Raw genomic sequence first — 98,197 nt, 5'->3', positions numbered from 1 at the left:
ACCCGCTGCTGCGACGGACCGTTCGGCGCCGTCAGCCCATTACTCGCACCGTCCTGGTTGACCGCCGAACCCCGCACCACCGCCAGCACCCGATGCCCCAGCCGACGCGCGTCCGACAACCGCTCCACCAGGAGCATCCCGACACCCTCACCCCAGCCCGTACCGTCCGCACCCTCCGCGAACGCCCGGCACCGCCCGTCCACCGACAACCCACGCTGCTGCGAGAACTCCACGAACATCCCGGGACTGGCCATCACCGCGGCACCGCCGGCCAGCGCGAGATCGCACTCGCCCGCCCGCAGTGCCTGGGCGGCCAGGTGCAGGGAGACCAGGGACGACGAGCAGGCCGTGTCCACGGTCACCGCCGGACCCTCAAGGCCCAGCGCGTAGGAGATCCGGCCGGACAGGACGCTGGCGGTGTTGCCGGTCAGGAGGTACCCGTCGTAGCCCTGGGCGGGCTCGTAGAGGCGGGGTCCGTACTCCTGTGTCATGGCGCCGACGAAGACGCCGGTCCGGGAACCACGCAGACCCGACGCCGGCACACCCGCCCGCTCCAACGCCTCCCACGACGTCTCCAACAGCAAACGCTGCTGCGGATCCATCGCCACCGCCTCACGCGGCGAAATACCGAAGAACCCCGCGTCGAACTGCCCCGCACCATGCAGGAACCCACCCTCACGCACATACGTACGCCCAGGCCGACCCGGCTCCGGATCGAACAACCCCTCCACATCCCAGCCCCGGTCCACCGGGAACCCCGACACCGCGTCCCCACCCGACACCACCAGATCCCACAAACCCTCCGGCGACCCCACCCCACCCGGGAACCGGCACGCCATCCCCACGATCGCGATGGCGTCGTCGGGGTGGTCGGTGCCGGTCGGAGCGGTGCGCGGCTCCGGCGGCGTCGTGGTGCCCGGGATCTCCTCGGCTGCGTCGGCCATGTCCCGGATGAGCCGGGCGACCTCCAGCGGCGTCGGGTGGTCGTAGACCAGCGTGGTGGGCAGCTTCAGGCCGGTCGCGGCGCGCAGCCGGTTGCGCAGTTCGATGCCCTGGATCGATTCGAAGCCCTGCTCCTTGAAGGTCAGTTCAGCGCTGACCGTGTCCGCGGAGGGGCGGCCGAGCACGGTCGCCGCGTGCACCCTGACGAGTTCGAGGACGTGGTCGAGTCGATCGGCCCCGGAAAGGCCGCGCAGCTCGCGGCTGAGCAGTGTCTCCTCGGTGTCCGGGACTCCGCTGACCGGCTCGGCCTCGGGCACCGAGTCGAACCAGTGCCGCGTGCGCTGGAAGGCATAGGTGGGCAGTTCGACCCGTCGGGCGGCGGTGCCCTCGAACAGGGCGGACCATTCGACGGGCACGCCCTGCACGAAGAGTTCGGCGGCGGCGGACAGGAAGCGCTCCAGCCCTCCTTCGTCGCGGCGCAGCGAGCCGACCGCGATCACGTCGGCGGTCTCCTGCACCGCCATCGTGAGCACCGGGTGCGCGCTGGACTCCACGAACGTGCCGAATCCGGCGTCGATCAGCAGCCGAGCGGTCTGCTCGAAACGGACGGTGTGACGGAGGTTGCGGTACCAGTAGCCCGCGTCGAGGGTCGTGGAGTCGGTCAGGGCCGCGTCGACGGTCGAGTAGAACGGGACGCGAGAAGCGTGCGGGGTGATCGGGGCCAGTACGTCGAGGAGTTCGGCCTCGATGCGCTCCACATGGGCCGAGTGCGAGGCGTAGTCCACGGGGACCTGACGGGCCCGTACCTCGTCGGCCTGGCAGGCGGCGACGAACTCCACGATCGCGTCGGCGTCACCGGCGATGACCGTGCTCGACGGGCCGTTGACCGCGGCCACGTCCAGACGACCCTCCCAACCGGCAGACAGCCGCGCTTCGACGTCCGCACGCGGAAGCGACACCGACGCCATACCACCCAGGCCGGCAAGCTCACGGCCGATCACCTGAGCCCGCAGCGCCACCACACGCGCCGCGTCCTCCAGCGACAACGCACCACTCACAGCCGCCGCCGCGATCTCACCCTGCGAGTGACCCACCACCGCATCCGGCACCACACCCACCGAGCGCCACAGCTCAGCCAGGGACACCATCACCGCCCAGGTGACAGGCTGGATCACCTCCACCCGCTCCAGAGCAGCCCCCGACCGCAGCACCTCGACCGGATCGAAGTCCACGAACGGCTCCAACGCCGCCGCACACTCCCCCAGCCGCGCCGCGAACACCGGCGAGGAATCCAGCAGTTCACGGCCCATCCCCGCCCACTGCGTCCCCTGACCCGGGAACACCAGCACCGTCCGGCTGCGGGCAGCCGACTCGGGGGCGACGCCGTGGACGGCGGAGCGTTCCAGGCGGGTGAGGAGCTGGTGACGGTCGCCCGCGAGGACCACGGCGCGGTGGGCGAAGACGGTGCGTGCCTCGGCGAGGGTGCGGGCGGCGTCGTGGAGGTCGAGTTCCGGGGTGTGCTCCACGTGGGCGCTGAGCCGGGCGGCCTGGTCGCGCAGGGCTTCGGCGGTGCGGCCGGAGACGACCACCGGTACCACCGGCAGCTGGTGGGCGGCCTCGGGGGCCGGGGCGGGCGCGGGGGCCTGGGACAGGACGAGGTGCGCGTTGGTGCCGCCCATGCCGAAGGCGGAGACGCCGGCGAGTCGGGGGGTATCGGGTTCGGCGGCCCAGGACTCCAGTTCGGTCTGGACGGTGAGGTTGAGCCCGTCGAGGTCGATGTCCGGGTTGGGCGTGGTGTGGTGGAGACTCGGCGGGAGTTCGCCCTCGCGTACGGCGAGGACGGCCTTGAGGAGGCCGACGACACCCGCGGCGCCTTCGAGATGACCGACGTTGGTCTTGGCGGAGCCGACGGTCAGCGGGGTGCGGCGGCCCGGGGCGGTGCCGAGGACGGCTCCCAGGGCGGCCGCCTCGACCGGGTCTCCGGCGCGGGTGCCGGTGCCGTGCAGTTCGACGTAGCCCACCTGTGCGGCGGGGACCCCGGCGTGGGCGTACGCCTCGCGGAGCACCGCTTCCTGGGCTGCCCGGTCGGGGGTGGTCAGACTGGGGCCGCCGCCGTCGTTGTTGACGGCTCCGCCCTTGATGACGCAGTGCACGCGGTCGCCGTCGGCGAGCGCGCGGTGCAGCGGTTTGAGGACGATCACGCCGCCGCCCTCGCCGCGGACGTAGCCGTTGGCGCGGGCGTCGAAGGTGTGGCAGCGGCCGTCGGGGGAGAGGGCGCCCATCATCTCCATGGCGGTCGTGCTGTCCTCGGCGAGGACCAGGTTGACGCCGCCGGCCAGGCAGAGGTCGCTCTCACCTCGGCGCAGGCTCTCGCAGGCGAGGTGGACGGCGACGAGCGCGGAGGACTGGGCGGTGTCGACGGCCATGCTGGGGCCGCGCAGGCCGAGCCGGTGGGAGAGCCGGTTGGCGGCCATGGCGCGGTGTCGGCCGGCGGCGGTGTAGCCGTCGGTGTGGCCGGCGGCGCGGGTGAGCGTGGCGTAGTCGTCGGAGGCGATGCCGACGTACACGCCGCCGCGGGTGCCGCTGAGGCGGGCCGGGACGATCCCGGCGTGTTCCAGGGCCTCCCAGCCGAGTTCGAGGACCAGGCGGTGCTGGGGGTCGGTCGCGGCGGCCTCGGCGGGGCTCATCCCGAAGAATCCGGCGTCGAACCGGCCGTGGTCCGCGAGGGCGCCGCGCCGGGTTCCGTCGGGCTGCGCGGAGACGGCGTCGCGTCCGTCGCGCAGCAGTTGCCAGAATTCCCCGATGCCGTCGGCTCCGGGAAGCCTGCACGCCATCCCCACGACGGCTATGTCGTTGTCCTCCGTGTGCTGCTCACGGGTATTCGGGGTCATGAATTCTCCATAGCCAGGGATACGGTGCGAGGTGCCCACGGGCAAGAATGGGGAATGCGGCCGGAGCGCCGCTGGAATCACCAGGTGACGGGGAGTTCTACCAGGCCGCGGACGAGCATTCCGCGGTGCCAGTCGAGTTCCGCGGCGGGCCGGGCGAGGCGCAGTCCGGGGAGCCGTCCGGTGAGGGCTTCCAGCGCGCACTGGAGTTCGGCGCGGGCCAGGGGGGCGCCGAGGCAGAAGTGGGGGCCCTGGCCGAAGGCGATGTGGGGGTTGGCGGCGCGGTCGAGGACCACGTCGTCGGGGGCGTCGAAGACGGTCTCGTCCCGGTTGGCGGAGGCGAGGGAGTAGACGACGGCCTCGCCGGCCCGGATGGTGACGCCGCCGATCTCGACGTCCTCGGTGGCCACGCGGCTGGGGCCGACACTGGCCCACAGGGGGACGTAGCGCAGGAGTTCCTCGACGGTGGCGGGGATCAGGCCGGGGTCGGCGACGAGGCGTTCGTAGCGGGCGCGGTCGTCGAGGAGGACGAGGGCCTGGCCGGCGAGCTGGTTGGCGGTGGTCTCGTGGCCGCCGACGAGCATGCCGCCGGTGAGCATGAGGAGTTCGTCCTCGCTGAGCCGGCCGCCCTCGTCGCGGGCCTCGATGAGGGCGCTGATGAGGTCGTCCTCGGGGTGGGCGCGGCGCTGGGCGACGTATCCGCGCAGGTAGTCGGCGTACTCCTCGGCGGCCTGGGCGACCTGTTCCTCGGTGAAGCGGCTGGCGGACATGAGCGCCTCGGTGAAGGCCCGGAAGACGTGCTGGTCGGTGCGGGGGATGCCGAGCATCTCGCAGATGACGGCGGTGGGCAGGGGCAGGGCGAGGCGGGAGACGAGGTCGGCGGGGCCGCCGTCGGCGACCATGGCGTCGACGAGATCGTGGGTGATCTCGGTGATGCGGGGGCGCAGGGCGGCGACACGGCGGGCGGTGAAGGCGCGGGAGACGAGGCGGCGCAGCCGGGCGTGCGACTCGGGCGGCATGCCCATGAGGCCGACGGAGTCCAGGGCGCGGGGCGCGGCGCGGGGTACGTCGTGGTCGGCGGCGGCGTGCATGCTCAGCCGGGGGTCCGCGGAGGCCTTCTTGACGTCGGCGTGCCGGGTCAGCAGCCAGGCGTCGCCGCCGTAGGGCATGCGGACGCGGGCCACGGGCGAGGTGGCGCGCAGTTCGGCGTAGTCGGGGTCGAGTCGCAGGTCGACGTGGTCGCCGAAGGGGTAGGTGCGGACCGTTCCGACGGCCGCGGCGGCGGCATGGGGGCAGGTCATGGCGGTATCTCCTCTGTGTACGGACCGGGGGACCTTTCACCGGAACAGCACCCGACGGCGCCGCGGCCGGTATGCCGCGGGCAGGAAAGGGATTGTGTCAATCGAGGAGAGGCCGCAGCGGGAATTCGAGCGGCGCTGGAGCGGAATGCGAGCGGGCAGCGACGAGCATTGGAGGGCGCTGGTACACGGTGGTCAGGCATCGCCGGCCGGCGGGTGACCGCGCCGGGTCCGTTCCGGCGACGGTGGTGCCTCGTTCCCCGGCCGGGGGGCGTGCCGGCACGTCGTATCCGATTCGCCTCGAAGGGCTGGCCCGATGGCGCACATCGCCTTTTTCATTCTCCCCGCGGCAGGTCACGTGAATCCGACGCTGTCCGTGGCGAGGGAACTCGTCGCGCGCGGACACCGGGTCACCTACGCCCTTTCGGAGAACTACCGCGAACGGGTGCTCGCGACCGGGGCGGAGTTCCTTCCGTACGCCCTGGACCAGGACCGGTTCTGGGACACGATGGTGCCCAAGCAGGACGCGGCGGAGTACACGGACCAGCAGGAGTTCGTGAACATGATGACGTGGATGCTGGACATGACCCGGCAGACACTGGGGGACTTCGAGCGTCACTTCGGGGACGGGGCCGACCGTCCCGACGTGTTCGTGTGCGACCCGTCGTCGTTCTGGAGCGGGCACATCCTGGCGGCCAAGTGGGGGGTGCCGGTGATCCGCAGCACGCCGACGTACGTGGCCAACGAGCACTGGTCGCTTCATCCGCCGGTGGACACGGCGGAGGAGCAGGCCGAGGACCCGGTGACGGGTGCCCTGTTCGGGGTGGTGGCCGGGCTGCTGGCCGAGCACCGGGTGGAGAAGTCCATCGGGGACTTCGCGGCCGAGGTGCACTCGGGTCCGGCGCTGGTGTACCTGCCGCGGGCGTTCCAGTACGCGGGTGACACCTTCGGCGAGGAGGTCGGGTTCGTCGGTCCGTGCACGAGCGCGAACTCCTTCCACGGCGAGTGGGAGCCGCCGGGCACCGGCCGTCCGCTGGTGCTGATCAGCCTGGGCACGCTGTACAACAAGCAGCCGGACTTCTTCCGGGCCTGCGTGGAGGCCTTCCGCGACACCGACTGGGACGTCGTGATCACGCACGCGGGCGGGGTGGCCGAGGGTGAACTCGGCGACGTTCCGCCGCACATCCGGGTCTACGACTTCGCGCCGCAGGGCGCGGTGCTCGCGCACGCCTCGGTGATGATCAACCACGGTGGTACGAGCACCGTGCTGCAGGCGGTCTCCGAAGGTGTGCCGGTGATCGCGGTTCCGCAGATGGCGGAGCTGCACGCGACCGCCACCCGGGCCGAGCAGCTGGGTGTGGGCGCCAAGATCCTGCGCAAGGACGTCACGCCCGAGCGGCTGCGCGAGACGACGCTGGCCCTGGCCGGCAGCGCCGAGGTGCGGGCGGCGGTGGCCCGCCTGCGCGGCGAGATCGAGGCCGCGGGCGGTCCCGCGGCCGCCGCCGACGCGGTGGAGGCGCTGCTCGCGCCCGCCGCGGCCACCGCGGCCTGAGGGCCGCGCCGACCAGCCATCTTCCGACTTCTCCCGACCTTCAGGAAGCGAACATGACGACACAGACCGCCGAGGTCACGGCCGAGGCCGACCAGGACGCCGAGACACCCCACCCGCTGGCGCAGCCGGCGGACGCCGACGCGGCCGCGCTGCTCGACTGGTTCGCGCGGGCCCGGTCGGAGGCGCCGGTCTTCTGGGACGCGACCAGGTTCGCCTGGCAGGTGTTCTCCTACGCGGACTACAACACCGTCTCCACCAACCCGCAGCTCTTCTCCTCGGACTTCTCGCCGGTCTTCCCGGTGCCCGAGGAGCTGGCCCTGCTGATGGGGCCGGGTACCTTCGGCGGCATCGACCCGCCGCGGCACGGTCCGCTGCGCAAGCTGGTCAGCCAGGCGTTCACGCCGCGGCGGATGGCCGCGCTGGAGCCGAGGATCGAGGAGATCACCCGGCGGCTGCTGGCGGACCTGGACGGGCGTACCGAGATCGACGTGGTGACGGACCTGGCGTATCCGCTGCCGGTGACGGTGATCGCGGAGCTGCTGGGGGTGCCGGCCGAGGACCAGGACCTGTTCCGGGAGTGGGTCGACGTCATCCTCAACAACGAGGGGATGGAGTACCCGAACCTGCCGGACGACTTCGCCGAGACGATGGGCCCCGCGATCAAGGAGTGGGCGGCCTACCTCTACGCGAAGATCGCCGAGAAGCGGGAGCGGCCGGCCGACGACCTGATGAGCGGTCTGATCGAGTCCGAGGTGGACGGGCGCCGGCTCACCGACGAGGAGATCGTCAACATCGTGGCGCTGCTGCTGACGGCGGGCCACATCTCCAGCGCCACGCTGCTGAGCAACCTGTTCATCGTGCTGGACCGGCACCCGGGGGCCCAGGCGGAGCTGCGTGCGGACCGTTCGCTGATCCCGGCGGCGGTGGAGGAGACGCTGCGTTTCCGCAGCCCGTTCAACAACATCTTCCGGTTGCTGAAGGAGGACACCGACATCCTCGGTGTGCCGATGAAGGCGGGGCAGATGGTGGTGGCGTGGAGCCAGTCCGCCAACCGCGACCCGCTGCAGTTCCCGGAGCCGGACACCTTCGACGTGCACCGCTCGGCCAACAAGCACATGGCGTTCGGTCACGGCATCCACCACTGCCTGGGCGCGTTCCTGGCCCGCATGGAGGCGAAGGTCTTCCTCAACCTGGTCTTCGACGCGTACTCGTCGTTCACCGTCCACCACGACCGGGCGGAGTTCTACGAGGCGGACCAGCTCACCGCCCGTCATCTGCCGGTCTCCGTCGCCCGCGGCTGAGCGGGCCCGCATCCAGGGGAGCTCGATCGTGGCGGTGGGGATGACTACGGAAGTGGCGGTGGGCGGGGTCAGGCCCTGCACCGTCATCGACTTGGAGCAGCACGTCGACGAGCGGGGCAGTCTGTCCGTCGTCGAGTCCGAATGGACGGCCGGGTTCCCGATCCGTCGGGTGTACTACCTGCACGACCCCGATGTCGGTTCCTCCCGCGGCGGTCACGCGCACCGGGCGCTGGAGCAGCTCGTCATCGCCGTCCACGGTGGTTTCACGATCACCGTGGACGACGGGGCGAACGAGGCGGAGTACCGGCTGGACGACCCGGGGCGGGGGCTGTACGTCGGCCCGATGGTGTGGCGGAACCTGAAGGACTTCTCGCCGGGGGCGGTGGCGCTGGTGCTGGCGTCGCTGCACTTCGACGAGGCGGACTACTACCGCGACTACGAGGAGTTCCTGTCCGCCGCGCGGGGGCCGCGGTGACCGCCGTGGCGCCGGAGCGCGCCGGGCGGGTGGCCTTCCACGACCTGCGGGACCTGCACGCGCTGGACGGTGTGCAGGAGCGGGTGGACGCGGCCGTGCTGCGGGTGGCCCGCTCGGGCCGCTATCTGCTGGGGCCCGAACTCGCGGCGTTCGAGGAGGAGTTCGCCCGCTACTGCGAGAACGAGCACTGTGTCGGCGTGGGCAGCGGTCTGGACGCGCTGGAGCTGGCCCTGCGGGCCCTGGACGTGGGTCCGGGGGACGAGGTGATCGTGCCCGCGCACACCTACATCGCCACGTGGCTGGCGGTGTCGGCGGTGGGGGCGCGGCCGGTCCCGGTGGAGCCCGAGGCGGACTCGTACCTGATGGATCCGGAGCGGCTGGCCGACGCCTGCACCTCGCGGACGCGGGCCGTCATGCCGGTGCATCCCTACGGGCATCCGGCGGACCTCGACGCGATCGACGCCGTGGCCGCCGCCCGGGGTATTCCGGTGGTCGAGGACGCGGCGCAGGCGCACGGGGCGCGCTACCGGGGCCGGCGGGCCGGTTCGCGGTACGTGGCCGCGTTCAGCTTCTACCCGGGCAAGAACCTGGGGGCGCTGGGTGACGCGGGCGCGGTGGTGACGTCGGACGCGCGGCTCGCGGAGCGGGTACGGCTGCTGCGCAACTACGGGTCGCGGGTCAAGTACCGGCACGAGGTGCCCGGCACGAACTCGCGGCTGGACGAGATCCAGGCTGCCGCGCTGCGGGTGAAGCTGACCTGCCTGGACGGGTGGAACGCCCGCCGGGCCGAGGTCGCGGCCCGCTACACCGAGGGTCTGGCGGGGCTGCCGGGGCTGGACGTGCCCACGGTGCGGCCGTGGGCCGAGCCGGTGTGGCATCAGTACGTGGTGCGCACCGCGCGTCGTGCCGCTCTGGTGTCCGCGCTGGAGGCGGCCGGGGTGGAGACGCTGGTGCACTATCCGGTGGCCGTGCACCGCTCCGAGGCCTACGCGGGAGCGGTGCACGGGCCGCTGCCCCGCAGCGAGCGCCTGGCCGACGAGGTGCTGAGCCTGCCCATGGGCCCGCAACTGACCGCGCAGGACGTCACGGCCGTCATCGCGGCGGTCCGCGAGGCGACGGAGACCATTCATGATTGACGTTGTACGCAATGCGCCGGGCGCCCCGTCCGGGACGACGCCGTGGCACGCCTGCGGCGCCGGGCCGGGCAGGCGGCCGATGAAGGGGATCATCCTGGCCGGCGGCAGCGGCACCCGGCTGCGCCCGCTGACGGGCACGATCTCCAAACAACTGCTCCCGGTGTACGACAAGCCGATGATCTACTACCCGTTGTCGGTGCTGATGCTGGCCGGCGTCCGGGACATCCTGATCATCTCGGCCCGGGACCACGTGGACATGTTCCGCTCCATGCTCGGCGACGGCTCACGGCTCGGCCTGGAGCTGAGCTACGCCGCGCAGGACGAGCCGCGCGGGATCGCGGAGGCCTTCCTGATCGGGCAGGAGCACATCGGGGACAGCCCGGTCGCGCTCATCCTGGGGGACAACGTCTTCCACGGGCCCGGCTTCTCGTCCCTGATCCACCAGGCCGCGGCCCGCCTCGACGGCTGCGAGCTGTTCGGCTACCCGGTGAAGGACCCCCAGCGCTACGGCGTCGGCGAGGTCGACGCCGAGGGCCGGCTGGTGTCGCTGGTGGAGAAGCCGGTCAAGCCGCGCTCCAACCTGGCGGTCACCGGCCTGTACCTGTATGACAACGACGTGGTGGACATCGCCCGGGGGCTCGCGCCCTCCGCGCGCGGCGAGCTGGAGATCACGGACGTCAACCGCGCCTACCTGGCCGCTGGCCGCGCCCGGCTGACCGCGCTGGGACGGGGCTTCGCCTGGCTGGACATGGGCACCCACGACTCCCTGCTCCAGGCCGGCCAGTACGTGCAGTTGCTGGAGCAGCGCCAGGGCGAGCGGATCGCGTGCGTCGAGGAGATCGCCCTGCGGATGGGTTTCATCGGCCCGGAGCAGTGCCACGCCCTCGGCCGGGAGCTGGGCGACTCCGGCTACGGCCGCTACGTGCAGGAGACGGCCCGCCGGACCCCGGCCCGGGCCCCGGAGTCCGCCGTCGGCTCCACCGCCGCCTGAGCGGCGCTCCCCCACCCGACCATCCCCTCGCGGAAAGGTTCTTGCCGATGCGTGTCCTGGTGACCGGAGGAGCGGGCTTCATCGGCTCGCACTTCGTCAGAGAACTGCTGTCCGACGCCTATCCGGACCTGGCGGCGACCCGGGTGGTGGTCCTGGACGCGCTGACCTACGCCGGCAACCGGGCCAACCTGGACCCGGTGCGCACCGACGGCCGGCTGGAGTTCGTGCGCGGCGACATCTGCGACGCGCCGCTCGTCGGCCGGCTGATGCGGGGCGTCGACCTGGTGGTGCACTTCGCGGCCGAGTCGCACGTCGACCGTTCCATCGCGGACGCGTCCGCCTTCGTGCGCACCAACGTGCAGGGCACCCAGACGCTGCTGGACGCCGCGGTACGCGCCGGCGCGGGCCGCTTCGTGCACGTCTCCACGGACGAGGTGTACGGCTCGATCGAGGCCGGCTCCTGGCCGGAGGAGCACCCGCTGGCGCCCAACTCGCCGTACGCGGCCTCCAAGGCGGCCTCGGACCTGATGGCACTGGCCTTCCACCGCACGCACGGCCTGGAGCTGTGTGTGACCCGCTGCTCCAACAACTACGGGCCGTACCAGTTCCCGGAGAAACTCGTCCCGCTGTTCACGACCAACCTCGTGGACGGCCTGACCGTGCCCCTGTACGGGGACGGCGGCAACAGCCGGGACTGGCTGCACGTGGACGACCACTGCCGCGGCATCGCGCTGGTCGCGGCCAAGGGCCGCCCCGGCGAGGTCTACAACATCGGCGGCGGCACGGAACTGACCAACCGGGAGCTGACCGGCCGCCTGCTGGAGCTGTGCGGGCGGGACGCCTCGGCGGTGCGCCGGGTCGCGGACCGCGCCGGCCACGACCGCCGGTACTCGGTGGACATCGCGAAGATCTCCACCGAGCTGGGCTACGCCCCGCGCATCGGCCTCGACCGGGGCCTGGCGGACACGGTGGCGTGGTACCGCGGCAACCGGTCGTGGTGGGAGCCGCTCAAGTCGGACGGGCGGGAGGCGGAGGGCCGTGCACGTCGATGAGACGGGCATCCCCGGCACCTACCGGGTGACGCCCGAGCGGCTGTCCGACGAGCGCGGCGTCTTCTTCGAGGCCGCCAAGTACAGCGTGCTGACCGAGCGGACGGGGCTGCCGTTCGCGGTCCGCCAGGTCAACAACTCCGTCTCCCGCAAGGGCGTGCTGCGCGGCGTGCACTGCAACGACGTGCCCGACGGCGCGAGCAAGCTGGTGACCTGCGTGCGCGGGTCGATGCTGGACGTCATGGTCGACCTGCGGGTGGGCTCGCCCACCTTCGGACACCACGAGGTGACCCGGATGTCGGCCGGCGACGGGATCGCCCTCTACCTGCCGGGGAGCATCGGCCACGCCTTCCTCTCCCTGGAGGACGGCACCTGCGTCAACTACCTGCTGTCCACCGAGTACGTGCCCGGCGCGATGGTCGACCTGGACGCCCTGGACGCCGAACTGGCGCTGCCCTGGGACCTGACCGGGCCGCCCGTGCGCTCGCCCAAGGACGCGGCCGCCCCCTCGCTGGCGGAGGTCCTCGCCTCCGGCCGGCTGCCGCACTACTCGCCGCCCCCTGCCGCTCGTACGAGGAGCTGAGACACCGTGACTGCCTCCACCACCGCCCGCGGGCCGGCCACCACCCCCGGAGGATGGCTGCGCCGCTACCGCCCCGCCGACGCCGCGGCCGTCCGACTGGTGTGCTTCCCGCACGCGGGCGGCTCGGCCTCCGCCTACCTGCGTCTCGCCGCCGCCCTGGCCCCGTCGGGCGTGGAGGTGCTGGCCGTGCAGTACCCCGGCCGCCAGGACCGGCGCGGCGAGCCGTTCATCGACACCGTCGACGAGCTGGTCGAGGCGGTGCTGCCGGAAGTACGGCAGTGGACGCGCGGCCCGTTCGCGCTGTTCGGGCACAGCCTGGGCGCGACCCTGGCCTTCGAGACGGCGCGGCGGCTCACCGATTCCGGCCGGCCCCCGGCCCATCTGTTCCTCTCCGGGCGCCGGGCGCCGGTGGTGCCCCGCTCCGACACGGTGCACCTCCTCGACGACCGTTCGCTGATCGAGCGGGTGACCCGCCTCCAGGGCACCGACCCGACGCTGCTCCAGGACGAGGAGCTGCTGCGCATGGTGCTGCCGGCGATCCGCAACGACTACGCGATGGCCGGCGCCTACCGCTACCGGCCGGGCCCGCCGCTGCCGGTGCCGGCCACCGTGCTGACCGGCGACGCCGACCCGAACGTGACGCCCGAGGACGCCCGGCGCTGGTCGGAGGTGGTCGCGGGACCCTGCGAGCTCAACGTCCTGCCCGGCGGACACTTCTTCCTCAACGACCACACGGCGGGGATCTGCTCGCTGATCGAGGAGGCGCTGGCCGATGCTCGTTGACCTCCCCACGCCGGCCGCGCCGGTGTCCTTCGCCGAGGACCGGGCCCGCACGGCCGGCCGCGTGCTGCTGTCGGCCCGGACGCCGGAGAGCGCGGCGATGCCGGCCGACCTGGTGCGCCCGTGGCTGGCCGAGCAGGCCCGCCGGGGCGAGTACCGGGTGACCCCGGTGCCGTTCTCCCTGCTGCGCGGCTGGCACTTCGAGGAGGACGGCGGCAACCTGCGGCACGAGTCGGGCCGCTTCTTCAGCGTGGAGGGCCTGCACGTGACGGCCGACGGCCTGCCTCCGGGCGGCCGGCGCCAGCCGATCATCGTGCAGCCCGAGGTGGGTCTGCTGGGCATCGTCGCCCGGGAGATCGACGGGGTGCTGCACTTCCTGATGCAGGCCAAGATGGAACCCGGCAACATCAACTCCTTCCAGCTCTCCCCCACCGTGCAGGCCACCCGCAGCAACTTCACCGGCGTGCACCGGGGGCGCCGCATCCCCTTCCTCGACCTCTTCCTGGAGCGGGGCGGCTCCCGCGTGCTGGTGGACGTGCTCCAGTCCGAGCAGGCCGACTGGTTCCTCGCCAAACGCAACCGCAACATGATCGTCGAGATCGACGAGGACGTGGAGACGGGCGAGGAGTTCCGCTGGCTGACGCTCGGCCAGCTCCTGCGGCTGCTGCGCCTGGACAACGTGGTGAACATGGACAGCCGTTCCGTGCTGGCGTGCCTGCCCACGGCCGGCGCCGGTCCGCGGGCGGCGGACGGCCCGGACGACACCGGGGTGCTGCGGTCCTTCCACGACCCGGCCGCCCCGTCGGTGCACGGCATGTCCGAGATCCTCAGCTGGCTGACCGGGGTCCGCGCGGTGCGCGAACTCGACCAGCGCCGCGTGCCGTTGCGGGAGGTCGAGGAGGACGGCTGGCTGTTCTCCGGCACCGAGATCGGGCACCGGAGCGGCCGGCGCTTCCGGGTGATCGGCGCGGACGTCGCGGCCAGCAACCGCGAGGTGGGCTCCTGGACGCAGCCGATGATCCAGCCGCAGGTCCCCGGTCTGATGGCGCTCCTCGTCAAACGGATCCGCGGCACGCTGCACGCCCTGGTGCAGGCCCGGGTGGACGTGGGGCACCTGAACGTGGCGGAACTGGCGCCGACCGTGCACTGCCGCCCCGCCGACCACACCGGGCCGGGCCGCGAGCCGTTCCCGCCGTTCCTCGCGGACGTGCTCACCGCCCCCGCGGAACGGTTCCGCTACGACGGAGTGCAGTCCGAGGAGGGCGGGCGCTTCTACCACGCGGAGAACCGCTACGCCGTGGTCGAGGCCCCCGACGACTTCCCCGAGGAACTCCCGCCGGATTACGCCTGGTTGACGTTCGCCCAGCTCACCGAGTTGCTGGCGCACGGAAACTACCTGAACGTCGAGCTGCGGACCCTGGTGGTCTGCGCCCACACCCTCTACTGACGGCCCCCGGCCCCTCACCCACGGACGCCCATGACCACTGCCCCGCGCCTCGGCCTGCTCGGCTGCTCGGACATCGCCGCCCGCCGCACCCTGCCCGCGCTGCTGCGCACCCCCGGCCTGCGGCTGACGGCCGTGGCGGCGCGCGATCCCGGGCGGGCGGCCGACTACGCGGCACGCTTCGGCGGGGTGGCCGCCGCCTCGTACGAGGAGCTGCTCACCCGGCCCGACGTCGACGCGGTGTACCTGTCGCTGCCGACCCTGCTGCACGCGCGCTGGGCCGAGCGGGCGCTGACGGCGGGCAAGCACGTCCTGGTGGAGAAGCCGCTGGCGGCCAACGGTGCGGACGCGCGGCGGCTGTTCGCGCTGGCCGGCGAACGGGGGCTGGTGCTGCTGGAGAACTTCATGTTCCTCCACCACGGCACCCACCGGACGGTGACCGCCCTCCTCGACTCGGGAGCCCTGGGCCCCGTACGCGCCGTGTCGGCGGCCTTCACCATCCCGCCGCGCCCCGACGACGACCTGCGGTACGACCCACTGCTGGGGGGCGGTGCCCTGCTGGACAACGGCGTCTACCCGCTGCGCGCGGCGCTGCGGTTCCTCGGCGGGGACGTCACGGTGGCCGGGGCGAGCCTGCGGCACAGCCGCCGCTTCGGGGTCGACCTGTCGGGTGCCGTCCTGCTGACCGGCGCCGACGGCGCGACCGCGCACCTGCGCTTCGGCATGGAGCACCACTACCGCTCCTGGTACGAGATCCAGGGCACCCTGGGCACCCTCTCGGTGGAGCACGTCTACACGACGGCCGCCGACCACCGGCCGGTGATCCGCCTCGCCACCGGCCGTGACGTGGAGGAGATCGCGGTGCCCGCCGAGGACCACTTCGAGGCGGTACTGCGGTTCTTCGCGACCGCCGTACGGGACCGCGGTGCGGTGGCGCCGCGGCTGCGGCTGCTGGACGAGGAGTCCCTGCGGCAGGCCGCGCTGCTGGACGAGACCCGGGCGCGGGCGGTCCGCGTCGAGGTGTGACGCGGACCGCCCGCGCCGGCGTCAGCCGGTGACCCGCCTGCCCGCGGCCAGTTCCATGTGGGTGCCGGTGAAGGCGCGGCGCATCCTGCGGTCGTGGGTGACGACCACGACGGTGCCGGTGTAGTCGGCCAGGGCGGCCTCGAGCTCCTCGACCAGCAGCGGTGAGAGGTGGTTGGTGGGCTCGTCCAGGAGCAGCAGGTCGACCGGGCGGGTGACGAGCCGGGCCAGGTCGATGCGGCGGCGCTGGCCGACCGACAGGGAGCCGACCGGCAGGCCGAGTTCGGAGCGCCGGAAGAGGCCGAGCGCGAGCAGTTCGTCCGTGTACTCGTCGGGGTGGCCCGGCCGGCCGTCGGCGAACTCGGCGAGGACCGAACGGCGGGGCTGCTTGGGCAGCTCGTCCTGGCGCAGCCATCCGGTGTGCGCGGCGCGGGTGACCGTGCCCCGGTCGGGTTCCAGATCGCCGGCCAGCACCCGCAGCAGGGTGGACTTGCCGGCGCCGTTCGGGCCGGTGATCAGGAGCCGTTCGCCGGCGGTGACCGACAGGTGGTCGAGCCGCAGCCGTCCGTCGACCTCAAGGCCGCTGGCCTCGGCCAGGGGTGCGGCCGGGTCGGCGGCGGGCTCGCCTGCGGGGGTCAGGGACACGGTGAAGCGCAGCGGGTCCGGGGGGCGCGGCACCGGGTTGTCCTGCAGCCGCTTGAGCCGCTCGTTGGCGTTGCGGGCCTTGCTGGAGGTGGCCGAGCTCGAGGACCGCGCCCGGTGGTGCTCGGAGCCGCTGAACGCCCAGGGGCCCTTCTTGGCGATGGTGGCGAGCATGCGGCCGGCGTTGGCGGCGAGGGTCTCCTGCCGGTCGATCTCGGCCAGGTGGTCCTGGTACTCGCGCTCCCAGCGGGCGCGGGCGGCGGCCTTGGCGGTCAGGTAGCCCTGGTAGCCGTCGCCGTAGCGGTTGACGGTGCGCCGGTCGGGGTCGACTTCCAGGATCGTCGTGGTGACCGCCTCCAGGAAGGCGCGGTCGTGGGTGATGACGACGACCGTGCCCCGGTGCTCGCGCAGCCGCTTCTCCAGCCAGTCCACGGCCTGGTCGTCGAGGTCGTTGGTGGGTTCGTCGAGCAGCAGCAGTTCGGGGGCGGCGGCGAGGGTGGCGGCCAGGGCAAGCCGGGACCGCTCCCCGCCGGAGAGGGTGTCCACGGCCCGGTCGCGGTCCAGCCCCGGCAGGCCCAGACCGTGCAGCGCGGCGTCGGCGCGGGCGTCCGCCTCGTATCCACCGCGGTCCTCGAACTCGGCCTGAAGATTGCCCAGTTCGGCCATGCGGCCGGGTCCGTCGTCCCCCGCGAGGGCCGCCTCCGCCGCGTGCAGCCGGCGTTCGAGGTCCCTGAGGTCGGCGAACGCCTGGTCCAGGACGTCCCGCACCGTGGCGCCGGCGGGAAGTTCGAGGCGCTGGGGCAGATGACCGAGGCCGCCGGGGGCGGCGACGGTGACCTCGCCGTTGTCGGCGCTCTCCACCCCGGCGATCAGCCGCAGCAGGGTCGACTTGCCCGACCCGTTGTCACCGATGACGCCGGCCTTCTCGCCGGGCTTGACGGTGAGGGAGACCCGGTCCAGCACCACGTGGTCGTCGTAGCGCTTGGTGACCTCCTCGAGGGTGAGCTGGGAATGCGCCCGGGACGCGGTGGGTGAGGACAGTCGCACAGGCATCTCCAGGTGGTGGGCCGTTGGGCGGGCGGTGCCGTCATCCATCATCGCGGCCTGACGACGCACGGTGTACCGACCGTGGCCATAACCGCTTGAGAGATGCTGGAGAGGGGCTCGACCCGGCGGAACCCGTGGGCTCGGTGGTCTCAGACTTGGACGGGATCGAGGCCGAGGGCGATCGGGGTCTCCTGTCCGCCCCAGCCCTGCGGGGTGCGCCACAGCACGTGGACGCCGAAGACGGCGTGGACGGCGGCGGGCGACCAGGCCTCGGCGGGGGGCTGGGAGAGCACCAGACAGAGGTGGTCGGCGGCCGTCCGCAGCGTGTGGTTGACCTCGCGCAGGAAGGCCGCTCCCGAGCGGAGGTCGGGGTACGAGGTCAGACCGGCCCCCAGGACCTCGTAGAGGAAGTGGCCGTGCTCGGTGGTGCAGGTGACGTCGACGACCGGTGAGTCGGCCTTCGGCTGCCGGTCGGCCCGCAGGAGGGCCGCCATCAGTTCGAAGCGCACCGCCTCATGGGTCTTGCAGGTGCGGTCCGTCGCGGTCGTGGTTTCCAGGAACCGGAGCAGGTCCGTGCTCGGCCCGTCCGTCGGTTCGGACTCCGGTGCGACGATGCCGACGGTCGTGCTGGGCATGGGGTGGTTCTCCTCCGGCTCGGGCTGCTCGTGCTGCTCAGGCAGCTGCTGCGGCGTGGGCGATGCGATCGGTTCGGGTCGTTCGGACGGGGCGGACTCCGTATCCGGGTTCTCGTCCACCGGGCTATCGGTGATGGCCGCGATGCGCTGTTCCAGCGTCCGGTGGGCCTCGGTCAGGGCCTCGGCCCAGCCGCTGCGCCGGAGTTCGGACCGGAACCCGTCCAGGTCGGGGGTGTCCGAGGCAAGCGCGCGGTTGGTGTTCGCGGCAAGGTCGCGCAGCAGGGCCAGTCGGTCACGGTCCGGGGAGCCGAGGGTGCGCCAGACGTCCAGCCAGTCGTGCTGGTCCAGACGCAGGCAGCGGTTGGCCATGCCCTTGAGTTCGGAGAGCCGGGCCCGGGCATCGCCCGTGATGGTGCCGTCGGTCAGTTCCCCGACGACGGCGAGCGCTTCCACGTACCGCTTGGCCATGGTGGGCGAGATGGGCCTGCGTCCGCGCTCGTCGACGGTGACGAAGGTGACATTGGAGGTGTGGCGCAGGACCCAGGCGTTCAGCTCCGTCCCGGCGCCGGGGGCGGTGGAGCCGTGGCGCACGGCCAGGAGCAGCGGGCGGTCGGTGGATGGGGTGACCGCCTCGACCTTGTAGTTGCCGCCGGTGGTGTGGCCGACGACGCGGACCCTGATGTCGGCGCCGATCTCGGGGGCGTTGCCCACTGCGGTGGGCGGCCTGGTGGGGGCCGGCGCGGACGGTTGTTCCGCGGGGTCCGATGTGCCGTTGTCCGCGAGGGCCTCCGGGAGCGGTGCGGTGTGCAGGACCGTCAGGCTCTGGGTGCTGCGGGTCAGCGCGATGTAGAGCTGGCGCAGGCCGGCCGGGCCACGGTCGGCGATGGTGGCCGGTTCCACCACGAGGACGTGGTCGTACTCCATGCCCTTGGCCTGGGCGGCGGCCAGCACGGACACCGCCTCGCGCTCCTGCTGCGCAAGGCCGTCCGCTTCGTCGAGGTGGCGGGCGATCTCCTCGATCCAGCCGGAGTCGTCGGGGACGATGACGGCCACCGAGCGCAGGGTCTGCCCGTCGCTGCTGCCGAGGAGGCGGACGGCCTGGGCGACGGTGTCGTCAAGGAGCCGCCACGGCTCGGTGGCGATGGTCCGCACGGCATCCTCGCCGGCTGCACGCACAGCTTGCGGGTACGGCAGCGACGGGGCGACCGTGCGGGCCAAGGGCGCGACGAACTCCATGATCTCGGCGGGCACGCGATAGCTGGTGGTCAGTTCCGCCACGCGCCAGTCGCCGTGGTCGGACAGCAGAGTGCCCAGGCTCGCCCAGTCCGTGTACGCGCGCGGACCGGTGGCCTGGGCGAGGTCACCGAGGACGGTCATGGAACCGCCCCGCGCGACACGCCGGCGCAGGGTGCGGGCCTGCATGGAGGTCAGGTCCTGGGCCTCGTCGATGACGATGTGGCCGTAGCGGCGCGGAGTCTCGCCGGTGATGAGGTATCGGAGTTCCTCAAGCAGGACCAGGTCGTCCAGGGTCCAGGGGTCGTCGTCGGCGGTGGCGGCGCGGGGGCGGTGCAGGGCCGCCTGCTCCTCCTCGTCGAGGACGTCGGTGCCACAGGCGCCCAGCAGTTCGGGCAAGTCGTAGAGGCTGCGCAGGGTCTCCAGGGCGCCGGGCGATGGCCAGACCCGGTCCAGGAGGCGTTCGACCTTGCGGTTGCGTTCCAGGCTGCGGCGGATCGTGCCGTCCGCGCCGCGGCGGGGGGCGACGGCGGCGAGTTCGCCCAGGAGGCGGTCGACGAGTTGGTTGCGGAAGCGGTCACGGCGCTCGCGATGTGAACCTTCACCGCCGCGTGCCTCGTCGAGGAGGGCGAGAACTTCCGAGCGCGGCACACGCAGGGTGGTGCTCCCCGCCGTGACGGTGAGCGCCGGCTCGTCTCCCTCGAAGGAGGGAGCGGTGAGCAGGGCGTCAAGGGCTTCGGGACGACACTCTCGCTCCACCCGCCGCTGCAGAACGGCCGCCATGCGTTCGTCGGACTTCACCAGTCGCGCCCGCGGGGTGTCCGTGCCGAGGATCTCCCCCTCCCACAGGCGGGACAGCTGAACGGCGTTCACGTCGCGGGTGCCGAGGGTCGGCAGCACCTGGCCGACGTAGTCGAGAAACCTCTGATGGGGTCCGATGACGAGAATGTCCGAGGCCGTGAAGTGCTCGTTGTTGACCAGCCAGGTCACGCGATGCAGGCCGATCGCGGACTTGCCGGTGCCCGGCCCGCCCTGCACGACGAGGATGTCGGTCGGCGAACCCGTGACCAGGGTCATCTGGTCATGGCGGATCGTCTCCACGATGTCCCGCATCCGGCCGCTGCGCGAGCGCTGCAACTCGCGGAGAAGAAAATCGTCCGGTTGCAGGGGCCTACGGCGCTCGACACGGGCGACATCGCCGGGAGTGGGGGTCGGCGGGCGCTCCTCGCGTTTCCCCGGGATGCCCGGCCGTACATCGGTCGGGGCGTCGTCCGCGGCCGACCTCGGCGCGGGCACGAGCCCGGTGTCGGAGACGGTCTCGGAAGGCGGGGCGGAGAGCGCTCCGGGCACGGTGATCTCGTCGAAGTAATCCTCGACGACATGTTCCGCGCAGCGCAGCCGGCGCCGCAGCACGATGTCGTCCGGCGCCTCCGGCCGCGCTCCGAGCCACTTGGCGGCCATGCCACTGGTCCAGAGCACGACGACGGTGTCGCGGGTCCGGACGTCGGAAACCGGACGCCGGCCGACGTACCAGGGCCGGGGCTCGCCGCCGGGCTCCTCCGGTGCGTCGACTCGGGCGAAGACCAGCGACTCTCCTCCGAGGTTGCCGTAGGCCGCCGCCCGCTGCTCCGTGTCCTTCTTGTTGGCGATGCCGTCCTTGCCGGTGGCCGACGCCGTGGCGGCCCCCGTTCCGTTCATCTCGGCCAGCCGCGCCTCGTAGCAGGCGTACGCGTGGTCCACCGCGTTCTGTTCGTGGGCGATGACGTCGCTGCGTGTGGTCGTGCTCATCTGCTTCCCTCCCTTGCGGCGCCCTGGGGACGCCGCTACGGGCATACGCCCGTCCCCGGCGACATGACTATCAGAAACCGGACGGTGACAAACAGTCCGGGCCCCGATTCGGAAGGCCCGGCGGGCATCGCCGCACGCCTCGGCTTCCCCGGCCGCTCCGGCGTGCGGGCGAACGCCGTACCGGTCGACCGGTTGAGCCCTCGCGACGAAGACGGAGGGAGGTCATCGAACGCTGGCGCGGGCCACGGCCTCCAGCTGGCCGATGCCCACCGGCCTCCGCGTCGCGCCCTGCGTCAGCTCCAGTCCGTCGTCGGTGCTGTGCACGCGTCGGACGGCGGCGTGCCGGTTCTCCCACTCGACGAAGCTGCCGGGAGCACCGTCGAGCAGTTCCAGTTCCCGCACGAGCGTGTCCAGGGACGCGAAGCCGCGAGCGTCGCCCTCGCTCATGCTCCGGGTTCGGGTGTTGTGGTAGCGCATCTTGACGAACGGCACCTCGGCACGGTCGAGCCTGTTCGGCTGGAGCATCTTGCGGAACCTGCCCCAGGCCTCCTCCTCGTTCTCCCGGCCGGAGATCTCACTGGCGTAGGCGGGAAACACGGCGTAGGTGACGGCGGCCAGCTCCGGGTTCTCGGTGGCGTGGTAGCCGTGCACTTCGGGGGCCGCGACCCCTACGGTGTCGAACCGCGTCCCGTGGTGGTGGAAGCCGCTGACGGCCATCAGGGGCCGCCCCCGCCCCACGAAGCCGTCGTCATGGGCGCGCGCGTGGGCGAGCAGTGCCGTGACGAGCGCCCCGTCGTAGCGGCCCCGTGCGTTGACCTGCAGATTGTGCCGGCCGTCGGTGGAAACGGCGGCAGTGAAGGCGAACATCGGGTTCGGCGACCACCGCCATCCGGACGCCAGACCGGGGACGGGAGCGGCGCCGGGCATGGCGGGCAGGACGGATGCGGGGTTCACGGGGTGGCTCCTGTGCTCGGGCGTGGGGTCCTTGGAAGCCCTCGGCGGCGGGTCGTGCCCGACACGCCGAGCCAGGTTTTCATCCTGCCCGTCTCAGGCCAAGGCAGCCAACGGCGCACCCAGTTGATGCGGGCGAAGCGGCGATCGAAGGCCCCGGATCGATCTTGGTTCGGGGATATGGTGCGGGCTTCACGAGACTGCTCCCGGAGGTACTCGCCTGTGGCCGACAGCTTTGTTCACCTGCACAATCACACCGAGTACTCCATGCTCGACGGCGCCCAGAAGCTGAACCCCATGTTCGCCGAGGTGCATCGCCAGGGCATGCCGGCCGTCGCGATGAGCGACCACGGGAACATGTTCGGGGCCTATGAGTTCCAGCAGGTGGCCAAGGACTTCGGCTCGGTCAGGCCGATCATCGGGATCGAGGCGTACGTGGCCCCATCCTCTCGGCGGAACCGACGACAGGAGTTCTGGGGGCCCGGTGGCCGACGGGCCGTGTCGGACGACGGCGAGGGTTCGAAGGACGTCAGCGGTGGTGGCCGCTTCACCCACATGACCATGTGGGCGTCGGGGGCACAGGGACTGCGGAATCTGTTCTCGCTGTCCACGGAGGCGTCGTACACGGGCCAGTTCCCGGCGGGCAAGCCCCGCATGGACATGGAGCTGATCGCCGAGCACGCCGAGGGCGTCATCGCGACGACGGGCTGTCCCTCCGGCGCCGTCCAGACGCGGCTGCGGCTCAACCAGTACGACGAAGCCCGCGCGACCGCCGCCGCCTACCAGGACATCTTCGGCAAGGAGAGCTACTTCCTGGAGCTGATGGACCACGGACTGTCCATCGAGAGGGACGTGCGGGACGGGCTGCTGCGCCTGGCGAAGGATCTGGGTCTGCCCCTGTTGGCCACCAACGACGCGCACTACGTCCACGAGAGCCAGGCCGACGCCCACGACACCCTGCTCTGCATCGGCGTGGGCAAGAACAAGTCCGACGAGAAGCGCTTCCGCTTCAGCGGCAGCGGCTACTACCTGAAGTCCGCGGCCGAGATGCGCGCCCTGTTCGCGGAGCTTCCCGAGGCCTGCGACAACACACTCCTGATCGCCGAGCGGGTCGGGTCCTACGACGAGGTCTTCGACAACGTCGACGAGATGCCGCAGTTCCCCGACGTGCCCGACGGCGAGAGCCAGGAGTCCTGGCTGCGCAGGGAGGTCCTGGCCGGCCTCGCCATGCGCTACGGCGATCCGGTCCCCGCCGAGGTCCTGGAGCGCTTCGAGACCGAGATGTCCGTCATCGGACCGATGGGGTTCTCCTCGTACTTCCTCGTGGTCGCCGACATCTGCAAGTACGCCCGCGACAACGGCGTGCCCGTCGGCCCGGGACGCGGCTCGGCCACCGGCTCGATCGTCGCCTACGCGACCCGCATCACCGAGCTGTGCCCCCTGGAGCACGGTCTGCTGTTCGAGCGGTTCCTCAATCCCGAGCGGATCAACCCGCCGGACGTCGACCTCGACTTCGACGACCGTCAGCGCGACAAGATGGTGCGGTACGTCACCGAGAAGTACGGCGACGAGTACACGGCCATGGTGAACACGTTCGGCAAGATCAAGGCCAAGAACGCGATCAAGGACTCGTCCCGGATCCTCGGCTACCCCTTCAGCCACGGTGAACGGATCACCAAGGCGCTGCCGCCGGACATCATGGGCAAGTCGATCCCGCTGGACGGGATCTTCGACCCCGGTCATCCCCGCTTCGGCGAGGCCGGTGAGATCCGTGCGATGTACGAGGCCGAGCGGGACGTCAAGACGGTCATCGACACCGCCAAGGGCGTCGAGGGCCTGACCCGCGGCACCGGCGTGCACGCGGCCGCGGTCATCCTGTCCAAGACCAGGCTCACCGAGCGCATCCCGCTGCACATGCGCGCCTCGGACGGCGTGAAGATCACCGGCTTCGACTACCCCAGTTGCGAGAACATGGGCCTGGTCAAGATGGACTTCCTGGGGTTGCGGAACCTGGGCGTCATCGACCACGCCATCCAGAACATCCGCGAGAACCGCGGGGTCAGGCTCGCCACCGTCGACCCGATGGACGGCGACACGAGTACCGTCGTCATTCCCCTGGACGACGGGAAGACCTTCGAGCTGCTGGGCCGCGGCGACACCTTCGGCGTGTTCCAGCTCGACGGCGGCGGCATGCGCGCGCTCCTCAGGCTGATGGAACCCACCCGGTTCGAGGACATCGCCGCCGCCCTCGCCCTGTACCGTCCCGGCCCGATGGCCGCCAACGCGCACACGAACTACGCGCTGCGGCAGAACGGCAAGCAGGAACCCGATCCGATCCACCCGGAACTCAAGGAAGTCCTCGACCCGATCCTGGGGTCGACCCACCACCTGCTCATCTTCCAGGAGCAGATCATGGCCATCGCCCGGACCCTGGCCGGCTACACGCTCGGCGGCGCGGACATGCTGCGCCGCGCGATGGGCAAGAAGAAGCCCGAGGTACTGGCCGCCGAGTGGGAGAAGTTCCACGACGGCATGCGGGCCAACGACTACTCGGAGGAGGCCATCAAGGCCATCTGGGACGTGATGCTCCCCTTCTCCGGCTACGCCTTCAACAAATCCCACACCGCCGGCTACGGGCTCGTCTCGTACTGGACCGCGTACCTCAAGGCCAACTACCCGGCCGAGTACATGGCGGCGCTGCTCACGTCCGTCGGCGACGACAAGGACAAGGCGGGTATCTACCTCGCCGACGCCCGCAAGCTCGGCGTCACCGTCCTCCCTCCGGACGTCAACGAGTCGGTCGCCGAGTTCACAGCCGTCGGCGACGACGTGCGCTTCGGCCTTCGCTCGGTCCGCAACGTCGGCGACAACGTCATCGACACGGTCGTCGCGGCCCGTAAGGCCAAAGGGAAGTTCACCGGCTTCGCCGACTTCCTCGACAAGGCCGACCTGCCGGCGCTCAACAAGCGGGCCATCGAATCCCTCATCAAGGCGGGCGCGTTCGACTCGCTCGGCCACACCCGCAGGGGACTGTGCGCCGTGCACGAGGCGGCCGTCGACGCGGTCGTACCGTTGAAGAAGGCCGCGGCCTACGGCCAGGACGACCTGTTCGCCGGGCTGGGGGGCGGTACCGGCGGCGCGTCCGGCTTCGGCCTGGAGGTGAGGATCGACGACGCCGAGTGGCCGCGCAAGCAACTTCTGTCCATCGAGCGGGAAATGCTCGGGATGTACGTCTCCGCCCACCCCCTGGACGGCACCGAGCACATCCTCGCCGCCCACCGGGACACCACCATCCCCGACCTGCTGGCCTCTGGGCGGACCGAGGGGACGGTGCGGCTCTCCGGGCTCATCACCAGCGTCCAGAACAAGGTGACCAAGCAGGGCAACGCCTGGGCGATCGTGAACCTCGCCGACCGTGACGGCACGATCGAGGTCCTCTTCTTCCCCGCCGTCTACCAACTCGTCCTGGGCGCCCTGAGTGAGGACAGCGTGATCTCCGTGCAGGGTCGCGTCAACGACCGTGACGGCGCCCTCAGCATCTTCGGCCAGGAACTCCAGGTCCTCGACGTGTCGGCCGCCGAACGCCACGGAGCGGCACCGGTCCAGCTGGCCTTCCCGTACCACCGCGTCAACGAGCCGATGGTCAGGGAGCTCCAGCGGATCATGGACGCCCACCCCGGCGAGAGCCCGGTCCACCTTTCCGTACGCGGCCCGCGGAGGACCACGGTCTATCTGCTCCGGTGGAAGGTGAACGCGGCCACGATCGCCTCCGACATCAAGGGCTCGTTCGGTCAGGACAGCTGGCACGGTGTGGCTTGACCGACCGTGACGTGAGCCCCGTCCGCGTCGACGCTCGCCGGAGGGTGGCGACGCGGTGGGTGCGCGCGTCCGGCGGCCGGGCAGCGCGGGGCCGGCCTGGACGCCCGTCACCCGGCCCCGCCGTACTCACAGACCCGCCGCGGCCCTCAGCCGCTCGACGCGGTCGGTGCGCTCCCAGGTGAAGTCGGGGAGTTCGCGGCCGAAGTGGCCGTACGCGGCGGTCCGGGCGTAGATCGGGCGGAGCAGGTCGAGGTCGCGGACGATGGCGCCGGGGCGCAGGTCGAAGACCTCGGTGACGGCGTCCTCGATGCGCTGCTGGCTGACGCGTCCGGTGCCGAAGGTCTCGACGAAGAGCCCGACCGGCTCGGCCTTGCCGATGGCGTACGCCACCTGGACCTCGCAGCGCTCGGCCAGTCCGGCGGCGACGACGTTCTTGGCGACCCAGCGCATCGCGTACGCCGCCGAACGGTCCACCTTGGAGGGGTCCTTGCCGGAGAAGGCGCCGCCGCCGTGGCGGGCCATGCCGCCGTAGGTGTCGATGATGATCTTGCGTCCGGTCAGGCCGGCGTCGCCCATGGGGCCGCCGATCTCGAAGCGGCCGGTCGGGTTGACCAGCAGCCGGTAGTCGTCGGTCTCCAGCTTGATGCCGTCCGCGGCCAGCTCGGCGAGGACGTGTTCGACGACGTAGTGCCGGATGTCCGGCGTCAGCAGGGTGTCGAGGTCGATGTCGGAGGCGTGCTGGGAGGAGACCACGACGGTGTCCAGGCGGACCGGGCGGCTGCCCTCGTACTCGACGGTGACCTGGGTCTTGCCGTCGGGGCGCAGGTAGGGCACGGTGCCGTCCTTGCGGACCTCGGTCAGGCGCCGGGACAGCCGGTGGGCCAGCTCGATGGGCAGCGGCATCAGGGAGGGCGTCTCGGCGGTGGCGTAGCCGAACATCAGGCCCTGGTCGCCGGCGCCCTGCCGGTCGAGTTCGTCCTCCTCGCCCTCGACGCGGGCCTCGTAGGCGGTGTCGACGCCCTGGGCGATGTCGGGCGACTGCGCGCCGATCGACACCGACACGCCGCAGGAGGCGCCGTCGAAGCCCTTGCGGGAGGAGTCGTAGCCGATGGCCAGGACGGTGTCCCTGACGAGCTGGGCGATCGGCACGTAGGCGGTGGTGGTGACCTCGCCGGCGATGTGCACCTGGCCGGTGGTGATGAGCGTCTCCACGGCGACCCGGGCGCCGGGGTCCTCGCGGATCATGGCGTCGAGGATGGCGTCGCTGATCTGGTCTGCGATCTTGTCGGGGTGGCCCTCGGTCACGGACTCCGAGGTGAACAGGCGACGGGGCATGACTCTCCAGGGAAGTGGCGTCTGTCGGCGGCCGGCGGACCCGGCCGTCGCTTCGGCGCGGCGGGGCCGGTCACCTGGGGCGTCCGGCTCGTGCGGCGACGGATTCGAGCATCCGGGCGAAGGTGGTGTCGTCGGTCGTGGCGCCGGTGAGCACCACGAGCGGCGGCCGTTCCCCGTCCGCCGCCACCCGCCGGGCCCCCTCGCAGGCGGCGGTGCCGCCGCCGGAGAAGGCGGCGAGGACGAGCAGGGGGCCGGTGTCGGGCAGGGGGTGGCGCGCGGTGTGCCCGCCGTCCGCGGTGTCCGCGGTGGGACGCAGCAGGGTCACGGCCTCGGGGCCCCGGTAGGCCTCGGCCAGCCGTTCGTAGCGCGTCCGGGGCAGGCCCGGCGTCTGGACGAGGCAGACGGTGCCCGCGCCGGGGGCGGTGGCCGGGCGCAGCGGGACCAGCGGGGGTTCCGCGGGGGTCCCGGGCGGCGTGGCCGGGGGCGGGCCGGCTGGAGCGGAGCCGGGTGCGGCGGGAGCCGTCGACAGCATGCGCAGCAGCTCGGCGACGGTCGTGGAGTCGGCGGGCAGGTAGGGCATCTCGGTCAGCAGCGACGCGCTGTCGTTGAGGACCTCGGTGGCGTCGGCGTACGGGGAGTGGTCGTGGGTGGCGGTCAGGACGAGTCCGCCGTCGTCGTCGTGCCGGGTGACCAGCGTGACGGGGAAGGCGGTGCGGGCGCCCAGCGGTTCGGGCCTGCCCACGCGCACGCCCCGCGCGGCGAGTTCGGCCGACAGGTCGTCGACGGGGCGGGGCCCGCCCTCGAAGACCAGGAGGCTGCCGTCCTGCGGTGCGGCGGGAGCGGGCGCGGGGGATCCGGGGCCGCTGTCCCGGGTCCCGCGTGCCGGGGACCGGTGCGCCGCGGCGGCCGCGGACGGTACGGGTGCGGAGGTCGCGGGCGCGGGGGTGGACCAGTCGCGTACCTGGCCGGGCGAGACCCATTCGTAGGCCGCCATGTCCAGCACGCGGTCGCGCACCTCGGCCAGCAGGGTGGCCACCGTGGAGTGGGGGTCGACCTCGACGCTCAGCGGCAGTGGGACGCGCAGCGGTGCGGGCAGGCGCTCGGCGCCCTCCAGGGTGATGCCGCGGCCCGAGACGGCCACGCCGAAGCGGACCCGTGCCGGGCCCTGCGCACCGCTGGCCCGGTACAGCAGGACGGCCCAGAGCGCTTGCAGGACGCCGCTCTCGGTGCTGCCCCAGTGGGCGGCCCAGGCGGTGAGCCGTTCGGCGAGTGCGACGTCCAGGCGCACCTCGGTCCGTCCGGTGGCCGACCCGGGGGCGGCGGTGGGCGGGACGGGGGCGTCGGTGAGCGGGACGGGGGACACGGCGTCGGCGCGGGGCGCGGAGTGCGACCAGTAGTCCCGGGCCGGGCCGGGGTCCTGGTGGTGCAGCCAGCGGACGTAGTCCCGGATGTCGGGGCGCCGCTCGCCGCCGGGCAGCCGGCCGCCGGCCAGGTAGGCGCGGTAGAACTCGCGCACGAGCAGGCGGGCGCTCCAGTCGTCGAGGAGCGCGTGGTGGTAGGTGAGCAGGACCCGGGAGGGCGTGTCGGCGCCGCGCCCGGCGCCGCCGCCCAGGACGGTGACCCGCAGGGCGGGGGGCAGGCGCGGGTCGAGGCCCCGCCTGAGGTCGTGTTCGACCAGGTCGGGCCAGCCGACCGTGCCCTCCGGCAGCCACAGGACTTCGGCGTTCACGTCGTCGTGGAGGAGCAGCAGCGGGTCGGGTCCGTCGCCGAAGGCGGCGCGCAGCACGCTCTCCCGGTCCACGACGGACTGCCAGGAGGCGCGGAACCGGTCGAGGTCGAGCGGGCCGTGCCAGGCCCAGGTGAGCCGCTCCACGTGCCGGCCGGGGTGGGCGTCGGCGTCGGCGAGCAGTTCCCGCTGGAGCGCGGTCGGGGGTACGGAGCGGACGGTACGGGTGCCGGGGACCGGGTGGGTGAGCAGATCGGCGAGCAGGCCCCAGGGGAAGGCGGCGGGCGCTCCGGGGGGCAGGCGCAGGGTGTGGGAGGCGCCGTCGTGGTCGACGACGTTCGGCCAGGCGAGCGTGTCGGGGTGGTGGACGGCGACCTGGTCGAGGGCTGCCTCCAGGCGGTCCCCGTCCAGGGGTCCGTGCACCTCGAGGGCCGGGTGGCCGTGGGGTGCGGGTCCGAGGTCGAGCACGACCGTGGTGGCCGTGGCGTCCCGGCCGGGCTGCGGTGGTGAGGCGTGATTGGCGGTCATCGACGGTCCGGGGCGGGCACCTTCCGTGGTCGCGCGTACGGCGTGCGGTCCACGCGTACGGCTGTGTGCACGACGTTTGTGTGCACGACCTCGGCGTGCGGCTCGAAGGCCCCCTCCCTCCCCTCTGTGCGAACGCCCGACGAGTATGCGCGCGGCCGCCGACACGGACCCCACACGGTGCTGACACGGCGCTGGACAGGGGCGATGCCCGTACGGCGGCCCGGTGCGGTCACGGGTCCGCGCCCGTCCCGGCACCGCCCGGCGCAGCGGGGGCGAGCAGGTCCGCCACGGCTCCCATGAAGCCCTCGTCGAGCATGGTGTGGGCCGCGGTGTCGCGGGAGCTGTCGAGGCCGGCGTCGTGGCTGGCGACGCTCAGGAGGTAGCGGCCGAGCACCCGCCGGGTGCTGAAGGCCCATTCGCCGCGCGAGGCGGGCCGGCCGTCGGGGGCCAGCAGTCCCTCACCGTCGGCGCCGAAGCCGAACTCGGTGAAGCCGAGCCGCAGTCCCTGGCCGATGGCCTTGGTGTACGCCTCCTTCAGCGTCCACAGGCGCAGCAGGGCCGCCGACCGGCGCCCGGCCGGCAGCAGTTCCAGTTCGGCGCGTTCGGCGGGGCTGCACACGTGGCTGTGCAGGAGGTCGAAGGACATGGCGCGGCCGGCGGGTTCGGCGTCCACGCCGATCCGGCCGGTGCGGCTGACGGCCACCGCGATCAGGTCGTCGGTGTGGGTGAGGCTGATGTCGACCTGGTCGAGGCCGCGCAGATAGGGCCGGCCGCCGATCTTGTAGGCGAGGTTGAGGTCGGTGGCCCTGGCGTCCAGGGCGGCGGCGGCCGTGTACTTGGTGACCAGGCGCGAGGTGAGGAACCGGAAGCGGATGAGCGGGTCCTCGGTGCGCCGGTAGCGCTGCCAGTCGCCGCCCAGGAGCGGACGCAGGCCCGGATCGGTGACGGCGGTGCCGAGCCACTGGCCCCAGGTGGTGAACACCACGGCGTTGCCGCGCGACCGCATGCCCTCGCGCACCCGGTGCCAGGGGCCGTCGGGTCCGACGACGTGGACCGGCTCGCTGATGCGGTCGAGGTCGGCGGGGCCGGCCTCGGCGGGTCCCGCGCGGACGGACGCGACCGCGTGACCGGTGCCGGCGGGGCGGGGGTCGCTCGGGAAGGTGTCTGCCGGGGAATTCACTTCGGGCCACCCTTTCCGGGGGTCGGGCTCGCGGGGCGGGCGGCGTCAGTGGGCGAGGGCGGTGGAGTCCAGGTCGCAGGAGATGCCGGACCGGTGGCGGCGGATCAGCTCGTCGAGCAGCCGGTGTGTGCAGCCGTCGGGCAGGTCGGGCACCGGGACGCCGAGGCGGGCCCCGATCCGGGCGAGGGCGAGCACGGCCCAGGCGGGGTCGGCGAGGAAGGGGTCGGTGCCGTCCTGGGCCTCCCAGACGCCGAGGACCGCGGCGGCGCTGACGATCAGGCTGTAGCGGTCGCTCAGTACGCACACGGCGGGATCCGCGAGCGCCCGGCCGCCGGAGGCAGGCAGCGCCCGGCAGGTCTCGCGCAGGGCGCGCAGTTCGGCGACGAACGTCTCGGCCAGCTCGGCGAGGACGCCGACCTGGCCGCCGACCCCGCGGCAGGCGGCGAGCCGGGCGGCCGAGCCGGCCAGGGAGGCGGCCATGAAGTCGCCGCCGCCCGCGATGCCCAGTGCCCGGTAGTCGAGTGCGGGCAGTTCGGCGCCGGCGCGGAAGAGTTCGGGGGGCGGCTCGTCCTCGGCGAACCAGGCGGACTCGGCCAGCGTCCTGAGCTGCGGGACGATCACGGCCTGGCAGGAGGCGGTGCCGGCGTGGCCGAGTCCGGCCACCGGCAGGTCCCGCACCAGTTTGCCGAGGGCACCGTACTCGGGGCTCTCCAGGTCGTAGCCCCGGCCGCCCAGTACCGCGGCCAGTTCCTCCAGGTTCTCGCGCAGCAGGTCGGGGACGACGTACTTGACGGCCGCGGCGAAGACGTGGGCCCGGCCGGGCAGCAGGCCGAGCGCCCGCAGCGCGACGGTGGCCATGGCGTCGCAGGCCAGCAGGTCGGCGAAGACGCCGGTGAGGGGCTTGTGCCAGCGGCGGGCGACCCTGCCGCCGCGCCCGGTGGCGGCGGCGCGGACGGCGGAGTGCAGGACCGTGTCGACGGCGGCGGTGACGACGCCGCAGATCACGCTGCGATTGACCTGGAAGGTGCGCAGGGCCAGGGCGACCCCGTCCCCCGGGGCGCCGACGAGCGCGTCCTCGGGCACCGCGCGGCCGTCGAACTCCAGACCGCTGAAGAGGGCTCCGCGCATGCCGGCGGTCTCGACCCGCGGCAGGTGGCGGGTGGTGCCGGGCGCGGCCCGCGCGGGGTCCAGGAGGAACACCGAGTGGCTGCGCGGGCCCCGTGCGGGGTCGGTGCGGGCGTAGACGACCTGCGCGTCGGCGCGCGAGGCGTTGATGACGACGTCCTTGCGGCCGTGCAGGAGGTGGCCGCCGCCGGGTGCGGGGCGGGCGGTGAACTCGTCCCGCAGGATGGCGTTGGCATGGGCGAGTTCGTGGTGCAGGATCGTGGCCCGTCCGCCGGCCAGCAGCTGTCCGGCCAGTTCGTGCCGCATGCCTTCGCCGCCGGCCGCCCAGACGGCGCCGGTCGCGAACATCGAGGTGATGCCGTGGCCGAAGCCCAGGGCGACGTCGCGCCGGAAGACCGGGCGCAGGGCCCGGGCGAGCAGGTCGGCGCGGGTGAGCCGGCCGCCGTGGGCGGCGGGCACGAACTCGGCGGCCCAGCCCTCCTCGTCGAGGAGCGCCTCGGTCTCGCGCGGCGGGGTGCGCCGCTCGTCGGCGGCGAACAGGGCGCGCAGCCCGTGGGGGTTGGCCGGGTCGTAGGGGTCGCCGAGGAGGGATTCCAGCCGTGCCGCACGCGCGCGTGCGGCCTCCTCCCAGCGGCCGGGTCCGCCGCCGGGTGCGGGCGCGGTCCGCGCGATGCCGGTCATGGCGCGCAACTCAGCTCCTTCGTCCCCTCGCGGCGGGCCTCTCGCACGCCCGGACGCCAGCTTGACCAGGCCGGCTCGCGCGGAACCGGAAGGGCGGTGGAGCGGTGCCGGAGCCGCGCGGGAAGCGGCGCTGGGCGCGGGGTCAGACTCCCGCGCGCGCGGCCAGCTTGCGTGCGACGAAGGTGTCGAGGGCGCGCAGGGTCCGGAAGTGCTCGAGGTCCATGTCCTCCTCGCCGACGGTCACGCCGAACTCGCGCTCCACGAAGGCGACCAGCTGCATGCCGAACACGGAACTGACGTAGCCCTGCTCGAAGATGTCGTCGTCGTCCCCGAGGTCGTGGACCGGGAAGAACCTGGAGAGGTAGGCCGCCGTCCTGGCTCTGGCGTCCGTGCTCATCGCTCACCGTCCTGTCGTCGGTTCGGCCCGCCGGCGCTCCGTCGAGGGCTCCCGGCCTCGACTGTCCGGGCAGGCGCTGGAGTGTGCCCGGAGCCCCGATGGACCCCGGGCACACGAGCGGTTCAGCCGGCCCCGACCACCGACTCGGCGTACTCGCGGGCCAGTTCGAGGGTGGCGGTGGAGTTGCGGCCGAGCGCCTCGCGGACGTACCTGCGGGCCTGTTCCAGGTCCGCGCCGGGGCCGAGGACGCGTTCGACGGCGTCCTCGCGCAGCACGACGCTGTGCTGCGCCACGGCGGTCGTCCCGCTGCCGTCGGACACCACGGACCACTCACCGGTGTGCGCCTCCATCAGCGCGGGGGTGGCGGTCTGCTTGTAGACGATGCGCCCGGCGTGCGGGAAGCAGATCCGTACGGACTCGGTGGTGTGCGAGGCGCCGTCCGCGGTGAGCGTGTCCATCGCCATGACCTGGACGCCGGGCGCGTCCTCGGTCAGCTCCAGCCGGGACACGTGGGGGATCAGCCGGGGCCAGTCGCCGACCCGGTAGAGGAAGTCGTAGACCGGTTCGGCGGGCGCGGCCACTCGGATCGAGTCCTCGAAGGAGAGGACCAGGCCGTCCAGGCGCCGCCAGCGTTCGGCGAGCCGCTTCAGGCCGGCCAGCTCGGCGCGCGAGTTGGTGTCGACGGCCCGTTCCACCCACTCCGCGTCGCCGGGCCGGTCGCCGTGGACGGTGAAGTCGTGCAGCAGGGTCAGCAGGGTGGTGCCGCCCGCCAGTTCCTCGATCGCCCAGGTCCCGTTCATGGTCCGCACCGGCGCCTGCGGGTGCGACTGGCGGAACTCGACCCGCCGGGTCGCCGGGTCCTGAACCCGCTGCGAGATCCAGGAGCGGACCTGGCCGTTGGCCGTCGCCCACATCCGCAGCCGTTCGTTGGTCCCGTCCGTCTCCAGTCGCTCGACGTGGACGTTGGGTGGAAAGAACAGCGGCCACCGCACGGCGTCCGCGATCAGTCCGTAGACGATCCCGGCCGGTGCGTCCACCTCGGTCGAGTGCGACGTCCTGTGCACGCGCTCACCCGTCACCACACACCTCTTCCCTGACGTCGTGTTTCAGAAATTGCCGAGCCCGCCGCAGACGTTGAGCGCCTGCGCGGTGATGGAGGCGGCCGTCTCGGAGGCCAGGTAGGACACGAGACCGGCCACCTCCTGCGGGGTGGAGTAGCGGCCGAGGGGGATCTTCGCCTCGAACTGCTCCTGCACCGCGTCCTCGGTGGTCTCCCAGGCCGCGGCGTACCCCTGCCGTACGCGGGACGCCATGGGCGTCTCCACGTAGCCGGGACAGACGGCGTTGACCGTGACGCCCGTGGGGGCGAGTTCGCGGCCCAGCGCCTTGGTGAAGCCGACCACCCCGTGCTTGGAGGCGCTGTAGGGGGCGCCGAGCAGGACGCCCTGCTTGCCGGCGGTCGACGCGATGTTGACGATCCGCCCGTGTGCGGCGTCGGCCAGGCCACCGTTGCGCAGGACCTCGCGGGTCACGAGGAACACGCTGTTGAGGTTGGTGTCGATGACGTCGTACCAGAGGTCGTCGGTCAGATCGGCGGTGACGCCGCCGCCGCTGCGCCCGGCGTTGTTGACCAGGACCGTGACGGGCCCGTACGTGTCCACCGCGGCGCGCACCAGGTCGGCCACCGCGGTGCGGGAGCGCACGTCGGCGGCCCGGCCGTCCACCTCCAGGCCCTCGGCGCGCAGGTCGTCGACGGTCTGCTTGACGTCCGCGTCGGTGCGGGCGCACAGGAAGACGCGGTGCCCGGCGCGGCCCAGTGCGCGGGCCACGGCCAGTCCGATGCCGCTCGTGCCGCCGGTGACGAGGGCGACGGGGGGCTGTGCGGTCATGTTCGGTCCTCCTTCGAGGGGGAGAGCGGGACGGGGCGCGGGAAGCCCGGTTCGTGCGGCGGCGGTCCGGCGAGCCGGGTGGCCGGCCGCAGCGGGGCCACGGCCTGCTCCAGACCGGTCCGGGTCAGCGTGCGGCCGCGGGCGGCGACGTAGCCGTCCGGGCGTACCAGCAGCCAGCAGCCGGCCGGCAGGCCGAGCGCCCGGCGCAGCGCGAAGTCGGGGTCGCCGAGCGGGGCGGGGGCCTCGGCGGAGCCGCCGCCGACGGTGCGGACGGACAGCCACTCGCCGTACTGCACGGCGGCGGTGACGGCCACGCCGGCGGGTCCGTCGCCCGGGCCGGTGCCTCCGGCGGCCAGCAGCAGGGACCAGCGGGTGTCCCGCAGTTCCTCGTGCAGGGCGCGGAAGCCGGGCACCTCCGGGTCGTGGACCGGCGCCGCCGTGACCCGCTCACCGGGCGCGGGCCCGGTGCCGGTGAGGTGCGGGTGCTGGTCGGGGGTGGTCAGCGCGGACCGGGGGTAGCCGATGCGCAGCCCGGACATGCCGCCCAGGACCTTGCGCTGCACGGCCCGTCGCAGGCCCGGCACGTTGCGGACGACGGTGAAGACGACGGGCAGCGCCACGGACGCGAGCAGGTTCTTGAGCTGGACTAGGAAGGTGGCGGTGCGGGTGGAGCCGAGCAGGGCCCTGCCGATGGGGACCCGCTCCTCGCCGTAGCTGTCCAGGAGTTCCTCCCCGGCGTGGCCCTGGTCGACCTGGGCGAGCTTCCAGGCCAGGTTGTAGGCCTCCTGGATGCCGGTGTTCATGCCCTGGCCGGAGGCGGGGCTGTGCACGTGCGCGGCGTCCCCGGCGACGAAGACCCGGCCCTCGCGCATCCGCGCGACCATCCGCTGCTGGAAGGTGAAGACGGACGTCCACTCCGGTTCGCCGACCCGCACCGTGCGTCCGAGGCCGGCCGACAGCTTGGCCCCGAATCCCGCTCCGACGTCGTCGGTGGCGCCGGGGCCGGGGGCGGTGTCGAGCAGCCTCCAGTGGCCGTCCCGGGCGTAGGGCACCATCATCAGCGCCTGGCTGCCGGTGTGGGCCCAGTAGATGGTGTCGGGCGGCAGGTCGACGTCCACGGGCGCGTCGGCGAGCATCCAGGTCTCGCTGCTCTCGCCGACCAGCTCCAGGCCGAGCAGTCTGCGCACGGTGCTGTGCCCGCCGTCGCAGCCGACCAGCCAGGACGTCTCGACGACCTCCTCCCGCCCGTCGCGCGTCAGCCGCAGCACCACCCGGTCCGCGTCCTGCTCGAACGCGGTCAGCCGGGTGCCCCACTCGACCTCGACGCCGAGCCGGGCCACGGCCCGGCGCAGCTCCTCCTCGGTGTCCGTCTGGGCGACGATCAGTGAGTACGGGTGGGAGGTCGGCATCGTCGAGTAGTCCGCCTCCAGGCGCACCAGACGCCGGCCGCGCGCGAACATGGTGAAGGCGCGGTTGCGGCGGCCGCGCGCGATCACGGCGTCGGCGACGCCCATCTGCGCGAACGTCTCCAGGGTGCGCGGATGCGCGGCCACGGCTCTGCTGGTGCGCGCGGGTGCGTCGGCGGCGTCGACCAGGCGCACCGCGACGCCTCTGCGGGCGAGTTCGTGGGCGGCGGTCAGGCCGACGGGGCCGGCGCCGACGACGACGGCCCGGGGCTGCCCGGAGGCGGTCATCAGGCGCTCGCCTCCACCGTCTCGAAGAGCCCGGGCTCGGGCGTGGCGAGCGGGCCGAGCTGCTTGACCAGTGCCTGGAACTCCTCGCTGCGCACGGCCTTCTGGTGTGCGTCGGCGTCCTCCCAGACGGCCAGCTCCAGGTAGACGTTGGGGTGCCAGGCGTGCCGCATGACCTGGTGGCTGACGTAACCGGGCTGGGCGGCCATGTAGGCCGTGAGCCGGCTCTTGACGCCGAGGAAGGTGTCGAGGTCGCCGTGCACGGTCAGTTTGTTGACGAAGGTCACCATGGTCTGCTCCTGGAAGAGATCGAAGGGGCCTGCCCCGGACCCGCCGCCGAACGCGCCCCGCTCGGCGAGCGTCTGGCGCAGGCGGCTGCGGGCCGGCTTTCCGGTGGGGGTGCGCGGTACGGCGGACAGGGCCTCGGCGGCCCGGACGTGTTCGTGGTGCGAGAGCTGTGCGTTGGCGCGTTCGACGACGGAGCGCAGGACGCGGTCGCGGGACGACGGCGTGCCCTCCGGGTCGCGCAGCACGACACCGGCCCAGGCCACCCGGCCGTGCTCGGGGTCGCGCAGCCCGGCGACGACGCAGTCGGCGACCCGCGGGTCGCGGGCGAGGACCCGCTCGACGCGGCCGGGCGAGACGATCTCGTTGTCGTACTTGAAGATGTCGTCGACCCGGTCCAGCAGCCGCAGGGTGCCGTCGTCGTCGACCGAGCCGAGGTCGCCGGTGCTGTACCAGCCGTCGGCGCCGAGGTGGGTGCCGGGCCGCTCGCCGAGGTAGCCGGCCATCAGCTGCGGTCCCCGGACCTGCACCTCGCCGACGGCTCCGGCCTCGACCGGGTGGCGGTCGGAGAGGTCCACCAGGCGGCACTCGGTCCCGGGTACGGGGGTGCCGACGGTGCCGGGCCGGTGGGGGCTTCCGGGACGCTGGCAGTGGGTGAGCGGGGAGAGTTCGGCCATGCCGTAGCCCTGGACGACCGGGACGCGGAGCAGTTCGCCGAGGGTGCGCGCGGCCTCGGGCAGCAGCGCCGAGCCGCCGGACAGGACGGCGGTGAGCCGGGATCCGTCGCGTGCGGCGGGCGCGAGGCCGGGCAGCCGTTCGTCGGTGGCGAGCCGGTGCAGACGGGCGGGCAGCCCGTAGTAGTGGGTGGCGCCGGTGCCCGCGGCGACGGCCAGGGAGGTCACCGGGTCGGGGTCCTGGCACAGGACCTGGCAGGCGCCCGCGTCCAGTGCGCTGTTGAGGTGCATGACGTGGTAGAGCGGCAGGTGGTTGAGGGTGACCGAGTCCGGGCCGAGCCCGTGCGCGAGGGCGGTCTGCCGGGCGTTGGCGACGAGGTTGCGGTGGGTGAGCAGGACGCCCTTGGGGCGGCCGGTGGTGCCGGTGGTGAACTGCACGCAGGCGACCGCGTCCGGGTCGGCCCCGCCGGGGCGTCCGAGGGCGGCTTCCGCCGGGCCGTCCAGGGCCTCCTCCAGGGGCAGGCAGTTGGCGGGCACCGCACCGCCGGTGTCGGTGTCGGTGACCACGACGGTGCCGAGGGCGGGCAGGGCGCCGCGCAGCCGGGCCAGCCGTCCGGCGACGGCCGAGGGCACCAGGGCGAGTTCGGCGCCGGCGGCGGACAGGACGTGGCGCAGTCCCTCGTCGCCGATCAGCGGGTTGACCAGGACGACGGTGGCCCCGCCGCGTGCGACGCCGTGGTAGGCGGCGGCGAAGACCGGGTCGAGGACGGAGGCGACGGCCACGCGCGCGCCCGGGCGTCGGCCGGTCGCACTCCGCACGAACGTGGCGATCCGGTCGGCCAGCGCGTCCAGTTCGCGGAAGGTCCGGGCGCCGTGCCGGGTGCGTACGGCGTATCCCTCGGGATCGCGGACGGCGGCCGAGCGCAGCAGGCCGTCGACCGTCATGTCGGAGTACGCGAGGTTCGGCACGGCTCGTCCTCCAGCGGGTCTCGGGGGGTGCTCACCACGTTCTGCCGGACCGCTTGAGGAAGGTTCGAAGAGCGCTCGATCCGGGCGTCGGACAGTGGGCGCATCCGACGGAACGAAAGGCTGGTCCGCATGACCACCGAGACGCCCGACCGCATCGAGGACCTCGCCGGGCCGAGCGGGTTCGGGGACCTGTACGCACGGGTGCAGCGGTTCTACGCGCACCAGATGCAGCTCTTCGACCTGCACGACGCCGACGGCTGGGCCGCCACGTTCACCGAGGACGCCGTCTTCAGCGTGCCGACCCTGGACGAGCCGGTGCGCGGCCGGCCGGGCCTGGTCGCCAACGTGCTGCGCAACCGGCGCCGCCAGGAGGACGGCGGGGAGCAGCACCGGCACTGGATCGGCATGCTCGACGTGCGTACCGGTGCGGACGGAGTGCTGCACACGCGCTGCTACGCGCTGGTCCACGCCACACCCCGGGGCGGCGATTCGAGGCTGCTGCGGGTGTGCGTGATGGAGGACGAGCTGGTCCGTGACGGCGGCGAGTGGCAGACCCGGCGACGTGTGGTCACCCGGGACGACCTGGCCTGAAGGAGGCTGACGACATGACGGTGCAGACCATCGGCGAAGGGCTTGCCGCCGACGAGGGCGCCCTGTACGCGCGCGTCCAGCAGTTCTACGCGGAACAGGTGGCGCTCCTCGACGACCTGCGGGCGGAGGAGTTCGCGGCGACGTTCACCGAGGACGGCGTCTTCGCGCCCTCGCCCTCGGTGCCGGCGGCGCACGGGCGGGCGGCCATCGCGGCGGCGCTGCTGGCCGCGCACGAGCGGCGGTTCCGCTCGGAGGAGGTGCGCAGGCGGCACTGGTACAACATGCTGCGCGTTTCGGTGCGTCCGGACGGGGCGCTGCACACCCGCTACTACACCCTGGTGGCGGTTACCCGTCCCTGGAATCCGGTGCCGGACATCGGGCCGAGCAGTGTGGTGGAGGACCTGCTGGTGCTCCGGGACGGCGCGCTGCTCACCCGGGAGCGCCGGGTGGTCCCGGACCACCTGTCCTTCTGAGCCTGCGCTCAGGCGCGACAGGCCGGGAGCCGTCCGTGGTAGCGGGTCATCTCGGCGAACAGCGCGGGGATGTCCAGCGGTTCGCCGGGCCGGCCGCCGAGGGCCTCGTGGAAGGCGCGGTGCAGGTTGGGCACCAGGCGTTCGGCGTCGAGCAGGTCGGCGTACGGGCCGGGTCCCGCCTCCCGGGCGGTCTCCAGCGGGTCGAGTCCGGCGGCCAGACCGTCGGCGGCCAGCCGCTGGAGGCGGCGCAGGTAGTCCTCGTTGACGTCGAGCAGTTCCGGACCGCCCACCGGGCCGTGCCCGGGGACCACGGTGCGCGGACCGAGGGCGCGCAGGGTGTGCAGCGCCTCGATCGACCCGGCGACGGACCCCATGGGGCAGAACGGCGTCACCCCGGACATGACGAGGTCGCCGGTGAACAGCACCCGTTGCTCGGGCAGCCAGACGACGGTGTCGCCGGTGGTGTGCGCGGGCCCGGGGTGCAGCAGTTCGGCGCGCACCTCGCCCGCGTGGACGGTCATGCCGTCGCGGTGGGTGAGCTGCGGCGCCACCACCCGCGGGTCGCCCCAGCACACGTCGGGCCACAGTCCGGTCAGGTGCAGCCCGGCCGCGGTGACGTCGTCCCGGGCCCGTTCGTGGGCGACGATCACGGCCTCGGGGAAGAGGTGGTTGCCGAAGGTGTGGTCGCCGTGGAAGTGGGTGCTGACCAGCACGCGCGGCGGGCGCGGCACGGTCCGCAGCACCGCCTCGCGCAGCCGCAGGGTCCGGGCCCGGGTCGCGGCGGTGTCCACCAGGACGGATTCGCTCCCGTCGGTGATGAGCCCGGCGTTGCTCAGGCACCATCCGCCGTCCGGCTGGACGTGGGCGTGTACGCCGTCCGCGACCTCGATCAGCCGTCCGGTACCGTCCCGGGCGGTCACCGGCCGGTCCCTGGGCGGGCGAGGCTCGCGGGCACCGGGGCGGGGTTCGCGGGCGCCGGGGCGGGGGCCGCGGTCGCCAAAGCGGGGGCCGTGAAGAGGTCCGTGCGTACGGTGGCCGGGTCGGGTCCGTAGGCGATGCGGTGGGTGACGCGCTCGCCGATACGGGAGCGGGTGACCACGGAGGCGGCCCGGGAGCGCAGCCGGGTGGCGAGCGGACCGCTGCGGCCCAGCAGCGCCTTGGCCTGGATCCGCTGGACGCGGTGCACGCCGGCCGCGGCCGGCCTGCGCCGCCTTTCGTAGGGCAGCAGCCGGTCCCGGCCGGCGTCGCCGGCGCCGACCGCGTCGAGGAGCACGGGGTGGGCGGCGGCCGCGTCCTGGAGCGCGAGGTTGATGCCCTGGGCGCCGATCGGCCCGTGGGTGTGGGCGCTGTCGCCGACCAGCAGCAGTCCGTCGTCCACCCACCGGCCGGCCTGGGCGGCGAACACGTCGAGCAGGGTGAGGTCGGACAGCGAGCGCAGGTGGGTGTGGATCAGGTCGGCGAACCCGGGCAGGGCGTCGGCGAGTTCACGGCGGACGTCCTGGATGCCGCGGACCGCCACCCGGTTCCAGGTGCGGTGCGGCAGCGTCCAGCCGACCCGCAGCCGGTCCGGGTGGGTGTCGTGGACGAGCAGCGCGCCCGTCGCGGTGCGGTGCACCCGGACCGCCCCGGTGGCGCGGCCCGGGGCGGACAGCGTGAACCAGGCCACGTCCTGGTCGAACGCCTCGCGGCGGCCGGCGTCGATGCCCGCCAGCGTCCGGGTGCGGGAGTATCTGCCGTCCGCGCCGACCACGACGTGGGCCCGCACGGTGGCGGTCCCGCCGTCGCGCCGGTGCGCCACCACGCCCGCGATCCGCCCGCGCTCGCGCACCAGCCCGGAGACCCGGTGCCCTTCCAGGAAGGTGAGGCCGGGCAGTTCCCGGCAGGCGGCGAGGAGTTCGTCCAGCAGGTGGCGCTGGGGCAGCGCGAGCAGCCGGTCGTACGGGGCGGGCAGCCGGCGGTAGTCGACGTCGAGCAGCACGCGCTCGTCCTGGAGGACCTGGAAGCCGTCCAGTTCGCGGGCGCCGCGGGCGCGGGCGGCCGACAGCACGCCGAGTTCGTCGAGGACGCGCTGTCCGCCGGGCTGGAGTATCTCTCCGTGGAAGTCGCGGTTGAGGCCGGTGGAGCGCTCCACCAGGGCCACCTCGAGGCCGGAGCGCAGCAGCATCAGGGTGAGCGCCAGTCCGGCGGGCCCCGCGCCGACCACGCAGACGTCGACGCGGGGGGCGTTGGCGCGGTTCATCTCGGGGACGCGCGGCGAGGCCATGGCGGTCCTCCCTTTCAGGCGGCGGCGCGGGCGGACAGGGCCTGGTTGACGAGGTCGAGGTACTGGCGGGGCGTCTCCGCCTCGTCCAGCGCCTCCTCGTCGAGCGTGATGTCGTGGTCGCGCTCGACGATGCCGGTGACCTGGAGCAGGGCGAGCGAGTCGTAGCCCAGGTCGACGAACGGCGTGTCGAGGACGTCGCCGTTCAGGTCGATGCCTTCTCCCTCGCCGGCGCAGGTGCGCAGCAGGGCGGTGAGTTCGGTGAGTTCCAGCCGGTCCACGAGGTTCCTCGCCTTCGTCGGTTCCGTGGGTGGTCCGGGCCGCGGGTGCGGTGGCCGCGGCCCCGGGTGTGTGGTCGTCAGTCGGCGGCGCGTACGACGGTCGCGGCGTTGAAGCCGCCCCGGCCGCGGGCCAGGACGAGCGCGGTGCGCAGCCGGGCGGGGCGGGCCCGGCCCGTCACCAGGTCCACCGGGCAGTCGTCGGCGACGTCCGTCGTGCCCGCGGTCGGCGGGATCACCTGGTCGCGCAGGGCGAGCAGGGCCGCCGCCAGGTCCACCGCCGAGCCACCCGACAGCAGCCGCCCGGTCATCGCCTTGGGGGCGGTGACGGGCACGCCGAAAGGCCCGAACAGGGTGGTCAGCGCCTCTGCCTCGGCCCGGTCGGCGGCCCGGTCGCCGGCCGCGTCGGCGAACACGACGTCCACGTCCGCGGGAGTGATCTCCGCGTCGGCCAGGGCGAGTTCGGCGGCGGCGAGCAGCCGGGGGCGGCCGGCGCCCGGGGCGGGGTCGAAGGTGGCGGCGCAGCCCGCGACGAGGCCGAGGACGCGGGCCCCGCGGGCGCGGGCGGCGTCGCCGTCCTCGACGACGAACAGCGCTCCGCCCTCGCCGACGACGTGGCCGTTCGCGTCCGCGTCGAAGGGCAGGTAGGCCCGGTCGGGGTCGTGGGCGGTGCTCATCCCGCCGGCGGCCAGGTGGGCGGTCCAGCCCCAGGGGCACAGGGTGGAGTCGGCGCCGCCGGTCACCACGGCCTGGACGCCCCGGCGCAGGTGCCGGCGGGCCTGGGCGACGGCGTCGAGACCGCCGGCCTGTTCGGAGACGACGACTCCGCTGGGTCCGCGCAGCCCGTGCCGGATGGAGATCTGGCCCGAGTTGGCCGCGTAGAACCAGGCGAACGACTGGTAGGCGCCGACGTGCCGGCTGCCCCGGCTCCACAGGGCCTGTAGCTCTCGCTGGCCGAACTCGAATCCGCCGGCCGCGTTCGCGGTGACCACGCCGACGGCGTAGTCGGGCAGGCCTTCGGGGTCCAGCTCCGCCATGCCGAGGGCTTCGGCGGCGGCGGCGAGGGCGAGCCGGGTGACGCGGTCGGTCTGCGGCAGCAGCCGTCCGGACACGTGGTCCTCGTCGGTGAACCCGGCGATCTCGCCGGCCAGCCGGGCGGGCGAGCCGGACGCGTCGAAGCGGGTGACGGGGCCGATGGCGCTGCGGCCGCGCAGCGCGGACGCCCACCAGGCTTCGGTGCCGACGCCGCCGGGGGCGACGACGCCGATGCCGGTGACGGCCGCGGTGACGTCGCGGGCGCCGATCAGTCCGCGTTCCCGTCCGGCGAGGGCGGTCATGCGGCCACCTCCGGTCGTCCGGCGGTCAGGACCATCGCGCTCTGGAAGCCGCCGAAGCCGCTGCCGACGCTGAGCACGGTGTCGGTGCGCTGTTCCCGGGCCGTGAGCGGCGTGTAGTCGAGGTCGCAGTCGGGGTCCGGCTCGTGCAGGTTGGCGGTGGGCGGCACGGTGTCGTGCTTGATGGCCAGGGCGCAGGCGGCGATCTCCAGCGAGCCGATCGCGCCGAGCGAGTGCCCGATCATCGACTTGATCGAGCTGACCGGGATCCGCCGGGCGTGCTCGCCGAGGCCGCGTTTGAAGGCGGCCGTCTCGTGCTTGTCGTTCTGCTTGGTGCCGGAGCCGTGCGCGTTGACGTAGTCGACGTCCTCGGGGTTCACCCGTGCCTCCAGCAGTGCGACGCGGATGGCCTCGGCCATCTCGGCGCCGTCCAGGCGCAGTCCGGTCATGTGGTAGGCGTTGGAGCGGCCGGCGAACCCGGCGATCTCGGCGTACACGGGCGCGCCGCGCCGCCGGGCGTGGCCGTACTCCTCCAGCACGAGCATGGCGCAGCCCTCGCCGAGGACGAAGCCGTTGCGGGTGCGGTCGAAGGGGCGTGAGGCGGTCCCGGGTTCGTCGTTGCGGGCCGAGGTGGCGCGGATGGCGTCGAAGGAGGCCAGGGTGATGGGTGTGATCGGCGCCTCGGAGGCGCCCGCGACCATCACGTCGGCGCTGCCCTCGCGGATGAGTTCGGCGGCGTGGCCGAGCGCGTCGAGGCCGGAGGTGCAGCCGGTGGAGACGACGGCGACCGGTCCGAGCGCTCCGGTGTCCCGGGCGACCTCGGCGGCCAGGGAGCTGGGCACCAGGTAGTCACCGAGCCGTGCCTCGGCCCGGGTGTGGTCCAGTTGCCAGCCGGCGCCGTGCTCGCTGACGTGGGCGTAGATCTCGTCGAGGCCGGTGCTGCACCCGACGGCGCTGCCCAGCACCACGCCGGTGCGTTCGGCGGCGGCGGTGTCCAGGCCGCTGTCGGCGACCGCTTCGCGGGCGGCGACCAGGCCGAACTGGGCGGCCCGGTCGAGACGTCGGGCCTCTTCGGCGGTGAAGCCGTGCCGGGCGGGGTCGAAGTCGGCCTCGGCGGCGATCCGGGAGCGGAACCCCGAGGCGTCGAAGAAGGTGATGGGGCGGGTGGCGGTGCGTCCCTCGGTCAGCAGCGACCAGAACGCGGTGGTGCCCACACCGCCGGGCGCGACCACTCCGATCCCGGTGATGGCGACTCGTCTCATCGGCTGTCCCTCACGCTCGTCCTCCGGTGGTCGACAGTGATGCGGGCCGCGCCGCCGTCCGGCGGACGACGCGGCAGGCCCGCCCGAGCAGCCGGGGCAGTGCGCGTCCCCGTACGAAGAAGTGGTCCCCGGGCAGGGTGCGGGTGGTGGTCCGTGCCGCCGTCCAGCGGTGCCAGCCGGCCATCACCGGCGGCGGGGCCAGCAGGTCGTCCGCGCCCGCGACGGCCAGCACCGGCACCCGGAACGGGCCGCCGGCCACCGGGTGGCGGGCGGCGGCGCGCAGGGCGTCGGCGAGGACCAGGTCGTCGCGCAGCACCGGCAGCACCTTGCGCTCCCACAGGTCGCCGGGGACGGTGTCCGGCGGGCCGGCGCCCAGGGTGTCGAGCAGGCTCCGCAGCCGCCGTTCGGGCTCCCGGCAGGCGTCGGAGAGCACGGAGGCGGCGTCGGGCGGCGGGCAGGCGCCCACGGCGAGCAGCGCCGGGGTGGGCAGACCGGCCTCGTGCAGCGCCCGGGCGAGGGTGTAGGCGACCAGCGCGCCGAGGCTGTGGCCGTAGAGCACGTACGGGGCGGCGGGCGCGCGGAAGCCGTCGAACAGGTCGGCGAGCAGCGTCTCGCGTGCGGTCACCCGGGGTTCGCGCCGCCGGGCTTCGCGGCCCGGCAGCAGATGGGGCGTGGACAGGGCGCCGGTGCCCAGGTCGGCACTCCAGCCGTGGAAGGCGGAGATGCCGGCCCCGGCGTGGGCGAAGCAGTGCAGGGGCACCGGCGGTGCGTCGGACACGGAGCGTCCCTCCCCTCCCGCCGCGGCCTTCGCGGACCGCGTGCGGCTTCAGGCCGCGTACAGGTTGAAGGTGGAGGTGCGGCGCGGTCCGCACGCCACGTCGAGGGCCGGGTCGACGGTGAGCATCGCCTGGTGCAGCCGCTGGAGCTGCGGTGACGGCTCCACGCCCAGTTCCTCGATCAGCCGGCCGCGCAGCCGGCGGTAGACGTCGAGCGCGGTGGCCTGCCGGCCGGAGCGGTACAGCGCCACCATGGCCTGCGAGTGCAGACCCTCGTGCTGCGGGTGACGGGCGATCAGGTCGGTGAGTTCGGCGATCAGCTCGGCGTGCCGGCCGAGCCGGAGGTCGACGTCGATGCGCCGCTCCACGGTGCCGAGCCGGCTCTCCTCCAGCCGCATGACCTCGATCTCCAGGATCGGTCCGACCCGGACGTCGACCAGGGCCGGGCCCTGCCACAGGGCGAGCGCGTCCCGGAAGAGGTCCGCGGCCTGTTCGTCGCGCGCCTCCTCGAAGGCGGCCTGGCCGGCCGTCACCAGCTGCTCGTAGCGGTGGACGTCGACGCTCTCCGGCGGGACCTGGAGCAGGTAGCCGCCGTGGCGGGTGGCGAGCACCTCCTTGGCGCGGCCCGGGGCGTCGGGCCCCATCGCCGTGCCGAGGCGGCGGCGCAGCTGCAGTATGTACGTCTGCATGGTCGTCATGGCGCTCTGCGGCATGTTGGTGCCCCAGATCTCCTCCATGAGCGTGGGCACGGGCATGACCCGGCCCGGATAGAAGGCGAGCAGGGCGAGGATCTGCCTCGGCTTGCCCGCGGTCGGAACGATCGAGACCCCGTTGACGTCGGCGCGCAACGGACCCAGAACCTGAATCTCCATGGTTTCCTCCCCGTACCGGTCCAAGGTGGTCGAGGCCCCTCGGTGGCTCAAAGCCGTCGGCCGTGAAGCAAGCTAGCCCCACTCGTGGCGTGTCTCCCGGGATCTCGACCGGCGTTCGAGCGACTCTCCACAGACCGGCTTTCGCCCTGTCGCCGCACCGCTCGAGAACGCTTGTACGAGCGCTGGAAGGGGGCTCGCGGACCGGCCCGCCGGCGTCGTACGGCGGCTACCGTCCGAAGGGACCGTACCTTCGCCCCCGACCGCCGCCGGACCGGATGACGACCCTCCGATTTCCGGCCCGGTCACCGACGACGCCGTCCACCGACCCGCCGACCGACCGACGAGGGAGCTCTCATGGAACACCCACCGGACGGTGCCCCGCACGGCGCGACGGGCGGGCCCGGCACCGCCGACCCGCTGTCGCCCAAGGCCTTCGGGGAGACGGAGTTCCGGCTGCTGGGGCCGGTCGGGCTGCACGACGGCGCGACGGGAACGGGCATCGTGCCCTCGGGTCCCAAGCAGCGCGCCCTCCTGTCGGCGCTCGTCCTGCACGCCGACCGCCTGCTCTCCGTCGACCGGCTCACCGAGGAACTCTGGGGCGACCGGCCGCCGACGAACGCCTCGAACGCCCTCCAGGCCCATGTGGCCAGGCTGCGGCGGCTGCTGCCCGAGCGGGGCGGGGGCTCGCGGGGCCACGAGTGGATCAGCACACTGCCCACCGGCTACCTGCTCAGCCTCGGCCCCGCCACCACCGACGTCGAGCGCTTCCAGCGGCTGTCCGCGCTGGGCCGGGCCGCCGTGTCGGCCGATCCGGGGTACGCGGTCCGGCTGCTGCGGCACGCCCTGTCCCTGTGGCGCGGTCCCGCCCTCCAGGACAGCCGGCTCGGCCCCCTGTGCGTGAGCGAGGCGGACCGGCTGGAGGAACACCGGCTGACGGCCCTGGAGTCGCTCTACGAGGCCAGCCTGGCCTGCGCCCAGCACGGCCAGATCACCGGGGAGCTGGAGAAGCTGACGGTCGACCACCCGCTGCACGAGCGGTTCTACGACCTGCTGATGGTCGCCCTGTACCGCAGCGGCCGCCAGGCCGAGGCCCTCGGGGTCTACGAACGGGCCCGGCGGCGGCTGGTGGAGGCACTCGGCATCGAGCCGGGGCCGGCCCTGCGCGCCCGGCTGGAGGCGGTCCTCAACCACGCCCCCGACCTGTCCGCCCCGTCCCGCCCGCATCCCGGGGGCGGGCCCGCGACCCTGTCGGAGGCCCTCGAACTGGGCGGCGAGGTCGCCCGACTGCAACGGCGCATCGACGAACTGACCCGCTCCCAGGAAGCTCTCGTACGCCGCTACGACACGATGGTGGCGCGGCTGGCCGGGGGGCCGTCGGTCCAGCGGGTCGCGCCCTGACCGTCCCGGGCGCGGCGGCTCAACGCCCCCAGCGCAGCAGCACGGTGCCCAGCGTCATCCCGCCTCCGAACCCCGCCAGCAGGACCAGCTCGCCGTCGCGCGGCACTCCTTGGCGGCGCGCGTGGTCGAGGGCGAGCGGGATCGAGGCGGCGCCCGTGTTCCCGTGGCGGTCCACCGGGAGGTGCACGCGGGCCGCGGTCAGCCCGAGGCTGCCGACGATGGCGCGCAGCATCTCCCCGTTGGCCTGGTGCGGCACGAAGTGGTCGACGTCGGCGGCGGTCACGCCGAACTCCGCCAGCGTGCCGGCGACGGCGCCCGGCAGTTCCCGCTCGACGAACTCCCGCACCTCGCGGCCCCGCATCCGGAAGTGATGGTCGCCGCCCGCCACGGTCTTCTCCGACGCCGGCTGTCTGCTGCCGCCCGCGTGGACCCCGATCAGCCCGTGCAGCGCGCCGTCGGTGCGCATGCCCGTACCGAGGAAGCCCCGCCCCTCGCGCACCGGTCCGATCACCACCGCTCCCGCGCCGTCGCCGAACAGGGGCGCGGTCCTGCGGTCGGTGCGGTCGATGATCCGCGAGTACACCTCGGTGCCGACGACCAGGGCCAGCCGGCGCCCGCCGCCGTCTCCTTCGGCGGCGAGCAGCCGCGCTCCCGTGTGCAGGGCGGCCACGAAGCCGGCGCACACGGCGTTGACGTCGAAGGCGGCCGCGCGGTGGGCGCCCAGCCGGTGCTGGAGGAGGGCCGCGGTGGCCGGCTGCGGGTGGTCCGGCGTCGACGTCGCCACGATGATCCAGGCGAGGTCCTCCGGCCGCGCCCCGGCGTCGGCCAGCGCACGGACGGCCGCCTCGGCCGCGAGGTCGGACGCCGCCTCGTCGTCGGCGGCGTAGCGGCGCTCCACGATGCCCGTGCGGCGCTCGATCCACTCGGCGCTCACCGAGGCCGCCGCGCCGACGGTCTCGTTGTCCACCACCCGCTCGGGCAGGTGGGAGCCGGTGCCCAGGATGCCGAGCGCGCCCAGGGCGGGCGCGTAGACGGTCACGGTGCCACCCGGCTCACGTGCGGGTCGCGCCGGCGGGATGCTGCGGTCATGGGCTCTCCTCGGGCCGGACGGCGCGAACCAGCATGCGCGCCGGCGGCACCCCTGGGCCTCCCCAGTCCTCCCCCAGAACCGGACGGTGCGGAAACCGGGGGTGGGCTGGGGTGCCGGGAGGCCGCCCGGGTGCTCCACGCTGCTGTCCGACGTGCCGTTGCGCAGCGTGGCGAGAGGACCGGGAACTCACGTGGACGAGATCATCAATGCCGTCTCCCGCGGTGACGCCTCGTCGGAGGACTTCGGAGGGCTGCGGCTGCCGGACTCCTACCGGGGCGCCGTGGTGCGCCGGGAGGACGTGGCGATGTTCGAGGGCATCGCCTCCAGGGACAAGGACCCCCGCAAGTCGCTCCAGATCCAGGACGTGCCGGTGCCGCTGCCGGGGCCCGGTGAGGCGCTGGTGGCGGTGATGGCGTCGTCGGTGAACTACAACACCGTCTGGTCGTCGATCTTCGAGCCGCTGCCGACCTTCGGGTTCCTGGAGCGCTACGCCCGCCTGTCGCCGCACGCCGCCCGCCACGACCAGCCGTACCACGTGCTCGGCTCCGACCTGGCCGGGGTGGTGCTGCGCACCGGTCCGGGCGTGAACCGGTGGCGGCCGGGCGACCGGGTCGTGGCGCACTGCCTGTCGGTGGAGCTGGAGTCGGCCGACGGCCACGACGACACGATGCTCGACCCCGAGCAGCGCATCTGGGGGTTCGAGACCAACTTCGGCGGTCTGGCCGAGCTGGCCCTGGTCAAGTCCAACCAGCTGATGCCCAAGCCGGGCCACCTCAGCTGGGAGGAGGCCGCGGCCCCCGGCCTGGTCAACTCCACCGCGTACCGCCAGCTGGTCTCCCGCAACGGCGCCGGCATGAAGCAGGGCGACAACGTGCTGATCTGGGGCGCGAGCGGCGGACTGGGCTCCTACGCCACCCAGTTGGCGCTGGCCGGCGGCGCCAACCCGGTCTGTGTGGTCTCCAGCGAGCAGAAGGCGGAGATCTGCCGGGCGATGGGCGCGGAGGCGGTCATCGACCGCGACGCCGAGGACTACCGGTTCTGGAAGGACGAGGAGACGCAGGACCCCCGGGAGTGGAAGCGCTTCGGCAAGCGCATCCGCGAACTCACCGGCGGCGAGGACGTGGACATCGTCTTCGAGCACCCGGGCCGTGAGACCTTCGGAGCCTCGGTGTATGTCACCCGCAAGGGCGGCACCGTCGTCACCTGCGCGTCGACCTCCGGATTCCGGCACGAGTACGACAACCGCTATCTGTGGATGTCGCTCAAGCGCATCGTCGGCTCGCACTTCGCCAACTACCGGGAGGCCTGGGAGGCCAACCGGCTCGTCGTCAAGGGGAAGATCCACCCGACGCTGTCCAGGGTGTACCCGCTGGAGGAGACCGGGCAGGCGGCCTACGACGTCCACCGCAACCTCCACCAGGGCAAGGTCGGCGTGTTGTGCCTGGCGCCCGAGGAGGGCCTCGGTGTCACCGACCACGACCTGCGCGCCCGGCACATCGGCGCCATCAACCGCTTCCGCGAAGGGCAGGCTCCGACCCCATGACCCAGCAGACCCCGGACACCTCCGGCGCGCCGATCGGCGTCGTCGGCCTCGGCTCCGTAGGCGAGGCCCTGTTGCTCCTGCTGCACGCGGCGGGCCACGCCGTCGTCGGTGTGGACACCGACCCCGACGTCCTCGCCCGGGTCGCCACCCGCGCCAAGGGCACGCCCGCCCCCGACGGAACGCCCGAGCCGGTCCTCACCGACGACGCGGCGCGGCTGCGGGGTGTCCGGCTGGCCGTCGAGGCGGTCCCCGAGGACGGGGCCGTGAAGACCGGGGTGCTGCGCCGCGTCACCGAGGTCTGCCCGCCCGGCACCCCCCTGCTGACCACCGCGGCGGGCCTGTCCGTCGCCCGGCTGGCCATCGCCTGCGGGCGCCCCGCCGACGTCGCGGGGCTGCGCCTGTTCACCCCGCCCGCGCCGGGCGGCCCCGCGGAAGCGGTGCCGACGAGCCTGACCTCCGAGGAGACCACCGCCGCCGCGCGCGGGCTGGTGGCGTCCGCGGGGCTCACCGAGGTCGAGGTCGGCGCGGGTCCCGCCGCCGACGCCAGGGCCCTGGTGCTCGGCCTGCTGAACCGCGCGGTCGCCCTGTGCGCCGAGGGCTACGCCTCCCACGAGGACGTCGACACCGCCATGCGCCTGGGCTGCGGGCTGCCGGCCGGGCCGCTCCAGACGCTGGACCGCATCGGACTCGACACCGCCCACGCGGCCCTGACGCGACTGTGGCGGCGCACCGGCGACACCGCCTTCGAACCGGCGCCGCTGCTCGGCCGGATGATCGGCGACGGGCGCCTGGGCCGCAAGAGCGGCGGCGGGTTCTACGGGTACGACGAGACCGGCGCCCCCGTCCGTGAGCGGGGCGACGCGCCGGACGAGACCGGCGCCCGCACCGTGCGCCGGGTCGGGGTGCTGGGCTCCGGCGCCATGGCCCGGGGCATCGCGGAGGTCACGGTCCTCGCCGGCCACCCCACCGTCCTGGTCGCCCGCGGCGCGGCGAAGGCGGACGCCGCCCTGGCGTCCGTCGCCGACTCGCTCACCCGGGGGGTACGCCGCGGCAGGGTCACGCCGGCCGAGCGGCAGGCCGCCCTGGACCGGCTCGACGGCGCCACCGGGCTCGACGCGTTCGCCGGCTGCGACCTGGTGATCGAGGCGGTCGCCGAGGACCCGGACGTCAAGCGGGAGATGTTCGCGGCGCTGGGCGAGGCCTGCGATCCCGGCACCGTGCTGTCGACCACGACGTCCAGCCTGTCGGTGGCCGCGTGCGCCGAGGCGTCCGGCCGGCCCGCCGACGTCGTCGGGCTGCACTTCTTCAACCCGGCGCCGGTGATGCGGCTGGTGGAGCTGGCGCACGCGCCCGGCACGGACCCCGGCGTGCTCGCCACCGCCCGCGCGTTCTGCGCCGGGCTCGGCAAGACGGTGGTCGAGTGTCCCGACCGCACCGGCTTCATCGTGAACAGCCTGCTCTTCCCCTACCTCGGGGCGGCCCTGGCACTGCTGGACCGGCCGGGGGCGGACGACCGCGTCGTCGAGCGCACCGACGCCGCCGTGGAGCGCGGCTTCGGCTACCCCATGGGCCCGTTCGCGCTGCTGGACACCATCGGCCTGGACGTCTCCCTGGCCATCCAGCACCGCCTGTTCGACCACTTCGAGACGCCGGACTACGAGCCCTCGGACGCCCTCGCGGAACTCGTGTCGGCCGGGCTGCTGGGCCGCAAGAACCGGCGGGGCCTGCGCACCACCGCCCGCTGACCGGACCGGCGCCCGCGCTCAGACGGGCTCCGGGCGGAGGTCTCCCGGCCCGGCGGGACGGGTGCCGACCAGTCGCACGAGGTCGCCCCGCGAACGCACCCGCAGTTTGCGGTAGACGTGGGTGAGGTGCTGCTCGACGGTGCTGGTCGTGACGTACAGGCGGGCGGCGATGGCCCGGTTCGTGCAGCCGGCCGCGGCGAGCATCGCCACGCGCCGCTCGGCCCGGGTGAGCACCGCGACGGGGTCTCCGTCCGGGGTGTGACCCAGGCGGCGCAGCGCCTCGTCCGCCGGGGTCCGCCAGTCGAGTCCGCCGCGGGTCCGCTCGCCCCACTCGGCGAGCAGGTCGCGGCAGGCGTGGAAGTCGGCGAGCGCGGACCGCGCCCGTCCAGCGGCCAGCAGGTGGCCGCCCCTGGCCAGCAGGTAGTGCAGTCCGGGCCGGGTGCGGAACAGGGCGTCCGGCACCGGCACGCGCAGCAGCCGCGCCGCCTCGTCGTGCGCCCGCAGCGCGGTCGCCGCCCGCACGCCCGCCGCCAGCGGCATGCCCACGGCGACCCCCCAGGCGGCGGGCGTCATCAGGGCCAGTGCCCGCGCAGCGTGGGCCGCTCCGGTGCCGTGGGAGCCCGTGCGCACGTGCAGTACGGCCGCCACGGCCGCCGCGACGGCCTGCCGGGCCACCGTGGCCTCGGCCGGTTCCGCTCCGTCGGTCAGCTCGCGCCACCGCGCGGCCCGCTCCGTCTCTCCGGCGTACGACAGAGCGACGAGCAGGGCCGGTACGGAGGGCGGGGGCGCGAGTGCGTGGACGACCGACACCAGCACCCGTTCCACGGCGTCGGGTTCGGGTGCGGTGCCGTCCCGGCCGGCCCCGGGGTACAGGTGACCGAGCGCGGTCCGCACCTCTCGGGCCCGGGGGCCGTCCCCGGCGTCGGCCGCGCCCCGGGCCACCGTCTCGTACCGGCCGTGCCACAGCAGCTGGGCCGCTCCCTCCGTCCACCACGGGTCGTCCGGGGCGCGGGCGGCGAGGTCGCGTTCGAGGGCGCTCAGATGGCGGATGACGGACGCCGGGTCACTCTCCCACTCGGCCCGCGCCAGCGTGGCGAGCATGCCGTCGGGGCGCTGCCCGCCGTCGGGCAGCCGGTGGGCGGTGCGCAGGAACTCGGCGGCGCGGCGCGCCTGTCCGGCGGGCATCGCGTGCCGAGCGGCCTCCGCGAGCACCGGGACGGCCCAGACGGGGGTGTCGCCGGTGGCGCCGTCGGTGGTCCGCGCGGCCTCGGCGGCGACGAGGTGGGCGGCTACGGCGGACGGTTCGGCACCGTGGTCGTGGAGCACGCCGGCCGCGCGGGCGTGCAGCCGGGCGCTCTCCTCCGCGGTCAGCGACTCCAGCACGGCCGCGCTCACCCCTCGGTGGCGCAGCCGGCCCGCGTCGAGCAGTCCGGTGGCCTCCAGCGCGGCCAGCCGCGGGACGACGGCCCGTTCGGGCACGCCCAGGAACCGGGCGAGCAGCGTCAGGGTCACCTGGTCGGCGAGTACGGCCAGGGCCTGCGCGGCGCTTCGCACGGGGTCCTCGGCACCGCGCAGGCAGTCGGCGACGGCACGCCGGAAGGCGGTACCGGCGATGGGCCGGGCCGGGCGCACCGGTCCGCAGTCCCGGTGGTCGGCCAGCAGGCCGTGCAGCAGCCGCGGGTTGCCACCGGTGAAGCGGTGCCAGTCGGGGGCCAGCCGCCGGGCCGCCGCCGCGTCCATGGCGGCCGGGGCCGCGCGCAGGAAGTCGGCTGCCTCGTCCTCGGAGAGGGTGCGCAACGGCAGCGGGACGCAGCGCGGGTGGCCGAGCACTTCGGCCAGCGGCAGCGAGGGGGCCGTCTGCGGCCGTCCGGCCAGCACCAGCAGCACGCCGGTGGCGGCGAGCCGCCCGCACAGGTAGAGCAGGCAGCGGGCGGACTGCTCGTCGGTGTGGTGGACGTCGTCGACGGTCACGACCAGGGGCCGTCGTCCGCCGAGCGCGCGCAGTGCCTCGTACAGGGCCTCGGGCCTGGCCCCGGCGCCGCTCCCGCCGGAGGCGGTGCCCGGTCCGGCGGCGCCGCTGAGCAGCTGGCCCACCACGCCGAGCGGCAGGTCCGACTCGGCCTCGGTGGCGCAGGCGCCGAGCACCGTGGCGCCGGCGCCGGCGGCCGACGCGGCGAGCGCCCGCAGCACGGCGCTCTTGCCGGTGCCGGGGCTGCCGGTGAGCGCCGCGGCACTCCCCCGCCCCTGCCGGGCGTCGGCCAGCAGACCCTCCAGGAGCCGGAGCGGTTCCTGTCGTCCGATCAGTCCTTCCCCCGTACCCATGCGTTCACCTCGATGCCGGCACCGGCTCGGGCAGGGGCACCAGCCGCGGGGCGGAGCGGCCCCAGGGGAATCCGTGGTGGAGCTGGAGGACGGGCGGCGCGTCGGAATCGGCGAGGACGGCCACGGCGGCCAGTACGTCGGGCACCGGCTCCAGTTCGACGAACCGCCAGCGCCGCTCGGTGTCGTTCTCCGGCGGTTGGAAACCGAGGACGCCCCGGTCCTCGGCGAGCGTGAAGGAGAACGCGTCGAAGGGCAGGCTCAGGCCCAGACCGCGGGCCTTGGAGTAGGCCTCCTTCAGTGTCCACAGGCGCAGCAGCCGCCGGTCGCGGGGGCGGCCGGGGGCGGCCCGGGTCACCCAGTCCCGCTCGGACGCCGCGAACGTCTCCAGGATCGTCTCGAAGCCCTGGTCGCCGCGGTCGAGCCGTTCCACGTCCACGCCGACACGGTGCCGTCGCACGACGCCGAGCAGGTTGTGGCCGCCCGCGTGCGAGAGGTTGAAGTCCAGCTCCCGGCCGCCGCGGGGCAGTCCTTCGGCGGGCTTCTGGAGGAACGGCCGTCCGCGCGAGGACCGCCAGATGACGGCCTCGGCCTCCGGCAGTCCGCTCTCCAGGGCGAGCACGCGCCGTACCAGGGAGTGCGCCACCAGGTACTGGCGCCGGTCGCGTTCGAAGAGGAACCGGGCGGCTATCTCCTGTTCGTGCTCGTCCAGCCAGTGCCGGGCCAGCAGGGCCGCGATGCCCGGGACGAGTTCGTCGTTGGGGCAGAAGAACAGCTTCACCGGCTCGGGCCGGTCGCGCGGGACCGGCGGGCCGGCCGCGAGGGCCTCGGTCTTCATCCGTTCGGCTCCGGTTCCTCCCGGGCACGGTCCGCGCCCAGCCACAGCGGGCGGCGCAGCCGGGCGGACGGTGGCGGCGGCTGGGACGGTGCCGCCCACGGCGACGCGGCCTCCAGCGCGGCCCAGTCGACGCCGACGCCGTTCAGCCAGAGCCGGGTGAGCGTCTCGGTGTGTCCGGCCCGCCACAGGGCGATGAGGTAGTCGCGGGTCTCCGGCAGTCCGTCGAGGCCCAAGGGGTCGCCGCGGCCGTCGCGCAGGTCGGCCGTGGCGCCCTCCGGCCCGGCCTCACCGGTGTCGGCGAAGTGCCGCAGCCGGGCGACGAGTTCGGTCACGCCGCGGGAGGCGGGCAGGGCGATACGGCAGGGCAGGGCGGCCCGTCCGACGCGCAGCGCCCGTGCCAGGCCGGCGGGCGCCGGTCCGGACGCGGGGTGGCCCGCGTTGGTGTCTGCGTCTGCGTCTGCGTCGGCGGGGGCGTCTGCGGTCGCGGTCAGCCAGTCGGCCAGTCGGCGCGCGGTGGCGGCCAGGTGGGCGGGGGTCGGAGCGGACAGCAGCAGCGGCCCTCCGTCCCCACCGGGGTCCGTCCCGCCGGGCTCCGCGGTGTACTCCTCGATCACGGCCCACGCCGTGCCGCCGCTCTCGGCCGCGATCTCGACCGTGGCGGTGCGCGGCAGTTCCCGCCCCGCCTCGTCGCGCGTCCGCGGCCAGGGGACCCCGGCGCTCTCCGGTCCGCCGGTGATCCGCACGCCGTTGCGCACCTGGAGCACGGCGTCGGTCAGTGCAGCGATCCCGGTGACCGCGCCGGCCGACCCGATGCGCCGTGCGGTCGTCTCGCGGGACTCGTGCGCCTCCTCCGCCGCACGGGGTTCCGGCCGGCGGGGGCGGGTCCGGTGGCCGCCCGCGGTGTCGCGGACGACGGCGTGCACGCGGTCGCCGTCCGCGAGCGCGCGGTGCAGCGGCTTGAGCACCACGGCTCCGACGCCCTCGCCCGCGCCGTCCGCGAGGCGTGCGGGGTGCAGCACCAGTTCGACGCCTCCGGCGACGGCGGCCGCGCACTCGCCGCGGCGCAGTGCGCCGACGGCCAGGTGGACCGCGGTGAGGCCGGAGCACTCCGCGGTGTCGACGGCCTGTGCGGGCCCGGTGAGTTCCAGCGACGCGGCCAGCCGGCCGGGCAGGCCCCAGTGTCCCGCCGCGGGAATCGCACCCGCGCCGGGGGTCCAGGCGCCGGCGGCCAGGAGGGCGTAGTCGTGGCTGGCGGCTCCCACGAACACGCCGAGCGCGCGTGACGCGCCGCTCGCGGTGGTCAGGTCGTCCAGCCGGGAGCCGGTGTATCCCGCGTCCTCCAGCGCGTCCCAGGCGACCTCCAGGAAGAGCCGCTCCTGCGGGTCCATCTGGGCGGCCTCGGTGGGCGTGATGCCGTGGAACTCGGGGTCGAAGTCGGCGACGGCGTCCAGGAAGTGGCCGCGCCGGCCGGCTGCCGAGGAGGCGAGCCACGCGCGGGTGGCGGGCACGGCCGAGGACGTGTCGCGGCCCGTCAGCAGGTTGTCCCAGTGGGCGTGCAGGTCGGGGGCGAGCGGGTAGCGGCCGGCGATACCGACGACGGCGATGAGGTCGGTGGAGGTCGCGCGGTCGGCGGCGGCCCGGCTGTCGAGGACGCGGTCACCGTCGAAGGCGCCGGGGCCGACGGACGCGCCATGGGCGTCGGGAACGCCGTGGTCCGGGTTCTGCACGGTGTCCGGCCGGGGCGGCGGGAACGGGGTCTCGGTCCTGGGCTGCCGCGCTCCGTTCAGCAGGCGGGCCGCGTCGTCCCGGCCGAGGGTTCCGGCCTTGAACCGGGTGAGGATCTCACGTTCGTCCATGGGGCACACCGGTTCGTTCAGGCCCGCCGGGGCAGCAGGGCGAGGGCTTCGTCCACGGAGATCCGGTCGTCGCGCACGGCGTCGAGGAGGTCCGCGAGGTCCGGTGTCCCGCTCGGGGCGGGTCCGGGACCGGTGAGGGAAGCGATGTGCGCGGCCAGCGCCGCGAGGTCGGGGTGGTCGTACAGCGTGACGGGGCGTTCGTGCATGCCGTAGATCTCGTTGACCGTCGCCACGAACTGCGCGGCCAGGATCGAGTCGATGCCGAGGACGTTGAAGGGCGCCGTGGTGCTCAGCTCCCAGGGGTCGCAGCACAGGATGCGGGCGAGTTCCTCGCGCAGCACCTCCAGCACCGTCTCGCGCGCCGAGGTGTCGGCCGGCGCGTCGGCCCACCGCCGCCCGGCCTCCGGCACCGCCGGCGCCCCTGGGCGGGTGAACCCAACTCCGTTCAGCGGCGGTTGCCCGGCCGGTGCGTCGTATCCCGCGCCCCGCTCCCGGATCACGTGCCGGGCGAAGGCCAGCGGGGTGGGGTGGTCGAAGAGCGCGTCCGGCTTGACGGCCGTGCCGTGGCGGGCGTTGACGGTGGCCACGAACTCGACGGTGAGCAGCGAGTCGAGGCCCAGCGAACGGAACGTCCGGCCCGGGTCGACCTTGTCGGACTTCAGGTGCAGTACCGCGGCGAGTATGTCGACGAGTTCGCTCAGCAGGTCGTCGGGGACGGGCGCGGGGGCCGTGGGCGGGCGGGTCCGGCTGTGGTCGAAGGACATGGTCTGACTCCTGGGATTCCGTTCCGGTGGGACGGCGACGGACGGGACGAGGGTGTGTCCGGCCCGCACGGAGGGCGCGCGGCGCGGCGACGGGGGCGGCGGGAACGCCAGGCAGGCGGCCGCCGTCCGGAGCACTCGTCGGTGACGCGCAGGCCGGCCCGCACGGCCGTCTCCCCGGCTATCCGACCCGGCTGAGCCGTTCACTGCCGGCGCCCGCGCCGACCGGCACCGACTCGGGGCCGGACATGAGGATCGAGCGCTGCATCCGGCGCAGGCCCGCGGAGGGTTCGAGGCCGAGTTCCCTCACCAGCGCGTTGCGCAGCCGCTGGTAGACGTCCAGCGCCTCGCTGCGCCGGCCCGAGCGGTGCAGGGCGAGCATGAGCTGGCCGTGCAGGTTCTCGTGGGTGCGGTGGCGGCTGACGAGCACGGTCAGCTCGCCCAGCAGTTCGCGGTGGCGGCCCAGCCGCAGGTCGGCCTCGATGCGCTGGTCCAGGGCGCACAGCCGGGTCTCCTCCAGACGCCTGGTCTCGATCTCCAGCTGGGCCCCGGTCTGCACGTCGGCCAGCGCACCCCCGGTCCACAGCCCCAGGGCGTCGCGCAGGTGGCGGGCGGCGCCCGCGAAGTCGTCGGCGTCCATGGCCCGGTAGCCGAGGCCGGCCAGCCGCTCGAACTCGCGGACGTCACTGGTGCCGTCCGACGTGTTGAGCAGGTATCCGCCGGGCAGGGTGACGAGCACGTCCTTGGCGGTGCGCCCCCCGGTGTTCTCGGGGTCCTGGCGCAGCGCGGTGGAGATGAGCTCCCGGAGCTGGAGCACGTAGGTCTGGAGCGTGGTGCGTGCGCTGCGGGGCGGCCGTTCGCCCCACAGTTCGTCTATGAGCGTCCGGACCGGCACCACCTGGTCCGCCTGGAGGGCGAGGAGCGCGAGCACCTGACGGGGCTTCGGAGCCGTCGGGGTTACCGACAGGCCGTTCTCCCTGACGCTCAGCGCCCCCAGAACGTCGATGTCCATGCCGTCTCCCCTATCCCTGCATGAGTCGTCCTGACACAGCCGCTTCCTGGCATGACCTAACTAAAAAACAGGACGGATGGTTTGTCAATACCAAACCAACCGCGCTGTTTTATTTTCTGGGACGGGCTTGAGTCCCGCTGGAGTCTGCGGTCAACCTCTACAAAACAGACATTTTTAGCGACTGTGCGGTCTTTTTTGAGGGGGAGCGAAACAGCCGTCTACCGGCCGCTGACCGCGATGACCAGCGCATGACGGTCCGTCAGGCGGGGCAGCAGCAGCCTCCAGAAGCCCGTGACGCGGTCCTGCGACAGCCACGCCTCGTCCTCGCCGCCGAGCACCTCGAAACCCACCGTCGCGGCCACGACCGCGGTCACGGCGTCGGCGGCGGGGACGCCCCGGGCGAGCCAGCCGTCGCGCTCCGCGCGCCGCACCGAATCCTCCACCCAGTACCGCCACTCCCGCCTGAGCGAGGCGGCCTCACCGCGTCCGGGATCGTCGCCCAGTCCGAAGCCGGCCCGGACGACGACGTCTTCGGCGATCCGGTCCACCAGTTCGTACGTCGCGTCCACCAGGGCCGGCAGGGCACGCCCGTCCCGCTCCAGCGACTCCGCGGTGATCCGGCGCAGCCGCGCCAGCGCCTCGTCCTCGACGGCCCGCGCCAGCGCCCGCTTGTTCTCGAAGTGGAAGTGCAGGGCTCCGTTGCTCACCCCCGCCTCCCCGCTGATCGTGGACAGCGACGCGGCCACGAACCCCTCTCTGGCGAAGAGTTCCGCCCCGGCGCGAATCAGCGCCTGGCGGGTACGGAGCGCGCGCTCCTGCTTGACCATCAGTCGTCTCCTGGCTGGACCCTGGGCTCACGGCACGCGGGGTGCCCTGCGCCGTCCTTGCCGCCTGCGGTTTTCGTCAGCACAAGGCTAACAAACCGCGCGTGCGGTTTATAGAGGTGAGTGGGATCTACATGAATGGCCGGGCGGCACGGCACCCGTGTCGCCCGGGGGTCCTATCGCCAGCTACGAGGGGAGCGATAGGCCGCCGCGGTCCACCGCGCGGACCGCAGGGACGGGGCGTCCCGCGGCACCTCCCCGGCACCCGCCGTGCCGCGCCCGGCCAGCACCGAACACAGCACGAGGGCCACGGCGGCAAGTTCGACCTCGTCGGCCCGCCCGCGCTCGATGCGCAACGCGAGCCCCGGAGAACCAGGTTCGCCCATGTCCGCTCCTCCCGATCTCCGCCACGGTGCGCCACCGCGCTACAGAAGGGCTCCAGTACCGCTTGAGAGCACGTCTTCGGACGGCTGGACCGACGGAGCGCGCCGGGTGCAGATGAACTGGAGAAACGATGGAGGAAAGGGCGGATGCGAGAGACGCCATTCCGGTTCGATCCGACGGCGGATCTGATCGATCACTGCCGGAGGCTTGGATTCCTCTAGAAATCAAACCGGATGGTCTCTATCTTTTGAGCCACTCCGCAGCCCACCACTCCGATCTCGTCCAGGGGGAACGATGACCGCGAGCACGTTTCGGATCGAAGAGCCGTCGATCGACCAGAGCACGGCACCGGCCGCCCCGTCGCCCTTCCGGGCGGCGGTCGCGCACGACAGACAGCTGACGACGACGGTACCCAGGGAACTGGTGCACCGCGCGGCCGTCTCCGAGGTCATGCTGACCGACTGGACGCGGCTGGACGACACCCACTTCGACCTTACCGCCCAATGGCCCCGGGGCCACAGCTTCTTCACCCCCGTGCATGGGGTCCACCACGACCCGCTGATCGCTGCCGAAACGATTCGACAGATCGGCTCGCTGCTCGCGCACGCCGAGTTCGGCGTCCCCTTCGGCCACCAGTTCCTGCTGGAGGAGCTGAGCCTCACCGTGCAGCCCGAGCAGCTCGAGGTCGCCCAGACGCCCGCCGCCCTGGACCTGGAGGTCCAGTGCAAGGAGGTCAAGACGCGGGGCAGCCGGCTGGTCGGCCTCTGCTACGAGACGACGGTGCTGCGCGAGGGGCGGCTCGCCGCGTCGGGGCGGATCTCCTTCGGCTGCATCTCACCCGCCGTGTACCGCCGGCTGCGCCCGGAGCGCGTGTTCGGCGCCGAGTACGGTCCGATCCCGCTGACGGCTCCGGTGGCGCCGCAGAGCGTGGGGCGCACGTCCCCGGCCGACGTGGTCCTCTCCCCCACCGGGGAGCCGAACCACTGGCAGCTGCGGGTGGACACCCGGCACCACGTGCTCTTCGACCACCAGGTCGACCACATTCCGGGCATGGTGCTGCTGGAGGCGGCCCGCCAGGGGGCGACCGCGATCCTGGGCGGCTCCCCCCTCCTGCCGCTCGGCATCGAGTGCGAGTTCAAGAAGTACGCGGATCTGGACCGCCCCTGTCTGATCGACGCCCTGCGCCTGCCCAAGGGCTCCTGCGCCCCGGAGACGGTCCTGGTCACCGGGCACCAGGACGGCGGGATCGTGTTCACCGCGACGGTGACCGCCGAGCCCGCCGGCTGACGGCCCGGGAGCCGAGGGGGCGGCACAGGTCCCCTCGGCTCCCCCGCGCCGCCGCATCACCCGGTACGAGGACTCCCGGAGAGAGCATGCCGTCCCGTCGGCGCGCCGAACGCCCCGATGTGGTCCTCGGCCCAGGTCAGGAAGGACCGCGCCGGCCGGCCGGTCAGCCGGACGACCGTGTCCGCGACATGCGCCTTGGCCCCCGCCCGCTGCCGCTCGGCGCTCGCCAGCAAGGCCTCGGCGACGGCGGCGGGGTGACGCCCTCTCAGCGCCGCGCGCGCCTGGTCGAGGGAGAGTTCCTCGAAGCGCAGCGGGGTGCCCAGCAGCCGGCCGAGCTGCGCGGTCTGCTCCACGGCGCTGATCGGTTCCGGACCGGTCAGGGTGTGGACGCGCCCCTCGTGCCCGTCCTCGGTCAGCGCGCACACGGCCACCGCCGCGACGTCCCGCGGGTCGACACACACGTTGGCCGAGGATCCGTACAGGGCGCGCACGACCCGCTCGGACCTGACGGAGGCCGCCCAGGACAGCGTGTTGGACATGAAGGCGCGCGGCCGCAGCACGGTCCACCGCAGCCCGGAGCCGCGCAGCAGGTCCTCGCCGGCCCGGTGCCAGCGGGTGATCAGGTCGTCCGCCCCCGGGTCGGCGACGGCGGCCGCGGACAGCCGCACCAGATGCCGCACACCCGCGGACCGCGCGGCCCCGACGAAACGCGCGTCGTCGTCACCGCCGATCCGGCTGGTGAGGAGGAAGGCGCGGCTCACGCCCCGCAGGGCGCGCTCCAGCGACCGCTGGTCCGCGTAGTCCCCGGCCACCACCTCGGTTCCGGCGGGCGCCCTCACCTGCGACGGATCCCTGGCCATGACACGTACACCGAGACCGGCGGGGAGCCGGCGCAGGACCTCCCCACCGATGGTTCCGGTGGCCCCCGTCACGAGAATCAACCGTAATTCCCCCCTCCAGTGGGCAGCCGCGAAGTGCGTGCCCGCACGATTTGCCGCAACCTTCCGGCTGCGCGAAGCTCAACCAGTTGTAAGATACGTACTGTGCGGTTTTTTTGGGAGTCGGTCAGAGGCTTCCAGGCCGCCGAGCGATCTTCGAGAAGGGGAGGGCGGCAGAGTGGTGAAGCAGGATCGTGCCATCCGGACCCGCAGGAACATCCTTGAGGCAGCGGCGAAGATCTTCGAGGAGCGCGGGTACCAGGCAGCGACCATCGCCGAGATCCTGGGCGCGGCCGGTGTGACCAAGGGAGCGCTGTACTTCCACTTCAGCTCGAAGGAGCAGCTCGCCCTCGGGGTGCTGGAGGAGCAGGACCAGCGCTTCGTCATCCCCGAGCGCTCGTGCAAGCTGCAGGAGTTGGCGGACGTGGTCCTCCTGCACGCCTACCGCCTCCAGTCCGACCCCATGGTGCGCGCGGGCGTGCGGCTGAGCATGGACCAGCACGCGGAGGGACTCGACCGCAGCGGTCCGTTCATGCGCTGGAGCGAGGTCTGCCAGGCCCTGCTGGAGCGGGGGCAGGCCCAGGGCGAGCTGCTGCCCCACGTGATCCCGTCGGTCACCGCCGACGTCGTGGTGGGCACCTTCGCCGGCGTCCAGTCCATGTCCCAGGCGGTGAGCGACTACCAGGACCTGCGGCGCAAGTCCTCCGAGCTGCTTCGTCATCTGTTCCCCAGCATCGCCGTGCCCTCGGTGCTCACCTCGCTGGACCTCTCCGAGAGCCGGGGCGCCGACGTCTTCGAGGAGATCCAGCGCGACCTGCTGGAGCCGGCGGCCGTGGCTAGCTGACCGCGCCCGCCAGCACCCGCCTCTCGGCGACCGGAACCCGCCGGCTGCCGAAGTACCGGGCGAGCGCCTCACCCGGGCCCTCTCCGCCACGAGCCGACGCCCAGGCGACGTACCCGTCGGGCCGCACCAGCAGGGCGTCGCAGGGAATGTCGGGGGTCGGCTCGGCGCACACCAGTCGCAGGGCCCCCGACCACGCGCGCGCCCGCCGCGCGCACCGGCGGCCCTCCTCGCCGAAGACCAGCAGCAGGGGCCGGCCCGCCCGCAGCAGTTCGATCACGTCGGCCCGGCCCTCCCCCGTGCTCAGGGTGACGTTCTGCAGGAACCTTCCTTCCCAAGCGGAGGACGGCTGGGAGCGTCCCGGCAGGACGGTGTCCTGACCGCTGATCATGTCGCTGAGGTACCGGCTCTCCCGGTCCGCGGTCACGAGGTCGGCGAACACCCCGCGCAGCGCGTCGGCATCGGGCCCCGGACGCATCAGGGCCAGCTGGGCCCGCGTGTTGTCGATGACCCGCTGGGCCTCCGGACGGCGCTCGGCGTCGTAGGTGTCCAGGAGGTCGTCCCCGGCCCGGCCGAGTACGGCGAGCGCGAGCTTCCAGCCGAGGTTGAGGGCGTCCTGCACGCCGGTGCTCAGCCCCTGGGCTCCGACCGGGAAGTGCATGTGCGCCGCGTCGCCCGCGAGGAAGATCCGCCCGAAGCGGTAGGAGCGCACGAGCCGGGCGAAGTCGCTGAACCGGCTGAGCCAGCGCGTCTCCCGGATGCCGATCTCCTTCCCCGCGATCCGGGAGACCTCGCTCCGCAGCTCCTCGGGGGTCGGCGCCAGTTGGCGCCGCGGGTGGGCGCCGGCGCAGTCGAGGGTCTTGACGTGGGTCCCGGCGCCGGGGATCTCGTGCACGACGATCCAGCCGCGCGGGGTGCGGTGCCAGCCCGGCGGCAGGGCCTGCGGGTCCTCCAGCGTGACCAGCCCGGAGAGCCCCGAGGTGGTGGCCCGGTACGTCCGCGAAGGTATCCCGGCCAGTTCGCGGACCGTGCTGCGTCCCCCGTCCGCCCCCACCAGATAGCGGGCGGAGCAGACCACGGAGCCGTGCGGTCCGGTCGCCGTGACGCGGACGCCGGCCCGGTCCTGGGTCACCTCGGTCACCCGGTGCTCGCGCAGGATCCGGACTCCGGCGGCCCGCGCCCGCCGCTCGAAGAGCCGCTCCAGGTCGGCCTGGGGCCGGTTCAGCACGGGGCCGGGCTCCGAGGCGGGGGCGGTGATGGACAGACCGGGTATCCCGCCGTAGCGGAACGGGGCCCGGGACTCCGGCCGGGCGGCGTCCGCGCTCGGCACGAGTTCGGGGAAGTACCCCCGTCGGGCGAGCCCTTGCAGGGCCCTGGCGTGCAGCACCCTGGCCTTGGGCCGCTCCGACACGACGGCCTGCGCCTCCAACACGAGCGTACGGACCCCGCGGGCACCCAGTTCGGCCGCCACCAGCAGGCCGACCGGTCCGCCCCCCACGATCACCACTTGCGCGTGCTCACGACGCCTCATCCCAGGGCCTCCCCGTGACATCGAAAGGCGCCGCGGCACGGGTCTCGGACGGGAATCGCCATGTGTCAACCGCACGGTGCACGCCCCTTCCCCCTGCCGTGGCGTACGGAATGCCGACCTCCGGCCCTCTGTGGTGCCGGACGGCTTCGGCAGGGAGAAATATACCGGCTGGACGGTTCTTTTCAAGAGAGTAGTCTTCACGCCGCAGTCACAGATTGTCCCGGAAGAGCGCCGGCAGCGTGAGGGGTTCTCCGCTCCGACCTAGCACGGTCGGCAAGTTGCCCGGCAACCCGGAATCCGCGGCTCTTGAAAACAAAACCGGGTGGTACGTATCTTATTCTGGTCGGACTCCTGTGCGGGAGTCACACACGATCTGAGTCGCTTGAGTCGCTCGGGTCGCCGTCCGGGGGGATGCACATGGGTTCTGAGCTGCGGCAAGCCGACAGCTACTCACGGCACCCGACCCTACCCGCGCCAGGGCCGCTCCCCGAGAGTCTCACCGATCGCGGCCTGGCCGAGCTGTTCGCGAGAACGTACGCCGGCCGGTACCGGCACGTCCCCGGCCTGGGCTGGTACCGCTGGGACACCACCCGCTGGCGGCCCGACGAGGAGGACACGGTCCTCTGGGCGGCCGGCGACCTCGTGGAGTCACTTGCCCTCTCCGATCCCCTCGACCGGTACTCGGACGCCGCGCTGCGCCGCCACCGCTGCCGGGCCCTGTCGACCACCGGCGTCAACGCCATGCTGGCGCAGGCGAGGTCGGCGCCGGGGATGGTGCTGAACGCGGCTCGTCTGGACGCCGATCCGTACGCGTTGTGCACGCCGGACGGCATCGTCGACCTGCGCACCGGTCTGATCGGGCCGCCCGACCCCGACAAGGACCTGCACTCCCGCCGCACCACCCTCGCGCCACGGCGGACGGCGACTCCGCGCTGGGACAGGTTCCTCGCCGACACCTTCGGCGACGACGACACGGGCGCCGGCACGGTCGACTTCCTCCAGCTTCTGCTGGGGTACTCGGTCACCGGTGACGTCGGCGGCCAGGTCCTGCCGTTCCTCTTCGGTGCCGGCAAGAACGGCAAGTCCGTGCTGCTCGACGTCCTGCTCAAGCTCCTCGGGGACTACGCCGACGCGGCCCCGCCCGGCTTCCTGATGGCCCGTCCCTACGAATGCCATCCCACCGACCTGGCGGAGTTGCACGGGCGCCGGATCGTCGTGTGCTCCGAGGTCAGGCCCGGGGACCGGTTCGACGAGGCGCGGGTCAAGCTGCTGACGGGCGGGGACCGGATCAAGGCCCGGCGGATGCGGCAGGATTTCTTCAGCTTCGAGCCGACCCACAAGCTCTGGCTGCTGGGCAACCACCGGCCCGAGGTGGGCACCGGCGGCTTCGCCTTCTGGCGCCGCATGCGCCTGATCCCCTTCGAACGCGTCGTCGCCGACGGCACGCGGGTCGACAACCTGGCCGACGTACTCGTCGCCGAGGAGGGACCCGGGATCCTCGCCTGGCTGATCACCGGCGCGCGGCGCTACCTGTGCGGTGACAGGGACCTCACCGGCCCGGAGCGGGTGCGGGTGGCCACCGCCGCGTACGCGGAGACCGAGGACCACACCGGGCGCTTCGTCGCGGAGGCCTGCGCGCTCGATCCCGCGCTGCGGGCCGAGCAGACGGGCCTCCACGAGGCGTACCGGGCCTGGTGCCGGAACGAGGGCGTCCAGCCGCTCTCGTCGCGTGCGCTGGCGGCGAGGATCCGCGAGACCGTCGGGCTCGCGTCGCCGCGGGCCATGGTGCTGTCCCGGCAGCGCAAGTACTACCCGGGCATCGGGCTGCTCGCCGCCGGGGAGGCGGCGTGAGGCGCGACGGTGCCCGCGCTCGTCGGGGGGCCGTCGACCGGCACCTGGGGCCGGAGCGGATCCGGCGCGAGGTGCAGGAGCGCCCGCGCGGCCAGGCGGTAGCCGAAGGCCCCGAGGCCGACCACGACACCGCTGGCCAGCGGCGCGATCACCGACTCGTGGCGGAACTGCTCACGGGCCCACACGTTGCTCAGGTGCACCTCGATCCACGGGGGCGGGTAACTGGCGAGGGCGTCCCGCAGGCTCCAGCCGGCGATCATCAGGGCGCCGGGATTGACGATGGCGCCCACGGTGCTGTCGCTGTGCCGGTGCACGGCGCCGACGAGGTCGCCCTCCGAGTCGTGCTGGACGGACACCACCTTCCAGCCCCGGTCGCTCAGTTCGTCGGCGACCGCCGCCTCGATGTCGGCGAGCGTGTCCGTGCCGTAGATCTCCGGTTCCCGGCGGCCCAGGATGCCCAGGTTGGGCCCGTTCAGGAGGAGCACGGTACTCAAGGAGGCCACCTCTGTTGTCCCGGTCGCCCGCTGGACGCGGCCGCGAAGTCCGAATTGCCTCCATGGTGGAGCCGCCCGGCCCCGGGCACCACTCCCAGAGCTGATAGTCCCTCGACCGCGCCCTCCGGCTCAGTCCCGCTCACTCCCGCACCGCCGTCCCGGGCCGGGCCGCTCGAGGACCGCTCGTGCGCGCGTCGAGGCCCTCTGCACTCCGCGTCGGCTCACGCCGTCGCCGTCGCTCCGCCGTCCTAACGTGGTCCGTGCACGGATCCCCCTCGCACGGCACGGATCCCATGACTGGAGATGTGATGCTCGATTCTCCGTTCCGCCTGCGCATGCCCCCCGTCCTCTCCGTCCCGCGCGTCTGCCGGAACGCCTCCTGTGCGGCCGCGGGCCTGCCCGAGTCCTCGTTCGCCGCCTGGTCACGGGGGGAGCTGGAGGAAGGCGTCCGGCTGGCGGAGGCGGCGGGCCGGGCGGCAGCCGGCTGCGCCGGGAACTGCGCGGCACTGGTGAAGACATGGCACGCGGCGCTGCTGGTCCGGGTACGCCAACTGCCCTCCGCGGCACGGGTGCTGGCCGAGGTCGAGGGGCTGGCGGCCGCCCGGGAGGACACCGACGGCGCTCTGGTCGCCGCCTCCCTGCTCTGCGCCGCGGACCTCGCGTTCGCGCGCGGTGACGTGGGGGCCGCCGTCGACCTCGCCGCCCGGGGCGCCGAGCGGGCGCAGCGGGCGGGGCTGCACCGGTTCCTGCCCGACGCGCACACCGTGGCGGCCCTGGGTGCCCTGCGGCAGGGCGACATGAGCGTGAGCGCCGACTTCGCCAATCAGCTGCGGGACTGCGCGCTGCTCGGCCAGACCGCTCACGGCCCGAGCCAGTGCGCCTGGACGGCGGCACAGCTCCTGGAGGTGCAGGGCGGCCCGGCGAGCGCGGCGCCGCTCATCGTGGGCATCGTCACGGACGACCACCTGCTGCTGGAGCTGCTGACGTCGCAGCCCACCGCCGCCGCCTGGCTCGTCAGGGCGACCGGCAAGCTGGGCGACGAGGTGCTCGCGCGGCGCGTCGTCGCGCACTCCCGCGACCTCGCGGTGCGCAACCCCGGGCTGCGTTCCGTGGGCGCCGCCGCCTCGCATGCCGCCGGGCTGCTGGCGGGCGACGCGGCCGCGGTGCTCGCCGCGGCCGCCGCGCATCCGGATCCGTGGGCGGCCGCGTCCGCCGCGGAGGACGCGGGCAAGCTCCTCGCCGCGCGTTCCGCCGAACGGCGGCCTGCGGTCGAGGCATTCGAGTCGGCGGCGGACGGCTACGCGAACGCGGCGGCGCCGCGCGACGCCCGCCGGGTCGTGAGCCGGCTGCGCTCACTCGGGGTGCGGCGGGGCCGCTACCCGCAGTACGCCGGCCGCAAGGGCGGGACCTCGGGCGCCCTCACCAACACCGAGGCCGCGGTGGCCGAGCTGGTCAGCCAGGGGTTCACCAACTCCCAGGTCGGGGAGCGCCTGTTCATCTCGGGTCACACGGTGGCCTTCCACCTGAAGAAGATATTCCGGAAGATGAACGTGGCCTCGCGCGTGGAGCTGACGCGGGCCTGGAGCCAGGTGGCGGGCGCGGCCGCGGAGGGCGCGCGGGCCTCCTGAGGGAGACCGGCGTGCGGGGCGGCGACCGGCCGCGCGGGTCACAGGATCCTGCGGAGCCTGGCCGGCGGACCCTGCCGTCTGCGCCACTCGCGGGGGTAGCCCACCGACACCTCCTCGAAGCGGACGCCGTCGCGGTGGGTGGTGCGCGGGATGTGGAGGTGGCCGTACACCACGGCGGCCGTGCGGAACCTGCGGTGCCAGTCGGCGGTCAGCTCGGTGCCGCACCACATGGCGAACTCGGGGTACCACAGCACCTCCGTGGGGTGCCGGTGCAGCGGGTAGTGGTTGACCAGGACGACGGGTGTGCCGCCGGGCAGTTCGGTGAGCCGCCGCTCGGTCTCGGCGACCCGGGCCCGGCACCACGCCTCGCGGCTGGGGTACGGGTCGGGGTGCAGGAGGCTCTCGTCGTTGCACAGGACGCCGGTGCCGCGCGCGTAGGCGAGGCCCGCGTCCTTGGAGGCGCAGCCCTCGGGCAGGAACGAGTAGTCGTAGAGCAGGAACAGCGGCGCGATCACCACCGGGCCGTCCGGGCCGTGCCAGAGGGGGTAGGGGTCCTCGGGCGTCGTGACGCCCAGGTCGCGGCAGAGTCCGACCAGGTGCTCGTAGCGCGCCACGCCGCGCAGGGTGACGGTGTCGCTCGGGTGGGTCCACAGCTCGTGGTTGCCGGGCACCCAGACGACCCTGCGGAAGCGCCCCGCCAGGGTCTTGAGGCACCAGTGGATGTCCGCGACGGTCTCCGCCACGTCGCCGGCGACCAGCAGCCAGTCGTCGTCCGACTCCGGTGTCATCGACTCGACGAGGGCGCGGTTGTCGGCATGGCCGACGTGCAGGTCGCTGATGGCCAGCAGTCGTCCGCCGCGGTACGCCGTCATGTGCCGCCCCCTTCCCCCTTGTTCCCGTTCTCCATCGGCCCGGTCACCTTCCGGTTCTGCGCCGCGGATGTCCGCAGCAGGCTAGGAACGTTTTTACCGGGCCCGGTATCCCTCAGTCTGATAGGCCTGCTCCCGTCCGGTGTTCCGATGGCGAATTCCTCGGGCATCATGGCCGACGCTGCCGTTTCACATTTCAGGAGGCGATCGCTGTGAAGATAGTCGCGGACAGGGACAGGTGCGTCGGCGCGGGCCAGTGCGCGCGCATCGCGCCGGAACTCTTCGACCAGGGCCAGGACGACGGCCTGGTGGTCGTGCTGAACGCCGAGCCCGACGAGTCGCTGCTGGCGGAGGCCGACGAGGCCGTGGACCTGTGCCCCGCCGGTGCGCTCAGCGCGGACGCCTGACCGGGCGGCACTCACCGGGGCGCGGTGGTCCGCCGCCCGCTCCAGCGCGACTCCGGGAGGAATCCACGGGCCCGCTGCGACAATTGCCCACACCACGCCGGAGCGGCGGGGCGCACCCTGCGGAATATCTTCACCGGACCGCGGAATTCACCTGATCCTCGCCCGGCCGATTCCGCGCGCCTGCTTTTCCGCCAGTCGAATTCAACGCGCCTGGTTTCGCGCCCCGCCATGCCCTCGCGCCTTCTTTTCTCCGACCTCTGCGAGTAGGGATGACGATGCCCACCATGCGTCCGCACGACCGGAACGAATCCCCGACGGACGCGGACGTGGCCGTCGTCGGCAACGGGCCGGTCGGCGCCGCCCTGTCGGTGCTGCTCGCCCAGCGGGGACTGCGGGTGACCGTCCTCGAGCGCCGTCCGCGGCCGTACACGCTGCCGCGGGCGACCAGCTTCGACGGGGAGACCGCACGGCTGCTGGCGGGGACGGGCATCGCGGACCTCGTCGGCCGCATCACGGAGCCGGCCACCGGCTACCAGTGGCACACCGCGGCGGGCGAGACCCTGCTGGACATCGCCTTCTCGCCCGGCGGGCGCTACGGCTGGCCGGACGCCAACACCATGCACCAGCCCGCCCTGGAGCGGCTGCTCGCGGACCGGGCGGCGGCGCTGCCCGGCGTCACGGTGCTGCGGGGGCACCGCGTCGTGGACATCGGCGAGCGGGACGAGCGTGTCACGCTGACCGTCGAGACCGACGACGGTGCGGACCGCGAGGTGACCGCGCGCTGGGTCGTGGGCTGCGACGGCGCCAACAGCTTCGTGCGCGAGCACCTCGGCGTCCCCGTGACCGACCTCGGCTTCTCCTACGAGTGGCTGCTGTGCGACGTCGAGCTGCGCGAGCCGCGCGAGTTCACGCCCACCAACGTCCAGGTCTGCGACCCGGCCCGGCCCACCACGCTCGTGGGCAGCGGGCCGGGGCACCGGCGCTGGGAGTTCATGCGGCTGCCGGGCGAGAGCAGCGCGGAGCTGAACCGGGAGGAGACGGCCTGGCGGCTGCTCAAGCCGTACGGCGTCACCCCGGAGACCGCCCGGTTGCTGCGCAGCACCACCTACATCTTCCGGGCCGCCTGGGCCGACGAGTGGAGGTCGGGGCGGGTGCTGCTGGCCGGGGACGCGGCCCACCTGATGCCGCCCTTCGCCGGGCAGGGCATGTGCTCCGGTGTCCGGGACGCGGCCAATCTGGCGTGGAAGCTGGATCTGACGCTGCGCGGCCTCGCCGACGCGTCGCTCCTGGACACCTACGCCGAGGAGCGCGGTCAGCACGTGAAGGAGTCGATCCTGTCGTCCGTGCAGCTCGGCCGGGTGATCTGCGTGACGGACCCGGCGGCCGCCGCGGACCGGGACGCCACGGTCCTCGCGGGCCGGCGCGGACGTACGGAGCCGGGTGCGCCGGAGGCCGCGAAGCCGCTGACCGCCGGGCTGCTGCGGGGGCCGACGGGCGGGCAGCCGGCCGGTGCGGTGGTGCCGCAGGCACGGGTGAGCGGGGAGAACGGCACGGGACTGTTCGACGAGGTCGTGGGCCGGGGCTTCGTGCTGCTCACCACCGAGGACCCGCGCCCCGCGCTCGGGGCGGACCGGTGTGCCTTCCTCGCCGCCCTCGACACCCGCGTGGTCCGCCTGTCTCCTCCCGGAGCGGCCCGGCCGGCCGGGGAGAACGGGGAGAGCGGGGCCGAGGGCCTGACGGACGTCGTCGACACCGACGGTGTCTACGGCGGCTGGCTGGCCGAGCACGGCGCGACCGCGCTCCTGGTCCGCCCGGACTACCACGTCTTCGGTGCCGCGAGCGGCGCCGAGGACACCGCGGCCCTCGTCGACGACCTGCGCGAGCGGCTGGCGTCGCCGGTGCCGGCCGGAGCGGCGCGCCGAGCGGCCTGAGCGGCCCTCCGCCACGCAGACGGCCGCGGGCTCCCGGCCCGGCGGCCGCTCAGGGAGCGGTCAGCCGGGCCAGTTCCACCGCGCCGTGCAGGGACGACAGCGCGCCCAGCGCGGCGGGGCGGACCGGCAGCGGCGGGTGGCCCGGGCGGGCCAGGTCGGCGAGCTGCTCGGCGAGGAGGTCGGGCAGGCCCGGCAGTCCGCTCGCGAAGCCGCCGCCGAGGAGCAGCAGCCGCGGGTGGACCAGTTCCTGGACGCCGACGGCGGCCGCGGCCAGCGCACGGCAGGTGCGGCGCAGGGCGGTGACGGCCCAGGGGAGTTCGTCGTGCCAGGCCTGGCGCAGCACGTCGTAGCCGACGTCGCCGCCTCGCAGCAGGGCCGCCCGGCGCAGTGTGGCCGGGCCCGAGGCCGTCGCCTGGAGGCAGCCCCGGCGCCCGCACACGCACCGGGGGCCGTCCAGCTCGACGACCGTGTGCCCGATCTCGAAGGATCCGCGGCCAAGACCCGGGCAGAGGGCGCCGCGCAGGACGAGGCCGCCCCCGACGCCCGTGCCGACCCCGACGTAGAGGAGGTCGGCGCAGTCGGCGGCGCGGGCCTCGGCGAGCGCGCCGAGGTCTCCGTCGTCCGCCCAGGCGACGGGGGCGCCGGGCACCAGCGTGCGCAGGGCCGCGCTCAGGTCCGTGCCGGTCCACTCGGGGCGGCTGGGCCAGGCGGTGACCCGCCCGTCGGGCCCGACGGTCGCCGGCATCGCGACGCCCACCGCGCCCGGGGGTGCGTCCAGCCGTGCGCAGAACTCCCGGACGTGCCGGGCGAGTTGCGCGAGGTCGCGCTCGGCGTCGTGCCGCGGTCCCCAGGCGAAGACGGTTTCGGCCAGGCACCGCGCGCCGGCCTCCACTCGCAGCGCCACCTTGGTGCCCCCGATGTCGACGCCGAGGTGCGAGGGGCCCTCAGTCACCGGGCACGGAGGGGCACAGGGCGAGCAGGTCGGCGGGGCGGGCCAGGACGATGTCCGGCCGCGCGTCCAGCAGTTCGTCGGTCTCGGACAGCGCCCACAGGGCTCCGGCCGAGGTCACACCGGCGCCGTGGGCGCTGGCGATGTCGGTGGGTGCGTCACCGACCATGACGGCCTGCTCGGGTGCGAAGCCCATCAGGTGCAGGGCGTGCTCCACGATGTCCGGGGCGGGCTTGGGGCGGGCGATCTCGTCCGAGCCGATCACGTGGTCGAAGAAGGGCAGCAGTCCCAGCTGCCCGAGCAGGGAGCGGGCCCGTTCCCCGCTCTTGCCGGTGGCCACGGCGAGCCGGAGGCCGCGCACCCGCAGGGTGGTGAGCAGTTCGACGACACCGTCGAAGACCGGCACCTGGCTTGCGAGCCGGTAGCTCTCGCGGACGAAGGGCTCCTCCATCTCCAGGGGCAGGTCCATGATCCGCATGATGTCCGGGAAGAAGCGCCCCAGATGGCGGCGGTACTCGTCGAAGGGCGCGGGACCGTCGCCGACGACCTCCTTGTACGCGACGGCGAACGCCTCGTACATGACGGCGAAGCTGTCGACGAGGACCCCGTCCAGGTCGAAGACCACGGCGCGTCTGACCGGCCGGGGCGTGAAGGGCGTCGTCGCCGGCCGGACGGTGCCCGGGACGACGGGGCGTTCCGCGAGCCCGGCCGGGCCTGTCGAACTCGGTGATCTCATCGGCTTCCTGGCCTTCTAGTGGGGGGCGGGCACGGCGGTCTGCTCGTGCGGGCGGCGGGCCGAGGCGTAGAAGTCCTCGATGACGCCCACGGTCGTACGGGCCTCGGCGGCGGCCCTGCCGCGCCGGCCCGGGTCGGTCAGGACGCCGGCGAGGACGTCCAGCTGCCGCCGGTACTCCGTACCGATGGGCTCCTGCGGTACCGGCAGGGTGGTCGTTATGCCCTCGCGCGTCAGGGTCAGTTCGGCGTGCGGATGGCGGTTGGGGCTGAAGCCGAAGGTGCAGCGCAGTTCGGCGGTGGCGGCGCTGCCGGTCACCCGGATGCGGGTGACGTCCCGCGCCTGGTGCGAGGCCCAGCCGGCGCGGAGGCCGACCGAGACGCCGTCCTCGCGGACGAGGAAGCCCCAGGCGGTGTCCTCCACGTCCCCGGCGGGAAGGGCGGTCGCCTCGTCCCGCCGCCAGGCCGCGCTCCAGGCGCCGGTGCCGAGGAAGTCGTTGGAGGTGACGCCGAGGACCTGGGTGAAGCCGGCCGGTCCGAGCAGCGCGGCGAGCGTATCGAGCAGGTGCCAGCCGAGGTCGAAGAGGACGCCGCCGCCGGCCTTGCTGCGCTGGGTGAACCAGCCGCCGGCCTGCGGGATGCCGCGCGCCCGGACCCAGGACAGGTCGACGTGGCGGACGTGGCCCAGTTCCGGCAGGAGGCGGGCGAGGGCGCCCACGTCGGCGCGGTGCGGGGCGGCGCTGCCGGCCAGCAGGGTGGCGCCGCCGTCCCGTTCGGCGGCGGCCAGGACGGCGGCCTCGCCCGAGGTCAGGCAGACGGGTTTCTCCAGGAAGACGGAGATGCCCCTGCGCAGCAGCCCGGCCGCGACCTCCGCGTGCAGGTGGTTGGGCACGGCGACCACGGCGAGGTCGACCTCGCGGGCCGTCAGCGCGTCCGGCGCCGGGTGCACGGGGACGCCCGGTGCCGCGTCGGGCGCCGCCGGCGCCGGGTCCACGGCGCCGACCACGTCGAAGCCGGGGTGCTCGGCCAGACGCGGCAGCCACAGCTCCCGCCCCGCCCAGCCGAGCCCGACGACGGCCGTCCTGACGCTCATACGGCGGCCACGGCAGCCGCGACGATCTCCGCCGTACGGTGCATGTCCTGCTCGCCGGCGAGCAGGACGCGGTGGTGCAGCCAGACGCAGTCCCGGCTGATGGCCTCGGTGTTGGGGCAGCGCTCGGCGACCTGCTCGGGCGTCTCGTCCGGGGCGCCGATCTCCCAGAAGGCGTCGGTGCGGTAGATGGCGCGGAACGCGGCGAACGCGGGCACGCCGGCCGCCACGAGGCGGTCGACCAGGGCGTTGCGGTCGTCCTCGGAGATGCCGGGCACGCGGAACATCGCCATGTAGTGCGAGGGGTTGTCGGTGCGGTCGTCGCCGCGCTGCGGGACGACGCCGTCGATGGCGGCGAGCAGCGGGGAGAGCACGGCCCAGCGCTCACCGCGTGTGGCGATCTGCGCCTCCAGGCGGCTGAGCTGGGCGCGCAGCACCGCCGCGGAGAACTCGTTGAGCCGCAGGTTGGTGCCGGCGACCTGGTGCAGATAGCGGCGGTCGGTACGGGGGCGTCCGCAGCTGTGCCGCAGGAACGCCGCCTCGTACCGCTCCGTGTCGGGGAAGATCACGGCGCCGCCCTCGCCCGCCGTCATGAGCTTGCCGTTCTGGAAGCTGAACGCGGCGATGGAGCCGAGTTCACCGACGCGCTTGCCGCGCCAGCGGGCGGCGTGGGCGTGCGCGGCGTCCTGGAGCAGCGGGACGCCGGTGTCGGCGGACAGCTCGGCGAGCGCGTCCATGTCGGCCAGGAAGCCCGCCATGTGCACGGGCATGATGGCCCGGGTGCGGGACGTCACGGCGGCCCTGGCGGCGGCCACGTCGATGTTGTAGGTGTGCGGGTCGACGTCGACGGGCACCGCGACGGCGCCGAGCCGCTGCGCCGCCTGCGACGAGGATATGAAGGTGAAGGCCGGGACGACGACCTCGCTGCTCGGGCCCACTCCCATGACCTGGAGGGCGAGTTCCAGGGCGTGGGTGCCGTTGGTGACGGCCAGGGCGTGGGGTGCGCCGTGGAGTTCGGCGAACTCCCGCTCGAAGGAGTCGACCTCGCTTCCGCCCATGCGCCACCACTGGCCCTGCTCCAGTGCGCGGACGAGACCTTCGCGCTCCTTTTCGTCGTACTGCGGCCACTCGGGGTAGTCCGGCGCCTGTCGCACGTTCATGATTCTCCAAGTCGGTCAATTCAGCGGAAGTCGAAGAACTCCCGGTAGGAATTCAGTTGTCCCTCGAGCATGTGAATGCCGTGGTGGATGCGGTGTCCGCGGGCCGCGGCCTCGCGCAGCAGCCGGGTCTCGCGGGGTTTCATGACGATGTCGGCCACGACGCAGTCCGGAGCCAGTGGTTCCAGGGGGAAGGGCAGCGGGTCGTGGGCGCGCAGTCCGAGCGGGGTGGCGTTGACGGCGAGGCCGAGGTCGCGCGGCAGCGGTCCGTCCAGCGCGCGCACCCGCCCCGGCCAGTGGGCGTCGAGCCGGGCGGTCAGTGCGGCGAGCCTCGCGGGGTCCGTGTCGTACAGGTGGAGCCGCTCGGTGCCGGCGGTGAGGAGCGCGGCGGCGATGGCGCTGCCCGCGCCGCCCGTGCCGACGAGGGCCGCCGTGCCGCCCCGCGGGTCGTGGCCGGCTCCGACGAGGCCCGTCACGAAGCCCGAGCCGTCGAAGTTCTCCGCGAGCCAGCCTCCGTCGGCCTCGCGGCGCAGCACGTTGGCGGTGCCGACGATGTCGACGGTCGTACCGCACCGGTCGGCGAGGTGGCGGACGGCCGCCTTGTGGGGGACGGTGACGAACATGCCGTCGAGGTTCTGCACGCGTTGCAGACCGCGCACGACCGTTTCCAGGTGCTCGGGCCGGGCGTGCACCGGGACGACGACCGCGTCGCGGTGGAGCGCGGCGAGGAGGGGGTTGACCAGCGAGGGCGCCTGGACCTGGGCGACGGGGTCGCCCAGGACGGCGTACAGGCGGGTGGTGCCCTGGATGGGCGGGGCGGGGGGCGGCTGGGTCGGCTGCCTCATGAGCGTGCCGTCTCCGGAGTGTCCGTGGCGGGGACGGCGGTGCCGACGAGGTCGGCCAGGGGGGCCCGGGGCATCCCGTCGAGGACGCGGGCGACCACCTCGGCCGGTACGTCGTCGACGAGTTCCACGCCCCGGGGCCCGTCGAGGACGAAGGTGAGGCCGCTGACCGCCTTCTTGTCGTGCCGCATCAGCCGCACCAGGGTGTCGGACCCGGTGCCGGCGGGCAGCGCGGCGGGCAGCCCGTAGGAGCGGACGACGTCCTGGTGCTCGGCCACCCGTGCCCGGCCGATCCGGCCGAGGGCACCGGCGAGGCGGCCGGCGAAGACCGTGCCGACGGCGACCGCCTCACCGTGGCGCATGGCGAATCCGGTCGCCTTCTCCAGCGCGTGGCCCAGTGTGTGGCCGTAGTTGAGGATGTGCCGCAGGCCGGTGTCGCGCTCGTCGGCCTCCACGATCCGCGCCTTGAGGGCCACGCTCGCGGCGATCTGGTCGGCGGGCGGCAGGGCGCGCAGGTTCGGGGCGCCGATGAAGTGGCAGCGGGCGATCTCGCCGTAGCCGTTGAGCATCTCCCGCGGCGGCAGGGTGGACAGGTAGTCGGTGTCGCACAGGACCGCGCCGGGCTGCCAGTAGGCGCCGACGAGGTTCTTGCCCGCGGGGAGGTTCACGGCCGTCTTCCCGCCGATGCTCGCGTCGACCTGCGCCAGCAGCGAGGTGGGCAGGTGCACGACCGCGACGCCGCGGTGGTAGAGGGCGGCGGCGAGTCCGACCGTGTCGGTGGTCGTTCCGCCGCCGCAGGAGACGACGACGTCGGACCGGGTGAGTCCGAAGCGTACGAACTCCTCGCACAGCCTCTCCACCGTGGCGAGGTTCTTGGCCCGCTCCCCGTCGCGGGCCGGCAGCAGCAGGGTCTCCACGCCGGTGTCGGGCACCCATTCCGGCGGGCGGGCCGAGACGACGACCGCCCGTGCGGCGCCGAGCCGTCCGACGACCTCGGGGAGCGAATGCCGCACCCCGGGGCCGATGTGGACGTCGTACGCGTGGTCTCTCAGGCGCAGCGGAACGGTTGCCATGACGTCCTACCGGCCCGCCGTCACCCGGCGGACGCGGGCCTCGGACCGCTCCTTGCGGTCGATGTCGTCCAGGTGCGGGTAGGACGGGCAGCCGTAGACCCGCTGGAAGGGCTCGAAGGTGTCCCACTCCTTGCGGCGCCGCATCTCCTGGGCCACGGAGTTGTGCTCGCTCCAGAAGTCGCCGCCGATCAGCCTGACGAGGTACTTCTCCAGGGTTTCGCGGTCGGTGGAGCGGGCGGCGTCGGCGGCCATGGCGACGAGTTCGCCGTCGTAGTAGGCGTGGATGAGCCGGATGTAGGTGTCGTAGCCGGTCTTGAAGTAGTTGGAGTACCGCTCCATCTGGCGGTCCTCGGCCGAGGGGTCGGCGAGCACCTCGCCGAGCGTCTCGGCGGCGCGCACGGCGGTGGCGGTGGCGACCAGGACGCCGCCGGAGAACATGGGGTCGCCGAAGCAGCCGGCGTCGCCCACCATCAGCCAGCCGGGGCCGGTGACGGTGTCGGTGTGGTAGCAGTAGTCGGTCTCGACCTTGAGGTCCATGGAGGGGCGGGTGCCGGTCAGGCGCGAGACGATCCTCGGCACCCGGGCGAGGTGCTCCTCGAACCGCTCGTTCGCCGTCGAGCCGCGCAGTACGTCACGCGGCATGACCGTGCCCACGCTGATGGTGTCCTTGGTCAGCGGGATCGCCCAGACCCAGCCGTCGTCGTGGGCGCCGACCTGGATGTCGCCCTCGACACCGAGGTTGTGGCTCTCGTCGAGGCCGCTGTAGTGGCGGAAGACGGCCACCATGCGCAGCTTCTCCAGGGTCTTGCGCAGCCCGAAGCGGTTGGCGATGCGGCCGGAGCGGCCGCTGGCGTCGACGACGTACGCGGCGCGCACCTCGTGCGTCTCGCCGTCGCGCTGGTAGCGGGCGCCGACCATCCGGTCGCCCTCCATGAGCAGCTCGCCGACGTCGGCGCCGAACAGGACGCGGGCGCCGGCGGCCTCGGCCTGCTCGGCGAGCATCCGGTCGAACCTGGCGCGCTCGACTTGGAAGGCGTTGTCGTGCCGGCCGGCGCCCTGCTTGGTGAAGTCGGCGCGGAAGACGCCCTCGAAGAACTTCTTCTCGGTCGGGTCGATGAACTCGCCGCCGAACTTGGGCACGTAGCCCTGCGCCGCGACCGTCTCCCGCAGTCCGATCCGCTCGAACAGGCCCATCATGTACGGCAGCAGCGACTCACCGATGTGGAACCGGGAGTTCAGTTCCTTCTCCAGGAGCACCACGGAGTGACCCTGTTTGGCGAGCATGTAGGCACAGACCGAACCGGCCGGCCCTCCGCCGATCACGACCACATCGGCTGTTTCCTTCGCCATCTTCTTCCCTTTCTGGTGCCAATTCGTTTGACGGGCGCGTTGGGTGACAGGAGTGGGTCAGTGGAATTCGTCGGACAGCAGGTGGGCGACCAGCCGTTCGTGCTCGGCGTCCTCCGTGATCGTGCGCGCCTCTTCACGGCCGTCGCGGACCGTGAGGTAGCGGCGTCCCTTCAGGACGGCCTGGCCGTTGCCGGAAGTCCGGCCGCAAAGGATCTTCGTGCCGTCCTGCGGTCCGGTGTCCGCGGCGATCTCCCGGGCGAGGAACTCCTCCATTTCCTTCCAGTCGCTCCACTGCCGGGCCTGTGGCGTGAAGGTGTAGACGACGCTCCACCGCGTGATCCTTCCCCGCCGCTGTAGAGCGGTCCTGGATCCCCGGTCGATCAGGCGGTACTGGCAGCCGTACTGGCTCTGCACCTGGTCGCCGACGCGCAGCGGCTCCACGTAGGAGGGTCCGGGGTAGCCGACGTCCACGAGCCATTCGGCGCCGTCCAGGGCGACGCGGTTGAACATGTGCTCCACGTCGAGCCCGGACGCCTCCCACCCCTCCGCGGTGCTTGCCGCCAGCAGCGTGACGTCGTAGCCCAGTTCGGTCAGCAGCCGGTGGAACAGGCGGTTGAGCTGGAAGCAGGTGCCGCCGCGCCCTTGGACCACGCAGGTCTCGAACGTGGCGTCCTCGTCGACGTCGACGAGCCGCACCCCGTCCCGGAAGTCCTGGGTGGCGCCGTTGTACGGGATCGCCATGAGGTGGTTCCTGTGCAGCTTCCGCAGCGTCGCGATGTCCACACCGGTGTCGCCGGCGCAGCCGATCCGCGCCAGGTACCTCTCCACGTCGAACACTCTCGTCACCTTTCTCGTGGGGGATCGCCGCGTCACACGGAGACCGCTGCGGGCTGAGCCGCCTGTTCGCCGCACATCAGCCCGTGCAGGTGGGCGGCGAGCAGGCCCGCCGTCGGGCAGTCGAAGACCAGGTTGGGCGGCAGCCTGCGCTCGGTCAGGTCGCGCAGCCGGTTGCGCAGCTCGATGGAGGTGAGGGAGTCGAAGCCGACCTCGAACAGCCCCTGGTCGGCGTCGATCCGGTACGTGGCGCCGTGGCCCAGTACCGCGGCCACCTGGTCCCGGACCAGGTCGAGCAGCGTCCGCGCCTGCTCGGCGGGGGTGAGGCCGGCCAGCCGCTCGGACAGTGCCTTGCCCTGGACTCCGGTGCTCGCGGTGTGGGCCGTCTGGCGGCCGGGGCGGACCAGGCCGCGCAGCATGTGCGGGACCCCGCCGTCCCCGGCGCGGGCGCGCAGCGACGTCAGGTCCAGTCTCGCGGGCACGAGCTGAGCCCGCCCGGAGCCCAGTGCCGCGTCGAAGAGTTCCATGCCCTCGGCCGGGGTGATCGCCCGCAGTCCGCCGCGCCGGTTCATCCGCGCCTTGGTGAGCTCGTCGGTACCGGCCGCCATGCCGCCGCCGGTCTGCTCCCACAGGCCCCAGGCCAGCGAGAGTCCGGGCAGTCCCGCCGCGCGGCGCTGGGCCATCAGCCCGTCCAGGTAGGCGTTGGCCGCGGCGTAACTGCCGCTGCCCGCGCCCATGAAGACCGCCGAGACGGACGAGTAGACGACGAAGACGTCCAGTGCCAGCGACCGCGTCAGCTCGTCCAGGTGGCGTACGGCGTCCACCTTCGGCGCGAACACCCGCGCCAGCCGCTCCGGCGTCAGCGCCCCGATCACACCGTCGTCGGTCACGCCCGCGGTGTGGACGACTCCGCGCAGCGGGTACTCCGGCGGCAGTCCGGCGAGCAGCGCCTCGACCTGTGCCCGGTCGGACACGTCACAGGCCACGACCTCCACGGCCGCACCCCGCCCCGCCAGCTCCGCCACCAGCTCCGCCGCACCCTCGGCCTCCGGACCACGACGACTGGCCAGCACCAGACGCCGCACCCCGTGCCGCGCGACCAGATGCCGGGCCACCACACCACCCAGCGAACCCGCACCCGAGACCAGCACCGTCCCCTCGCCCGCGAACACCGCGTCCGCATCCACGACACGGTCCGCGACGCGGACGAGGCGCGGCACCGAGAGGGTGCCGCCACGTACGGCGACCTGCGGTTCTCCGGCGGCCAGCGCCAGACCCAGCGCGGGCAGCGCGGCCTCGGCGGACTCCATGTCGTCCGGATCGGCGTCGACGAGGACGATGCGGTCCGGGTTCTCGGCCTGCGCGGCCCGCACCAGCCCCCACACCGCCGACGCGGCCGGGTCGGACACGGTCCCGGAGTCACCGGCGGGCACCGCGCCCCGGGTCACCACGGCCAGCCGCGTCTCGTCGAGGGCCGGACCGTCCAGCCAGCACTGCACGGCCTCCAGCACCCGGGTGGCCAGTTCCAGCGCCGCCGCCTCGTCCTGGTCGCCGACGGCTTCGAGTACCGCGAGGGCGGGTGCGGCGGCGCCGGACTCGATGTCGTCGGCGAGCGTCGCCACCTCCTCGGCGGTGGCCACCGGCGACCAGGTCGGCGCGGTCTCCGTGCCTTGGAGCGGCAGCAGTTCGGTCCACTCCACCCGGAACAGCGAGTCGGCGCGGGCGGTGTCCGCCGCCGTGTCGAGCTGTTCGGCGGAGACCACCCGGGACACCAGCGAGTCCATCGTCACGACCAGGGCACCGGCCTCGTCCGCCGCCGCCAGCGACAGCGCGTCCTGCTCGGTCAGCGCCAGGCGCACCCGCAGGACGGAGGCCCCGGCGGCGTGCAGCACCAGGCCGTTCCACGCGAACGGCAGCCGCAGTTCCGCTTCACCGGGCCCGCCGTCGGCGCCCTCGGCCGGTGCCGGCCCCGCGATCTGGAGGAGCGGCGAGTGCAGGGCGGCGTCGAGCAGCGCGGGGTGGACGCCGAACCGGCCGGCCTCCTCTCGGTGCTCCTCGGGCAGGGCCACCTCGGCGAAGATCTCGTCGTCACGGCGCCACAGGGCACGTACGCCCTGGAACGCCGGGCCGTAGCCGTATCCCACCTCGGTGAGGAGGTCGTAGCCGCCGTCGACGGCCACCGGCTGCGCACCGGGCGGCGGCCAGGCCGCGAAGTCGAACCCAGCTGCTGCGGCGCCGGGTTGGGGAGCGAGGGCCAGCATGCCGGTGGCATGCCGGGTCCACGCGTCCGCGCCGGTGCGCAGGGAGGCGTCGTCGCGCCGCGAGTACACGTCGACGGTGCGCGACCCGTTCTCGCCGGCCGCGCCGACGGCCACCTGGACCCGCACCCCGCCCTGCTCCGGCACCACCAACGGCGCCTCGATCACCAGCTCTTCGAGCACCCCGCAGCCGGCCTCGTCACCGGCCCGCACGGCCAGCTCCACCAGCCCCGTGCCGGGCACCAACACCACGCCGCCGACCCGGTGGTCGGCGAGCCAGGGCTGCGCCTTGAGCGACAGGCGGGAGGTGAACACCAGCCCGTCGGAGTGCGGAAGCTCCACCATCGCGCCGAGCAGCGGATGATCGGTACCGGCCAGCCCGAGGGAGGTGGCGTCGGTGGGGGCGTCGGTGGCCTGGAGCCAGTAGTGCTGGTGGTCGAAGGCGTACGTGGGCAGGTCCACGCGGGTTGAGGTGGCGCCGCCTTCGGGAAGGATGGCGGTCCAGTCGACGGGGACGCCGCGCACGAACAACTCGGCCATCGACGTGAGCAGACGACGCAGGCCGCCGTCCTCGCGACGGAGGGAACCGGTGACCGTGGTGCCGGTGCCGTCGAGGATCTCGGTGATCGGCTGGACGAGTACCGGGTGGGCGCTGACTTCCACGAAGACTCCGTGGCCCTGCTTCAGGAGGGCGGCCACTGCGGGGCCGAAGCCGACCTGACTGCGGAGGTTGCGGTACCAGTAGCCGTCGTCCAGGACGCCTTCGTTCTCGATCCACTCCCCCGTCACGGTCGAGTAGAACGGGATCGACGGGGCCTTGGCCGTGACTCCCGTGAGGGTGTCGGCCAACGTCTCCCGGATGTCCTCCACATGCCGGGTGTGGGAGGCGTAGTCCACCGCCACCCGCCGTACCCGGATCCCGTCGGCGGCCAGCACCTCCAAGGCCTCGTCCAGCGCCTCGGCATCACCGGCGATCACCACGGACGAGGGCCCGTTGACGGCGGCCACCTCCACGCGGCCCGCCCAGCGCTTCAACCGCCCGGCCGCCTCGCCCTCGCTCAGCGCGACGGAAGCCATGCCCCCGCGTCCGGCAAGCTGCCCGGCGATGGCCTGACTGCGCAGCGCCACGACCCGAGCCGCGTCTTCCAACGACAGGGCACCCGACACACACGCGGCTGCGATCTCACCCTGCGAATGCCCCAGCACCGCATCGGGTTTGACGCCCACCGACTGCCAGACAGCCGCCAGACCCACCATCACCGCGAAACTCGCCGGCTGAAGGACGTCGACCCGCTCCATCAGACCCGGGTCGGCATCACCACGCAGCACATCGATCAACGACCAGTCGATGAACGGCTCCAGAGCCGCCGCACACTCCGCGATCCTCTCCGCGAACACCGGGGAGGCATCGAGGAGTTCCCGGCCCATACCCGCCCACTGCGAGCCCTGCCCCGGGAACACCCACACCACCTTGCCCGGCGTGCCCGAACCGCTCACCTTCCCGGTGACCAGCCCGGCCGGGTTCTCGCCGCGTTCCAGGGAGCGCAGGCCCGCCAGGGCCTCCCCCTCGGAGTCGGCCACCACGACGGCGCGCTCGGTCAGCAGTGCCCTCCCGGTGATCAGTGACCTGGCGATACCGGTCAGGGAGCCCTGGCCGGACTGTTCGACGAAGTCGGCGAGGCGCCCGGCCTGCCCGGCCAGCGACGCCGTACTCCGCGCCGACACCATCAGCGGCACCACACCACCGGAGGACGGAGCCGGGACCGTGCCCTGCTCCTCGGCAGGCGCCTCCTCCAGGATCAGGTGCGCGTTCGTACCGCTGATGCCGAACGACGACACGCCCGCACGACGCGGACCGCCCTCACGCGGCCACTCCCGCGCCTCGGTCAGCAGCTCTACCGCACCCGCCGACCAGTCCACCTGCGTCGTGGGCGCGTCGACGTGCAGGGTGGGCGGCATGACGCCGTGCCGCAGCGCCTGCACCATCTTGATCACACTGCCCACGCCGGCGGCCGCCTGCGTGTGACCGATGTTCGACTTCAGCGACCCCAGCCACAGCGGCCGTTCGGCGTCACGGCCCTTGCCGTACGTCGCCAGCAGCGCCTGCGCCTCGATCGGGTCGCCCAGCGCCGTGCCCGTGCCGTGGCCCTCAACGACGTCGACGTCCGCGGCGGAGAGGCCGGCGCCGGCGAGTGCCTTGCGGATCACCCGCTGCTGCGAGGGACCGTTCGGAGCCGTCAGACCGTTGGACGCGCCGTCCTGGTTCACCGCACTGCCCCGCAGCACGGCCAGGACCTCGTGCCCGCGCTCCCGTGCCACCGACAGGCGCTCCAGGACGACCAGGCCGACGCCCTCGGCCCAGCCGGTACCGTCCGCGCCGTCGGCGTAGGCCTTGCAGCGGCCGTCACCGGCCAGGCCCCGCTGACGGGAGAACTCCACGAAACTGACCGGAGTCGCCATCACCGTCACGCCGCCGGCGAGCGCCATCGAGCACTCGCCCTGGCGCAGCGCCTGCGCGGCCAGGTGCATCGCCACCAGCGACGACGAGCACGCCGTGTCGACGGTGACCGCCGGGCCCTCGAAACCGAAGACGTACGACACCCGGCCCGACGCGACACTCGACGCCGTGCCCGTGCTCGCGAAGCCTTCCAGTTCCGGTGCGCTCACGCCGGCCCCGTAGCCCTGGCTGGACACGCCGGAGAACATGCCGACATCCGTGCCCTTCAGCGAGAGCGGGTCGATCCCTGCGCTCTCGAACGCCTCCCAGGAGGTCTCCAGGAGCAGCCGCTGCTGCGGGTCCATGGCGAGCGCCTCACGGGGCGAGATCCCGAAGAACCCCGCGTCGAACAGGCCCGCTTCGCGTACGAAGCCGCCCTGGGTGGTGTAGGAGGTGCCCGCGCTCTCCGGATCCGGGTCGAAGAGGCCCTCCAGGTCCCAGCCGCGGTCGTCGGGGAAGGCGGACATGCCCTCGCGGCCCTCGGAGACCAGCCGCCACAGGTCGTCGGGGCCGTTCACACCGCCGGGCAGGCGGCAGGACATGCCCACGATCGCGATCGGCTCGTCGGGGTCCGCGGCGCGTACGGGGGAAGCGGCAGGGGTGCCGGGCGTCGCCGTGTCCCCGAACTCCTCGCGCAGGTAACCGGCGAGGGCCTGCGGTGTCGGGTAGTCGAAGATCAGCGTGGCGGGCAGCTTGAGGCCGGTCGCCTCACGCAGCCGGTTGCGCAGCTCCACCGAGGTGAGCGAGTCGAATCCGGCCTCGTTGAACGCGGTGTCGGCGCGGACGCTGTCCGGTCCGTCGTGGCCGAGGACGACCGCGGCCTGGGAGCGTACGAGGTCGAGGAGCAGGGCGTCCCGTTCCGCCTCGGTGAGCCCGGACAGGCGCCGGGGCAGGTCGTTCTCCTGCTCGGCCGCCGCCCGTGCCTGCCGGCGTCCCGTCGGTACCAGGCCGCGCAGCAGGTGCGGGACCGGCGCCCCGGCCACCGCTCCGGCCCGGGCCGCGCCCAGGTCCATCCTGATCGGTACGAGCAGCGCCCGCTCGGACACGAGGGCGGCGTCGAGCAGTTCCATGCCCTCCGCGGCGGTGATCGCCAGGACGCCCCCGCGGTCGGCGCGTGCCTGGTCGGCGTCGCCGAGGTGGGCGGTCATTCCGGCGTCCTGCTCCCACAGGCCCCAGGCGAGCGAGAGGCCGGGCAGTCCGGCGGCCCGGCGGTCGGCCATCAGACCGTCCAGGAAGGCGTTGGCCGCCGCGTAGTTGCCCTGGCCGGCCGATCCGAACACGCCGGAGGCGGAGGAGAACACGACGAACGCGTCGAGGTCGGTGCCGCGGGTCAGCGCGTCGAGGTGGCGTACCGCGTCGACCTTGGGTGCGAACACCTTCGCCAGGCGCTGGGCATCGAGCGCCCCGATGACTCCGTCGTCGAGGACGCCCGCGGTGTGGACCACGCCGCGCAGGGGGTGCTCGTCGGGTATGCGGGCGAGGAGGGCCGCGGTCTGCTCCCGGTCGGACACGTCGCAGGCCGCGACCGTCACGGCCGCGCCTCGCCCGGTGAGTTCGTCGGCCAGTTCCCGTGCGCCCTCGGCGTCCGGGCCGCGCCGGCTGACCAGGAGGAGGTGCCGTACGCCGTGTCGGGCGACCAGGTGCCGGGCGACCAGGCCGCCCAGTGATCCGGTGCCGCCGGTGATGAGGACCGTCCCCTGCGGGGTGAGGGGGTCGGGGGCTTGCGGGGCGGGTCCGCCGGCGCGGGCGAGCCGGGGCACCTTCAGCGCCGTACCGCGCACGGCGACCTGGGGTTCTCCGGCGGCGCGCACGGCGCCCAGCACGGGCACGACGCCGTCGGCGGCGGCCGGATCGGCGTCGATCAGGATGATCCGGTCGGGGTTCTCGGCCTGCGCGGAGCGCACCAGCCCCCACACCGCCGCACCGGCCGGATCGGTCACCAGGCCGTCCCCGGCGGGTACCGCGCCTCGGGTCGCGACGACGAGCCGGGACTCGTCGAGGCCGTCGGCGGACAGCCAGGCCTGCACCACGCCCAACACGCGGGCGGTGAGGGCGAGTACGGCATCTGCGTGCTGGGGGGTGTCGACGGCGTCCAGCACCGCGAACTCCGGTGTGCCGGCGTTCCGGGCAAGCTCCGTCACGTCGTCCGCCGTGGCCACCTGCGCCCAGGTGGGGGCGTCGGGGGCCGGGTGGGCGGCGGGTGCATCGGTCCAGTCCACCTGGAACAGTGACTCGGCGACCGCCGAGTCCGTCGCCGACTCCAACTGGTCGGCGGAGACCGGCCGCGACACCAGGGAGCCGAGGCTCACGACCGGGCCGCCGGTCTCGTCGGCGGCTTCGAGTGTCACGGCGCCGGGTCCGGCGGTGCTCAGACGGATACGCAGTGCGGAGGCGCCCGCGGCGTGCAGCTCCAGGCCGTTCCAGGCGAACGGCAGGACCGGCCGGCCGGGTTCCTGGGCCGTCGTGTCCGACTCGGTGCCGAACATCCCGGCGTGCAGGGCGGCGTCGAGGAGCGCCGGGTGGATGCCGAACCGGTCCGCGCCGGCACGCTGCTCCTCGGGCAGGGCGGCCTCGGCGAAGACCTCCTCGCCGCGGCGCCACACGGCGCGCAGGCCCTGGAACGCGGGGCCGTAGCCGTAGCCGAGCGCGGTCAGGTCGCGGTAGAAGTCGCCGGTCTCGACGGGCTCGGCGCCGGGCGGCGGCCAGGCGGTGAAGTCGAAGCCCCGCTGCGGGGCGGTGGGTGCGGTGGTCAGGGTGGCGGTGGCGTGCCGCGTCCAGGCGGCCCCGTCGCCCGGCGCGTCCTCACGCTGTGAGAACACCTCGACGGTGCGCGCCCCGTTCTCGTCCGGGCCGCCTACCGCGACCTGGAGCCGCACCCCGCCCCGCTCCGGCACCACCAACGGCGCCTCGATCACCAGTTCTTCCAGCGAACCGCACCCGGCCTCGTCACCGGCCCGCACGGCCAGCTCCACCAGTCCCGTGCCGGGCACCAGCACCACACCGCCGACCCGGTGATCCCCGAGCCACGGCTGCGCCTTCAGCGACAGGCGGGAGGTGAACACCAGCCCGTCGGTCCCCGGCAACCGCACCACCGCGCCGAGCAGCGGATGGTCGGCAGCCGCCTGTCCGAGCGACGCCGCGTCCGTCACCGACCCCGCCGTCTCCAGCCAGTAGTGCTGACGGTCGAAGGCGTACGTCGGCAGATCCACCCGTCCCGCCGCGGCGCCCTCCGGCAGCACGCCGGACCAGTCCACCGGCACGCCGCGCACGAACAGCTCCGCCATCGCGGCCAGCAGGGTCCGCTCCTCCGGGCGGCCGTCGCGCAGCGCGGGTACGCAGGCCGGGGCGGCGCCCGCGGCGGTCGCCGTCTCCTCGACCAGTCCGGTCAGGGCCGCGCCCGGGCCCAGTTCGACGAAGAGCGCGGCGCCGTACTCGACGGCGGCGGCGATGCCGTCGGCGAACCTCACCGGCCGCCTCACGTGGCCGGCCCAGTACTCCGGTCCGGTGAGTTCGTCGGGCGCGGCGAGACGCCCGGTCACGTTCGAGATCACGGGGATGGCCGGCGCCCGCCACTCCACCTCCGTCAGTTCCGCCGCGAAGTCGGCCAGCATCGGCTCCATGCGCAGGGAGTGGAACGCGTGGGAGACGGCGAGCCGCTTGGTCTTGCGGCCCTGCTCCCGCAGCCGCCCGGCCGCGGCGAGTACGGCGTCCTCGTCACCGGAGAGGACCACGGAGGCGGGGCCGTTGACCGCGGCGACCTCCACCCCGTCGCCGAGCAGTCCGGCGACCTCCGTCTCGCCGGCGGCCACCGCGACCATCGCCCCGCCCGGGGGCAGGGCCTGCATGAGCCGGCCCCGGGCGGCGACCAGGCGTGCCGCGTCCCGCAGCGACAGCACTCCGGCCGCGTGCGCGGCGGCGACCTCGCCGATCGAGTGCCCGACGACCGCGTCCGGTCGTACGCCCCAGGACTCCAGGAGCCGGAACAGGGCGGTTTCGACGGCGAACAGGGCGGCCTGGGTGAACACCGTCTGGTTCAGCAGCTCGGTGCTGCCCGGTGCCGTGCCGAGGATCACGTCGCGTACCGGGTGGTCGATCCACCCGGCGAGGAAGGCCTCCAGTTGCTCGCACGCCTCGTCCAGGGCGCGGGCGAACACCGCGTGGCGCTCGTACAGTTCCCGTCCGGCGCCCGCGCGCTGCGAGCCCTGGCCCGGGAAGACCCAGACGACCTTGCCCGGTCCGCCGGTGCCGGCCGCCCTGCCGGTGATCACAGCGGCCGCGTGTTCGCCCCGGGCCAGGGCACCGAGGCCGTCCAGGGCCTCCCGCTGCGAGCCGGCCAGGACGACGGCGCGCTCGCGCAGCAGCGCCCGTTCGGATAGCAGCGCCCGCGCGACACGGGGAAGCCGCAGGGCCTCCGGGGCGGTGTCCGACGGCTCCTGCGGTCCGGCGTCCAGGTATGCGGCGAGCCGTCCGGCCTGGCCCGCCAGGGAGCCCTCGCCGTGTGCCGACACCACCAGGGGCGTGAGCCCACCCGGCGCGGGCAGCGGTGCCGTCCTCTCCTCGGCCGGCGCCTCGTCGGCGGGCGCATCCTCGGCGGGCGCCTCTTCTGCCGGCGTCTCCTCCGGCGCCTCTTCCAGGATCAGGTGCGCGTTCGTCCCGCTGATGCCGAACGAGGAGACTCCGGCACGCCGCGGGTGGCCGTTGCGGGGCCAGTCCCGGGCCTCGCTGAGCAGTTCGATCGCGCCCGCCGTCCAGTCGACCTCGGTCGTCGGCTCCTGGGCGTGCAGCGTCGGGGGCATGACACCGTGCCGCAGCGCCTCGACCATCTTGATGACGCTGGACACGCCCGCGGCGGCCTGCGTGTGTCCGATGTTCGACTTCAAGGACCCCAGCCACAGGGGATGTTCGGGATCACGGCCCTGGCCGTACGTGGCCAGCAGGGCCTGCGCCTCGATCGGGTCTCCGAGCGCCGTGCCCGTGCCGTGGCCCTCGACCACGTCCACGTCGGCGGAGACCAGTCCGGCCCCCGCCAGCGCCTTGCGGATCACCCGCTGCTGCGAGGGCCCGTTGGGCGCCGTCAGCCCGTTGGACGCGCCGTCCTGGTTCACCGCGCTGCCCCGGATGACCGCGAGGACCCGGTGCCCGCGCTCCCGGGCCTCCGACAGCCGCTCCAGGACGACCACACCCGCGCCCTCGGCCAGGCCCATCCCGTCGGCGCCGTCCGCGTACGCCTTGCACCGGCCGTCGGCGGCCATGCCCTGCTGGCGGGAGAAGACCACGAAGGTGCCCGGGGTCGACATCACCATCGCGCCGCCGGCCAGGGCGAGTGAGCACTCACCCTGGCGCAGGGCCTGCGCGGCCAGGTGGATGGCGACGAGCGACGACGAACAGGCCGTGTCCACGGAAACGGCGGGGCCCTCGAAGCCGAAGACGTACGACACCCGGCCCGACGCCACGCTCGACGCCACGCCGGTTCCGGTGAAGCTCTCCAGCTCGGGGGCGACGCCGCCCGCGCCGGACCCGTAACCCTGGCTGGAGACACCGGAGAAGACGCCGACGTCCGTGCCCTTCAGGGAGACCGGGTCGATGCCCGCACGCTCCAGGGCCTCCCAGGAGGTCTCCAGGAGCAGCCGCTGCTGCGGGTCCATCGCCAGCGCCTCACGCGGCGAGATCCCGAAGAACCCGGCGTCGAACTCGCCCGCGCCCTGGAGGAAGCCGCCCTGGTCCGTGTAGGAGGTGCCGGGATTGTCGGGGTCCGGGTCGAACAGGCCGTCCAGCTCCCAGCCCCGGTCCTGAGGGAATCCCGAGACGCCGTCCCGCCCCTCGTGCACCAGACGCCACAGATCCTCGGGACCCGTCACGCCTCCCGGCAGCCGGCACGCCATGCCCACGATCGCTATGGGCTCCCCCGCGTGCGAGGAGCCCTGCTTGCGCAGGGTGTGCAGTTCCGTCGTGACGCGCTTGAGGTACTTGAGGAGCTTTTCGTCCGTGGCCATGCGTCAGTCCTCACGAGTGATTTGGCGGTACCGGATGCCCTGAACCGGCGTCACACGAGCCCGAGTTCTCCGTCGATGAAGTCGAGGACTTCGTCGGCCGATGCGGATTCCAGCTTCTCCGCCACCGTGGAACCGTCCGTCTGCTCGACCACCCCATTGCACCTGGCCACCAGGCCCTGGAGCCGCAACGCGATACCGGTTCTCATGGATTCGTCGAGGCTCACTGAACCGAGGAGCGACTCGACGTCCGCGATTTTCGTGTTCACCCTCGAGAGCACGTCGTCGCCGATGCCCAGCTCCTCGCGCAGGAAGCGGGCGAGCACGAGCGGGGTCGGGTGGTCGAAGACCAGCGTGGCGGGCAGTTTCCGGCCCGTCACCTCGCGCATCCGGTTGCGCAGCTCCACCGACGTGAGGGAGTCGAACCCGACGTCCTTGAACGCGGTCTCCGCCTTGACGCTCTCCGGTCCGCTGTGGCCGAGCACGACCGCGGCCTGAGTGCGTACCAGGTCCAGCAGCAGGGCCTCCTGCTCCGGTCCGGGGAGTCCGGACAGGCGGTCCAGGAGGTCGCCGCCGGCCGCGGTGGACGCCGTGGCGCGCACCTGCTGCCGGCCGGCGGGTACGAGGCCGCGCAGCAGGTGCGGCACCGCGCCGCCGGCCGCCGCACCGGCCCGCACGCCCCGCAGGTCCAGTTTGACCGGTACGAGCAGTGCGTCCGCGGTGCCGACCGCCGCGTCGAACAGCTCCATGCCCTCGGCGGGCCGGAGCGCGACGACCCCGTCACGGCTGGCGCGCCGGCTCATCCGGACCTGGTCGTCTGCGCTGAGGTGGGTGGTCATGTTGGTGGCGTGCGCCCAGGTGCCCCAGGACAGGGAGAGCCCGGGCAGCCCGGCCGCGCGACGCTGGGCCATCAGCCCGTCCAGGAAGGCGTTGGCGGCCGCGTAGCCGCTGCTGCCGGCGCCCATGAAGACGGAGGAGGCGGAGGAGTAGACGACGAAGGCGTCCAGGGCGAGTGGCCGGGTCAGCTCGTCGAGGTTCCGTACGGCGTCCACCTTGGGCGCGAAGACCTTCGCCAGCCGCTCCGGAGTCAGCGTCTCCACGAGTCCGGCCTCGAAGACACCGGCCGTGTGCACCACACCCCGCAGGGGGTGCTCCCCGGGTACCCGCGCGAGCAGGGCCTCGACCTGCGCCCGGTCGGACATGTCGCAGGCCACGACGGAGACCGCCGCCCCGTGTCCGGTCAGCTCGGCCGCGAGTTCCCGCACACCGTCGGCGTCCGGGCCCCGGCGGCTGGCCAGGACCAGGTGCCGTACGCCGTGTTCGACGACGAGGTGCCGGGTGACGAGTTCGCCCAGGGACCCGCCGCCCGAGACGAGGACGGTTCCGTCCGGGCCGAACACCGGCTGCGCGCCGGACGCACCGACGCGGGCGAGACGCGGCACTTTCAGTGCCGTTCCCCGCACCGCGACCTGGGGCTCGCCGCCGGCCAGCACCGCCGCGAGGACCGAGTCCGGCACCGGCTCCAGGCCGCCTTCGGCGTCGGGGTCGGTGTCCAGGAGTACGACGCGATCCGGGTTCTCGGACTGCACGGCCCGCACCAGGCCCCACACCGCCGACCCCGCCGGGTCGGTCACCTCCCCCGTCCCGCCGGCGGCGACCGCGCCCCGGGTGACGACCACGAGCCGTGACTCGTCCAGCCCCTCCGCGGCCAGCCAGGTCTGCACGGCCGTGAGGACGCGCGAGGTCAGCGCCAGTACGGCATCGTCGGTGGTACCGCCCACCGCCTCCAGGACGGCCACGTCCGGGACGGCGGCGGCTTCGGCCAGCATGCCGACCTCGTCCGCGTCGCGCACCGCCGTCCGCGAGGGCGGGGCCCCGACCGCCGGGGCCGGGGGCAGCTCGCTCCACTCCACCCGGAACAAGGAGTCGGCGACCACGGTGCCCGCGGCCGAGTCCAACTGCTCCGCGGACACCGCCCGGGAGACCAGCGAGTCCATCGTCACGACCGGTGCGCCGGTCTCGTCCGCCGCCTCGACCGACAGGGCGTCCGGCCCGCTCGGGGCGACGCGCACCCGCAGCGCCGAGGCACCCGCGGCGTGCAGCACCAGGCCGTTCCACGCGAACGCCAGGACGGGCCGGCCCGTCTCGTCCTCCGGGGTGTCCGCCGCCGCCCCACCCCGGAACGTGCCGGTCTGGAGGACCGCGTCCAGCAGGGCGGGATGGATGCCGAACCCGGCCGCCTCGTCGCGAAGCTCGTCGGGCAGGGCGACCTCGGCGAAGACCTCCTCGCCGCGCCGCCACGCCGTCCGCACCCCCTGGAACGCCGGTCCGTAGTCCACGCCGCGCTCGCGCAGCTCCGCGTAGAAGTCGGCGGCGTCGACCTCGACCCGCTGCGCGCCGGGAGGCGGCCAGGAGGCGAAGTCGAAGCCCGTGGTGCGGGCCGGGGCCGACACCGCGAGGATTCCGGTGGCGTGCCGCGTCCACGCGTCCCCTTCACCGGGAACGTCGTCGCGCCGCGAATGCACCTCGACGGTGCGCGACCCGTTCTCGCCGGCCGCGCCCACGGCCACCTGGACCCGCACCCCGCCCTGCTCCGGAACCACCAACGGCGCCTCGATCACCAGCTCTTCGAGCACCCCGCAGCCGGCCTCGTCACCGGCCCGCACTGCCAGCTCCACCAGTCCCGTGCCGGGAAGCAGCGCCAGTCCGCCGATCGCGTGGTCGGCGAGCCAGGGGTGGCTCTTGAGCGACAGGCGGGAGGTGAACACCAGCCCGTCGGAGTGCGGAAGCTCCACCATCGCGCCGAGCAGCGGATGATCGGTACCGGCCAGCCCGAGGGAGGTGGCATCGGTGGGGGCGTCGGTGGCCTGGAGCCAGTAGTGCTGGTGGTCGAAGGCGTACGTCGGAAGGTCGACGCGGGCCGGCCGAGCCCCCTCGGGCAGGATGCCGGACCAGTCGATCGGGGCGCCGTGCACGAAGACTTCGGCCATCGAGGCGAGCAGGCGACGCAGGCCGCCGTCGTCGCGGCGCAGGGAACCGGTGACCGTGGTGCCGGTGACCGTCGTGTCGGTGTCGTCGAGGATCTCGGTGATCGGCTGGACCAGCACCGGGTGGGCGCTGACCTCGACGAAGACGCCGTGGCCCTGACGGACCAGCTCTCCCACCGCGGGGCCGAAGCCGACCTGGCCTCGGAGGTTGCGGTACCAGTAGCCGCCGTCCAACACGCCTTCGTTCTCGATCCACTCCCCGGTGACGGTCGAGTAGAACGGGATCGACGGGGCCTTGGCCGTGACGCGAGCGAGGGTCTCGGCGAGGGTCTCGCGGATGTCTTCCACATGTCGGGTGTGGGAGGCGTAGTCCACCGCCACCCTTCGCACCCGGATCCCGTCGGCGGCCAGCACCTCCAGGGCCTCGTCCAGCGCCTCGGCGTCACCGGCGATCACCACGGAGGACGGCCCGTTGACAGCGGCCACCTCCACGCGGCCCGCCCAGCGCTTCAACCGCCCGGCCGCCTCGCCCTCGCTCAGCGCGACCGAAGCCATACCGCCACGCCCGGCGAGCTGCCCGGCAATGGCCTGACTGCGCAGCGCCACCACCCGCGCCGCATCCTCCAACGACAGCGCACCCGACACACACGCCGCAGCGATCTCACCCTGCGAATGCCCCAGCACCGCATCGGGCTCGACGCCCACCGACGACCAGACGGCCGCCAGCCCCACCATCACCGCGAAACTCGCCGGCTGAAGGACGTCAACCCGCTCCATCAAACGCGGGTCGGCATCCCCACGCAGCACATCAACGAGCGACCAGTCGATGAACGGCTCCAGGGCCGCCGCACACTCCGCGATCCTCTCCGCGAACACCGGGGAGGCATCAAGGAGTTCCCGGCCCATACCCGCCCACTGCGAGCCCTGACCCGGGAACACCCACACCACCCGGCCCGGCGTCCCCGAGCTGCCCGACACCACACCAGGCGCACCCTCACCCGCAGCAAGCGCCCGCAGCCCGGCCAGCGCCTCCTCACTTGAGTCGGCCACCACCACCGCACGCTCACCCAGCACCGCACGCCCACCGACCAACGCACCGGCGACGTCGACCAGGTCGACCCCGTCGTTCCGCTCGACGAAGGACGCGAGCCGCCCGGCCTGCCCCACCAGCGACGCGGCACTCCGCGCCGACAGAACCAGCGGCACCACACCACCGGGGGACGGAGCCGAGGCCGTGCCCTCCTCCTCGGCAGGCGCCTCCTCCAGGATCAGGTGCGCGTTCGTCCCGCTCACGCCGAAGGACGAGACACCCGCGCGACGGGGGCGCCCCTCACGCGGCCACTCCCGCGCCTCGGTCAGCAGCTCCACCGCGCCCGCCGACCAGTCCACCTCGCTGGTGGGTGCGTCGACGTGCAGGGTGGGCGGCATGACTCCGTGCCGCAGTGCCTGCACCATCTTGATCACACTGCCCACGCCGGCGGCCGCCTGCGTGTGACCCACGTTCGACTTCAACGAACCGAGCCACAGCGGCCGTTCCGGATCGCGCCCCTGCCCGTAGGTCGCCAGCAGCGCCTGCGCCTCGATCGGATCGCCCAGCGCCGTGCCCGTCCCGTGCGCCTCGACGACGTCCACGTCGGACGCCGAGAGCCCGGCACTGGCCAGGGCCCGCCGGATCACCCGCTGCTGCGAGGGGCCGTTCGGCGCCGTAAGACCGTTGGACGCACCGTCCTGGTTGACCGCACTGCCCTTCAGGACGGCGAGAACCTTGTGCCCGCGCTTCCGGGCGACCGACAGGCGCTCAAGGAGCACGACCCCGACGCCCTCGGCGAGGCCCATGCCGTCCGCGCCCTCCGCGAACGCCTTGCAGCGCCCGTCGGAGGCCAGGCCCCGCTGACGCGAGAACGCCACGAAATTGCCGGGCGTGGCCATCACCATCGCGCCGCCCGCCAGCGCCATCGAGCACTCGCCCTGCCGCAGGGCCTGGGCCGCGAGGTGGATGGCCACCAACGAGGAGGAGCAGGCGGTGTCGAGGGACACCGCGGGGCCCTCGAAGCCGAAGACGTACGACACCCGGCCCGACGCCACGCTCGACGACGCCCCGGTGCCCGCGAAGCCCTCGGACTCCGGGGTCACCACGCCGGCGCTCGCGCCGTAGCCCTGTCCGGAGAGGCCGGAGAAGACACCGACGTCGGCGCCCTTGAGCGAGAGGGGGTCGATGCCGGCGCGCTCGACCGCCTCCCACGAGGTCTCCAGGAGCAGGCGCTGGTGCGGGTCCATCGCGAGGGCCTCACGCGGCGAGATCCCGAAGAACCCCGCGTCGAACAGGCCCGCCCCCTCCAGGAAGCCGCCCTGGGTGACGTACGACGTACCCGCGTGGTCGGGGTCGGCGTCGAAGAGGCCCTCCAGGTCCCAGCCCCGGTCCCGGGGGAAGTCGGTGACCGCGTCCGCGCCTTCGGCGACCAGCGTCCACAGTGCCTCGGGCGAGGAGACACCACCGGGGTACCGGCAGGCCATGGAGACGACGGCGATCGGTTCGCGCGCCTCCTCCTGGACCTCGCGCAGCCGCTTGCGGGCAGTGCGGGCGTCGGCGATGGCCCGCTTGAGATAGTCGCGGAGTTCTGCCTCGTCAGCCACTGGATTCAACCCCCAGGAAAGGAATGTGTGCGGTGGCCTCGGACGGCCGTGGGTGCCTGTCTCGCATGTCTTGTGTGTCCCGTACGTCGCGGTCGCGTCGTCAGTCGAGCTGGTCGACGAGCGCGAACAGCTCCTCGTCGCTGGCGGTGTCGAGGTCCTCGTCGGACGCGTCCGCGCCGCCCGGGCCCTCGCCGGGGCCGCCGGCCGTCTCGGCCGCCCGCAGCAGCTCCAGCAGGCGCCCGGTGATCCGCTCTCGGGCCGCTTCGTCGCCTCCCGCGGATTCGATGGCCGCCTCCAGACCGGCGAGGCCGGCGAGGACCGCGTCGGCGGGGGACGCCTCGTCGACGGCGAGTTCGGTCCGCAGGTAGCGGGCGAGCGCCAGCGGGGTCGGGTGGTCGAAGACCAGCGTGGCGGGCAGCTTGAGACCGGTCGCCTCACGCAGCCGGTTGCGCAGCTCCACCGATGTGAGCGAGTCGAACCCGGCTTCGTTGAAGGCCATTTCCACGCGGACGTTCTCCGGTCCGCTGTGCCCGAGCACGACCGCGGCCTGCGCGCAGACCACGCCGAGCAGCAGAGCCTCCTGCTTCGCGGCGGACAGTCCCACCAGCCGGTCGGCCAGCCGCCCGCGGTCGCCGCCGGCGGAGGCCGCCGTCCGCGCCGACTGCCGGCCCGTGCGGACCAGCCCGCGGAGCAGGTGCGGCACTCCGCCGCCCCCCGCCGCGTCGGCGCGTACGGCCCGCAGGTCGATGGCGGCCGGTACGAGCAGTGCCTGCTCCGACCGGAGCGCGGCGTCGAACAGCTCCATGCCCTCGGCGGAGCGGAGCGCCCTGACTCCGCCGCGCCCTTCGCGCCGGCTCATCCGGGTCCTGGTGAGGTCGTCGATGTTGCCGGCCATGCCGGTGACCTGCTCCCAGGGTCCCCAGGCGAGGGAGAGTCCGGGCAGTCCCGCCGCGCGACGGTGGGACATCAGGCCGTCCAGGAAGGCGTTGGCCGCCGCGTACCCGCCGCTGCCGGCGCCCATGAAGACGGAGGAGGCGGAGGAGTAGGCGACGAAGGCGTCCAGGGCCAGCGGCCGGGTCAGCTCGTCCAGGTGCCGTACGGCGTCCACCTTGGGCGCGAACACCTTGGCCAGCCGTTCCGAGGTGAGTGCTCCGATGACCCCGGGATCGAAGACACCGGCCGTGTGCACCACACCCCGCAGGGGGTGCTCCCCGGGAATCTGGGCGAGCAGGGCCTCGACCTGCGCCCGGTCGGACATGTCGCAGGCCACGACGGAGACCGCCGCCCCGTGCCCGGCGAGTTCGGCGACCAGTTCCCCGGCGCCCTCGGCGTCCGGGCCCCGGCGGCTCGCCAGGACCAGGTGCCGCACGCCGTGCCGGGTGACCAGGTGCTGGGCCGCCAGCGCGCCCAACGATCCGCCGCCCGAGACCAGTACGGTCCCCTGCGGCCGGAACACCACGGACCCGTCCGCGTCCGGCACGCCGGCGCGGGCGAGGCGCGGCAGGGACAGGGCGGTACCGCGCACGGCGACCTGCGGTTCGCCGCCGGCCACGACCGCCGCGAGGACGGAGTCCAGCACCGGCTCCAGGCCGCCTTCGGCGTCGGGGTCGGTGTCGAGCAGGACCACGCGGTCCGGGTTCTCGGACTGGGCGGCACGCACCAGACCCCACACGGCCGCTCCGGCCGGGTCGGTCACCGCACCCGCCTCACCGGCGGCCACCGCGCCCCGGGTCGCCACCACGAGGCGCGACTCCTCGGCGCCGGACGCGCTCAGCCACGCCTGCACCACCTCCAGAACGCGGGAGGTCAGCGTCAGTACGGCATCGTCACCGTCGCCACCGACGGCTTCCAGGACCGCGAGCGCCGGGGTTCCGCCACCGGCGGTGAGGGCGGCGATGTCGTCGGCGGTCGCCACCGGCAGCCACGGCGGCGCGGGCAGCGTCTCCTGGGCCGGGGGCAGTTCGGTCCACCGCACCTCGAAGAGCGAGTCGCGGCTGTCCTCCGCCGTGGCGCCCAACTGCTCGATGGCCACCGCCCGCATGACCAGCGAGTCCATCGTCAGCACCGGGCCACCGGCTTCGTCGGCGGCCTGCACGGACAGCGCGTCCGGCCCGTTCGGGGCGACCCGCACCCGCAGTGCGGAGGCACCGGCGGCGTGCAGCGCGAGCCCGTTCCACGCGAACGGCATCACCGGTTGCCCGGCCTCCTCCTGCTCCGTGTCCGCCGCGACGGCGAAGGTCCCGGCCTGGAGGGCGGCGTCGAGCAGTGCGGGGTGGATGCCGAAGTCGCCGGACCTGTCACGCTCGCCGTCGGGCAGCGCGACCTCGGCGAAGAGTTCCTCGCCGCGCCGCCAC

66 protein-coding genes (1 of these 66 running past the window's edge) are annotated in these 98,197 nt (G+C 73.6%); 22 read left to right on the top strand and 44 right to left on the bottom strand.

The window, feature by feature from the left end; genetic code table 11:
• Together IE108_RS29670 and IE108_RS29665 are read right to left on the bottom strand one after the other, a co-directional pair.
• On the bottom strand, positions 1–3,833 hold a 3,833-nt coding region (locus IE108_RS29670), incomplete at its 3' end, for a type I polyketide synthase (RefSeq protein WP_189397792.1).
• 77 nt (positions 3,834–3,910) lie between these two features.
• A complete protein-coding gene (locus tag IE108_RS29665) occupies positions 3,911–5,131 on the bottom strand; it encodes a cytochrome P450 (protein WP_064732231.1) in 1,221 nt (406 codons plus the stop codon).
• 313 nt (positions 5,132–5,444) lie between these two features.
• On the opposite strand from IE108_RS29665, the gene IE108_RS29660 reads away from it, so the two are divergent.
• From IE108_RS29660 to IE108_RS29615, 10 genes are all read left to right on the top strand, one after another.
• Positions 5,445–6,680, top strand: coding sequence for a macrolide family glycosyltransferase (locus IE108_RS29660; RefSeq protein ID WP_079163898.1), 1,236 nt, complete (start codon positions 5,445–5,447; stop codon positions 6,678–6,680).
• A gap of 53 nt (positions 6,681–6,733) precedes the next feature.
• Positions 6,734–7,981 carry a cytochrome P450 gene (locus IE108_RS29655; RefSeq protein WP_064732229.1) on the top strand — a complete coding sequence of 416 codons (1,248 nt, stop codon included), beginning with the start codon at positions 6,734–6,736 and terminating at the stop codon, positions 7,979–7,981.
• Positions 7,982–8,021: 40 nt separating this feature from the next.
• On the top strand, positions 8,022–8,456 hold the full coding sequence (locus tag IE108_RS29650; RefSeq protein WP_064732503.1) for a sugar 3,4-ketoisomerase: 435 nt from the start codon (positions 8,022–8,024) through the stop codon (positions 8,454–8,456).
• Positions 8,453–9,592, top strand: coding sequence for a DegT/DnrJ/EryC1/StrS family aminotransferase (locus IE108_RS29645; RefSeq protein WP_308433821.1), 1,140 nt, complete (start codon positions 8,453–8,455; stop codon positions 9,590–9,592). Before IE108_RS29650 ends, IE108_RS29645 begins: the two co-directional genes overlap by 4 nt.
• Before the next feature lie 79 nt (positions 9,593–9,671).
• Positions 9,672–10,583 (top strand): glucose-1-phosphate thymidylyltransferase RfbA, encoded by a 912-nt coding sequence (gene rfbA, locus IE108_RS29640; protein WP_064732228.1) that lies wholly within the window; start codon positions 9,672–9,674, stop codon positions 10,581–10,583.
• A 47-nt stretch (positions 10,584–10,630) separates the two neighbouring features.
• Positions 10,631–11,635: a dTDP-glucose 4,6-dehydratase gene (gene rfbB, locus IE108_RS29635; protein WP_064732227.1), complete on the top strand. Its 1,005-nt coding sequence runs from the start codon at positions 10,631–10,633 to the stop codon at positions 11,633–11,635.
• On the top strand, positions 11,622–12,215 hold the full coding sequence (locus tag IE108_RS29630) for a dTDP-4-dehydrorhamnose 3,5-epimerase family protein (RefSeq protein ID WP_064732226.1): 594 nt from the start codon (positions 11,622–11,624) through the stop codon (positions 12,213–12,215). The genes rfbB and IE108_RS29630 overlap by 14 nt, the downstream gene beginning before the upstream one ends.
• Positions 12,216–12,221: 6 nt before the next feature.
• On the top strand, positions 12,222–12,998 hold the full coding sequence (locus IE108_RS29625; protein ID WP_064732225.1) for a thioesterase II family protein: 777 nt from the start codon (positions 12,222–12,224) through the stop codon (positions 12,996–12,998).
• Complete coding sequence (locus tag IE108_RS29620) at positions 12,988–14,442, top strand: NDP-hexose 2,3-dehydratase family protein (protein WP_079163896.1); 1,455 nt, start codon at positions 12,988–12,990, stop codon at positions 14,440–14,442. Before IE108_RS29625 ends, IE108_RS29620 begins: the two co-directional genes overlap by 11 nt.
• Before the next feature lie 30 nt (positions 14,443–14,472).
• Entirely contained in the window at positions 14,473–15,465 is a 993-nt protein-coding gene (locus IE108_RS29615; RefSeq protein ID WP_064732224.1) for a Gfo/Idh/MocA family protein, read from the top strand.
• Positions 15,466–15,486: 21 nt separating this feature from the next.
• Here the strand turns inward: IE108_RS29615 and abc-f are convergent, their stop codons facing one another.
• The 3 genes from abc-f to IE108_RS29600 all read right to left on the bottom strand — a co-directional run bounded on the left by abc-f (position 15,487) and on the right by IE108_RS29600 (position 21,761).
• A complete protein-coding gene (gene abc-f, locus IE108_RS29610; RefSeq protein ID WP_064732500.1) occupies positions 15,487–17,157 on the bottom strand; it encodes a ribosomal protection-like ABC-F family protein in 1,671 nt (556 codons plus the stop codon).
• 143 nt (positions 17,158–17,300) lie between these two features.
• Complete coding sequence (locus IE108_RS29605) at positions 17,301–20,807, bottom strand: HelD family protein (protein WP_064732223.1); 3,507 nt, start codon at positions 20,805–20,807, stop codon at positions 17,301–17,303.
• Between the two features lie 222 nt (positions 20,808–21,029).
• On the bottom strand, positions 21,030–21,761 hold the full coding sequence (locus tag IE108_RS29600; RefSeq protein ID WP_064732222.1) for a hypothetical protein: 732 nt from the start codon (positions 21,759–21,761) through the stop codon (positions 21,030–21,032).
• A gap of 219 nt (positions 21,762–21,980) precedes the next feature.
• On the opposite strand from IE108_RS29600, the gene dnaE reads away from it, so the two are divergent.
• Positions 21,981–25,577: a DNA polymerase III subunit alpha gene (gene dnaE / locus IE108_RS29595; protein ID WP_064732221.1), complete on the top strand. Its 3,597-nt coding sequence runs from the start codon at positions 21,981–21,983 to the stop codon at positions 25,575–25,577.
• A gap of 126 nt (positions 25,578–25,703) precedes the next feature.
• Here dnaE and metK read toward each other — a convergent pair whose 3' ends face one another.
• The 9 genes from metK to IE108_RS29550 all read right to left on the bottom strand — a co-directional run bounded on the left by metK (position 25,704) and on the right by IE108_RS29550 (position 38,057).
• Entirely contained in the window at positions 25,704–26,912 is a 1,209-nt protein-coding gene (gene metK / locus IE108_RS29590) for a methionine adenosyltransferase (protein ID WP_064732220.1), read from the bottom strand.
• A gap of 70 nt (positions 26,913–26,982) precedes the next feature.
• A complete protein-coding gene (locus IE108_RS29585) occupies positions 26,983–29,166 on the bottom strand; it encodes a condensation domain-containing protein (RefSeq protein ID WP_064732219.1) in 2,184 nt (727 codons plus the stop codon).
• A 229-nt stretch (positions 29,167–29,395) separates the two neighbouring features.
• The gene (locus tag IE108_RS29580) at positions 29,396–30,346 is read right to left on the bottom strand and encodes a 4'-phosphopantetheinyl transferase family protein (protein WP_229852515.1); all 951 of its coding nucleotides are present in this window, start codon (positions 30,344–30,346) and stop codon (positions 29,396–29,398) included.
• A 45-nt stretch (positions 30,347–30,391) separates the two neighbouring features.
• A complete protein-coding gene (locus IE108_RS29575; RefSeq protein WP_064732218.1) occupies positions 30,392–32,152 on the bottom strand; it encodes an acyl-CoA dehydrogenase family protein in 1,761 nt (586 codons plus the stop codon).
• A 142-nt stretch (positions 32,153–32,294) separates the two neighbouring features.
• Positions 32,295–32,549, bottom strand: coding sequence for an acyl carrier protein (locus tag IE108_RS29570; protein ID WP_064732217.1), 255 nt, complete (start codon positions 32,547–32,549; stop codon positions 32,295–32,297).
• 122 nt (positions 32,550–32,671) lie between these two features.
• Complete coding sequence (locus IE108_RS29565) at positions 32,672–33,628, bottom strand: aromatase/cyclase (protein ID WP_064732498.1); 957 nt, start codon at positions 33,626–33,628, stop codon at positions 32,672–32,674.
• Between the two features lie 27 nt (positions 33,629–33,655).
• Positions 33,656–34,438 carry a 3-oxoacyl-ACP reductase FabG gene (gene fabG / locus IE108_RS29560; RefSeq protein ID WP_064732216.1) on the bottom strand — a complete coding sequence of 261 codons (783 nt, stop codon included), beginning with the start codon at positions 34,436–34,438 and terminating at the stop codon, positions 33,656–33,658.
• Positions 34,435–36,132 (bottom strand): FAD-dependent oxidoreductase, encoded by a 1,698-nt coding sequence (locus tag IE108_RS29555; protein WP_064732215.1) that lies wholly within the window; start codon positions 36,130–36,132, stop codon positions 34,435–34,437. Before IE108_RS29555 ends, fabG begins: the two co-directional genes overlap by 4 nt.
• A complete protein-coding gene (locus tag IE108_RS29550) occupies positions 36,132–38,057 on the bottom strand; it encodes an AMP-binding protein (protein ID WP_079163895.1) in 1,926 nt (641 codons plus the stop codon). Before IE108_RS29550 ends, IE108_RS29555 begins: the two co-directional genes overlap by 1 nt.
• A gap of 129 nt (positions 38,058–38,186) precedes the next feature.
• On the opposite strand from IE108_RS29550, the gene IE108_RS29545 reads away from it, so the two are divergent.
• The gene (locus IE108_RS29545) at positions 38,187–38,648 is read left to right on the top strand and encodes a nuclear transport factor 2 family protein (RefSeq protein ID WP_064732214.1); all 462 of its coding nucleotides are present in this window, start codon (positions 38,187–38,189) and stop codon (positions 38,646–38,648) included.
• Positions 38,649–38,662: 14 nt separating this feature from the next.
• Positions 38,663–39,121, top strand: coding sequence for a nuclear transport factor 2 family protein (locus IE108_RS29540; protein ID WP_064732213.1), 459 nt, complete (start codon positions 38,663–38,665; stop codon positions 39,119–39,121).
• Between the two features lie 8 nt (positions 39,122–39,129).
• Here the strand turns inward: IE108_RS29540 and IE108_RS29535 are convergent, their stop codons facing one another.
• From IE108_RS29535 to IE108_RS29505, 7 genes are all read right to left on the bottom strand, one after another.
• Positions 39,130–40,041 carry an MBL fold metallo-hydrolase gene (locus tag IE108_RS29535; protein WP_064732212.1) on the bottom strand — a complete coding sequence of 304 codons (912 nt, stop codon included), beginning with the start codon at positions 40,039–40,041 and terminating at the stop codon, positions 39,130–39,132.
• Positions 40,038–41,384, bottom strand: coding sequence for an FAD-dependent monooxygenase (locus tag IE108_RS29530; RefSeq protein ID WP_064732211.1), 1,347 nt, complete (start codon positions 41,382–41,384; stop codon positions 40,038–40,040). Before IE108_RS29530 ends, IE108_RS29535 begins: the two co-directional genes overlap by 4 nt.
• A 14-nt stretch (positions 41,385–41,398) precedes the next feature.
• Complete coding sequence (locus IE108_RS29525; protein WP_064732210.1) at positions 41,399–41,662, bottom strand: acyl carrier protein; 264 nt, start codon at positions 41,660–41,662, stop codon at positions 41,399–41,401.
• A 77-nt stretch (positions 41,663–41,739) separates the two neighbouring features.
• Positions 41,740–42,996: a beta-ketoacyl synthase N-terminal-like domain-containing protein gene (locus IE108_RS29520; RefSeq protein ID WP_064732209.1), complete on the bottom strand. Its 1,257-nt coding sequence runs from the start codon at positions 42,994–42,996 to the stop codon at positions 41,740–41,742.
• Positions 42,993–44,255, bottom strand: coding sequence for a beta-ketoacyl-[acyl-carrier-protein] synthase family protein (locus IE108_RS29515; RefSeq protein ID WP_064732208.1), 1,263 nt, complete (start codon positions 44,253–44,255; stop codon positions 42,993–42,995). Before IE108_RS29515 ends, IE108_RS29520 begins: the two co-directional genes overlap by 4 nt.
• A gap of 10 nt (positions 44,256–44,265) precedes the next feature.
• Positions 44,266–45,033, bottom strand: coding sequence for a thioesterase II family protein (locus IE108_RS29510; protein WP_064732207.1), 768 nt, complete (start codon positions 45,031–45,033; stop codon positions 44,266–44,268).
• A 48-nt stretch (positions 45,034–45,081) separates the two neighbouring features.
• On the bottom strand, positions 45,082–45,903 hold the full coding sequence (locus IE108_RS29505) for an AfsR/SARP family transcriptional regulator (protein WP_064732206.1): 822 nt from the start codon (positions 45,901–45,903) through the stop codon (positions 45,082–45,084).
• Between the two features lie 354 nt (positions 45,904–46,257).
• On the opposite strand from IE108_RS29505, the gene IE108_RS29500 reads away from it, so the two are divergent.
• Complete coding sequence (locus tag IE108_RS29500; RefSeq protein ID WP_079163894.1) at positions 46,258–47,301, top strand: AfsR/SARP family transcriptional regulator; 1,044 nt, start codon at positions 46,258–46,260, stop codon at positions 47,299–47,301.
• A gap of 19 nt (positions 47,302–47,320) precedes the next feature.
• Here the strand turns inward: IE108_RS29500 and IE108_RS29495 are convergent, their stop codons facing one another.
• On the bottom strand, positions 47,321–48,340 hold the full coding sequence (locus IE108_RS29495; RefSeq protein ID WP_226487451.1) for a 3-oxoacyl-ACP synthase III family protein: 1,020 nt from the start codon (positions 48,338–48,340) through the stop codon (positions 47,321–47,323).
• Between the two features lie 241 nt (positions 48,341–48,581).
• Between IE108_RS29495 and ccrA the strand changes: the two genes are divergently transcribed.
• Together ccrA and IE108_RS29485 are read left to right on the top strand one after the other, a co-directional pair.
• Complete coding sequence (gene ccrA / locus IE108_RS29490; protein ID WP_064732205.1) at positions 48,582–49,934, top strand: crotonyl-CoA carboxylase/reductase; 1,353 nt, start codon at positions 48,582–48,584, stop codon at positions 49,932–49,934.
• On the top strand, positions 49,931–51,679 hold the full coding sequence (locus IE108_RS29485; protein ID WP_064732204.1) for a 3-hydroxyacyl-CoA dehydrogenase family protein: 1,749 nt from the start codon (positions 49,931–49,933) through the stop codon (positions 51,677–51,679). Before ccrA ends, IE108_RS29485 begins: the two co-directional genes overlap by 4 nt.
• An 18-nt stretch (positions 51,680–51,697) precedes the next feature.
• Here IE108_RS29485 and IE108_RS35170 read toward each other — a convergent pair whose 3' ends face one another.
• The 7 genes from IE108_RS35170 to IE108_RS29450 all read right to left on the bottom strand — a co-directional run bounded on the left by IE108_RS35170 (position 51,698) and on the right by IE108_RS29450 (position 59,675).
• Positions 51,698–54,001 (bottom strand): helix-turn-helix transcriptional regulator, encoded by a 2,304-nt coding sequence (locus IE108_RS35170; protein ID WP_064732203.1) that lies wholly within the window; start codon positions 53,999–54,001, stop codon positions 51,698–51,700.
• Between the two features lie 4 nt (positions 54,002–54,005).
• Complete coding sequence (locus IE108_RS29475) at positions 54,006–54,836, bottom strand: 4'-phosphopantetheinyl transferase family protein (protein ID WP_064732202.1); 831 nt, start codon at positions 54,834–54,836, stop codon at positions 54,006–54,008.
• On the bottom strand, positions 54,833–56,692 hold the full coding sequence (locus IE108_RS29470) for a beta-ketoacyl synthase N-terminal-like domain-containing protein (RefSeq protein ID WP_064732201.1): 1,860 nt from the start codon (positions 56,690–56,692) through the stop codon (positions 54,833–54,835). Before IE108_RS29470 ends, IE108_RS29475 begins: the two co-directional genes overlap by 4 nt.
• Positions 56,693–56,709: 17 nt before the next feature.
• The gene (locus IE108_RS29465) at positions 56,710–57,456 is read right to left on the bottom strand and encodes an acyl carrier protein (protein ID WP_064732200.1); all 747 of its coding nucleotides are present in this window, start codon (positions 57,454–57,456) and stop codon (positions 56,710–56,712) included.
• A gap of 178 nt (positions 57,457–57,634) precedes the next feature.
• Complete coding sequence (locus tag IE108_RS29460) at positions 57,635–58,465, bottom strand: AfsR/SARP family transcriptional regulator (protein ID WP_064732199.1); 831 nt, start codon at positions 58,463–58,465, stop codon at positions 57,635–57,637.
• Positions 58,466–58,683: 218 nt separating this feature from the next.
• Complete coding sequence (locus tag IE108_RS29455) at positions 58,684–59,292, bottom strand: ScbR family autoregulator-binding transcription factor (protein WP_064732198.1); 609 nt, start codon at positions 59,290–59,292, stop codon at positions 58,684–58,686.
• A gap of 173 nt (positions 59,293–59,465) precedes the next feature.
• A complete protein-coding gene (locus IE108_RS29450; RefSeq protein ID WP_064732197.1) occupies positions 59,466–59,675 on the bottom strand; it encodes an acyl-CoA carboxylase subunit epsilon in 210 nt (69 codons plus the stop codon).
• 292 nt (positions 59,676–59,967) lie between these two features.
• Between IE108_RS29450 and IE108_RS29445 the strand changes: the two genes are divergently transcribed.
• The gene (locus tag IE108_RS29445; protein ID WP_064732196.1) at positions 59,968–60,960 is read left to right on the top strand and encodes a ScbA/BarX family gamma-butyrolactone biosynthesis protein; all 993 of its coding nucleotides are present in this window, start codon (positions 59,968–59,970) and stop codon (positions 60,958–60,960) included.
• Between the two features lie 56 nt (positions 60,961–61,016).
• Here the strand turns inward: IE108_RS29445 and IE108_RS29440 are convergent, their stop codons facing one another.
• A complete protein-coding gene (locus IE108_RS29440; RefSeq protein WP_064732195.1) occupies positions 61,017–61,901 on the bottom strand; it encodes an SDR family oxidoreductase in 885 nt (294 codons plus the stop codon).
• 175 nt (positions 61,902–62,076) lie between these two features.
• On the opposite strand from IE108_RS29440, the gene IE108_RS29435 reads away from it, so the two are divergent.
• The gene (locus IE108_RS29435; RefSeq protein WP_064732194.1) at positions 62,077–62,742 is read left to right on the top strand and encodes a ScbR family autoregulator-binding transcription factor; all 666 of its coding nucleotides are present in this window, start codon (positions 62,077–62,079) and stop codon (positions 62,740–62,742) included.
• On the opposite strand, the gene IE108_RS29430 is transcribed toward IE108_RS29435, so the two are convergent.
• Positions 62,735–64,270, bottom strand: coding sequence for an FAD-dependent monooxygenase (locus IE108_RS29430; RefSeq protein WP_064732193.1), 1,536 nt, complete (start codon positions 64,268–64,270; stop codon positions 62,735–62,737). The genes IE108_RS29435 and IE108_RS29430 overlap by 8 nt on opposite strands.
• Before the next feature lie 417 nt (positions 64,271–64,687).
• Here IE108_RS29430 and IE108_RS29425 point away from each other — a divergent pair, with 417 nt between their 5' ends.
• Positions 64,688–66,121 carry a DNA primase family protein gene (locus IE108_RS29425; protein WP_229852507.1) on the top strand — a complete coding sequence of 478 codons (1,434 nt, stop codon included), beginning with the start codon at positions 64,688–64,690 and terminating at the stop codon, positions 66,119–66,121.
• On the opposite strand, the gene IE108_RS29420 is transcribed toward IE108_RS29425, so the two are convergent.
• Complete coding sequence (locus tag IE108_RS29420; protein ID WP_308433822.1) at positions 66,079–66,606, bottom strand: type II 3-dehydroquinate dehydratase; 528 nt, start codon at positions 66,604–66,606, stop codon at positions 66,079–66,081. The genes IE108_RS29425 and IE108_RS29420 overlap by 43 nt on opposite strands.
• A 317-nt stretch (positions 66,607–66,923) precedes the next feature.
• Here IE108_RS29420 and IE108_RS29415 point away from each other — a divergent pair, with 317 nt between their 5' ends.
• Positions 66,924–68,243 (top strand): helix-turn-helix transcriptional regulator, encoded by a 1,320-nt coding sequence (locus IE108_RS29415; protein WP_159394658.1) that lies wholly within the window; start codon positions 66,924–66,926, stop codon positions 68,241–68,243.
• A 38-nt stretch (positions 68,244–68,281) separates the two neighbouring features.
• On the opposite strand, the gene IE108_RS29410 is transcribed toward IE108_RS29415, so the two are convergent.
• Entirely contained in the window at positions 68,282–69,115 is an 834-nt protein-coding gene (locus tag IE108_RS29410; RefSeq protein WP_064732191.1) for a metallophosphoesterase family protein, read from the bottom strand.
• Between the two features lie 209 nt (positions 69,116–69,324).
• Here IE108_RS29410 and IE108_RS29405 point away from each other — a divergent pair, with 209 nt between their 5' ends.
• Together IE108_RS29405 and mhpA are read left to right on the top strand one after the other, a co-directional pair.
• Complete coding sequence (locus tag IE108_RS29405) at positions 69,325–69,519, top strand: ferredoxin (protein ID WP_064732190.1); 195 nt, start codon at positions 69,325–69,327, stop codon at positions 69,517–69,519.
• Between the two features lie 269 nt (positions 69,520–69,788).
• A complete protein-coding gene (gene mhpA / locus IE108_RS29400) occupies positions 69,789–71,450 on the top strand; it encodes a bifunctional 3-(3-hydroxy-phenyl)propionate/3-hydroxycinnamic acid hydroxylase MhpA (RefSeq protein WP_373297063.1) in 1,662 nt (553 codons plus the stop codon).
• A gap of 49 nt (positions 71,451–71,499) precedes the next feature.
• On the opposite strand, the gene IE108_RS29395 is transcribed toward mhpA, so the two are convergent.
• The 11 genes from IE108_RS29395 to IE108_RS29345 form a co-directional block, all read right to left on the bottom strand.
• Positions 71,500–72,402: an ROK family protein gene (locus tag IE108_RS29395; RefSeq protein ID WP_189397791.1), complete on the bottom strand. Its 903-nt coding sequence runs from the start codon at positions 72,400–72,402 to the stop codon at positions 71,500–71,502.
• Positions 72,395–73,135, bottom strand: a complete 741-nt coding sequence (locus IE108_RS29390; RefSeq protein WP_079163891.1) for an HAD-IA family hydrolase — start codon at positions 73,133–73,135, stop codon at positions 72,395–72,397. The genes IE108_RS29395 and IE108_RS29390 overlap by 8 nt, the downstream gene beginning before the upstream one ends.
• 15 nt (positions 73,136–73,150) lie before the next feature.
• Entirely contained in the window at positions 73,151–74,224 is a 1,074-nt protein-coding gene (locus IE108_RS29385) for a Gfo/Idh/MocA family protein (RefSeq protein ID WP_064732188.1), read from the bottom strand.
• Positions 74,221–75,381, bottom strand: coding sequence for an aminotransferase class I/II-fold pyridoxal phosphate-dependent enzyme (locus IE108_RS29380; protein ID WP_064732187.1), 1,161 nt, complete (start codon positions 75,379–75,381; stop codon positions 74,221–74,223). Before IE108_RS29380 ends, IE108_RS29385 begins: the two co-directional genes overlap by 4 nt.
• Positions 75,382–75,401: 20 nt before the next feature.
• Positions 75,402–76,223 (bottom strand): shikimate dehydrogenase family protein, encoded by an 822-nt coding sequence (locus IE108_RS29375; RefSeq protein ID WP_064732186.1) that lies wholly within the window; start codon positions 76,221–76,223, stop codon positions 75,402–75,404.
• Positions 76,220–77,293, bottom strand: coding sequence for a 3-dehydroquinate synthase family protein (locus IE108_RS29370; RefSeq protein WP_064732185.1), 1,074 nt, complete (start codon positions 77,291–77,293; stop codon positions 76,220–76,222). The genes IE108_RS29375 and IE108_RS29370 overlap by 4 nt, the downstream gene beginning before the upstream one ends.
• A 6-nt stretch (positions 77,294–77,299) precedes the next feature.
• Positions 77,300–78,643 (bottom strand): NAD(P)/FAD-dependent oxidoreductase, encoded by a 1,344-nt coding sequence (locus IE108_RS29365; protein ID WP_064732184.1) that lies wholly within the window; start codon positions 78,641–78,643, stop codon positions 77,300–77,302.
• Between the two features lie 57 nt (positions 78,644–78,700).
• Positions 78,701–79,480 carry an arylamine N-acetyltransferase gene (locus IE108_RS29360; protein WP_079163890.1) on the bottom strand — a complete coding sequence of 260 codons (780 nt, stop codon included), beginning with the start codon at positions 79,478–79,480 and terminating at the stop codon, positions 78,701–78,703.
• A gap of 32 nt (positions 79,481–79,512) precedes the next feature.
• The gene (locus tag IE108_RS29355; RefSeq protein WP_189397790.1) at positions 79,513–90,225 is read right to left on the bottom strand and encodes a type I polyketide synthase; all 10,713 of its coding nucleotides are present in this window, start codon (positions 90,223–90,225) and stop codon (positions 79,513–79,515) included.
• 50 nt (positions 90,226–90,275) lie between these two features.
• A complete protein-coding gene (locus tag IE108_RS29350; protein ID WP_064732182.1) occupies positions 90,276–95,843 on the bottom strand; it encodes a type I polyketide synthase in 5,568 nt (1,855 codons plus the stop codon).
• A 100-nt stretch (positions 95,844–95,943) separates the two neighbouring features.
• Positions 95,944–98,197: the end of a type I polyketide synthase gene (locus IE108_RS29345; protein ID WP_444545609.1), read on the bottom strand. Its footprint extends 8,582 nt past the window's final position; only the last 2,254 of its 10,836 coding nucleotides appear in the window; its start codon lies beyond the right edge, outside the window; its stop codon occupies positions 95,944–95,946.

This window comes from Streptomyces parvulus (genome assembly GCF_014648855.1).
Lineage (GTDB): Bacteria > Actinomycetota > Actinomycetes > Streptomycetales > Streptomycetaceae > Streptomyces > Streptomyces parvulus.
This window is presented reverse-complemented; position numbering and strand designations above follow the sequence as displayed.

What these genes read in the sequence shown, in the direction of transcription:
- IE108_RS29665 (WP_064732231.1), bottom strand. Translation starts at nt 5,131, where the DNA reads ATGACCTGCCCCCATGCCGCCGCCGCGGCCGTCGGAACGGTCCGCACC.
- IE108_RS29660 (WP_079163898.1), top strand. Translation starts at nt 5,445, where the DNA reads ATGGCGCACATCGCCTTTTTCATTCTCCCCGCGGCAGGTCACGTGAAT.
- IE108_RS29655 (WP_064732229.1), top strand. Translation starts at nt 6,734, where the DNA reads ATGACGACACAGACCGCCGAGGTCACGGCCGAGGCCGACCAGGACGCC.
- IE108_RS29650 (WP_064732503.1), top strand. Translation starts at nt 8,022, where the DNA reads ATGACTACGGAAGTGGCGGTGGGCGGGGTCAGGCCCTGCACCGTCATC.
- rfbA (WP_064732228.1), top strand. Translation starts at nt 9,672, where the DNA reads ATGAAGGGGATCATCCTGGCCGGCGGCAGCGGCACCCGGCTGCGCCCG.
- rfbB (WP_064732227.1), top strand. Translation starts at nt 10,631, where the DNA reads ATGCGTGTCCTGGTGACCGGAGGAGCGGGCTTCATCGGCTCGCACTTC.
- IE108_RS29620 (WP_079163896.1), top strand. Translation starts at nt 12,988, where the DNA reads ATGCTCGTTGACCTCCCCACGCCGGCCGCGCCGGTGTCCTTCGCCGAG.
- IE108_RS29615 (WP_064732224.1), top strand. Translation starts at nt 14,473, where the DNA reads ATGACCACTGCCCCGCGCCTCGGCCTGCTCGGCTGCTCGGACATCGCC.
- abc-f (WP_064732500.1), bottom strand. Translation starts at nt 17,157, where the DNA reads ATGCCTGTGCGACTGTCCTCACCCACCGCGTCCCGGGCGCATTCCCAG.
- IE108_RS29605 (WP_064732223.1), bottom strand. Translation starts at nt 20,807, where the DNA reads ATGAGCACGACCACACGCAGCGACGTCATCGCCCACGAACAGAACGCG.
- metK (WP_064732220.1), bottom strand. Translation starts at nt 26,912, where the DNA reads ATGCCCCGTCGCCTGTTCACCTCGGAGTCCGTGACCGAGGGCCACCCC.
- IE108_RS29585 (WP_064732219.1), bottom strand. Translation starts at nt 29,166, where the DNA reads ATGACCGCCAATCACGCCTCACCACCGCAGCCCGGCCGGGACGCCACG.
- IE108_RS29575 (WP_064732218.1), bottom strand. Translation starts at nt 32,152, where the DNA reads ATGACCGGCATCGCGCGGACCGCGCCCGCACCCGGCGGCGGACCCGGC.
- IE108_RS29570 (WP_064732217.1), bottom strand. Translation starts at nt 32,549, where the DNA reads ATGAGCACGGACGCCAGAGCCAGGACGGCGGCCTACCTCTCCAGGTTC.
- fabG (WP_064732216.1), bottom strand. Translation starts at nt 34,438, where the DNA reads ATGACCGCACAGCCCCCCGTCGCCCTCGTCACCGGCGGCACGAGCGGC.
- IE108_RS29555 (WP_064732215.1), bottom strand. Translation starts at nt 36,132, where the DNA reads ATGACCGCCTCCGGGCAGCCCCGGGCCGTCGTCGTCGGCGCCGGCCCC.
- IE108_RS29545 (WP_064732214.1), top strand. Translation starts at nt 38,187, where the DNA reads ATGACCACCGAGACGCCCGACCGCATCGAGGACCTCGCCGGGCCGAGC.
- IE108_RS29540 (WP_064732213.1), top strand. Translation starts at nt 38,663, where the DNA reads ATGACGGTGCAGACCATCGGCGAAGGGCTTGCCGCCGACGAGGGCGCC.
- IE108_RS29530 (WP_064732211.1), bottom strand. Translation starts at nt 41,384, where the DNA reads ATGGCCTCGCCGCGCGTCCCCGAGATGAACCGCGCCAACGCCCCCCGC.
- IE108_RS29520 (WP_064732209.1), bottom strand. Translation starts at nt 42,996, where the DNA reads ATGACCGCCCTCGCCGGACGGGAACGCGGACTGATCGGCGCCCGCGAC.
- IE108_RS29515 (WP_064732208.1), bottom strand. Translation starts at nt 44,255, where the DNA reads ATGAGACGAGTCGCCATCACCGGGATCGGAGTGGTCGCGCCCGGCGGT.
- IE108_RS29505 (WP_064732206.1), bottom strand. Translation starts at nt 45,903, where the DNA reads ATGGAGATTCAGGTTCTGGGTCCGTTGCGCGCCGACGTCAACGGGGTC.
- IE108_RS29500 (WP_079163894.1), top strand. Translation starts at nt 46,258, where the DNA reads ATGGAACACCCACCGGACGGTGCCCCGCACGGCGCGACGGGCGGGCCC.
- IE108_RS29485 (WP_064732204.1), top strand. Translation starts at nt 49,931, where the DNA reads ATGACCCAGCAGACCCCGGACACCTCCGGCGCGCCGATCGGCGTCGTC.
- IE108_RS35170 (WP_064732203.1), bottom strand. Translation starts at nt 54,001, where the DNA reads ATGGGTACGGGGGAAGGACTGATCGGACGACAGGAACCGCTCCGGCTC.
- IE108_RS29475 (WP_064732202.1), bottom strand. Translation starts at nt 54,836, where the DNA reads ATGAAGACCGAGGCCCTCGCGGCCGGCCCGCCGGTCCCGCGCGACCGG.
- IE108_RS29470 (WP_064732201.1), bottom strand. Translation starts at nt 56,692, where the DNA reads ATGGACGAACGTGAGATCCTCACCCGGTTCAAGGCCGGAACCCTCGGC.
- IE108_RS29465 (WP_064732200.1), bottom strand. Translation starts at nt 57,456, where the DNA reads ATGTCCTTCGACCACAGCCGGACCCGCCCGCCCACGGCCCCCGCGCCC.
- IE108_RS29460 (WP_064732199.1), bottom strand. Translation starts at nt 58,465, where the DNA reads ATGGACATCGACGTTCTGGGGGCGCTGAGCGTCAGGGAGAACGGCCTG.
- IE108_RS29455 (WP_064732198.1), bottom strand. Translation starts at nt 59,292, where the DNA reads ATGGTCAAGCAGGAGCGCGCGCTCCGTACCCGCCAGGCGCTGATTCGC.
- IE108_RS29450 (WP_064732197.1), bottom strand. Translation starts at nt 59,675, where the DNA reads ATGGGCGAACCTGGTTCTCCGGGGCTCGCGTTGCGCATCGAGCGCGGG.
- IE108_RS29445 (WP_064732196.1), top strand. Translation starts at nt 59,968, where the DNA reads ATGACCGCGAGCACGTTTCGGATCGAAGAGCCGTCGATCGACCAGAGC.
- IE108_RS29430 (WP_064732193.1), bottom strand. Translation starts at nt 64,270, where the DNA reads ATGAGGCGTCGTGAGCACGCGCAAGTGGTGATCGTGGGGGGCGGACCG.
- IE108_RS29425 (WP_229852507.1), top strand. Translation starts at nt 64,688, where the DNA reads ATGGGTTCTGAGCTGCGGCAAGCCGACAGCTACTCACGGCACCCGACC.
- IE108_RS29415 (WP_159394658.1), top strand. Translation starts at nt 66,924, where the DNA reads ATGCTCGATTCTCCGTTCCGCCTGCGCATGCCCCCCGTCCTCTCCGTC.
- IE108_RS29410 (WP_064732191.1), bottom strand. Translation starts at nt 69,115, where the DNA reads ATGACGGCGTACCGCGGCGGACGACTGCTGGCCATCAGCGACCTGCAC.
- mhpA (WP_373297063.1), top strand. Translation starts at nt 69,789, where the DNA reads ATGACGATGCCCACCATGCGTCCGCACGACCGGAACGAATCCCCGACG.
- IE108_RS29390 (WP_079163891.1), bottom strand. Translation starts at nt 73,135, where the DNA reads ATGAGATCACCGAGTTCGACAGGCCCGGCCGGGCTCGCGGAACGCCCC.
- IE108_RS29385 (WP_064732188.1), bottom strand. Translation starts at nt 74,224, where the DNA reads ATGAGCGTCAGGACGGCCGTCGTCGGGCTCGGCTGGGCGGGGCGGGAG.
- IE108_RS29380 (WP_064732187.1), bottom strand. Translation starts at nt 75,381, where the DNA reads ATGAACGTGCGACAGGCGCCGGACTACCCCGAGTGGCCGCAGTACGAC.
- IE108_RS29375 (WP_064732186.1), bottom strand. Translation starts at nt 76,223, where the DNA reads ATGAGGCAGCCGACCCAGCCGCCCCCCGCCCCGCCCATCCAGGGCACC.
- IE108_RS29370 (WP_064732185.1), bottom strand. Translation starts at nt 77,293, where the DNA reads ATGGCAACCGTTCCGCTGCGCCTGAGAGACCACGCGTACGACGTCCAC.
- IE108_RS29365 (WP_064732184.1), bottom strand. Translation starts at nt 78,643, where the DNA reads ATGGCGAAGGAAACAGCCGATGTGGTCGTGATCGGCGGAGGGCCGGCC.
- IE108_RS29355 (WP_189397790.1), bottom strand. Translation starts at nt 90,225, where the DNA reads ATGGCCACGGACGAAAAGCTCCTCAAGTACCTCAAGCGCGTCACGACG.